The 112849-nt window shown below is 59.7% G+C and carries 104 protein-coding genes, 1 other RNA gene and 1 pseudogene (3 of these 106 cut by a window edge); 66 read left to right on the plus strand and 40 right to left on the minus strand.

What is annotated here, in order from left to right:
* Positions 1–387, plus strand: partial view of a YaiI/YqxD family protein gene (locus tag KGB24_RS16095; protein WP_223415430.1) — the 3' portion only. Its footprint begins 69 nt before the window's first position; 387 of the gene's 456 nt are visible here — the last part of the coding sequence; the start codon falls outside the window, past its left edge; the stop codon is at positions 385–387.
* A 116-nt stretch (positions 388–503) separates the two neighbouring features.
* Here the strand turns inward: KGB24_RS16095 and elbB are convergent, their stop codons facing one another.
* Positions 504–1172 carry an isoprenoid biosynthesis glyoxalase ElbB gene (gene elbB / locus KGB24_RS16100; RefSeq protein WP_223413770.1) on the minus strand — a complete coding sequence of 223 codons (669 nt, stop codon included), beginning with the start codon at positions 1170–1172 and terminating at the stop codon, positions 504–506.
* A 115-nt stretch (positions 1173–1287) separates the two neighbouring features.
* Between elbB and KGB24_RS16105 the strand changes: the two genes are divergently transcribed.
* A complete protein-coding gene (locus KGB24_RS16105) occupies positions 1288–2523 on the plus strand; it encodes a sterol desaturase family protein (RefSeq protein WP_008024303.1) in 1236 nt (411 codons plus the stop codon).
* Here the strand turns inward: KGB24_RS16105 and KGB24_RS16110 are convergent.
* A complete protein-coding gene (locus tag KGB24_RS16110) occupies positions 2504–3136 on the minus strand; it encodes a DedA family protein (protein WP_008024301.1) in 633 nt (210 codons plus the stop codon). The two genes, KGB24_RS16105 and KGB24_RS16110, sit on opposite strands and share 20 nt — an antisense overlap.
* A 208-nt stretch (positions 3137–3344) precedes the next feature.
* Between KGB24_RS16110 and hemB the strand changes: the two genes are divergently transcribed.
* Positions 3345–4358, plus strand: coding sequence for a porphobilinogen synthase (gene hemB, locus KGB24_RS16115; protein ID WP_008024300.1), 1014 nt, complete (start codon positions 3345–3347; stop codon positions 4356–4358).
* A gap of 18 nt (positions 4359–4376) precedes the next feature.
* On the plus strand, positions 4377–6599 hold the full coding sequence (ppk1, locus tag KGB24_RS16120) for a polyphosphate kinase 1 (RefSeq protein WP_192227494.1): 2223 nt from the start codon (positions 4377–4379) through the stop codon (positions 6597–6599).
* A 255-nt stretch (positions 6600–6854) separates the two neighbouring features.
* Here ppk1 and ppx read toward each other — a convergent pair whose 3' ends face one another.
* From ppx to KGB24_RS16145, 5 genes are all read right to left on the minus strand, one after another.
* Positions 6855–8357, minus strand: coding sequence for an exopolyphosphatase (gene ppx, locus KGB24_RS16125; protein ID WP_008024297.1), 1503 nt, complete (start codon positions 8355–8357; stop codon positions 6855–6857).
* A 233-nt stretch (positions 8358–8590) separates the two neighbouring features.
* On the minus strand, positions 8591–9328 hold the full coding sequence (locus KGB24_RS16130) for an amino acid ABC transporter ATP-binding protein (RefSeq protein ID WP_223413769.1): 738 nt from the start codon (positions 9326–9328) through the stop codon (positions 8591–8593).
* A complete protein-coding gene (locus KGB24_RS16135; RefSeq protein WP_008024293.1) occupies positions 9315–9965 on the minus strand; it encodes an amino acid ABC transporter permease in 651 nt (216 codons plus the stop codon). The genes KGB24_RS16130 and KGB24_RS16135 overlap by 14 nt, the downstream gene beginning before the upstream one ends.
* Positions 9962–10630, minus strand: coding sequence for an amino acid ABC transporter permease (locus KGB24_RS16140; protein ID WP_223413768.1), 669 nt, complete (start codon positions 10628–10630; stop codon positions 9962–9964). Before KGB24_RS16140 ends, KGB24_RS16135 begins: the two co-directional genes overlap by 4 nt.
* Before the next feature lie 21 nt (positions 10631–10651).
* Positions 10652–11437 (minus strand): transporter substrate-binding domain-containing protein, encoded by a 786-nt coding sequence (locus KGB24_RS16145; RefSeq protein ID WP_008024289.1) that lies wholly within the window; start codon positions 11435–11437, stop codon positions 10652–10654.
* A 255-nt stretch (positions 11438–11692) separates the two neighbouring features.
* Between KGB24_RS16145 and KGB24_RS16150 the strand changes: the two genes are divergently transcribed.
* The 6 genes from KGB24_RS16150 (at position 11693) to KGB24_RS16175 (ending at position 17904) form a co-directional block, all read left to right on the plus strand.
* Positions 11693–12400 (plus strand): FadR/GntR family transcriptional regulator, encoded by a 708-nt coding sequence (locus tag KGB24_RS16150; protein ID WP_223413767.1) that lies wholly within the window; start codon positions 11693–11695, stop codon positions 12398–12400.
* A gap of 120 nt (positions 12401–12520) precedes the next feature.
* The gene (gene trxA / locus KGB24_RS16155) at positions 12521–12850 is read left to right on the plus strand and encodes a thioredoxin TrxA (RefSeq protein WP_003206727.1); all 330 of its coding nucleotides are present in this window, start codon (positions 12521–12523) and stop codon (positions 12848–12850) included.
* Between the two features lie 250 nt (positions 12851–13100).
* Positions 13101–14360 carry a transcription termination factor Rho gene (gene rho, locus KGB24_RS16160; RefSeq protein ID WP_007942421.1) on the plus strand — a complete coding sequence of 420 codons (1260 nt, stop codon included), beginning with the start codon at positions 13101–13103 and terminating at the stop codon, positions 14358–14360.
* 140 nt (positions 14361–14500) lie between these two features.
* The gene (ubiD, locus tag KGB24_RS16165) at positions 14501–15967 is read left to right on the plus strand and encodes a 4-hydroxy-3-polyprenylbenzoate decarboxylase (RefSeq protein ID WP_008024285.1); all 1467 of its coding nucleotides are present in this window, start codon (positions 14501–14503) and stop codon (positions 15965–15967) included.
* A complete protein-coding gene (locus KGB24_RS16170; protein ID WP_008040685.1) occupies positions 15967–16935 on the plus strand; it encodes a CDP-6-deoxy-delta-3,4-glucoseen reductase in 969 nt (322 codons plus the stop codon). The genes ubiD and KGB24_RS16170 overlap by 1 nt, the downstream gene beginning before the upstream one ends.
* A 300-nt stretch (positions 16936–17235) precedes the next feature.
* The gene (locus KGB24_RS16175) at positions 17236–17904 is read left to right on the plus strand and encodes a gamma-glutamylcyclotransferase (protein ID WP_192227496.1); all 669 of its coding nucleotides are present in this window, start codon (positions 17236–17238) and stop codon (positions 17902–17904) included.
* Here KGB24_RS16175 and glpT read toward each other — a convergent pair.
* Complete coding sequence (gene glpT, locus KGB24_RS16180) at positions 17880–19229, minus strand: glycerol-3-phosphate transporter (protein ID WP_008024279.1); 1350 nt, start codon at positions 19227–19229, stop codon at positions 17880–17882. The two genes, KGB24_RS16175 and glpT, sit on opposite strands and share 25 nt — an antisense overlap.
* A 328-nt stretch (positions 19230–19557) precedes the next feature.
* On the opposite strand from glpT, the gene KGB24_RS16185 reads away from it, so the two are divergent.
* Positions 19558–20172, plus strand: coding sequence for an energy transducer TonB (locus KGB24_RS16185; RefSeq protein ID WP_223413766.1), 615 nt, complete (start codon positions 19558–19560; stop codon positions 20170–20172).
* A 54-nt stretch (positions 20173–20226) separates the two neighbouring features.
* Here KGB24_RS16185 and KGB24_RS16190 read toward each other — a convergent pair whose 3' ends face one another.
* From KGB24_RS16190 to KGB24_RS16200, 3 genes are all read right to left on the minus strand, one after another.
* A complete protein-coding gene (locus KGB24_RS16190; RefSeq protein WP_008024275.1) occupies positions 20227–20502 on the minus strand; it encodes a bacteriocin immunity protein in 276 nt (91 codons plus the stop codon).
* Positions 20502–22256: an S-type pyocin domain-containing protein gene (locus KGB24_RS16195; RefSeq protein ID WP_223413764.1), complete on the minus strand. Its 1755-nt coding sequence runs from the start codon at positions 22254–22256 to the stop codon at positions 20502–20504. The genes KGB24_RS16190 and KGB24_RS16195 overlap by 1 nt, the downstream gene beginning before the upstream one ends.
* Before the next feature lie 181 nt (positions 22257–22437).
* Positions 22438–23415, minus strand: a complete 978-nt coding sequence (locus tag KGB24_RS16200; RefSeq protein WP_223413763.1) for an NADPH:quinone oxidoreductase family protein — start codon at positions 23413–23415, stop codon at positions 22438–22440.
* A gap of 150 nt (positions 23416–23565) precedes the next feature.
* Between KGB24_RS16200 and KGB24_RS16205 the strand changes: the two genes are divergently transcribed.
* Positions 23566–23976 carry a flagellar basal body-associated protein FliL gene (locus KGB24_RS16205; RefSeq protein ID WP_032828551.1) on the plus strand — a complete coding sequence of 137 codons (411 nt, stop codon included), beginning with the start codon at positions 23566–23568 and terminating at the stop codon, positions 23974–23976.
* An 84-nt stretch (positions 23977–24060) separates the two neighbouring features.
* Here the strand turns inward: KGB24_RS16205 and KGB24_RS16210 are convergent, their stop codons facing one another.
* The 4 genes from KGB24_RS16210 to KGB24_RS16225 form a co-directional block, all read right to left on the minus strand.
* Complete coding sequence (locus KGB24_RS16210) at positions 24061–25179, minus strand: ABC transporter permease (protein ID WP_223413762.1); 1119 nt, start codon at positions 25177–25179, stop codon at positions 24061–24063.
* Complete coding sequence (gene rbbA / locus KGB24_RS16215) at positions 25179–27902, minus strand: ribosome-associated ATPase/putative transporter RbbA (RefSeq protein WP_223413761.1); 2724 nt, start codon at positions 27900–27902, stop codon at positions 25179–25181. Before rbbA ends, KGB24_RS16210 begins: the two co-directional genes overlap by 1 nt.
* Complete coding sequence (locus KGB24_RS16220) at positions 27899–28864, minus strand: HlyD family secretion protein (RefSeq protein WP_223413760.1); 966 nt, start codon at positions 28862–28864, stop codon at positions 27899–27901. The genes rbbA and KGB24_RS16220 overlap by 4 nt, the downstream gene beginning before the upstream one ends.
* 125 nt (positions 28865–28989) lie before the next feature.
* Positions 28990–29439: an EVE domain-containing protein gene (locus KGB24_RS16225; protein ID WP_223413759.1), complete on the minus strand. Its 450-nt coding sequence runs from the start codon at positions 29437–29439 to the stop codon at positions 28990–28992.
* A 201-nt stretch (positions 29440–29640) separates the two neighbouring features.
* Between KGB24_RS16225 and KGB24_RS16230 the strand changes: the two genes are divergently transcribed.
* Entirely contained in the window at positions 29641–29793 is a 153-nt protein-coding gene (locus KGB24_RS16230; protein ID WP_008024268.1) for a hypothetical protein, read from the plus strand.
* 35 nt (positions 29794–29828) lie between these two features.
* Here the strand turns inward: KGB24_RS16230 and KGB24_RS16235 are convergent, their stop codons facing one another.
* From KGB24_RS16235 to KGB24_RS16250, 4 genes are all read right to left on the minus strand, one after another.
* Positions 29829–30434 (minus strand): 5-formyltetrahydrofolate cyclo-ligase, encoded by a 606-nt coding sequence (locus tag KGB24_RS16235; protein WP_008024267.1) that lies wholly within the window; start codon positions 30432–30434, stop codon positions 29829–29831.
* Between the two features lie 86 nt (positions 30435–30520).
* A non-coding RNA gene (ssrS, locus tag KGB24_RS16240) (6S RNA) lies at positions 30521–30699 on the minus strand.
* Between the two features lie 30 nt (positions 30700–30729).
* Positions 30730–31047 (minus strand): cell division protein ZapA, encoded by a 318-nt coding sequence (locus tag KGB24_RS16245; RefSeq protein ID WP_008024266.1) that lies wholly within the window; start codon positions 31045–31047, stop codon positions 30730–30732.
* Positions 31044–31253 carry a TIGR02449 family protein gene (locus KGB24_RS16250; protein WP_003177365.1) on the minus strand — a complete coding sequence of 70 codons (210 nt, stop codon included), beginning with the start codon at positions 31251–31253 and terminating at the stop codon, positions 31044–31046. Before KGB24_RS16250 ends, KGB24_RS16245 begins: the two co-directional genes overlap by 4 nt.
* A gap of 199 nt (positions 31254–31452) precedes the next feature.
* Here KGB24_RS16250 and KGB24_RS16255 point away from each other — a divergent pair, with 199 nt between their 5' ends.
* The 9 genes from KGB24_RS16255 (at position 31453) to gcvH (ending at position 40966) form a co-directional block, all read left to right on the plus strand.
* A complete protein-coding gene (locus KGB24_RS16255; RefSeq protein WP_223413758.1) occupies positions 31453–32013 on the plus strand; it encodes a YecA family protein in 561 nt (186 codons plus the stop codon).
* 27 nt (positions 32014–32040) lie between these two features.
* Positions 32041–33375 (plus strand): Xaa-Pro aminopeptidase, encoded by a 1335-nt coding sequence (gene pepP / locus KGB24_RS16260; protein ID WP_008040694.1) that lies wholly within the window; start codon positions 32041–32043, stop codon positions 33373–33375.
* A complete protein-coding gene (ubiH, locus tag KGB24_RS16265; RefSeq protein WP_008024259.1) occupies positions 33372–34559 on the plus strand; it encodes a 2-octaprenyl-6-methoxyphenyl hydroxylase in 1188 nt (395 codons plus the stop codon). The genes pepP and ubiH overlap by 4 nt, the downstream gene beginning before the upstream one ends.
* On the plus strand, positions 34552–35037 hold the full coding sequence (locus tag KGB24_RS16270) for a DUF4442 domain-containing protein (RefSeq protein ID WP_008024257.1): 486 nt from the start codon (positions 34552–34554) through the stop codon (positions 35035–35037). Before ubiH ends, KGB24_RS16270 begins: the two co-directional genes overlap by 8 nt.
* Before the next feature lie 9 nt (positions 35038–35046).
* Complete coding sequence (locus KGB24_RS16275; RefSeq protein ID WP_223413772.1) at positions 35047–36264, plus strand: 2-octaprenyl-3-methyl-6-methoxy-1,4-benzoquinol hydroxylase; 1218 nt, start codon at positions 35047–35049, stop codon at positions 36262–36264.
* A 220-nt stretch (positions 36265–36484) separates the two neighbouring features.
* Entirely contained in the window at positions 36485–37489 is a 1005-nt protein-coding gene (locus tag KGB24_RS16280; protein WP_223413756.1) for an extracellular solute-binding protein, read from the plus strand.
* Between the two features lie 187 nt (positions 37490–37676).
* Complete coding sequence (locus KGB24_RS16285; protein WP_008024249.1) at positions 37677–39293, plus strand: ABC transporter permease; 1617 nt, start codon at positions 37677–37679, stop codon at positions 39291–39293.
* Positions 39294–39449: 156 nt separating this feature from the next.
* A complete protein-coding gene (gene gcvT, locus KGB24_RS16290) occupies positions 39450–40532 on the plus strand; it encodes a glycine cleavage system aminomethyltransferase GcvT (protein WP_223413755.1) in 1083 nt (360 codons plus the stop codon).
* A gap of 50 nt (positions 40533–40582) precedes the next feature.
* On the plus strand, positions 40583–40966 hold the full coding sequence (gene gcvH / locus KGB24_RS16295; RefSeq protein WP_008024245.1) for a glycine cleavage system protein GcvH: 384 nt from the start codon (positions 40583–40585) through the stop codon (positions 40964–40966).
* A gap of 114 nt (positions 40967–41080) precedes the next feature.
* On the opposite strand, the gene KGB24_RS16300 is transcribed toward gcvH, so the two are convergent.
* On the minus strand, positions 41081–41776 hold the full coding sequence (locus KGB24_RS16300) for a hypothetical protein (protein ID WP_223413754.1): 696 nt from the start codon (positions 41774–41776) through the stop codon (positions 41081–41083).
* A 173-nt stretch (positions 41777–41949) separates the two neighbouring features.
* Entirely contained in the window at positions 41950–42639 is a 690-nt protein-coding gene (locus KGB24_RS16305) for a hypothetical protein (protein ID WP_008024242.1), read from the minus strand.
* Positions 42640–43077: 438 nt separating this feature from the next.
* Here KGB24_RS16305 and gcvP point away from each other — a divergent pair, with 438 nt between their 5' ends.
* On the plus strand, positions 43078–45951 hold the full coding sequence (gcvP, locus tag KGB24_RS16310) for an aminomethyl-transferring glycine dehydrogenase (protein ID WP_223413753.1): 2874 nt from the start codon (positions 43078–43080) through the stop codon (positions 45949–45951).
* A gap of 165 nt (positions 45952–46116) precedes the next feature.
* Here the strand turns inward: gcvP and KGB24_RS16315 are convergent, their stop codons facing one another.
* The 3 genes from KGB24_RS16315 to KGB24_RS16325 all read right to left on the minus strand — a co-directional run bounded on the left by KGB24_RS16315 (position 46117) and on the right by KGB24_RS16325 (position 48726).
* Positions 46117–46437, minus strand: coding sequence for a DUF2388 domain-containing protein (locus KGB24_RS16315; RefSeq protein WP_008024239.1), 321 nt, complete (start codon positions 46435–46437; stop codon positions 46117–46119).
* Positions 46438–46512: 75 nt separating this feature from the next.
* Positions 46513–48297, minus strand: a complete 1785-nt coding sequence (locus KGB24_RS16320; protein WP_192227505.1) for a GspE/PulE family protein — start codon at positions 48295–48297, stop codon at positions 46513–46515.
* Between the two features lie 90 nt (positions 48298–48387).
* Complete coding sequence (locus tag KGB24_RS16325) at positions 48388–48726, minus strand: hypothetical protein (RefSeq protein ID WP_223413752.1); 339 nt, start codon at positions 48724–48726, stop codon at positions 48388–48390.
* A gap of 126 nt (positions 48727–48852) precedes the next feature.
* On the opposite strand from KGB24_RS16325, the gene KGB24_RS16330 reads away from it, so the two are divergent.
* Positions 48853–49317 carry an Lrp/AsnC family transcriptional regulator gene (locus KGB24_RS16330; protein ID WP_008024235.1) on the plus strand — a complete coding sequence of 155 codons (465 nt, stop codon included), beginning with the start codon at positions 48853–48855 and terminating at the stop codon, positions 49315–49317.
* A 108-nt stretch (positions 49318–49425) separates the two neighbouring features.
* On the opposite strand, the gene KGB24_RS16335 is transcribed toward KGB24_RS16330, so the two are convergent.
* Positions 49426–50793 (minus strand): inorganic triphosphatase, encoded by a 1368-nt coding sequence (locus KGB24_RS16335; protein ID WP_008026000.1) that lies wholly within the window; start codon positions 50791–50793, stop codon positions 49426–49428.
* A 156-nt stretch (positions 50794–50949) separates the two neighbouring features.
* On the opposite strand from KGB24_RS16335, the gene argE reads away from it, so the two are divergent.
* The gene (gene argE / locus KGB24_RS16340; protein WP_223413751.1) at positions 50950–52119 is read left to right on the plus strand and encodes an acetylornithine deacetylase; all 1170 of its coding nucleotides are present in this window, start codon (positions 50950–50952) and stop codon (positions 52117–52119) included.
* Between the two features lie 266 nt (positions 52120–52385).
* Positions 52386–53684, plus strand: a complete 1299-nt coding sequence (argA, locus tag KGB24_RS16345; protein WP_008026003.1) for an amino-acid N-acetyltransferase — start codon at positions 52386–52388, stop codon at positions 53682–53684.
* A 109-nt stretch (positions 53685–53793) separates the two neighbouring features.
* Here argA and tauA read toward each other — a convergent pair whose 3' ends face one another.
* Entirely contained in the window at positions 53794–54783 is a 990-nt protein-coding gene (gene tauA / locus KGB24_RS16350; RefSeq protein WP_223413750.1) for a taurine ABC transporter substrate-binding protein, read from the minus strand.
* Between the two features lie 361 nt (positions 54784–55144).
* Between tauA and KGB24_RS16355 the strand changes: the two genes are divergently transcribed.
* From KGB24_RS16355 to KGB24_RS16395, 9 genes are all read left to right on the plus strand, one after another.
* Positions 55145–56479, plus strand: a complete 1335-nt coding sequence (locus KGB24_RS16355) for an OprD family outer membrane porin (RefSeq protein WP_223413749.1) — start codon at positions 55145–55147, stop codon at positions 56477–56479.
* A gap of 373 nt (positions 56480–56852) precedes the next feature.
* On the plus strand, positions 56853–58220 hold the full coding sequence (locus tag KGB24_RS16360; protein ID WP_008026008.1) for an OprD family porin: 1368 nt from the start codon (positions 56853–56855) through the stop codon (positions 58218–58220).
* A gap of 294 nt (positions 58221–58514) precedes the next feature.
* Entirely contained in the window at positions 58515–59153 is a 639-nt protein-coding gene (locus KGB24_RS16365) for a peroxiredoxin (protein WP_192416673.1), read from the plus strand.
* A 332-nt stretch (positions 59154–59485) separates the two neighbouring features.
* Entirely contained in the window at positions 59486–60079 is a 594-nt protein-coding gene (ssuE, locus tag KGB24_RS16370) for an NADPH-dependent FMN reductase (protein ID WP_008040741.1), read from the plus strand.
* Between the two features lie 89 nt (positions 60080–60168).
* Complete coding sequence (locus tag KGB24_RS16375; RefSeq protein ID WP_008026015.1) at positions 60169–61134, plus strand: sulfonate ABC transporter substrate-binding protein; 966 nt, start codon at positions 60169–60171, stop codon at positions 61132–61134.
* 40 nt (positions 61135–61174) lie between these two features.
* Entirely contained in the window at positions 61175–62323 is a 1149-nt protein-coding gene (gene ssuD, locus KGB24_RS16380) for an FMNH2-dependent alkanesulfonate monooxygenase (RefSeq protein WP_008026018.1), read from the plus strand.
* An 8-nt stretch (positions 62324–62331) separates the two neighbouring features.
* Positions 62332–63114, plus strand: a complete 783-nt coding sequence (ssuC, locus tag KGB24_RS16385) for an aliphatic sulfonate ABC transporter permease SsuC (protein ID WP_192227512.1) — start codon at positions 62332–62334, stop codon at positions 63112–63114.
* Entirely contained in the window at positions 63111–63917 is an 807-nt protein-coding gene (ssuB, locus tag KGB24_RS16390; RefSeq protein WP_008040746.1) for an aliphatic sulfonates ABC transporter ATP-binding protein, read from the plus strand. The genes ssuC and ssuB overlap by 4 nt, the downstream gene beginning before the upstream one ends.
* Before the next feature lie 33 nt (positions 63918–63950).
* Positions 63951–64166 (plus strand): molybdopterin-binding protein, encoded by a 216-nt coding sequence (locus KGB24_RS16395; RefSeq protein WP_003229256.1) that lies wholly within the window; start codon positions 63951–63953, stop codon positions 64164–64166.
* Between the two features lie 188 nt (positions 64167–64354).
* Here KGB24_RS16395 and KGB24_RS16400 read toward each other — a convergent pair whose 3' ends face one another.
* A complete protein-coding gene (locus KGB24_RS16400; protein WP_223413748.1) occupies positions 64355–64993 on the minus strand; it encodes a TetR/AcrR family transcriptional regulator in 639 nt (212 codons plus the stop codon).
* Between the two features lie 201 nt (positions 64994–65194).
* Positions 65195–66571: a glutamine synthetase family protein gene (locus KGB24_RS16405; protein WP_008026026.1), complete on the minus strand. Its 1377-nt coding sequence runs from the start codon at positions 66569–66571 to the stop codon at positions 65195–65197.
* A 278-nt stretch (positions 66572–66849) separates the two neighbouring features.
* Here KGB24_RS16405 and KGB24_RS16410 point away from each other — a divergent pair.
* The 8 genes and pseudogenes from KGB24_RS16410 to KGB24_RS16450 all read left to right on the plus strand — a co-directional run.
* Positions 66850–67167, plus strand: a pseudogene (locus KGB24_RS16410) (gamma-glutamyl-gamma-aminobutyrate hydrolase family protein); the annotation flags it as partial.
* 100 nt (positions 67168–67267) lie between these two features.
* Positions 67268–68626 (plus strand): glutamine synthetase family protein, encoded by a 1359-nt coding sequence (locus KGB24_RS16415; protein WP_008026030.1) that lies wholly within the window; start codon positions 67268–67270, stop codon positions 68624–68626.
* A 58-nt stretch (positions 68627–68684) separates the two neighbouring features.
* Complete coding sequence (locus tag KGB24_RS16420) at positions 68685–70049, plus strand: aspartate aminotransferase family protein (RefSeq protein WP_008026032.1); 1365 nt, start codon at positions 68685–68687, stop codon at positions 70047–70049.
* A gap of 170 nt (positions 70050–70219) precedes the next feature.
* Entirely contained in the window at positions 70220–71332 is a 1113-nt protein-coding gene (locus tag KGB24_RS16425; protein ID WP_008026034.1) for a polyamine ABC transporter substrate-binding protein, read from the plus strand.
* A 242-nt stretch (positions 71333–71574) separates the two neighbouring features.
* On the plus strand, positions 71575–72672 hold the full coding sequence (locus tag KGB24_RS16435) for a polyamine ABC transporter substrate-binding protein (RefSeq protein WP_317846460.1): 1098 nt from the start codon (positions 71575–71577) through the stop codon (positions 72670–72672).
* Between the two features lie 71 nt (positions 72673–72743).
* Positions 72744–73886 carry an ABC transporter ATP-binding protein gene (locus KGB24_RS16440; protein WP_008026038.1) on the plus strand — a complete coding sequence of 381 codons (1143 nt, stop codon included), beginning with the start codon at positions 72744–72746 and terminating at the stop codon, positions 73884–73886.
* Positions 73887–73921: 35 nt separating this feature from the next.
* Positions 73922–74803 (plus strand): ABC transporter permease subunit, encoded by an 882-nt coding sequence (locus KGB24_RS16445; protein ID WP_177318183.1) that lies wholly within the window; start codon positions 73922–73924, stop codon positions 74801–74803.
* Positions 74800–75693 carry an ABC transporter permease subunit gene (locus KGB24_RS16450; protein WP_008026042.1) on the plus strand — a complete coding sequence of 298 codons (894 nt, stop codon included), beginning with the start codon at positions 74800–74802 and terminating at the stop codon, positions 75691–75693. The genes KGB24_RS16445 and KGB24_RS16450 overlap by 4 nt, the downstream gene beginning before the upstream one ends.
* Positions 75694–75822: 129 nt before the next feature.
* Here the strand turns inward: KGB24_RS16450 and KGB24_RS16455 are convergent, their stop codons facing one another.
* On the minus strand, positions 75823–76464 hold the full coding sequence (locus tag KGB24_RS16455) for an HD domain-containing protein (RefSeq protein ID WP_223413746.1): 642 nt from the start codon (positions 76462–76464) through the stop codon (positions 75823–75825).
* A gap of 304 nt (positions 76465–76768) precedes the next feature.
* Here KGB24_RS16455 and KGB24_RS16460 point away from each other — a divergent pair, with 304 nt between their 5' ends.
* A complete protein-coding gene (locus KGB24_RS16460; protein ID WP_223413745.1) occupies positions 76769–77734 on the plus strand; it encodes a GlxA family transcriptional regulator in 966 nt (321 codons plus the stop codon).
* A gap of 128 nt (positions 77735–77862) precedes the next feature.
* Here the strand turns inward: KGB24_RS16460 and KGB24_RS16465 are convergent, their stop codons facing one another.
* Together KGB24_RS16465 and KGB24_RS16470 are read right to left on the minus strand one after the other, a co-directional pair.
* Positions 77863–80274, minus strand: a complete 2412-nt coding sequence (locus KGB24_RS16465) for a penicillin acylase family protein (RefSeq protein ID WP_223413744.1) — start codon at positions 80272–80274, stop codon at positions 77863–77865.
* Between the two features lie 107 nt (positions 80275–80381).
* A complete protein-coding gene (locus KGB24_RS16470; protein ID WP_192227516.1) occupies positions 80382–80963 on the minus strand; it encodes a DUF6436 domain-containing protein in 582 nt (193 codons plus the stop codon).
* Positions 80964–81060: 97 nt separating this feature from the next.
* Between KGB24_RS16470 and KGB24_RS16475 the strand changes: the two genes are divergently transcribed.
* Positions 81061–82008, plus strand: a complete 948-nt coding sequence (locus KGB24_RS16475; RefSeq protein ID WP_207284900.1) for an alpha/beta hydrolase — start codon at positions 81061–81063, stop codon at positions 82006–82008.
* 120 nt (positions 82009–82128) lie between these two features.
* On the opposite strand, the gene KGB24_RS16480 is transcribed toward KGB24_RS16475, so the two are convergent.
* Positions 82129–82881 (minus strand): DUF2059 domain-containing protein, encoded by a 753-nt coding sequence (locus KGB24_RS16480; protein ID WP_223413743.1) that lies wholly within the window; start codon positions 82879–82881, stop codon positions 82129–82131.
* 108 nt (positions 82882–82989) lie between these two features.
* Here KGB24_RS16480 and KGB24_RS16485 point away from each other — a divergent pair, with 108 nt between their 5' ends.
* Both KGB24_RS16485 and KGB24_RS16490 read left to right on the plus strand, forming a co-directional pair.
* Positions 82990–83622 carry a 2OG-Fe(II) oxygenase gene (locus KGB24_RS16485; protein ID WP_223413741.1) on the plus strand — a complete coding sequence of 211 codons (633 nt, stop codon included), beginning with the start codon at positions 82990–82992 and terminating at the stop codon, positions 83620–83622.
* Positions 83623–83624: 2 nt separating this feature from the next.
* Positions 83625–84104: a DUF523 domain-containing protein gene (locus tag KGB24_RS16490; RefSeq protein WP_223413740.1), complete on the plus strand. Its 480-nt coding sequence runs from the start codon at positions 83625–83627 to the stop codon at positions 84102–84104.
* Positions 84105–84231: 127 nt separating this feature from the next.
* Here KGB24_RS16490 and KGB24_RS16495 read toward each other — a convergent pair whose 3' ends face one another.
* On the minus strand, positions 84232–84816 hold the full coding sequence (locus tag KGB24_RS16495; RefSeq protein WP_008026062.1) for a transporter substrate-binding domain-containing protein: 585 nt from the start codon (positions 84814–84816) through the stop codon (positions 84232–84234).
* A gap of 136 nt (positions 84817–84952) precedes the next feature.
* Between KGB24_RS16495 and KGB24_RS16500 the strand changes: the two genes are divergently transcribed.
* On the plus strand, positions 84953–85378 hold the full coding sequence (locus KGB24_RS16500) for a DUF4399 domain-containing protein (RefSeq protein ID WP_008026064.1): 426 nt from the start codon (positions 84953–84955) through the stop codon (positions 85376–85378).
* Positions 85379–85440: 62 nt separating this feature from the next.
* Here the strand turns inward: KGB24_RS16500 and serA are convergent, their stop codons facing one another.
* A complete protein-coding gene (gene serA, locus KGB24_RS16505) occupies positions 85441–86670 on the minus strand; it encodes a phosphoglycerate dehydrogenase (RefSeq protein ID WP_008026067.1) in 1230 nt (409 codons plus the stop codon).
* A gap of 203 nt (positions 86671–86873) precedes the next feature.
* On the opposite strand from serA, the gene KGB24_RS16510 reads away from it, so the two are divergent.
* The 4 genes from KGB24_RS16510 to KGB24_RS16525 all read left to right on the plus strand — a co-directional run bounded on the left by KGB24_RS16510 (position 86874) and on the right by KGB24_RS16525 (position 91225).
* Positions 86874–88268, plus strand: a complete 1395-nt coding sequence (locus KGB24_RS16510) for an FAD-binding oxidoreductase (protein WP_032828611.1) — start codon at positions 86874–86876, stop codon at positions 88266–88268.
* A 37-nt stretch (positions 88269–88305) separates the two neighbouring features.
* Positions 88306–88971, plus strand: a complete 666-nt coding sequence (locus tag KGB24_RS16515) for a fumarylacetoacetate hydrolase family protein (protein WP_008026071.1) — start codon at positions 88306–88308, stop codon at positions 88969–88971.
* Positions 88972–89234: 263 nt separating this feature from the next.
* Positions 89235–90164, plus strand: a complete 930-nt coding sequence (locus KGB24_RS16520) for an SdiA-regulated domain-containing protein (RefSeq protein ID WP_223413739.1) — start codon at positions 89235–89237, stop codon at positions 90162–90164.
* Between the two features lie 143 nt (positions 90165–90307).
* Positions 90308–91225: an SdiA-regulated domain-containing protein gene (locus KGB24_RS16525; protein WP_008040766.1), complete on the plus strand. Its 918-nt coding sequence runs from the start codon at positions 90308–90310 to the stop codon at positions 91223–91225.
* A 123-nt stretch (positions 91226–91348) separates the two neighbouring features.
* On the opposite strand, the gene rpiA is transcribed toward KGB24_RS16525, so the two are convergent.
* Positions 91349–92023 (minus strand): ribose-5-phosphate isomerase RpiA, encoded by a 675-nt coding sequence (gene rpiA, locus KGB24_RS16530; RefSeq protein ID WP_223413738.1) that lies wholly within the window; start codon positions 92021–92023, stop codon positions 91349–91351.
* 302 nt (positions 92024–92325) lie between these two features.
* On the opposite strand from rpiA, the gene ilvA reads away from it, so the two are divergent.
* The gene (gene ilvA, locus KGB24_RS16535; protein ID WP_008026079.1) at positions 92326–93840 is read left to right on the plus strand and encodes a threonine ammonia-lyase, biosynthetic; all 1515 of its coding nucleotides are present in this window, start codon (positions 92326–92328) and stop codon (positions 93838–93840) included.
* A gap of 39 nt (positions 93841–93879) precedes the next feature.
* Entirely contained in the window at positions 93880–94305 is a 426-nt protein-coding gene (locus KGB24_RS16540; RefSeq protein ID WP_008026082.1) for a DUF2269 domain-containing protein, read from the plus strand.
* Between the two features lie 93 nt (positions 94306–94398).
* Here the strand turns inward: KGB24_RS16540 and KGB24_RS16545 are convergent, their stop codons facing one another.
* Positions 94399–95055, minus strand: coding sequence for an HAD family hydrolase (locus KGB24_RS16545; RefSeq protein WP_008026084.1), 657 nt, complete (start codon positions 95053–95055; stop codon positions 94399–94401).
* A 143-nt stretch (positions 95056–95198) separates the two neighbouring features.
* Between KGB24_RS16545 and KGB24_RS16550 the strand changes: the two genes are divergently transcribed.
* Both KGB24_RS16550 and ptsP read left to right on the plus strand, forming a co-directional pair.
* On the plus strand, positions 95199–95678 hold the full coding sequence (locus KGB24_RS16550) for an RNA pyrophosphohydrolase (protein WP_007897732.1): 480 nt from the start codon (positions 95199–95201) through the stop codon (positions 95676–95678).
* Between the two features lie 22 nt (positions 95679–95700).
* Positions 95701–97980 (plus strand): phosphoenolpyruvate--protein phosphotransferase, encoded by a 2280-nt coding sequence (ptsP, locus tag KGB24_RS16555; RefSeq protein WP_008026086.1) that lies wholly within the window; start codon positions 95701–95703, stop codon positions 97978–97980.
* Between the two features lie 109 nt (positions 97981–98089).
* Here ptsP and KGB24_RS16560 read toward each other — a convergent pair whose 3' ends face one another.
* Complete coding sequence (locus KGB24_RS16560) at positions 98090–98836, minus strand: NRDE family protein (protein WP_223413737.1); 747 nt, start codon at positions 98834–98836, stop codon at positions 98090–98092.
* 120 nt (positions 98837–98956) lie between these two features.
* Here KGB24_RS16560 and KGB24_RS16565 point away from each other — a divergent pair, with 120 nt between their 5' ends.
* The 3 genes from KGB24_RS16565 (at position 98957) to KGB24_RS16575 (ending at position 101657) form a co-directional block, all read left to right on the plus strand.
* Positions 98957–99739, plus strand: a complete 783-nt coding sequence (locus KGB24_RS16565; protein WP_008026089.1) for a sulfite exporter TauE/SafE family protein — start codon at positions 98957–98959, stop codon at positions 99737–99739.
* 83 nt (positions 99740–99822) lie between these two features.
* Complete coding sequence (gene lgt, locus KGB24_RS16570) at positions 99823–100635, plus strand: prolipoprotein diacylglyceryl transferase (protein ID WP_008026090.1); 813 nt, start codon at positions 99823–99825, stop codon at positions 100633–100635.
* Between the two features lie 50 nt (positions 100636–100685).
* On the plus strand, positions 100686–101657 hold the full coding sequence (locus KGB24_RS16575; RefSeq protein ID WP_223413736.1) for a thymidylate synthase: 972 nt from the start codon (positions 100686–100688) through the stop codon (positions 101655–101657).
* A gap of 135 nt (positions 101658–101792) precedes the next feature.
* On the opposite strand, the gene cadR is transcribed toward KGB24_RS16575, so the two are convergent.
* Entirely contained in the window at positions 101793–102242 is a 450-nt protein-coding gene (gene cadR, locus KGB24_RS16580) for a Cd(II)/Pb(II)-responsive transcriptional regulator (RefSeq protein ID WP_008040770.1), read from the minus strand.
* Between the two features lie 84 nt (positions 102243–102326).
* Between cadR and KGB24_RS16585 the strand changes: the two genes are divergently transcribed.
* The 7 genes from KGB24_RS16585 (at position 102327) to KGB24_RS16615 (ending at position 111368) form a co-directional block, all read left to right on the plus strand.
* Positions 102327–104582: a heavy metal translocating P-type ATPase gene (locus tag KGB24_RS16585; RefSeq protein WP_223413735.1), complete on the plus strand. Its 2256-nt coding sequence runs from the start codon at positions 102327–102329 to the stop codon at positions 104580–104582.
* Between the two features lie 16 nt (positions 104583–104598).
* Positions 104599–105462 (plus strand): LysR family transcriptional regulator, encoded by an 864-nt coding sequence (locus KGB24_RS16590; RefSeq protein WP_223413734.1) that lies wholly within the window; start codon positions 104599–104601, stop codon positions 105460–105462.
* Between the two features lie 230 nt (positions 105463–105692).
* Complete coding sequence (locus KGB24_RS16595; protein WP_223416521.1) at positions 105693–106769, plus strand: putative 2-aminoethylphosphonate ABC transporter ATP-binding protein; 1077 nt, start codon at positions 105693–105695, stop codon at positions 106767–106769.
* Positions 106769–108493, plus strand: coding sequence for a putative 2-aminoethylphosphonate ABC transporter permease subunit (locus KGB24_RS16600; RefSeq protein WP_223416522.1), 1725 nt, complete (start codon positions 106769–106771; stop codon positions 108491–108493). The genes KGB24_RS16595 and KGB24_RS16600 overlap by 1 nt, the downstream gene beginning before the upstream one ends.
* A gap of 40 nt (positions 108494–108533) precedes the next feature.
* Complete coding sequence (locus KGB24_RS16605) at positions 108534–109559, plus strand: putative 2-aminoethylphosphonate ABC transporter substrate-binding protein (protein WP_008040773.1); 1026 nt, start codon at positions 108534–108536, stop codon at positions 109557–109559.
* A gap of 118 nt (positions 109560–109677) precedes the next feature.
* The gene (locus KGB24_RS16610; RefSeq protein WP_223416523.1) at positions 109678–110811 is read left to right on the plus strand and encodes a TIGR03364 family FAD-dependent oxidoreductase; all 1134 of its coding nucleotides are present in this window, start codon (positions 109678–109680) and stop codon (positions 110809–110811) included.
* The gene (locus tag KGB24_RS16615; RefSeq protein ID WP_223416524.1) at positions 110811–111368 is read left to right on the plus strand and encodes a phosphonate degradation HD-domain oxygenase; all 558 of its coding nucleotides are present in this window, start codon (positions 110811–110813) and stop codon (positions 111366–111368) included. The genes KGB24_RS16610 and KGB24_RS16615 overlap by 1 nt, the downstream gene beginning before the upstream one ends.
* A 110-nt stretch (positions 111369–111478) precedes the next feature.
* Here the strand turns inward: KGB24_RS16615 and KGB24_RS16620 are convergent, their stop codons facing one another.
* On the minus strand, positions 111479–112849 hold the 3' portion of the coding sequence (locus KGB24_RS16620; RefSeq protein WP_223416525.1) for a GTPase/DUF3482 domain-containing protein. It continues 6 nt past the right edge of the window; 1371 of the gene's 1377 nt are visible here — the last part of the coding sequence; its start codon lies off the right edge, out of view; the stop codon is at positions 111479–111481.
* On the minus strand, positions 112848–112849 hold a 2-nt sliver of the coding sequence (locus KGB24_RS16625; protein WP_223416526.1) for a DUF2868 domain-containing protein. The gene runs 1369 nt beyond the window's last position; a 2-nt sliver of its 1371-nt coding sequence is all that appears in the window; the start codon falls outside the window, past its right edge; only part of the stop codon is in view: it crosses the right edge, with 2 bases visible at positions 112848–112849. Before KGB24_RS16625 ends, KGB24_RS16620 begins: the two co-directional genes overlap by 8 nt.

The raw sequence follows: 112849 nt of genomic DNA on the forward strand, positions 1-112849 counted from the left end.
AAGCGTCAGTTCGAGGTGGTGCTGGTGGCCGGGCAGCCGCAGATCAAGCCGGGGCTGGCGCTGGTGAAGTTGATCGTGGTGCCGAGCGGGCCGGACGCGGCGGACGACTATCTGGTGGAACACGCGGTGCCCGGTGAGCTGGTGATCTGCAGCGATGTGCCGTTGGCGGATCGCTTGGTGAAGAAAGGTGTGGCGGTGCTGGACCCGCGAGGCAAGGAGTTCGACGCGCAGAACATGGGTGATCGGTTGGCGGTGCGCAACCTGTTCACCGACTTGCGTGAACAGGGGCAGATGAGCGGCGGGCCGGCGCCGTTTGGCGAGCGCGAGAAGCAGGCGTTTGCCAATGCGCTGGACCGGATCCTCACGCGGCTGACCCGCAAATCCTGAACTTCACGCTGAACCCTGTGGGAGCGGGCTTGCTCGCGAAGGCGGTGTGTCAGACACATTAATGCTGACTGACGCACCGCCTTCGCGAGCAAGCCCGCTCCCACAGGGAAATGGTGTTACTCGTCGTTTTCGTGGGTCAGTTCGAGCACGCGGTCGACCAGTTTGTTGATGCCGGACGCTGCTTCGCTGATCGATTGCGCCAGCATGTACGCCGGGGTGCTCACCAACTTGCGTGCTTTGTCTTCAACGATGTCAGTCACTGCGCAATCCTTGTGAGTGGCGCCCATCTTGTTCATCGCGGCGGCGGTATCGGCGTCATTGCCGATGGTGCAGGTCACGCCCGGTCCATAAATCTTCGCGGCCAGCGCCGGCGAGATGCAGATCAGCCCGACCGGTTTGCCCGCTTCGGCAAACGCCTCGGTCAGGGCGAGAACATCGGGGTGCACGGTGCAGCCAGCGCCTTCGATGGCGAAGTTCGACAGGTTCTTCGCCGCGCCAAAACCACCCGGCACGATCAGCGCATCGAACTCTTCGACGTCAGCTTCGCGAATATCCTTGATGTTGCCCCGGGCGATCCGCGCCGACTCCACCAGCACATTGCGCGACTCGGGCATTTCTTCGCCGGTCAGGTGGTTGATCACGTGCAACTGCGCGATGTTGGGGGCGAAGCACTGTACCTGCGCGCCGCGCTGATCCAGTCGCAGCAAGGTAATCACGCTTTCGTGGATCTCGGCGCCGTCGTAGACGCCACAGCCGGAAAGGATCACTGCAATTTTTTTGCTCATGGGCTTTTCTCCAGATTCATGGCGTTAAATGTCCACTAATTTGTCACTCGTTGCCATAGGTTCAATTCGCGGCTACACCTAGCATCTGTCCTCAAGATTCCGATCAGGGCGCGTCATGGACTTCATTCTGTATGCGGTGCCGTTCTTCTTTGTACTGATTGCCGTCGAACTGCTGGCCGACCGTTGGCGCGGGGTCAGCAACTATCGGGTGGCCGACGCGATCAACAGCATCAGCACCGGCGTGCTGTCGACCACCACGGGCCTGTTGACCAAGGGCGTGGGGCTGGTGACCTATGCCTTTGCGCTCAAGCATCTGGCGCTGTTCGAACTCTCTGCCGACAGCGTCTGGGTCTGGGTGTTCGCCTTCGTTCTCTACGACTTCTGCTACTACTGGCTGCATCGCATGGGCCACGAACGCAACATCCTCTGGGCCGCACATTCGGTGCATCACCAGAGCGAGGACTACAACCTCTCCACGGCGTTGCGCCAGACCAGTACCGGTTTCCTGTTGAGCTGGATTTTCTACCTGCCGATGGCGGTACTCGGCGTGCCGCTGCTGGTGTTTGTCAGCGTCGCCGCGTTGAACCTGCTGTATCAATTCTGGGTGCACACCCGGCACATTCCCAAGCTCGGGTGGTTCGAGTGGTTCTTCGTCACGCCATCCAATCATCGGGCCCACCATGCACAGAACGCTCTCTACATGGATCGCAACTACGGCGGGGTGTTCATTATCTGGGACCGTCTGTTTGGATCGTTCCAGGAAGAAGACGACAACGAGCCGGTGATTTTCGGCGTGACCACGCCACTGGCGAGCTGGAATCCGTTGTGGGCGAACGTGCAGTTTTACGCGCAGCTGTGGGATGACGCGCGACGGGCTGAAAGCACGTGGGACAAGCTGCGGATCTGGTTCATGCGCACCGGTTGGCGGCCAGCGGACGTGGCGGCGAAATACCCGATGAGCAAGCCGGACTTGAGCCAGTTCCGCAAATTCGAAGTGCCGCTGGACGGGCGTCAGCAGATTTATGTGCTGTTGCAGTTCTGCGTCTACATCGCGCTGGGCAGTTACTTGATGAACTTCGAGCCACACCTGCCGACCGCTGCGCTGGTGCTCGGCTGGAGCGCCGTGGCGCTGGGATTGTTTACGTTGGGCGTGGCCCTGGAGAATCGCCCGTGGGCGTTGAAGCTGGAGCTGCTGCGGCTGGCGTCGAACGTGCCGCTGGTGTGGCTGGCGCCGCTGCTCGGGCTGTGGCCGGCCAGCGCGGTGGGCTGGGTCGGCCTGCTGAGTTACAGCCTGCTCAGCGGAATCGGTCTCTACTGTTGCAGAAACCGCTTCACTCGCTTGGCGTCTTGACCTCGGCGGCCTTGGCCTGTTCGGCTTTCAAGGCCTGCTCTTCGGCATAAACCTGCTTGGCCAGACGCGCATTTTTCAAGCGGCGACGCAGCCACAGGCCGAAGCCCAGCACCAGCAGGGCGCCGAGCACCCATAGCTCATACTTCTTGACGCTGCCCAGCATGCCTTCGAGCACCGCGCCGAAGTGATAGGCCGCAGCCGCCAGTGCGGCCGCCCAGATCGCGGCGCCGATTCCGTTCAGCAACAAGTAACGTCCCGGCGGATAACCCGACAGGCCGATCGCCACCGGCATCACCGTGCGCAAACCGTAGACAAAACGGAAGCTCAGCACCCAGATGTCCGGGTGCCTGCGAATGTGTTCCAGTGCCCGGTCGCCCATCATCTGCCAGCGAGGCTTGCGCGCCAGCAACTTGCGGCCGTGCTTGCGTCCCAGGAAGTACCACAGCTGGTCGCCGGCATAACTGCCGAAAAACGCCACGACCACCACGATGTTGATGTCCATGTATCCACGGAACGCGAGGAAGCCTGCGAGCACCAGGATGGTTTCGCCTTCGAAGAACGTGCCGAGAAAAAGGGCAAAGTAGCCGAAGTCATGCAGAAATTGTTGGAGCATTGTCTGGGTGCTGGCGAAATGAACGCGCAGCCTAACCCTTCGTGCACATTCATGAAAGTGTCCAAATGTGTCTCGACGTGAACATTTCCTACAAGGACAATGGAATGCGACTACGTGTCACGGGGGTGCACACAACTGTAATACCACGGTCATAATGGCCGCTTATAACTGTCACGCTCGCCCGCCAGCGCGGGCTCAGGAGTCTGCCGTGAGTTTTACCCCCGCCAATCGCTTGTTTCCAGCCACCCGCCTGCGCCGTAACCGCCGTGATGATTTCTCGCGTCGACTGGTTCGTGAAAACGTCCTGACTGTCGATGACCTGATCCTGCCGGTGTTTGTGCTGGACGGTGAAAACCGTCGCGAAGCGGTGGCCTCGATGCCCGGCGTTGAACGCCTGACCATCGACCTGTTGCTGGAAGAAGCGGCCAAGTGGGTTGAACTGGGGATTCCAGCCGTGGCGCTGTTCCCGGTCACGCCACCGGAACTCAAGTCGCTGGACGCCGCCGAAGCGTGGAACCCCGACGGCATTGCCCAGCGCGCCACTCGCGCCCTGCGTGCGCAGTTCCCTGAACTGGGGGTGATCACCGACGTCGCGCTGGACCCGTTCACCACCCACGGTCAGGACGGTATCCTCGACGAAGAAGGCTACGTGCAAAACGACATTACCGTCGACGCACTGGTCAAGCAGGCCCTGTCCCACGCCGAAGCCGGTGCTCAAGTGGTGGCCCCGTCGGACATGATGGACGGTCGCATTCAGGCGATCCGCGAAGCCCTCGAGCTGGCCGATCACGTCAACGTGCGGATCATGGCCTATTCGGCGAAGTACGCCAGCGCCTATTACGGCCCGTTCCGCGATGCGGTGGGTTCGGCGCTGAACCTGGGCAAAGCCAACAAGGCCTCCTATCAGATGGACCCGGCCAACAGCAACGAAGCCCTGCACGAAGTGGCGGCGGACTTGTCAGAAGGCGCAGACATGGTCATGGTCAAGCCAGGCATGCCGTATCTGGATATCCTTTACCGGGTCAAAGAAGAATTCAAAGTGCCGACTTTTGTTTATCAGGTCAGCGGTGAATACGCCATGCACATGGCGGCGATCCAGAATGGCTGGTTGAGCGAAGGGGTTATCCTCGAATCCCTGACCGCTTTTAAACGTGCAGGCGCTGATGGCATCCTGACTTACTTTGCCGTACGTGCTGCTCAATTGTTACGAGAGCAAAAATAGCCCTCCCAGGAACATTCGATGAATACCGAAGGACTCACTGAAGTTGCAGTACAAGAGGCTCAACCCGTGGTGGAGCCGATCGCCGAAACCCCGCCGGAGCTGGAACCTGCTCCGCCCGCGGTAGTGGTCGAAACCGCGCCGGCGGCGCCAGCGATTGTCATTCCGGGCCTGGATGACAGCAGCCTGTACATCCACCGCGAACTCTCGCAACTGCAGTTCAACATCCGCGTGCTGGAGCAGGCGCTGGACGAGTCCTATCCGTTGCTGGAACGGCTGAAGTTCCTGCTGATTTTCTCCAGCAACCTGGATGAGTTCTTCGAAATTCGTGTGGCCGGTCTCAAGAAGCAGATCACCTTCGCCCGTGAACAGGCCGGCGCCGATGGTCTGCAACCGCACCAGGCCCTGGCCCGGATCAGTGAGCTGGTACACGGTTACGTTGACCGCCAGTACGCCATCCTCAACGACATTCTGTTGCCGGAACTGGAGAAACATCAGGTCCGCTTCATCCGCCGTCGTTACTGGACCACCAAGCTCAAAACCTGGGTCCGCCGTTATTTCCGCGACGAGATCGCACCGATCATCACCCCGATCGGCCTCGACCCGACGCACCCGTTCCCGTTGCTGGTGAACAAGAGCCTGAACTTCATCGTCGAGCTCGAAGGCATCGACGCCTTCGGTCGCGATTCCGGTCTGGCGATCATCCCGGCCCCGCGTCTGCTGCCGCGAGTGATCAAGGTGCCGGAAGAAGTCGGTGGCCCTGGCGACAACTATGTCTTCCTGTCATCGATGATCCACGCGCACGCCGATGACTTGTTCCAGGGCATGAAGGTCAAGGGCTGCTACCAGTTCCGCCTGACCCGAAACGCCGACCTTGCCGTCGACACCGAAGACGTGGAAGACCTGGCCCGCGCCCTGCGTGGCGAGCTGTTCTCCCGTCGCTACGGTGATGCGGTGCGTCTGGAAGTGGCCGACACGTGCCCGAAACACCTGTCCGACTACCTGCTCAAGCAGTTCAACCTGCACGAGACCGAGTTGTATCAGGTCAACGGTCCGGTCAACCTGACCCGCCTGTTCAGCATCACCGGCCTGGACAGTCAGCGCGAGCTGCAATACCTGCCGTTCACGCCGCAGATCCCGAAACTGCTGCAGAACAGCGAGAACATTTTCAGCGTGATCAGCAAGCAGGACATTCTGCTGCTGCACCCGTTCGAGTCGTTTACGCCTGTGGTCGATTTGCTGCGTCAGGCGGCGAAGGATCCGCACGTATTGGCGGTGCGTCAGACGCTGTACCGCTCCGGCGCCAACTCGGAAATCGTCGATGCGCTGGTGGATGCGGCGCGTAACGGCAAGGAAGTCACCGCGGTGATCGAATTGCGCGCGCGGTTCGACGAAGAGTCCAACCTGCAACTGGCCAGCCGTCTGCAAGCGGCCGGTGCGGTGGTGATCTACGGCGTGGTCGGCTTCAAGACCCACGCCAAGATGATGCTGATCCTGCGTCGCGAAGCCGGCGAGATTGTGCGTTACGCCCACTTGGGTACCGGCAACTACCACGCGGCCAACGCCCGTCTGTACACCGACTACAGCCTGCTGACCTCCGACGACGCCCTGTGCGAAGACGTCGGCAAATTGTTCAGCCAGCTGATCGGCATGGGTAAAACCTTGCGCATGAAGAAGCTGTTGCACGCGCCGTTCACCCTGAAGAAGGGCATGCTCGACATGATTGCCCGGGAGACGCAGTTCGCCCTCGACGGCAAACCGGCGCACATCATCGCCAAGTTCAACTCGCTGACCGATCCGAAGATCATCCGCGCGCTGTACAAGGCCAGCCAGTCCGGCGTGCGCATCGATCTGGTGGTGCGTGGCATGTGCTGCCTGCGTCCGGGCATCGCCGGGGTTTCGCACAACATCCACGTGCGCTCGATCATCGGCCGCTTCCTGGAACACACCCGGGTCTTCTACTTCCTCAATGGCGGTGAAGAGCAGATGTTCCTCTCCAGTGCCGACTGGATGGAACGCAACCTCGACAAGCGCGTCGAGACTTGCTTCCCGGTGGAAGGCAAGAAGCTGATCATGCGGGTCAAGAAAGAGCTGGAGCTTTATCTCACCGATAACACTCACAGCTGGAGCCTGCAGGCGGACGGTCGTTACATCCGCAACACGCCGACCGGCAACCAGAACCCGCGCAGTGCCCAGGCCACGTTGCTGGAGCGGTTGGGCAGCCCGATTCTGGCGGTGCGTTAACCTTCACGCGGCATAAAAAATGGCGATCCCTGCGGATCGCCATTTTTGTTTGCATTGACACTATTACTGTAGGAGCCGGCTTGCCGGCGATAGCGCCCTCGAAATCGCCATCGCCAGCAAGCTGGCTCCTACAGGTGTCGCCTGAGCGCACAGACCCGTAGGAGCGAGGCTTGCCCGCGAAGGCGTCCTCAAAATCGCCTTCGCCGGCAAGCCGTGCTCCTACAGAACCGTGTACGGCGAGCGTTTTTCGGGGGTTTACCGGACGTTGAGCACGAAACCCACACGCGTCAGCCATTCAGCTTCCAGCGCAAAGTCAGCCTGGGTCAGCTGGTTGTCGTCCAGCCAGTTTTCCGGGAACAACACCTCCAGGCTGTCACCATTGGCGTGCAGCGCCACTTGAGGCATTTCCTGGGTGCCGCGGATGTGATGGAACAGGATCGCAAAGCGCAGCAGCACGCACAGGCGAATCAGTTTGATGCCTTCATCGCCAAAATCGGCAAACCGGTCCCGGGGAATATTGCGGCGGTGGCCACGCACCAGTAGCGCGAGCATCAGTTGGTCTTCGCGGGAGAACCCGGCGAGGTCCGAGTGCTCGATCAGGTACGAGCCGTGCTTGTGATATTGATAGTGAGCGATGTCCAGGCCCACTTCATGGACCTTGGCAGCCCAGCCGAGCAGTTCGCGCCAGACGCCGTCGTCCAGCTCCCAATCTTCCGCCACCTGATCGAACGCATGCAGTGCCTTGCGCTCGACCCGTGCCGCTTGTTCCAGATCGACGTGGTAACGCTCCATCAGCGAACTGAGCGTGCGCTCACGGACGTCTTCATGATGGTGACGACCCAACAGGTCATAGAGCACGCCTTCGCGCAGAGCGCCTTCGCAGTGGTCCATGCGTTGCAGTTCGAGGGCGTCGAAGATCGCTTCGAGAATCGCCAGGCCCGCCGGGAAAATCGCCCGGCGGTCAGGCTTGATGCCTTCGAAGTCGATTTTCTCGACGTCGCCGAGCTTGATCAGCTTGCGCTTGAGCCAGGCCAGGCCTTGGGCGTTGACCTCGCCCGTACCGTGACCGCCGGCTTTCAGCGCCAGGCCGATGGCGCGGATGGTGCCCGAGGAGCCGATGGCTTCATCCCAGGTCAGGCGATGCAGGGCGTGTTCGATGCTCATGATCTCCAGCCGCGCCGCCGTGTACGCCTGGGCGTAGCGGGCCGGGGTGATCTTGCCGTCCTTGAAATAGCGCTGGGTGTAGCTGACGCAGCCCATTTGCAGGCTTTCGCGCAGCAACGGCTCGAAGCGCTGGCCGATGATGAATTCGGTACTGCCGCCGCCAATGTCGGCCACCAGGCGTTTGCCCGGCGTATCGGCGAGGGTGTGGGATACGCCGAGATAGATCAGGCGCGCTTCTTCACGACCGGAGATGACTTCCACCGGGTGGCCGAGAATTTCTTCGGCGCGGCGGATGAATTCGACGCGGTTACGAGCTTCGCGCAAGGCGTTGGTGCCCACGATCCGCACGGCGCCGGGCGGCATACCGCTGATCAGTTGGGCAAAACGCTTCAGGCAATCGAGCCCGCGCTGCATGGATTCTTCGTTGAGGTGGCGCTCTTCGTCGATGCCGGCGGCCAGCTGAACCTTCTCCCCGAGACGCTCGAGAATACGGATTTCGCCGTTCTGGGCCTTGGCCACGACCATGTGAAAGCTGTTGGAGCCCAGGTCGATTGCGGCGATCAGGGACAGATTCTTGGCTTGGGATTGCGGCATGGTCAGGGGGTCTCGGTCGATAACCTCGACATCGTGCCACGATCAAACGCTGACGCCAACGCGTACGGCGCAAAGCCTTGATCCTGAGCAGGAAAGATCAGTTATCTTACGGACGCCTTCGCGGGCAAGCCTCGCTCCTACAGGTTGGCGGCGTGTGAATGTTCCGCGAACAGCCTGAATCTGTAGGAGCGAGGCTTGCCCGCGAAGACGGCCTCACAGTCATCGAAGATACTTCAGACCGCCGCTTCAACCGTCCCGATAAAATTCGCCAGCTCCGCCGTCTGCGGGTTCGCGAACAGAATCTTCGGATCCCCCACCTCATGCACCTTCCCCTGATGCATGAACACCAACTTATCCCCAACCTCCCGGGCAAAGCGCATTTCATGGGTGACCATGATCAGCGTCATACCTTCCTTGGCCAGTTGCCGAACCACGCTCAGCACCTCATTGACCAGTTCCGGGTCCAGCGCCGAAGTAATCTCGTCGCACAGCAACACCTTCGGCGACATCGCCAGCGCCCGGGCAATCGCCACGCGCTGCTGCTGCCCGCCGGACAGCCGATCCGGGAACGCATCAAACTTCTCGCCCAACCCGACCCGTTCCAGCATCTCCCGCGCCAACTCTACCGCTCTGGCCTTGGGCACTTTTTGCACCACTTGCGGCGCGAGCATCACGTTTTCGCCCACCGTCAGGTGCGGGAACAGGTTGAACTGCTGAAACACCATCCCGACTTTCTGCCGCAGGCTGCGCAAATCGGCACGCGCGGCATCGAGGTATTCGCCGTCGACTTCGATCACGCCGTCGTTGATCGACTCCAGGCCGTTCAGCGTGCGCAACAAGGTCGATTTGCCCGAGCCGCTGCGGCCGATGATCGCCACCACCTGGCCTTCCTCGACGCTGAGGTCGATGCCTTTGAGTACATGGTGGTCGCCGTAATATTTATGCAGGGCGGAAATTCTAAGCAGAGGCATGCAGTCTCCTTTCCAGGTAGCGCGCACTGAGGGACAAGGGGTAGCAGAGCAGGAAGTAGCCGAGGGCTACGAGGCCGTAGACCATGAACGGTTCGAAGGTCGCGTTGGCGAGCATCCCGCCGGTCTTGGTCAGTTCGGTGAAGCCGATGATCGAGGTCACGGCGGTGCCTTTGACCACTTGCACCGAGAAACCCACGGTCGGCGCCACGGCGATGCGCAACGCTTGCGGCAGGATCACGTAGCGCAGTTGCTCCAGCGGGTTGAGCGCCAGGCTCGACGAAGCTTCCCACTGACCGTTGGGGATCGAATCCACGCAGCCGCGCCAGATCTCCGCCAGGTAAGCGCTGGTAAACAGGGTCAGGGCAATCGCCGCCGCCATCCACGCCGAAATTTCCACCCCGGCCAGCGCCACCCCGAAAAACACCAGGAACAGCTGCATCAGTAGCGGCGTGCCCTGGAACAGCTCGATGTAGGTGCGTGCAACGTTGCGCGGCAGGGCATTTTTTGAAATGCGCATGACCATGATCAGCAAGCCGATCAACCCGCCGCCGATAAACGCCACCAGCGACAGCGCCAGCGTCCATTGCAGGCCTGTGAGCAAGTTGCGCACGATGTCCCAGAACGTGAAATCGCTCATTGGCTGCTCCTTGCTATGTAACGACGACCGATCCAGTTCAGCAATTGGCGGATCAGCAGCGCCATGCACAGGTAGATCAGCGTGGTCAGGGCGTAGGTTTCAAAAGCGCGGAAGTTGCGCGACTGAATGAAGTTGGCGGCAAAGCTCAGCTCTTCGGTGGCGATCTGCGAACAGACCGCCGAGCCGAGCATGACGATGATGATCTGGCTGCTCAGCGCCGGCCACACCTTGCCCAGCGCTGGTAGCAGGACCACATGGCGGAAGGCTTCGAGCCGGGTCATCGCCAATGCCGCTGCGGCTTCCAGTTGCCCGCGAGGGATCGCTTGAATGCCGGCGCGGATGATTTCGGTCGAATAAGCGCCGAGGTTGATCACCATCGCCAGCACCGCCGCCTGCCATTCGGAAATCTGCACGCCCAGCGATGGCAAACCGAAGAAGATGAAAAACAACTGCACCAGGAACGGCGTGTTGCGGATCAACTCGACGTAAACCCCGAAGATCGCCGAGAACGGGCGGATATTCCACGCCCGCACCAGCGCGCCGACAATGCCCAGGCCGACGCCGAGCAGCGCACCGATGGCCGTCAGCTCCAGAGTGAACAGCGCACCGCGCACGAGCAGGTCGGTGTTTTGCACCACCGGCAGAAAGTCGAACTGATAGGCCATATCAAATCTCCCGCGCGACGATCAGAGATCGGCCGGCAGCGGCTCTTTCAGCCAGGTCTGTGAGTTTTTTTCCAGCGCGCCGTCAGTCTTGGCGGTGGCGAGGATCTGGTTGACCTTGCCCAGCAACGCCGGCTCGTTCTTGTTTACGCCGACGTAGACCGGCGAATCCTTGAGCTTCACTTTCAGCGCGGGCACGCGTTTTGGGCTTTTCTCGCTGATCGCGACCATCACCACGTTACCGCTGGCGATCAGGTCAACCTGCCCGGCGAGGTAGGCGGCGATGGTCGAGTTGTTGTCTTCGAAGCGCTTGATGGTGACGCCTTCGGGGGCGACTTTGGTCAGTTCGATGTCTTCGATGGCGCCACGGGTGACGCTGATGGTTTTGCCCTTGAGGTCGTCCAGGCCTTTGATGGCGGCATCCGGCGGGCCGAATACCGCGAGGTAGAACGGCGCGTAGGCGCTGGAGAAGTCGATGACTTTCTCGCGCTCGGGGTTCTTGCCGAGGCTGGAGATCACCAGATCGACCTTGCCGGTGGTCAGGAACGGGATGCGGTTGGTGCTGTTGACCGGCGTCAGTTCAAGCTTGACCTTGAGTTGGTCGGCCAGCAGTTTGGCGGTGTCGATATCGAGGCCGCGGGGTTTCATGTCCGGGCCGACCGAGCCGAACGGCGGGAAGTCCTGAGGCACGGCAACCTTGAGGACGCCGCGTTTGACCACATCCTCCAGACCGTCGGCGTGGGCGGGCACCTGGCTCAGCAGCAGGCTGGCGAACAGGGAGGCGAGGAGGGCGCTGTAACGCAGGGTCATGGCAAATCTCCGGATCGGCGAGGAATGATTTCTGCGGATCGACAGAGCACGGGCCATGCCAACATTGGGTTTTTGCCGTGCCAGGCCACGGTTTTACTGGTGTTGTTCGGTCTTACTGGTCTGAACAGTCAGTCCGTGTTTCGCACTCTGATAGCGCATCGTCGGCCATTACCGAACCCCGGTGGGGCACGACTTGCCGGGCGCCGCGAATAGCTTTAAAACTAGCCGCTCATTCGCCTGGTTCGTCCGAAAACCATGAATTCGATCTCCCGAGCTGTACCTGAAGTGGCGCTGCAAGCCATCCGCAAACTGATCGCCGAACAAGGTTTCGGGCCGGGGGATGCCTTGCCTTCGCAGCGGGATCTGGCGGTGCAATTGGGGGTCAGTCGGGCGTCGTTGCGCGAAGCGTTGTCGTCGCTGAGTGCCTTGGGCGTGATCAGCATTCAGCCGGGCAAAGGCGTTTTCGTGCAGGCGCCGGTGGACTTGCCTCGCTCAGATGCGGCGCTGAGCTGGCCGTTCGCGGCACAGGCGTCACCGCTGGATATCTTCCAGTTGCGCTACGCCCTGGAAGGTTTTGCCGCCGGGTTGGCCGCCGTGACGTTGAGCACCGATGAGCTCGATGCTTTGGAGGATAACGTGGCCGCTATGCGTAATGAACTGAAGGTGGGTGACTTCGAGTCGGCGGCGCGCCTGGACTTCGAGTTTCACCGGCGCATCCTGCTGGCCAGCGGTAATCAGGCGATGCTGAGCATCCTGACGGCCAGCGCCGACATTTTCCTGGAGAGCCAGAAGCTACCGTTCATCCGGGCCGAACGGGCCATGGAAACCTGGCACGAGCACCGCAAAATCCTCCGTGCACTGGCCCGGCGTTCGTCCGGCGCGGCGCAGAAGGCCATGCACGAACATGTGCGCAACGCTGCCCTGCGCACCGGAATTGCCTTCGTCGCTCCCGCCACATCCTGACTTGAGCTATACCCAAACTCATGCACCACCATAGTGAGACTCAATCATCTGCACCTTCCTGAACGAGGGAAGGGCGGCTATGATGGGCCACGTTTTTTTGCTTACAACCTGGAGACTTCCATGAGCAGCGATCTTATCAAACACGTTAGCGACGCTAGCTTCGAGGCCGACGTACTCAAGGCCGAAGGCGCTGTACTGGTCGACTACTGGGCTGAGTGGTGCGGCCCTTGCAAAATGATCGCTCCTGTTCTGGACGAGATTGCTGAAACCTACAAAGGCAAGCTGACCGTTGCCAAACTGAACATCGACGAAAACCAGGAAACCCCGGCCAAGCATGGCGTGCGTGGTATCCCGACCCTGATGCTGTTCAAGAACGGCAACGTTGAAGCGACCAAGGTCGGCGCACTGTCGAAGTCGCAACTGGCCGCTTTCCTCGACGCCAACATCTAAGCGTCGTTTGTAAAGTGTCCGAAAAAAGGCCCCGCATATTGCGGGGCTTTTTCGTTATTGAGGGCTAGACGCTCCGAAACTCAGGTGTTACATTCGGCCCCGCACTGGTTTCTCCACTGCCCCCTGCTAGCCGTCGCCGACGCACTCCTTTTCGAATAAGTACGCGATCCTGTCGCCTTCTCCGCGGCGCGGCCTCATTAAGCCAAAAGCTTAATTTCCCCCCCTCCATAAATGATTACGTCATTCCTATATGAATCTGACTGAACTCAAGCAAAAGCCGATTACCGAACTGCTCGAATTGGCCGAACAGATGGGCATAGAAAATATGGCCCGTTCGCGCAAGCAGGACGTGATTTTCTCCCTGCTCAAGAAGCACGCTAAAAGCGGCGAGGAAATCTCCGGTGATGGCGTGCTGGAGATTCTCCAGGACGGCTTCGGCTTCCTGCGCTCCGCTGACGCTTCCTATCTCGCCGGCCCGGACGATATCTACGTCTCGCCGAGCCAGATCCGCCGTTTCAACTTGCGCACCGGTGACACCATCGTTGGCAAGATCCGCCCTCCAAAGGAAGGCGAGCGTTATTTCGCGCTGCTCAAGGTCGACACGATCAACTACGATCGTCCCGAGAACGCGAAAAACAAGATTCTCTTCGAGAACCTGACCCCGCTGTTCCCGACTGTGCGCATGAAGATGGAAGCCGGCAACGGTTCCACCGAAGACTTGACCGGTCGTGTCATCGACCTGTGCGCCCCGATCGGTAAAGGCCAGCGCGGTCTGATCGTTGCACCGCCGAAAGCCGGTAAAACGATCATGCTGCAGAACATCGCGGCGAACATCGCACGTAACAACCCTGAAGTTCATCTGATCGTATTGCTGATCGACGAACGTCCGGAAGAAGTAACCGAAATGCAGCGCACCGTGCGCGGCGAAGTGGTTGCCTCGACGTTCGACGAGCCGCCAACCCGCCACGTGCAGGTTGCCGAAATGGTGATCGAGAAGGCCAAGCGCCTGGTCGAACACAAGAAAGACGTGGTGATCCTGCTCGACTCCATCACCCGTCTGGCTCGCGCCTACAACACCGTGATCCCGAGCTCCGGCAAAGTGCTCACCGGTGGTGTCGATGCTCACGCCCTGGAGAAACCGAAACGTTTCTTCGGCGCCGCGCGGAACATCGAAGAAGGCGGTTCGCTGACCATCATCGCCACCGCGCTGGTTGAAACCGGCTCGAAGATGGACGAAGTGATCTACGAAGAGTTCAAAGGCACGGGCAACATGGAACTGCCGCTGGATCGCCGTATCGCTGAAAAACGCGTCTTCCCGGCCATCAACATCAACCGTTCCGGCACCCGCCGTGAAGAGTTGCTGACGGCCGACGACGAGTTGCAGCGCATGTGGATCCTGCGCAAGCTGCTGCACCCGATGGATGAGATCGCTGCCATCGAGTTCCTGGTCGACAAGCTGAAAACGACCAAGACCAACGATGAGTTCTTCCTGTCGATGAAACGCAAGTAAGTCGATAGACCAGCAAAAGCCGGGGAAACCCGGCTTTTTGCTATCTGATTTTTGATGAACGGCACTTCGTTGTTCTGAACAGAGGGGTTCGGCGCTAAACTGCCGGCCCCCGAACGCCACGGCCAACACGAGGCTCACGCATGCAGTATCGCGACTTGCGCGACTTTATCAGCGGCCTGGAACAGCGCGGCGAACTCAAGCGCATCCAGGTTCCGGTGTCCCCGGTGCTCGAAATGACCGAGGTCTGTGACCGCACCTTGCGTGCCAAAGGTCCGGCCCTGCTTTTCGAGAACCCGACGGGCTATGACATTCCCGTCCTCGGCAATCTGTTCGGCACCCCCGAGCGTGTTGCGCTGGGCATGGGCGCAGAAGCGGTGAGCGAACTGCGCGAGATCGGCAAGCTGCTGGCGTTCCTCAAGGAACCCGAGCCGCCGAAAGGCCTGAAGGACGCTTGGTCGAAGCTGCCGATCTTCCGCAAGATCATCGCCATGGCGCCCAAAGTCGTCAAAGACGCGGTGTGCCAGGAAGTGGTCATCGAAGGCGACGACGTCGACCTCGCGATGCTCCCGGTGCAGACCTGCTGGCCGGGCGACGTCGGCCCGCTGATCACCTGGGGCCTGACCGTCACCAAAGGCCCGAACAAGGACCGGCAGAACCTCGGCATCTACCGTCAGCAAGTGATCGGCCGCAACAAGGTCATCATGCGTTGGCTCAGCCACCGTGGCGGTGCGCTGGATTACCGCGAGTGGTGCGAGAAGCATCCGGGCCAGCCGTTCCCGGTGTCCGTAGCGCTCGGCGCTGACCCGGCGACCATCCTCGGCGCTGTGACGCCGGTACCGGACAGCCTTTCCGAATACGCTTTTGCCGGTTTGCTGCGCGGTAATCGCACCGAACTGGTGAAGTGCCGTGGCAACGACCTGCAAGTGCCGGCCACCGCCGAGATCATCCTTGAAGGCGTGATCCATCCAGGCGAAATGGCCGACGAAGGTCCGTACGGCGACCACACCGGTTACTACAACGAAGTCGACAGCTTCCCGGTGTTCACCGTCGAGCGCATTACCCACCGGATCAAACCGATCTACCACAGCACCTACACCGGTCGTCCGCCGGATGAGCCGGCGATTCTCGGTGTCGCGCTGAACGAAGTGTTCGTGCCGATCCTGCAGAAGCAGTTCCCGGAAATCACCGACTTCTACCTGCCGCCCGAAGGCTGCTCGTACCGCATGGCCATCGTGACCATGAAGAAGTCGTATCCCGGTCATGCCAAGCGGGTAATGCTCGGTGTCTGGTCGTTTTTGCGACAGTTCATGTACACCAAGTTCGTTATCGTCACTGACGACGATATCAACGCACGGGACTGGAACGACGTGATCTGGGCCATCACCACGCGCATGGATCCCAAGCGCGACACGGTGATGATCGACAACACGCCGATCGACTACCTCGATTTCGCCTCGCCGGTGTCCGGCCTGGGTTCGAAAATGGGGCTCGATGCCACGCATAAATGGCCCGGCGAAACCACACGCGAGTGGGGCCGGGTAATCGTCAAGGATGAAGCCGTCACCCAACGGATCGATGCCATCTGGAATCAGTTAGGAATAGATTGATGCGTGTAACTTTGCAGCCCTCCGGAGCAGTGCTAGAGATACTGCCCGGCGAGCGGATTCTCGATGGCGCGCGCCGCCTGGGCTATGAATGCCCGCAAAGCTGTCGCAACGGCAATTGCCATGTGTGCGCCGCGCTGCTGGTGGAAGGGCGAGTCGAGCAGGCCGGTGGTGTGCGCGACCATGGCGAGTTCTACACTTGCATAGCAGAGCCGCTGGAAGACTGCATTGTGCTGTGGGATGGCGTGCTCGCGCTGGGAGAATTGCCGGTGCGCAGCGTCTCGTGTCAGGTCATTGAGTGCAAGGATGTCGGCGGCGATACCTGGCGCGTGAGTTTTCGCGCGCCAGCCGGCAAGCCACCGCGTTATCACGCCGGTCAGTATTTGATGATCGAGCGTGAGAACGGCGAAAAATCCGCATTTTCCCTGGCCTCGGCACCGCATGCGGGGCGTGATCTGCAAATTCACGTACTGGCGCGCGAAAGCAGTGCGCTGAGCCTGATCGAGCAACTGCAACGCAATCCGATGGTGCGGATCGAAATGCCCTTCGGCGATACCCATCTGGCAGAGTTGCCGGACGGTCCGCTGGTGCTGATCGCTGCGGGCACCGGCATGGGCCAGATCCATAGCCTGATCGAACATTGTCGGGCGTCGGGTTTCAAGCATCCGGTTCACCTGTACTGGGGCGTGCGTCGCCCTGAAGACTTTTATGAGATCGAGCATTGGGACGAATGGCAGAAACTGCCGAATCTGTTCCTGCATAAAGTCGTCAGCGATCAATGTGGCTGGAAGGGACGCTGCGGGATGTTGCATGAGGCGGTGTGCGAGGATTTTCCCGATCTGAAAGCGCTGCATGTATACGCCAGCGGCTCACCGGCGATGGTCTACGGGACGCTGGACGCGTTGGTCAACGCCGGGATGGATGCTCATCAGATGCGTGCTGATGTGTTTGCCTACGCACCCAGAGGATGACGCTTCCCCTGTAGGAGCGAGCCTGCTCGCGATGGGGGGCAACGATAACGCGCTGCAACAGCATGAACGCGTTGTCCCTGCCTCCATCGCGAGCAGGCTCGCTCCTACATATAACTTCATATATAGCCGATCGGTATTTATAAATTTATATAAATGCCGGTAGGTTATATTGCATCCAGGCAATTAATTAAGAGCTGTGCCGTGGCACTTAAATTGCCTTAAAACATATGTGCCTTATTGTTACAGCGGTGCGTTCTATTAAGTAATTCATTACCCGCGGGGAGCTGAACGCTATTCGCCATGAGCGCCATTGAATCTGCTTTTATGAATCTGGCTTACCCTCCGCGGCTCGATCTGGGGCCGCAGCTGACGCACGAACAATTGCTCAGCTCGATGCAGTCGACCATGGCGCGCCACAAGGGTGGGCCGGTCTGGCTGTTCGCTTACGGCTCGCTGATCTGGCGCCCTGAGTGCGCGGCGGTTGAACGGGTTCGCGGTCGGGTGCATGGCTACCATCGCGGTTTGTACCTGTGGTCCCACGAACATCGCGGCACGCCGGAAGTCCCGGGGCTGGTGTTTGGCCTGGATCGCGGCGGCTCTTGCAGCGGCTTCGCTTATCGCTTGCCGGAAGAACAACTCGAAGCGTCGCTGTATGCCTTGTGGCAGCGCGAAATGCCATTCCCTTCTTATCGCCCACACTGGTTGAACTGCCGTCTCGAAGATGGCAATCAGGTTCAGGCATTGGGATTTGTGTTGGAGCGACACCTGCCCAGCTATGCCGGCAACCTGCCGGACCATGTGCTGAGCCACGTGTTCGAAAACGCTTGCGGGCGTTACGGCACCACTCGCGATTATGTCGAGCAGACCGCCAACGCCCTGCGTAGCCACGCCATGCCAGACCGGAATCTGGAGGCGCGGCTCAAGCGCTGCAAATCAAAGGTCGATCAGGCGATGGCTTCGCGGGTCTGACTGGCGACCTGCTTGTGCCACAAGGTTGGCGCAAGGAAGGCCATTGCCAGCAGGCACGCGCCGATCAGCAAGACGAAACCGCCGTCCCAGCCGAAATGGTCCACGGTGTAGCCCATGGCTGCACTGGCCGCGACTGAACCACCCAAGTAACCGAACAGACCCGTGAAGCCCGCTGCCGTACCGGCGGCTTTCTTCGGCGCCAGTTCCAGCGCTTGCAAACCGATCAGCATCACCGGGCCGTAGATCAGGAAGCCAATCGAGATCAGCGCGATCATGTCGACCGTCGGGTTGCCGGCCGGGTTGAGCCAGTAAACCAGCGTCGCCACGGTCACCAACGCCATGAACACCATGCCGGTCAGGCCACGGTTGCCACGGAAGATCTTGTCCGACATCCAGCCGCACAGAAGCGTCCCGGGAATACCTGCCCACTCGTAAAGGAAATAGGCCCACGAGGTTTTATCCACGCTGAAACCTTTGGCTTCCTTGAGGTAGGTCGGTGCCCAGTCCAGCACGCCGTAACGCAGCAGGTAGACAAAGACGTTAGCCATGGCGATGTACCAGAGCATTTTGTTGCGCAGCACGTATTTGACGAAGATTTCCTTGGCGCTGAATTCTTCTTCGTGACTGGCGTCGTAGCCTTCCGGGTAGTCGTTCTTGTACTTCTCGATCGGCGGCAGGCCGACCGATTGTGGCGTGTCGCGCATGGTAGCGAAGGCAAACACCGCCACGGCCATGGCCACTGCCGCTGGCACGTAAAACGCCGCGTGCCAGTCATTGAACAGGCCCATGCCGAGCAGGAACAGCGGGCCGATCAAACCACCACCGACGTTGTGCGCCACGTTCCACAAGGACACCACGCCCCCGCGTTCCTTCTGTGACCACCAGTGGACCATGGTTCGGCCACTCGGCGGCCAACCCATGCCCTGCGCCCAGCCGTTGATAAACAGCAGGATGAACATGATGGTCACGCTGGACGTGGCCCAGGGCGCAAAACCGAAAATGAACATCACGCCAGCCGAAACCAGCAAGCCGAACGGCAGGAAGAAGCGTGGGTTGGAACGGTCGGAAACAATGCCCATCAGGAACTTGGACAAGCCGTAGGCGATAGCAATCGCCGACAACGCCAGGCCCAGCTCACCGCGGGTATAGCCCTCTTCGATCAGATAGGGCATGGCCAGGGAGAAGTTTTTGCGCAGCAGGTAGTAACCCGCATAGCCGATGAATATGCCGGCGAAGATCTGCCAGCGATGCCGTCGGTAGGCGCTGTCTATTTTTTCTTCAGGCAATGGAGCCTGATGTGCGGCAGGACGAAAGAAAGCAAACATTCAAGAGCTCCAGATTTCTTGTTTTGACTGCGGATGCGAATGTTACAGTTTCGTTACCGAAAATAGCACTGGTTCACATCGACCAAACAGCGGAAATGTTGGAGATTGCATGTTCTTTTACGAACATGTCGCTCAGGTATAAGTGAAGGGCGCTGTGGGAATTGTTACCTCACAACCTTTTATGACGCAGCGATGCCCGGCGTAGGGCAGGGCTTTGGGAAATGTCCTGCGCTTGAACAGGAAGCCATGGCGTTATGTAAACAATCACCGAGCCTTAACCTTTGTGCTGTTGCCAGATCTGGCTTTTCAGTGGTGAAGGGGTGGGGTTATGCGGTGGTTTGTGTGTTTGTTTTTTCTGGTTTTGTCCATCGAGGTCAGGGCCGGTGAGGTGTTTCTGATTCCGGAGAACAATCCCAAGCCGGTTTATCCGGTGGCGCTTTATCGGGCCGGTATTACCGGTATGGTGCGTGTCAATTTCACCGCCCATGCCGATGGATCGGTCAGCAAGGTCGAGGCTTCAAAGGACGCTCATCCTGAACTTGTCGAAGCCTCCCGAGCGGCGGTGAGCCAATGGCGATACAAACCCTGGGACATTTCCCGCGAGAGGCCTGCGGAAATCCAGGTGGTCGCGCCAATGGTTTTCAGGTTGGACGACGAGCTGCCGATTCACGCTAATGAGGAGTTGAAAAAGTTGAGTTGTGGAGACGTTGCCAAGGCAGCACTGCAGCTAGCGGATTTTTCGTGGGTGGACATGCCGGTGTTCAACAGGACCCGCAGCTATCTGACTCACTCCCTTTCGCCGACGCAGTTGCCAGAGGAGAAGCGTCTGGCGCTCATCGCCAAGCTCAACAAGAGCGTGCCTTCTATTGTGAGGCGTTGTAATACACATCAGGCGACCCGGTACGTGCATTTTCTTCCAGAGGAAATTCGTGAGTTGCTTTGACTGAAGATATGGAGCGCGACCGAGTAAGGTCGCGCTCTTTTTAGCTGAAGCGAATTATTCTGATTTGAAACCGGGTTTGCCGTTTGCTTTGCGCCACTCTTTGATTTCTTTCAGAATTCCTTCGGGGCTATCTTCTCGCCCGCTCGCTGGATAGAAAATCAAAGCTGACTTTTCAGGGTGCTCGGTGATGCGCTCGAAATGATGTACGAGTTTGCTTGTGTAATCCCCTAACTCCTCTCCTCGTAGATCGTTTGTGTCCTCGAAAAACTCATTTAGAAAGGAAAGAAACTCGGATTCTGTGTAGTCTTCAAGTTTGTCTTTGAAAATCATCATTCATTTCCTTTTTTATGAATTTCAATGTGATTCTTTGGAGTGGTGACTCTCAGGTTTTCCATGTCATATACGGCCCCACCTTCTGAAATGGGCATTATATGATGAATTTCAAACTTGTCTCTTCCTCCTACATGCTCAGCTGGAATAGGGAAGGGGGCAGAGCCTTTGCGCATCAATTTCAAATTGGATTTACTGAATTGGTTAGCCAATTCAGCGTCGCTTGATACTAACTCCCAAAACTTCTCTCGAAAATTTTTAAAGTCCCTGAAATTCTGGCCACGCAATCCATCCGCAATGTTTACAGGAATCGGAGAGCCACTGGGTTCCGCTGCGTTCCCGAGCCAGTTTGCTCCTACAGCTTGTCCTGCACCAGTCGCCGTCCCCGGTTCATAGCGCGGGCCGCTGCGGCTAGCCATGACATAGACAGGATTGATCCCGGATTCAGCGGGAAAAACCAAGGCGTAATCGTCGACATCAATCTCGTCACGCGCTGGATGCTCGTCAATCCGGCCTTCAACGGGGGTTACTCTGGCGCCTGGATAAATTTTGATTTCAGGCTGGTCTTCGGGTAGTTCCGTTGAACCTAAAGCGTCCTCGCCGGGCGCGTTGCTGGGCGTCCAGGTCAGTGTTCTTGGATGGAAGCCCTCGGTTCTGAAGGTGTAGAGGTTGGTCGATGGATCAAGTTTTGCCTCTCTAACCCGGACTCTGTCGGACAGGTCCTTACCAGTCGGGGAGAGAAAAAGCTGGGTGTGTTCTCCATGAACAGTAGACGTCACTCGATACGGCACACTGATCGAATCAGCTGTGAGCAGGTCTGCGTAGTCTCCGGTGACAAGTTGCGACAGCGGCATTGTCAGAACCACCGGGGTGCGCTGCAGTTCACCGTTTCCGAGCCGAGGCGAATAGAAAGCGGTTGCCAGCAGTGCAGCCAACTGGCCACGTCCTAATGCTGACAGGGCCTTTTCCAAAGCATCAAGCGCGCCTGCCAAGGAGGTGGGTAAGGCGTCGTATCCAGCGATCAGCCCATCGGGGTTTATGACTAAAGGACGTGCATAGGCTGGCGTATCGTTGGACGTAGGCAGGTTTGTGTTCTGTGCATCGTTCTCGGCGATCTCTTGAGCCAGAGTTTCTGTCTGCCGCGCCGCTTCTTCACGGGCCAGTGCATTTGCGTATGCGATAGTTAACTGATTGGAATGCTGCGTAAGAAGTCGAATGGATTCAGCATAAAGTCTGGCCGAGTAGCCGGCAGTGTAGGATTTTATCCAGTGTTTCTGTGTCTTGATCCCTGCGCTACGTTGGCGTCGCATGTAACTGTCGAAAGTCTCTATGTAGTCCCGCTGTGATTTGGTGTGCGGATCGCCTCCGTAAAATGAGTTCGCCTCTGCTGAACTGTTTTGCAGTCCCGCATTTTTTATTTGAATAATTCTGTCGACGATGAATTTGTCGCGCGCAATGGTTGCAAGATCGGTTGGTGTGTTTGTTGCTGTAATTGTTGCTCCACTGCTGGATAGTTCAGACTGTATTTGTCCGGGTAGGCTGCTAAGTTTTGAGCGATAATCTGTTTCTATGTTGCTGCTTACGCTCATGGCTTTTGTGGCGATGTTTGGGGTCATTCGGAAGTAAGTGGGTAGAATGTAACCGCCATATCCGCCACCTTCATAATCTCCGAAAACTTGTTCGGTATCCGGGGATATGACTAACGGCGTATCTTCCATATTCATGTAGCCAGGCGTCCAGTTTTGATCGCTCATACAGTTGCTCCTTGTGTCTGTATGGGTATCAAACTAAAGAAATTTTCTGCGGTGTAGGCGGTGCATAATTACCGCCACATCAATCGAAATCGATGATTGGCAGCCGGTTTTTCAAACCTGCAAATAAAAAGGCCAGAACAACCTCATCAGTTGTTCTGGCCTTTTTGTATCCTGCGGCGACTCAGCGAACCTGCACCACCACTTTCCCGACCGCCTTGCGCTGGCCAAGATCATTGATCGCCTGCGCCGCGTTGCTCAGCGGGTACACCTGCGACACCAGCGGCTTCAATTTGCCCTCGGCGAACCAGCCAAACAATTGCTGGAAGTTCGCCGCGTTGTCCTGCGGTTGGCGCTGGGCGAAGGAGCCCCAGAACACGCCGACTACTGCTGCACCCTTGAGCAGTGCGAGGTTCACCGGCAACTCCGGAATGCGGCCGCTGGCAAAGCCGACCACCAGCAACCGGCCGTTCCAGGCGATGGCGCGGATGGCCTGGTCGAACAGGTCGCCGCCCACCGGGTCGTAGATCACGTCTGCACCCTGGCCATCGGTCAGGCGTTTGATTTCGTCCTTGAGGCTGGTTTCGGTGTAGTTGATCAGTTCATCGGCGCCGGCTGCCTTGGCCACGGCCAGTTTTTCGGCGCTGCTGGCGGCGGCGATTACACGGGCGCCCATGGCTTTGCCGATTTCCACGGCGGCCAGGCCGACACCGCCGGAAGCACCGAGCACCAGCAAGGTTTCACCCGATTGCAGGTTGCCGCGTTGCTTGAGCGCGTGCATCGAGGTGCCGTAAGTCATGCTGAATGCGGCAGCGGTGTTGAAGTCCATGGAGGTCGGGATCGGCAGCACGTTGTAGCCTGGCACCGCGACCTGTTCGGCGAAACTGCCCCAGCCGGTGAGGGCCATGACCCGATCGCCGACTTTCAGGTGGCTGACTTTTTCGCCCACCGCGCTAACCACGCCAGCCGCTTCGCCGCCCGGCGAAAACGGGAAGGGCGGCTTGAACTGGTATTTGCCCTCGATGATCAGCGTGTCCGGGAAATTCACCCCGGCGGCGTGCACGTCCAGCAGGATTTCATTCTTCTTCGCGACAGGACTGGCGACGTCTTCCAGCACCAGCGATTCGGCAGGGCCGAAGGCTTTGCACAGCACGGCTTTCATCAGGGCTATTCCTTTGGGAGTGATGGCCGATAAGTGTAGGTGTGTGAGTCGACGGGTCAACGAGCATGCCCCGCCCTGATAGTCAGCCATAAGCTTGTGCTTGCGCGGCGGGTCGTTATGCTAGGCCGCAAACCGGATAAGGAGCGAATTGTGAAAGCGTGGATCATGTTGTTGCTGGCCCTGTCTCTGCCTGTGGCAGCAGTGGCTGAAGAAGCCGCCAAAGAAGGTGAAGCCCCGAAAGTCAGTTACCTCACCCTGAGCCCGCCATTCGTGGGCAACTATGGGTTGGATGGCACGGCGAAGTTGAAGGTCTTCAAGGCTGATGTAGCGTTGCGGGTCACCGGTGATGAGGCCGCCAAACAGGTGAAGGCCAATGAACCGTTGATTCGCAATCAACTGGTGGCGTTGTTCACCCAGCAAACCTCCGAGGCGATGAACAGCATCGAGGGGAAGGAAAAGCTGCGTCAGGAAGCGTTGAAGCAGACCCAGCAGATCATGAGCGACGAAACCGGCAAGCCGGTGGTTGAGGACTTGTTGTTTAACAACCTGATCATTCAGTAATCAGGGGCCGAAACTGGCTTGCCAGCGATAGCGTCCTCAAGAACGCCATCGCCGCTAAGCCATGTTGCTCCAGTACTTGATGCTTCAGGACGTCAGGCTTTTGCGGAACCGCAGCAACGCAATCGCGAAGAACAGCAGGCCGATGGCTGTCAGCACCAGCAAATCCGGCCAAACCACGCTCAGACCGGCGTCACGAAACAATATCGCGGCGCTGAGGCTGACAAAATGCGTCGACGGCGAGCCCTGCATGACCCATTGCAGCCATTGGGGCATGCTGTCGAGTGGCGTGCTGCCGCCGGACAGCAGCAACATCGGGATGATCACCGGAATGCTCAGCAGACCGAACTGTGGCGTTGAGCGGGCGAGGGTCGCGAGGAAAATCCCCAGCGCCGTACTGGCGAACAGATAAACCGCAGTCACCAGCAAAAACAGACTCATCGCGCCAGCCAGCGGCACGCCCAGCGCACCTTTGACAATCACTTCCAGTGATAGCCAAGTGCACAGCACCACAACCAGCATGTTGCTCCAGATTTTCGCCAGCATGATCTCCAGCGCCGTCAGCGGCAGCACCAGTAGATGGTCGAGCGTGCCGTGTTCACGCTCACGCAGCAGCGCCGTACCGGTCAGGATGATGGCAAGGATGGTGATGTTGTTGACGATTTGAATCACCGCCAGAAACCAGCCGCCTTCCAGATTGGTATTGAACAGGGAGCGGGTGGTCAGCAGCGCCGGGGACTGACTGGCGGCATCGCTCTGTCCGCTATAGTTGAGTAGCTCGCGCTGGAAAATCCGCCCGATGTAACCGGCGCCCATGAATGCCTGGCTCATGGCTGTGGCATCGACGTTCACTTGCACCGTCGGCTGACGACCTGCCAGCAAGTCGGCCTGGAAACCTGCCGGCACGTTAATCAAAAACGTGTACTGGCCACTGTCCAAGGCCTGATCGAGTTGAGCGTAAGGCAGCAACACCGGGCTTTGGAACTCCGGCGGTTGCAGGGCCTGGGCCAACTGCCGCGAAAGGTGGCTGTGGTCTTCGTCCACCATGGCCACGCTGGCGTTATGCACACCGATCACTGAGCCGGCAGCCGGCATATAGATCGCTACCGTAAAGGCATAGAAAAGGAACAGCAGCAACACACTGTCGTGTCTCAGGCTGGTCATTTCCTTGAGGCCCAACCGCAGGATATGCGCGCACTTGTGCATCAGGCCTCCTGCTTTTTCAGCATGACCAGGCTGAGCCCGGTGAACACGAGAAAGAAGCCGGACAATGCCAGGCATTGCGGCCATAACTGACGGATGTCCAGTGCTTTGGTGAACGTGCCGACGGCGAGGTCAAGGAAGTAACCGGCCGGGAACAGCATTCCCATCACCGACGCAGCACCGTCAAGTGAGGAGCGCGGTACGATCAGCCCGGAAAACTGAATCGTTGGCAGGCTGGTGATGATCATGGTGCCGAGGATCGCGGCAATCTGGGTTCGGGTAAACGATGAAATCAGCAGGCCCATGCTGGTCGTTGCCAGCACATAAAGCAGCCCGCCGAATGCCAGGGTCAGGCCGCTGCCCTTGAACGGCACACCGAACAGCCAACGGTTCATGGCCGCCAGTACGGCGAGGTTAATCAAGCTGATTGCCAGATAAGGGGCCTGCTTGCCCAGCAGGAACTCCAGTCGGGTCAGCGGTGTGGCGTAGAAATTGGTGATCGACCCCAGTTCCTTTTCCCGGACGATACCCAGCGCGGTCAGCATGGCGGGGATGAACGCGAGGATCAGCGCCATGACTCCCGGGCCGATGGCGTTGACGCTGACGACATCCTGGTTGTATCGGAAGCGGGTTTCCAGTTTGGCTGCGGCCTGCGATTTCAATGCCGGACTGCTCTGTTCGGCCAGTTGTTGAAGGTTGGCCTGGTGCACCGCTTCGACGTAATTGCGGCTGGTCTCGGCCCGAAACGGCATGCCGCCATCAAGCCAGGCGGCCACGACGGGCTGTCGAGCAGCGTACAAATCCCGGCCAAATCCCGGTGGTATTTCCAGTGCCAGTTTGATTTCCGAGCGTTGAAGGCGACGGTGCAGTTCTTTCGCATCACGAATGGGCGGCTGTTCGTCGAAATAACGAGAGCCGCGAAACGCTTCCAGATAGGCGCGACTCTGTGATGTCTGGTCCTGATCGAAGACGGCGAAGGGGAGCTTTTCCACATCCAGGGAGATGCCATAGCCGAAGATCACCATCATGAAAACGGCCCCGAGCAAGGCAAAGGCCATCCGTACCTTATCGCGCAGCAACCCCTTGCCTTCACGACTGGCTACCGCGACCAGGCGTCCGGCACTGAAACGACGTTTCTTCAGCGGTGTGACGTGGCTGGCCGCAGGGGCATCGGGCGCTGTAGGTGTCGGAGTTTGTGTGGGGCCTTGCGCCTGTTCCAGGCAAGTGACAAACGCGGCTTCCAGGGTTTCGCCCTTGAACTGCTGTTGCAGCGCTGCAGGCGTGTCGCAGGCCAGCACCTTGCCGGCGTGCATCAGTGAGATGCGGTCACAGCGCTGGGCTTCATTCATGAAGTGCGTGGAGAGAAAAATGGTCACGCCTTGCTCGCGCGAGAGTTCGACCAGCAATCGCCAAAAATCATCGCGCGCCGCCGGGTCCACGCCGGAGGTCGGTTCGTCGAGAATCAGCACCTCCGGACGATGCAACACCGCCACCGCCAGGGACAGTCTCTGACGCAGACCCAAGGGAAGCGCGCCGGACTGTTGATCGGCGACACTGCCCAGATTGAAGCGCTGGATCAGTTCGTTGATGCGCTGAACACTGTCTGCCTTGGGCAAATCGAACAGCCGTGCGTGTAAGTTCAGGTTCTGCCGCACGCTGAGTTCGCCGTATAGCGAAAAGCTCTGGGACATGAACCCGACGCGTTTTCGGGTCGCCAGGTCCTTGGCATTCACAGGGTTACCCAGCAGTGAAGCGCTGCCTTCACTGGCAGGAATAAGTCCGGTCAATACTTTCATGGTGGTGGTTTTGCCACAGCCGTTGGAACCGAGAAAACCGAAAATCTCGCCCCGTCCGATGGCAAAACTGACCTTGTTTACGGCAGTAAAATCGCCGAAGCGTAGGGTCAGGTCGTGGGCTTGGATGGCGATCTCAGTGTTGGCACCGGTTCTGGGTGGGATCACCATCGACGGCTTGTCTTGGTCGCTGTCGCCCTGAAAATGCGTGAATGCGGCATCAAGTTTGCCGCTCGGGGTTGCCGCTGCCAGTTCACCGGTTAGCCCCGTGGCGATCAACTGGCCGCCGTCGAGCATCAGGCAGTGCTCGAATTGCTCGGCTTCTTCCATATAGGCCGTGGCAACCAGCAATGTCAGTTGCGGGCGTTGCCGGCGCACGTCGTCCACCAGTTCCCAGAAGTGCCGACGGGACAAGGGGTCTACCCCGGTAGTCGGTTCGTCCAGGATCAGCAGATCCGGCTCATGGATCAGCGCACAACAGAGCCCGAGTTTTTGTTTCATGCCGCCAGACAGCTTGCCCGCCGGACGATCGGAAAACCGCAGCAGATCGGTGGCCAGCAACAGGCTGTGCATGCGCTGATCACATTCGGCTTTCGACAGGCCAAACAGGGTGGCGAAAAACTGAATGTTCTCGCTGATTGACAACTCGGGGTACAGATTACCGCCCAGCCCTTGGGGCATAAAAGCAATGCGGGCATACAGACTGTTGCGATGGCGGCGGTTCTGGATTGAACCGTCGAGGACCTCCAGCTGACCCTCCTGCAGGATCTTAACCCCGGCAATCAACCCCAGCAGGCTGGACTTGCCGGCACCATCGGGGCCGATGAGCCCGCAGCGGGTTCCCGCGGGCAGACTGAAATGGATGTCGCTCAACGCCTGTTGCTTGCCATAGCGGTGGTTGATGCCGGTCGCTTGCAGCGCCAGGCCGATCATTGCAGGTTGGCCGGCCAGTCAATTGGCATGGTGCGCACGTAACCGGCACCTGGCATGCCCGGTTTAGCCTGGGGCAGGGCGCTCGGATCGGTCAGTCGCAGCTTGACGCGGAACACCAGTTTTTGTCGCTCGTCGTGGGTCTCGACTTCTTTGGGAGTGAACTGCGACTTGGCGGCGACGAAGCTGATTTTTGCCGGCAAGGGGTGGTCCGGCAGGGCGTCCAGCAGAATCCGCGCATTGTCGCCGACCGCCAGGCGACCCGTCACCGAGGCGGGCAGGTAAAGGTTCATGTATTGGTCGTTAGGGTCGATCAGCAGTAGCACCCGTCCGCCGGCACCGAGCACTTCGCCCGGCTCGGCCGTGCGCAGCTGAATCACACCGTCGATGGGCGCCAGCAGGCTGCTGTCATCTATCTCGCTGGTCAACATCGCCACGTGTGCCTGTGCAGCGCCAATCGCCGCGCCGACGGCCGATACCTGAGCCCTGGACGCTGCAACCGCGGCGCTGCCTGTGTCCAGGCGCGCCTGCTGTTGATCAATGATCTGGCCACTCACGAAGCCGTGCTTGAACAACTCCTGTGAGCGCTTGAGTTCCTGTTGGGCCAGCAGCTGTTCACTCTGGCGCAGTTGGACGTTGGCCCGGGCGGCGGAAAGATTTTCTCGGGCACGCAGCACCTCGGCTTCAGCCTCGCTCCGTTGCGCTTCGAGGGTTCGGGTGTCCATGCGTGCCAGCAGTTGACCCTTGGTCACCTTGTCGCCTTCGTTGACAAGTACCTCGGCCAGTCGTCCCGGGGTCTTGCTGGCGATCTGTACTTCAGTGGCCTCAAGGCGACCGTTACCGAAATACAAACCTTCGGGTAGACGGCCATGCATGGACTTCCAGTACCCGAAACCACCGGCCGCCATCAGCAACACCATCAGGGCGCTGGCGAATAAAATCGAAGAGCGACTGTGCATAGACATGCGGCTATCCTGCGGCTGTTGCGTACTAGTCTGGCTGATCTGACACCGAGACGATTTGATACCAGTCAACTGAAAAGCCATGCCTGTGCGATCGGGTTGGCTAAAAGAGCGTGACCGGGCGGTTTTTAGCGTAAAGCGAGAACCGCATTCCACTGCTCGGCCGTCACCGGCATCACTGACAGCCGCGAACCCTTCTGCACCAATGGCATCTCCGCCAACGCCGTCTGCTGCTTCAAATAATCCAGCTTCAACACCCTGGAAAACGTCTCCACATGCGCGACATCAATCGCGCTCCAGGCGTTTTTTTCGGCGCTGGCCTTCGGGTCGTAATAATGACTCTCCGGCTCCAGCGCCGTCGGGTCCGGATACGCCGCTTCGACAATCTTCCCGATCCCGGCAATCCCGGGCTCCGGGCAGCTGGAGTGATAGAAGAAGAACTCGTCGCCGACCGCCATCGCACGCAAAAAGTTACGCGCCTGATAGTTGCGAACCCCATCCCAGCGCGCTTTGCCGAGCTTCTCCAGACCTTTGATCGAGAGCTCGTCGGGCTCGGATTTCATCAGCCAATAGGCCATGGTTTTTGCTCCTTGCGAGTCAGGTGGACAAGTTGTCGGGCGATTTTATGACAAACCGACGGTCGGTTGACGCCAGCGTTTGCGTGTCGGTTCACGTTGTCGCAAAATGCCGGCCTTCTAAGCTTGACGCTGCTGCACGGCCTACACCTACAACGGAAACCGCTGCTGTCATCGTATTGATGTGCCTTTGGGGGGCAATCGATGAAACGCAAACCGGATTTACTATGGATTTTGGTTATTTTGTTCGGCCTTGGCGTCGTGACCACTGGCTATGCCCAAAGCTTGTGGAGCAACAAGACCGATGCGCCGATTGAAATCGCGCAGCAACAACAGCCGTCAGCCTTCAAGCGCTGAACCTGTCTTTTCGACGCCGCTGATTCGAGTGGCGTCTAGTCTGCGAAATACCACGCCTTGTCTGTAACCGTTCCTTGCAACGGCACATCCCAGCTCGCCTGAGCCAGTCTTCCGACCTTCTGACATTCATGGGCCAGCCCCAATAGCGTCGGCTTGCGCCAGTTTTTCCGCCGCGCCAGATACGCCAGGCTCCGGTCGTAGAAACCACCGCCCATGCCGAGTCGGCCACCGACATCGTCGAATCCCACGAGCGGCAACAGCACCAGATCGAGCGCCCAGACTTTGCGTTGTCGGGCGAGGTTGTGCCTGGGTTCGAGAATACGGAAGCGATTGGGTTGGAGCTTTTCGCCGGGGCGAATCCGCTGGAACACCATTTTGGTTCGCGGCCAGGCGCTGAGCACCGGCAGGTAAGTCGCCTTGCCCCGACGTTGCGCGGCGCGCAGCAACAGGCGCGGATCGATTTCACCGTCGGTGGGTAAATAGAGCGAGATATGTTTGGCGCGGCGAAACAACGGCTGCTGGGCCAATTGCTTGTACAGCCCGCGAGCGGCCTGGCGCTGCTGACTGGCTGTCAGTGCGCGGCGGGCCTTGCGCAGCATGCGTCGAAGTTGCGGGCGGGGCAGCAGCGCAGGTTCGGTCATGGATTCGGGCTTCGGCAGTGCGGGTACACAAAGCGTACCCGTAAAAAAGCCGATGCCGGTATTTAAACCGGCATCGGACTGGAATCAGGCTCCCCGGATGAACCGCTGCTGACTTAGCCCTTGAACCCGAAAGTTCAAGGTGGAAGATGCAGTAGGCTTTAAGGCTTTCCGTCTAGCGGACATGCACACCAGCCCAACGTGCAGCCTCCAGGGTAGTGCGAATCGGCTCAGGGACGTGGTCAACTGGCAAGCACCCCAGGGAGTGTTGCGAGTATAACCCAAGCGGTCGGACGAATCAGCCCTTGGTGACGTCTGGATCGGTGGCGAGCACCAGATCGACGCGATCCAGCAGGTCGCGCACCTGCTCGCGGGTCGAACCGCTGACCTGTACATCCGGCCGCTCTTCCTTGTGCAGAAGGTCGTGCGTGATGTTCAGCGCGGCCATCACGGCGATGCGATCTGCGCCGATGACTTTGCCGCTACTGCGGATCTCGCGCATCTTGCCGTCCAGGTAACGGGCGGCGCTCACCAGGTTGCTGCGCTCTTCCTGGGGGCAAATGATCGAATATTCTTTGTCGAGGATCTGCACGGTGACGCTATTGCTTGAACTCATGAGTCTTGCTCCAGGGCCTTGAGGCGCGAAATCATCGATTCGACCTTACGCCGGGCGATTTCGTTCTTTTCAATGAGGTGAGCGCGTTCCTCGCGCCAGGTTTTTTCCTGAGCTAGTAGGAGTCCATTTTGACTCTTAAGTTGCTCGACTCGATCAATTAGCAGTTCGAGTCTGGCCATCAGCGCTTGCAGGTCGGTGTCTTCCATTGTGTCCACTGAAATGTCTGATGGGTGTTGAACCGTAGGAGCGAGCTTGCTCGCGATGGTCGCCAACGATAACGCTGGGTCCCTGACACCCAGCGGCGTTCTCGGGTTCATCGCGAGCAAGCTCGCTCCTACAGGGGTAGTCGATGTAGGATACAAGGCCTTCATTCTAGACATAGCGCCGTCTGGCGCCTAGCTGCCCATGCCCATTCAGAATTCTCCGTACCAAGCCTTCGCCACCCTGCTGACTTCCAGCGGTCACAACGTCTCGCCTGCCGAACTGCATGGCCTGCTGCTCGGCCGCAGCTGCGCCGGCGCCGGTTTCAATGCAGAAGAGTGGCTGATCGATGCCGCCGAGCTGCTCGAAGGCGAGCCGCAAGACAACGTTCGCAACGCCTTGATCGGCTTGCAAGAGATGGTCAAGGGTGAACTCACCGGCGACGACGTGACCGTCGTTCTGCTGCTGCCGACCGATGACGCGCCGCTGGCTGACCGTGCCGCCGCACTGGGCCAATGGTGCCAGGGCTTCCTCAGCGGTTTCGGCCTGAACTGCCGCGACAGCAGCATGCTCAGCACCGAGGCCACCGAAGTGTTGCAGGATCTGGCGGCGATTTCCCAGGTGCAAGACGCGCTGGAAGAGTCCGACGACGGCGAAAGCGACTACATGGAAGTCATGGAGTACCTGCGTGTCGCGCCGCTGCTGCTGTTCTCGGAAACCCGCAAGCCAGAAGCGCCGGCTGCCGCCAAACCGTCGTTGCATTAATCGCGAGCCAGGAAAAGCCATCTGCCCATGATTCATATCCCGAAATCGGAATACAGCCGTCGCCGCAAGGCCTTGATGGCGCAGATGGAACCCAACAGCATCGCGATTCTGCCCGCCGCCGCGGTCGCCATCCGCAACCGCGACGTCGAGCATGTTTACCGCCAGGACAGCGACTTCCAGTACCTCAGCGGTTTCCCCGAGCCTCAAGCCGTTATCGTGCTGATGCCGGGTCGTGAGCATGGCGAATACCTGCTGTTTTGCCGTGAACGCAACGCCGAGCGAGAACTCTGGGACGGTCTGCGTGCCGGTCAGGAAGGCGCGATCCGCGACTTCGGTGCCGACGACGCTTTCCCCATCACTGACATCGACGACATCCTGCCGGGCCTGATCGAAGGACGCGACCGGGTGTATTCGGCGATGGGCAGCAACCCGGAATTCGATCGCCACCTGATGGAATGGATCAACGTGATCCGCTCCAAGGCGCACCTCGGCGCGCAGCCGCCGAACGAATACGTTGCGCTGGATCATCTGCTGCACGACATGCGCCTGTATAAATCGGCGGCAGAAGTGAAGGTGATGCGCGAAGCCGCGCGGATTTCCGCTCAGGCGCATATTCGCGCGATGCAGGCCAGCCGGGCCGGGTTGCATGAGTACAGCCTTGAAGCCGAGCTTGATTACGAGTTCCGCAAGGGCGGGGCGAAGATGCCAGCGTATGGTTCGATCGTCGCGGCGGGGCGCAACAGCTGCATCCTGCATTACCAGCAGAATGACGCGGTGCTCAAGGACGGCGATCTGGTACTGATCGACGCCGGTTGCGAGATCGACTGCTACGCCAGCGACATCACGCGCACCTGGCCGGTCAACGGCAAGTATTCAGCGGAACAGAAGGCGATCTACGAGTTGGTACTGGCTTCACAGGAAGCAGCCTTTGCCGAAATCGCCCCTAACAAACACTGGAATCAGGCGCACGAAGCCACGGTCCGGGTGATTACCACCGGTCTTGTGAAGTTGGGCCTGTTGCAGGGCAACGTCGACGAACTGATCGCCAGCGAAGCCTATAAAGCGTTTTACATGCACCGCGCCGGCCACTGGCTGGGCATGGATGTGCATGACGTCGGCGAGTACAAGGTCGGCGGCGAATGGCGCGTGCTGGAAGTCGGCATGGCGCTGACCGTGGAACCGGGGATCTACATCGCCCCGGACAACCAGAACGTAGCGAAGAAATGGCGCGGCATTGGCGTGCGCATCGAGGACGACGTCGTGGTCACCAAAACCGGCTGTGAAATCCTGACCAATGGCGTACCGAAAACGGTCGCCGAGATTGAAGCCTTGATGGCGCAAGCGCGGACAAAAGCAGCATGAGTCGAGTCAATCTGGCAATTATCGGTGGCGGCCTGGTCGGTGCCAGCCTGGCGTTGGCCTTGCAGGCCGGAGCCAAGGCGCGCGGCTGGAAGATCGTGCTGATCGAACCGTTTGCCCCCGGCCACACCTATCAACCGAGCTACGACGCCCGTTCTTCGGCGTTGTCCTACGGTGCCAAACAGATTTATCAACGGTTGGGCGTGTGGCAGGAAATCTCCCGCCGTGCCGAGCCGATCAAGCAGATTCACGTTTCCGACCGTGGCCGTTTCTCCACCGCGCGCTTGTCGGCGATGGAAGAGGGTGTGCCGGCGCTGGGGTATGTGGTGGAAAACGCCTGGCTCGGCCAATGCCTCTGGCAAGGTCTGGACAAGGACGTGGTCACCTGGCGCTGCCCGGCGGAAGTCACGCGCATGGAACCGCTGACCGACGGCTATCGCCTGACCCTCAGCGACGAAACGATGCTGGAGTGCGACCTCGCAGTGCTCGCTGATGGCGGTCGTTCCGGCCTGCGCGAGCAATTGGGGATCGGCATCAAAAAGCGCCCGTACAACCAGAGCGCGCTGATCGCCAACATCACCCCGAGCGAAGCGCACAACGGCATGGCGTTCGAGCGTTTCACCGACGACGGTCCGATGGCGTTGTTGCCGTTGCCGGAAAATCGTTGCGCATTGGTCTGGACCCGTCTGGGCATGGACGCGCAACGGCTTGCGGCCCTGGATGAACGCAGTTTCCTCAGCGAATTGCAGGGCGTGTTCGGTTACCGCCTCGGCACGTTGAAACAGGTCGGCGCACGGCATCTTTATCCGTTGACGCTGATCGAAGCCGAAGAGCAGGTGCGTCCGCATCTGGCGATCCTCGGCAACGCCGCCCACAGCCTGCACCCCATTGCCGGCCAGGGTTTCAACCTGTCGCTGCGTGATGCGCAAGCGTTGGCGGATGCGCTGCTGGCGAGCGAGACTTCGCTCGGCGATTTCGCGACCTTGCAGGCTTACCGCGAACGCCAGCGGATGGATCAGAACCTGACCGTGGGTTTCTCCGATCAGGTCACGCGGTTGTTCGGCAGCACTCAACCACTGGTTTCGCTGGGCCGCAACATTGGCCTGCTCGGCCTCGATCTGCTGCCGCCGGCCAAGCGCTGGTTTGCCCGACAGGCCATGGGCCTGGGTACGCGTCCCGATGCGTAAGTGGCTGACGAGCAGGTTCGGCAAAGCGCGGTTGATGCGTTGGTTCATGACCTTCTACCCGCCGTACCTGGGCGCCGGGGTTCGCGTGCGGCACATCAGCGATGACTTTCGGGACATCACGGTGTCCATGGGTCTGGGCAGGTACAACCGCAATTACGTCGGCACGCAGTTCGGTGGCAGCCTGTATTCGATGGTCGATCCGTTCTACATGCTGATGCTGATGGAAAACCTCGGACGCAATTACATCGTCTGGGACAAAACGGCAGACATCGATTTCATCTCGCCGGGCAAAGGCCCGGTGTTCGCCAATTTCAGGGTCGACGAGACCTTGCTCGACGAAGTCCGCCGGCAAACGGCGAACGGCGAAAAATACCTGCCGCAATTGCAGGTCGATATCCACGACGGCGCCGGCACCTTGGTGGCGCGGGTCCAGAAAACCCTTTACGTGCGGCTCAAGCCGCAAGCGAGACAGGCTTAAAGCATGGACATGCGCGCAGATCTGCTGATTGTCGGGGCCGGAATGGTCGGCAGCGCCCTGGCGCTGGCGTTACAGGACAGCGGGCTGGAAGTCCTGCTGCTGGACGGCAGCCCGATGAGCGTCAAACCCTTCGACGGGCAAGCGCCGTTCGAACCGCGCGTGAGCGCGTTATCGGCGGCCAGCCAGCGGATTCTTGAACGCCTCGGCGTGTGGGATGGCATTGCCAACCGGCGCAGCAGCCCGTACACCGACATGCATGTCTGGGACGGCAGCGGCACCGGGCAGATCCACTTTTCTGCCGCCAGCGTGCATGCCGACGTGCTCGGGCATATCGTCGAGAACCGCGTGGTTCAGGACGCCTTGCTCGACCGTTTGCACGACTGCGACCTCGGGATGCTGGCCAATGCGCGCCTGGAGCAGATGCGCCGCTCCGGCGATGACTGGCTGCTGACGCTCGCCGATGGCCGCACCTTGCGTGCGCCGCTGGTGATTGCGGCGGATGGCGCCAACTCGGCGGTTCGGCGCCTGGCCGGGGTGGCCACGCGCGAGTGGGATTATCTGCACCATGCGATCGTCACCAGTGTGCGCAGCACCAGGCCTCATCAAATGACGGCCTGGCAGCGCTTCACCGACAACGGCCCCTTGGCGTTTCTGCCGCTGGAACGCGACGGTCAGCAGGATTGGTGTTCGATCGTCTGGTCGACTACGCCGAGCGAAGCCGAACGGCTGATGGTGCTGGACGACACAGCGTTTTGCCTCGAACTGGAACGCGCCTTTGAAGGCCGGCTCGGCACGGTGCTGAGCGCCGACCCACGTCTTTGCGTGCCGCTGCGCCAGCGTCATGCCAAGCGGTATGTGGCCGAAGGCCTGGCGCTGATCGGCGACGCGGCGCACACCATTCACCCGTTGGCCGGGCAAGGGGTGAACCTCGGTTTCCTGGATGCCGCGGTCCTGGCTGAAGTGCTGCTGCAAGCAGCCGAGCGGGGCGAGCGGTTGGCGGATGCGAAAGTGCTGAGCCGTTACGAGCGTCGGCGCATGCCGCATAACCTCGCGTTGATGGCAGCGATGGAAGGCTTCGAGCGCTTGTTCCAGGCAGATCCGCTGCCGGTGCGCTGGTTGCGTAATACCGGTTTGAAGATCGTCGAGCAGATGCCGGAGGCCAAGGCGTTGTTTGTGCGTGAGGCGTTGGGGTTGACCGGGGATCTGCCGGCTCTGGCCAAGGCCTGACTTTCGCTGGAGCTGATGGCCCCTTCGCGGGCAAGCCTCGCTCCTACAGACTTTCTGCAATCCCTGTAGGAGCGAGGCTTGCCCGCGAAGGCGTCGGCACATCCATCACACATTTCAAACCACGCAACATCTGGTAACTCCTCCGCAAACTGATCGATTGAGATGGTAAATGTGAGTCCTTATCATTTGCCCTCACTTTTCGAATTGAGAGATCGCTCCCATGTTGGCACCGAAGCGTCTACTGACAGCACTCGCCCTGACCCTGATCGGCAGCACCGTCGCCCAGGCCGCTGACGAGGTGGTGGTTTACTCCTCGCGTATCGACGAGCTGATCAAGCCGGTGTTCGACGCCTACACCGCGAAAACCGGCGTGCAGGTGAAGTTCATCACCGACAAGGAAGCGCCGCTGATGCAGCGCATCAAGGCCGAGGGCGAGAACGCCACCGCCGACCTGCTGCTGACCGTCGATGCCGGCAACCTGTGGCAAGCCGAGCAGATGGGCATCCTGCAACCTTTCACTTCGAAAACCATCGACACCAACATCCCGTCGCAATACCGTGCGGCTTCTCATGCCTGGACCGGCCTGAGCCTGCGGGCGCGGACCATCGCGTACTCCACCGACCGGGTGAAACCGGGCGAGTTGACCACTTACGAAGGTCTGGCCGACAAGAACTGGGAAGGCCGCCTGTGCCTGCGTACGGCGAAGAAGGTCTACAACCAGTCACTGACCGCCACCATGATCGAAGTGAATGGCGCCGAGAAAACCGAGAAGATCCTCAAAGGCTGGGTCAACAACCTGTCCACCGACGTGTTCTCCGATGATGTCGCGGTATTGGAAGCAATCAACGCCGGCCAGTGCGACGTCGGCATCGTCAACACTTACTACTACGGCCGTCTGCACAAGCAGAAGCCTGATCTGGCGGTGAAGCTGTTCTGGCCGAATCAGGCTGATCGAGGCGTACACGTCAATCTTTCGGGCATTGGCCTGACCAAGCACGCGCCGCACCCGGAAGCGGCCAAGGCGCTGGTGGAGTGGATGACCACGCCTGAGGCGCAGAAGATCTTCGCTGATGTGAACCAGGAATTCCCGGCCAACCCTACGGTGGCGCCGTCCGCGGAAGTCGCCGCGTGGGGCAAGTTCGTCGCCGATACCTTGCCGGTGGAAGTCGCCGGTAAACGTCAGGCTGAAGCGATTCGCATGATGGATCGGGCTGGCTGGAACTGAGTCTGTCGATATACTGCGCCCCGCCTGTGTGCAGACACCGCTGACCCTGTAGGAGCGAGCCTGCTCGCGATGAATGTTAACGATAACGCGGGGTGCCTGACGGTCCGCGGTGTCGTGACGTTCATCGCGAGCAAGCTCGCTCCTACAATGGCCTCTGTGTATCGTCCATCCGCTTGAGAGCTTGTCCTTGGCCCACCCCGCCCAACGCCGCTGGTATCCCCTGGTCTTCGCCATCGCTGCGCTGGTCTTGCTGCCCCTCAGCGTTCTGTTGCTCTCCTGGCAAACCATCGATCATCAAATCTGGTCCCACCTCTGGGACACGCAGATGCCGCGGCTGCTGGGCAACACGCTGACCCTGGTGCTTGGCGTCGGTGCCGGCGTAACGCTGCTGGGTGTCAGCCTCGCCTGGCTTACCAGCCTCTGCGAATTCCCTGGTCGGCGCTGGCTGGATTGGGCGTTGATGCTGCCGTTCGCGATTCCGGCCTACGTGCTGGCGTTCGTCTTCGTTGGATTGCTGGATTTTGCCGGTCCCGTTCAAACGTTGATGCGCGAATGGTTCGGCACGGGCCTGCGACTGCCGCGAGTCCGCTCGACCGGCGGCGTCATCCTTGTTCTGGTACTGGTCTTCTATCCCTACGTTTACCTGCTGGCGCGCACGGCATTTCTCGCTCAAGGCAAAGGCCTGATGGAAGCGGCGCGAGTCCTGGGGCAATCGCCGTGGCAGGCGTTCTGGCGCGTCGCGTTGCCGATGGCACGCCCGGCCATCGGTGCGGGCGTGGCGTTGGCGCTGATGGAAACCCTGGCGGATTTCGGTGCGGTGTCGGTGTTCAACTTCGACACGTTCACGACGGCGATCTACAAAACCTGGTACGGCTTCTTCAGTCTTTCGACTGCCGCACAACTGGCCAGCCTGTTGCTGTTGGTGGTGATGGTCGTGTTGTACGGCGAGCGCCGCGCGCGCGGGGCCAACCGCGCAAGCAATGAACGACCGCGGGTCAAAGCGCTGTATCACCTGCGCGGCTTCAAAGCGCTGGCAGCGATGAGCTGGTGCGGTCTGGTGTTTGCCTGCGCCTTCGTGATCCCGGTGCTGCAATTGGTGGTGTGGTTCTGGCAGCGCGGGCGTTTCGACCTGGATGAGCGTTACACCGGCCTGATCGTCCACACCTTGTATCTGGGCGGCATGGCGGCGCTGATTACTGTCAGCGTTGCGCTGGTGCTGGCGTTTGCCCGGCGTCTGGCGCCGACCCGGGCGATCCGCTCCGGTGTCAGCCTGGCCAATCTCGGCTATGCGTTGCCGGGTTCGGTGTTGGCGGTGTCGATCATGTTGGCATTCAGTTATCTGGATCGCGAACTGGTGATTCCGCTGTCGGGATGGTTGGGTGGCGCCGGCAAGCCGTTGCTGTTGGGCAGCCTGTCGGCCTTGCTGCTGGCCTATCTGGTGCGATTCATCGCGGTGGCTTACGGGCCGCTGGAAAACAGCCTGGCGCGAATACGGCCATCTTTGCCCGAAGCGGCACGTAGCCTTGGGGTCGGTGGTCCGCGACTGTTTTTCAAAGTGTATCTGCCGTTATTGCTGCCCGGCACATTGAGCGCTGCGTTGCTGGTGTTCGTCGACGTACTCAAGGAAATGCCCGCGACCCTGCTGATGCGCCCGTTTGGCTGGGATACGCTGGCGGTACGCATCTTCGAAATGACCAGCGAGGGCGAGTGGGCGAGGGCATCATTACCGGCGCTGACCCTGGTTTTGGTCGGGCTGTTACCGGTCATCGGATTGATTCGGCGTTCAGCGCATCGAAACACCTAGGTGTCAGTCCTACACCTTGAGGCTACAATGCGCGGCATTCGGTGCGGTCCGTCCTACAGACCCGGTTGCTGAAATCGGCTGAAAGCCTTCTATTTCAAGGCGTTCACTCCGTGCAGCACCGGCCCGCACCTTCGCCACGCCCGGAAGGAGAAACCCATGGGACAGCGTACGCCTCTGTATGACCTTCATCTCGCCCTCGGCGCGAAGATGGTCGATTTTGGCGGTTGGGATATGCCTCTGCATTACGGCTCGCAGGTCGAGGAACACCATCAGGTGCGCCGCGATTGCGGGGTTTTCGATGTATCCCACATGACCGTGATCGATGTCAGCGGCGGGCAGGCCAAGGCCTGGCTCCAGCATTTGCTGGCCAACGATGTCGAACGCCTGCACAGCCCCGGCCGTGCCTTGTACAGCACCATGCTCAATGAGCTTGGCGGCATCGTCGACGACATGATCGTCTATCGCCTCGAGGACGGTTATCGCCTGGTGGTCAATGCCTCCACCCGCGATCAAGACCTGGCGTGGATGCAGGCGCACCTCGACGGCTTCGATGTGCAGCTCAACGAGCGCTCCGAGCTGGCGATGCTGGCCATTCAAGGCCCGCATGCCCGACACAAAATCTCCGAACTGGTCACCCAGGCTCGCGGCAACCTGATCCAGTTGCTCAAGCCGTTTGAAGGTCAGCCTGATGGTGACTGGTTCATCGCGCGCACCGGCTACACCGGCGAAGACGGTCTGGAAATCATTTTGCCGGCCAGTCAGGCGCCAGGTTTCTTCAACGATCTGGTGGGTGCAGGCATCTCGCCGATTGGCCTTGGCGCACGGGATACGCTGCGTGTCGAAGCCGGCATGAACCTGTACGGTCAGGACATTCATCAAGATGTTTCGCCGCTGGCTTCGAACATGGCCTGGAGCATTGCCTGGGAGCCGGCCTCTCGCCAGTTCATCGGCCGTGTTGCTCTGGAAGCTGAACGGGCAGGGGGTGTACAGCACAAACTGGTGGGGCTGGTCCTTGAGGAGCGTGGGGTTTTGCGCGCTCATCAAGTGGTCCGCATCGCCAATGTTGGCGAAGGAGAGATCACCAGTGGTAGTTTCTCTCCTACGCTTAGCAAGTCGATTGCACTGGCGCGCGTGCCAATGGCGACTGCCGACCGCGCAGAAGTGGAAATCCGTGGCAAGTGGTACCCGGTCCGAGTGGTCAAACCGACCTTCGTACGCCATGGCAAAACCTTGATCTAACCTTTTCTGGCGGGCAACGACCGCTGACAATTTTCTTGAGGACACAGAACATGAGCGATATCCCTGCCGACCTGCGTTTTGCCGAAAGTCACGAATGGGCCCGTCTGGAAGCCGATGGCACCGTCACTGTGGGCATCAGCGATCACGCTCAGGAAGCCTTGGGCGATGTGGTGTTCGTTGAGCTGACTGAAGTCGGTAATGTGTTTGCAGCCGAAGATCAGGCGGGTGTTGTGGAGTCGGTTAAAGCCGCCTCCGACATCTACTCACCGATTGCCGGTGAAGTGATCGCGGTCAATGAAGACCTGAGCGGTTCGCCTGAGTTGCTCAACTCCGACCCGTACGGTGCCTGGATCTTCAAGCTCAAGCCAAGCAACACCGCCGATCTGGACAAACTGCTTGATGCGGCTGGCTACAAGGCCGCCATCGGCGAGTAAGCATCGCCAAAAGCGGATCCGCTACAAGAGCGCCGCGTTTTCCTTTCCTGGAGAACGCGGCGTTTTTGTTTAATGCCGTGCGGTGAGGTCTTGCTGTGAAGGTTTGCTGAACAGTCATGCCGCCATTGCTACCGCTTTGTTTACCCTGGCGTGAAGCGCCGTTACCTGGTCGTCTGTCAGATGTGTTGCCGGTTCGCCCGGAACCCAAACACCGCTGTCGTTGTAAGTGATTGTTTTGGTCTCTCCGTCATTGACCGTGACGACGTAAGAGTTAGATACATTTCCGGCGATTAAAGATCCCGCTGCCTGGGCTGTGCCGAACCATAGTTGGAACTGGTTTTTTGGTGTCATGGTGGTTGCACCGATGCTCATGCCGCCTGAACAGTTCACCCAAATATTGTTACCTTTGGAGTCCAGCAATATTTCTCTAGGGTTGCCCGGTAATTGGTTGTTGATCAAAACATCGCCGGAGACACCGCCATTTGTGGCGGGGCTGAATACGCCATATTCATTGAGTGTCGTTTTTTGTCCCATGTTGATGGGGAGGTTTTTACCTCCTGAAGTAAATGTAATATCCCCCTCTTGAAATGGAGTGTTTGTAAAGTTGACCATGAAGGAATTGCTGGATATATCGAATATGTTTTTGTATTGATAACTAGGCTGGGTTACTGTGGCCTTTGAAGCCTTTGAGAACCATATGGCGGTAAAGCTGTTGTTTACCATTTTTGCAAGGTAAAGGCTGTAGTTATTGGTTTTTTGAGCGATCAGTTGTGCCTCTTCGATATAAACAATAATTTGTTGTTGGCTCATGGCGGTTTTCCATTTTGTCCTGCATTTCTACAGCGTTGGAACAGTCAATAAAAAACCCTGTAGATCCAGGATGTACAGGGTTTTTTGAACAGGTTTGCACGTTGAAGACGGTCAACGGTTAGACGATATGCTTTCGGTCCATTGTGCAAACGATGCTCGATCTGCCCTCCATGCTATGCCGCTACTTTGATCCCCACCCTGGCATGCAGTGCGGCGACGTCCTTGTCGCTGAGGCGGTCTGCGGGTTCACCTGCTACCCAAACACCGGCATTGGTATAGGTAATGGTCACGCTTTGTCCATCGACCACGGATACGGTAGTCGAGTAAGACAGGTTTTGAGCAATCAATGAGCCTGTTTCTTGTAGATTGCCGAACCATAGTTGGTATTCACTTTTTGGTGTTAACGTCGCGGTACCAATGTTCATGCCACTCTCACGGTTTACCCAAATATTTTGGCCCTTGGCATCCAGCAATATTTCGTGTGGGTTGGCTTGTAACTGGTTGACGATCAGAATATCCGATGGTTTGGTGTCATTTTTTGGTGGCGAAAATGTGCCGTTTGTATCCAGTATGGTCGATTGGCCTGTGCTGATTGGCCGGTTTTTCCCACCGGATGTGAAGGTGACATTGCCCGTTGTCACGGGGTCGTTTGTATAGTTGACCATGAATGAGGGAGTCGTTAAATCAAACGTATTTTTGTATTGATAGCTAGGGTTGTTGACGGTAGCTACAGGGCCTTTTGACTGCCAGATCACGGTGAAGCTGTTATTTACTTTTTTTGCCAGATAGAAGCTGTAGTTGTTATTTTTTTGTGCCTTCAATTGCTCTTCTTCGATATATGCAACTATTTGTTGGCTGCTCATTTTTGAACTCCATTTCGAATAAAGCGTAGCTTGGGTTGTTTGTAACTGGGTAGTGGCTTTTTGGTTCCGTTGCCCAGTCCTCAACAAACATAGCATGCGGATTATTGTGCTATAGATCTATTGGCTATGGTTTGATTCTATCTATCGCGATTGGTTTTTTAAGAATTTGACTGTTTTAATAAGTGTCGGCTTTTCACCTATTTGCAAGCGCCGTTGCGCGGGTACTTATGAAGAGTTTTATTTTTGGCGAGTAAGAATAACTATTTATAACTATCGGCGATGTATATATCGCTGAAATGAAAGAGCCTCAAAGTCCTGGCGTGTTTTATATGCATCAGGGACGGGCCGCGTCCAAAGACGCCATGCCTCGCGCAGGGGAGCTATGCTGGTTTGACCGTGTTGCATCGACGTTGAGCGCCAGTCAAGAGAGAGCCCGTCATGTCCCAGTTGCCGTCCTTGAGCCAGTTACGCGACCCCAATGCCTTCCTCCGCCGTCACCTCGGGCCCGATGCCGCCGAGCAGCAGGCGATGCTCGACAGCCTCGGCGTTGGTAGCCGTGTCGAGCTGATCGAGCAGACGGTGCCGCCGGGAATCCGCCTTAACCGGGCGCTAGACCTGCCACCCGCCCTCGACGAACAGGCCGCGCTGGCCAAGCTGCGGGGCTACGCCGAGCAGAACCAGGTCTGGACCAGCCTGATCGGCATGGGCTACCACGGCACGCTGACGCCGACCGTCATTTTGCGCAATGTCCTGGAAAACCCAGGTTGGTACACCGCCTACACGCCGTATCAACCCGAGATTGCCCAAGGTCGGCTCGAAGCGCTGCTGAACTTCCAGCAATTGACCATCGACCTCACGGGGCTGGAACTGGCTAATGCCTCGCTGTTGGATGAAGCCACCGCGGCGGCGGAAGCCATGGCCCTGGCCAAGCGTGTCGCCAAGTCCAGGAGCAATCTGTTCTTCGTCGATGAAAACTGTCATCCGCAGACCATCTCCGTGGTGCAGACCCGGGCCGAAGGTTTCGGTTTCGAGCTGATCATCGACGCTGTGGATAACTTGAAGCAGCACCAGGTATTCGGCGCGCTGTTGCAGTATCCCGACACCCACGGCGAGATTCGCGATCTGCGTCCGTGGATTGATCACCTGCACGCCCAGCAAGCCCTGGCTTGCGTCGCCACCGATTTGCTGAGTCTGCTGTTGCTGACGCCGCCGGGAGAATTGGGCGCCGACGTGGTGTTCGGCTCGTCCCAGCGGTTTGGCGTGCCCATGGGTTACGGCGGCCCCCACGCGGCGTTTTTTGCCAGTCGCGATGAATACAAACGAGCGATTCCGGGGCGAATCATCGGCGTCTCGAAAGACGCGCGTGGCAACATTGCGTTGCGCATGGCCCTGCAAACCCGTGAGCAACACATCCGCCGGGAGAAGGCCAACTCGAACATCTGCACCGCCCAAGTGCTGCTGGCCAATATCGCCAGTTTCTACGCGGTCTACCACGGTCCGGAGGGGCTGAAGCAGATTGCCCAGCGTGTTCACCGGCTGACCTGCATCCTCGCGGTGGGCCTGGAGCGCCGTGGCATCACCCGCCTGAACAAACACTTCTTCGACACGTTGACGCTGGAAGTCGGTGGCACTCAAACCGCGATCATCGAAAGCGCGCAGGCCGCGCAGATCAACCTGCGGATTCTGGGGCGTGGGCAATTGGGCCTAAGCCTCGACGAAACCTCTGACGAAAGCACCGTGGCGAAGTTGTTCGATGTCTTCCTGGGTGCCGATCATGGGCTCAACGTCGACGAACTGGACGCTGAAACCCTGCCTTCCGGCATTCCTGACGGGCTGCTGCGCACTTCGCCTTACTTGCGTCATCCGGTGTTCAGCGCCCATCACAGCGAAACCGAGATGCTGCGTTACCTCAAGCAATTGGAGAACAAGGACCTGGCGCTCAATCAATCGATGATTCCGCTCGGCTCTTGCACCATGAAGCTCAACGCCACCAGCGAAATGATCCCCATCACCTGGCCGCAATTCGCCAACTTGCACCCCTTTGTGCCGAAAGAGCAGGCGGCCGGTTATACGCTGATGATCGAAGAACTGGAGCGTTGGCTCTGCGCGATCACCGGTTTCGATGCGATCTGCATGCAGCCCAACTCGGGTGCCCAGGGCGAGTACGCGGGGTTGCTGGCGATTCGCAAATACCACGAGAGTCGGCATCAAGGCGGGCGGGATATCTGCCTGATCCCGTCCTCGGCCCACGGCACAAACCCCGCTTCAGCGCAGATGGCCGGAATGCGCGTGGTGATCGTCGAATGTGACGAGGCGGGCAACGTCGATCTGGAAGATCTGAAAGGCAAGGCTGCCGAAGCGGGCGACAAACTCGCCTGCCTGATGGCGACGTATCCTTCGACCCACGGCGTGTACGAAGAAGGCATCAGCGAGATCTGTGAAGTTATCCACAGTCACGGCGGTCAGGTGTACATGGATGGTGCCAACCTCAATGCGCAAGTCGGGTTGGCGCGGCCGGCGGACATTGGTGCCGACGTTTCCCATATGAATTTGCACAAGACCTTCTGCATTCCCCACGGCGGTGGCGGGCCCGGCATGGGGCCGATTGGCGTGCGGGCGCATCTGGCGCCGTTCGTGGCCAACCACCCGGTAGTGGCGATTGACGGCCCGCTGCCGGAGAACGGCGCAGTCAGCGCGGCGCCTTGGGGCAGCGCGAGCATTCTGCCGATCAGCTGGATGTACATCGCGATGATGGGGCCGCAACTGGCGGACGCCAGCGAAGTGGCGATCCTCGCCGCGAATTACCTCGCGCAGCATTTATCGGGTGCATTCCCGGTGCTCTATACCGGGCGCAACGAGCGTGTGGCCCATGAATGCATCCTTGATCTGCGGCCGCTCAAAGTGCTGACCGGAATCAGCGAAGAGGACGTCGCCAAGCGCCTGATGGACTACGGCTTCCACGCGCCGACCATGTCCTTTCCGGTGCCGGGCACCTTGATGGTCGAGCCGACCGAAAGTGAATCGAAGGCGGAACTGGACCGCTTTATCGGGGCGATGCTGAGTATCCGCGCGGAAATCACCGAAGTGCAAAACGGCAATTGGCCGGCGGAAGACAATCCGCTGAAACGGGCGCCGCACACCTTGGCCGACATCACTGGGGTTTGGGAACGGCCCTACACCATCGAACAGGGCGTCACGCCGGACGCGCACACCAAGGCACATAAGTATTGGCCGGTGGTGAATCGTGTCGATAACGTCTACGGCGACCGGAACCTGTTTTGCGCGTGTGTCCCGGTGGACGACTATCGCTGAAACACACCGTCCCTCTGTAGGAGCTGGCTTGCCAGCGATGGAGTGTCAGTCGACATCGATGTGTCTGATACACCATCGCTGGCAAGCCAGCTCCTACAGAGGGGTTTTGTGTTGCCCATAAAAAATGCCGCTCATGTGAGCGGCATTTTTGTTCAGCCGTAAATCTTACTTCGACGCGACGGCATTCTTCGCCAGGATCGCATTCGCCAGTTCCATATCCGTGGCCTGCAGGCCCGGGTTGTCGGCGCGGACTTTCTGCATTGCGGCTTCCAGATAGGGGCCGCGAATAGCGCCGTCACTGGCGACAAAGCTGCCGGCGTCGTCCTGGGCGGCGACGATCAGCTTTTGATCCCTGGAGGTCAGGTAGGACGAGCCGGTGGTGGCACCGGAAGTAAGGACGTTACGCCAAAAGCTGTCATCAGCCATCGCCGAACCGACTGGAAGGGACAACACGGCGAGGGTAGCAACAGCAAGTTTGAAACGCATGATGGGTGACTCCACTGGGTTAACTACGCGGGGTTGGATTGCCAATGACCCTGCCGAGTTCCATCACGGTCGCAGCTACTTTTGTTCACTTTGCGGTGTCACCCGCAGCACCTCCTCGATCGTCGTCAAACCTGCGGCGACTTTCTGTGCGCCCGACAGTCGCAAGCTGCGCATGCCTTCCTTGAAAGCCTGGCGCCGTATCGCCAGCAAGTCGGTGTCGGGGTTGATCAGCGCTTTGAGGCCATCCGTCAGTTGCATGATTTCGTACACCCCGGCGCGGCCGCGATAGCCGGTGTCGCGGCATTCCAGGCAACCGATGGCGCGTTGCGCATTGCCGGGCAACGGCGCTTGCCAGGGTTTGGTCAGGGTTTGCCAGTCTTCTTCACTCAGGGTCAGCGGGGCCTTGCAGTGCGGGCACAACGTACGGACCAGCCGCTGCGCCATGACGCCGAGCACCGTGGCCTTGATCAGGTAATGCGGCACACCGAGTTCCAGCAGGCGGCTGATGGCGCTGGGCGCGTCATTGGTGTGCAGCGTCGATAGCACCAGGTGGCCGGTGAGCGCGGCCTGAATCGCCATTTCGGCCGTCTCCAGGTCCCGGATCTCGCCGATCATGATGATGTCCGGGTCTTGTCTCATCAGTGCGCGCACACCGGCGGCGAAGGTCAGGTCGATGTTGTGCTGGACCTGCATCTGGTTGAAGGCCGGCTCGACCATCTCGATCGGGTCTTCGATGGTGCAGAGGTTGACCTCCGGCGTCGCCAGTTTTTTCAGGGTGGTGTAGAGCGTGGTGGTCTTGCCCGAACCGGTCGGGCCGGTCACCAGAATGATGCCGTTGGGCTGGCTCGTCATGTCCTGCCAGCGGCGCAGGTCTTCGGCGGAAAACCCAAGCTGATCGAAATCCTTGAGCAGCACTTCCGGGTCGAAAATCCGCATGACCATTTTTTCGCCGAACGCCGTCGGCAACGTCGACAGCCGCAGTTCGACTTCGCCGCCATCCGGGGTCTTGGTTTTGACCCGGCCGTCCTGGGGTTTGCGTTTTTCCGCGACGTTCATCCGCCCCAGGCTCTTCAGGCGACTGACAATCGCCATGGTCACCTGCGGCGGGAATTGATAGACGTTGTGCAACACACCGTCGATGCGAAAGCGCACAGTGCCTTGCTCGCGTCGGGGCTCGATGTGGATATCGCTGGCGCGTTGCTGGAAAGCGTACTGGAACAGCCAGTCGACGATATTGACGATGTGCGCGTCGTTGGCGTCCGGCTCCTGATCGCTGGCGCCGAGGTTGAGCAGTTGTTCGAAATTGCCCAGGGTACTGGTTTGATGATCGTTGTTGGTTGCGCCGCTGACCGATTTGGCCAGGCGAAAGAACTCCACGCTGAAGCGCTGGATGTCCACCGGGTTGGCCACCACCCGTTTGATCGGCAGCTTCAACACATGGGTCAGGTCGGCTTCCCAACCTTTGACGTAAGGCTGGGCGCTGGCCACGGTCACGGCGTCGCGATCGATGGACACCGCGAGAATCTTGTGGCGCTGGGCGAAGGCGTAGGACATCAACGGCGTAACGGCCGCGACGTTGATTTTCAGCGGATCGATGCGCAGATAAGGCTGACCGGCCTGCTGCGACAGCCACAGGGTCAGGCTTTCCAGATCGAGGTGTTTACCGGGACGGCTGAGGTCATCCAGCTGTTGGCTGGCGATGAACTCCAGCGGGTGCATCTGGCCATTGGCGGCGTGACGGCGGCGGGCATTCAGTGCGTGCTCGGCCGAATCCTGGCTGATAAAGCCCTGGGCGACCAGCTCGCGCAGCAAATCATTGAGATCCAGCCAGCGGTCCTGAAGGGCAAGTTGAACGGACATGCGGGCTCCTCGTGAACAACAGTTCGCAAAGGATAGTCGTGGACCCACCGACCGTTGGGCCACTACCCGACGAAGCCGTAACGGGTTTTTTCAGCCCGTCGCCTGAGCGGCATCAGCCCACGCAGAATCAGGCGTTTGCAGGTCCACCGAGCAGACGCTGATCAGGTTACGCAGTTTTTCCGCGATCACTTGAGCGCGGTGCCAGCTCAGTCCGTCCATGACGATGTCGATCGCCAGCAGATCGTCCGTGCGCTGCACGTTGACCTGTTGCGGCGTCAGGAACTGCAGTGCGAACAGGTTGAGCGCCCGGCACAGCAGGTCCGGTTCGGCTTCGGCCAGCAGTTGATAGTGCACACGACACTGGGTGTTGCTGGCGTTCCAGACATCGGCGCGGGTGGGCGAGGTGTTCACGGCTTCAAGATGCGGCATGGTCGGTCTCCAAAATCACTGGAGGAATTTTTACATTCGATGCCGGGCATTTCTTATCTATGATGGGGCTAATTAACGATTTATCGAATCGTGCGATTCAACAAGACATCGATTACGGGTTTTTCTATGCAAAGCGAACTGGATGGCTACGACCGCAAGATTCTCGCGTTGCTGCAAGAGGACGCTTCGCTCTCCAGCGCGCAGATCGCCGAGCAGGTGGGGCTTTCGCAGTCGCCGTGCTGGCGGCGGATTCAGCGGATGAAGGAGGAGGGGATCATTCGCGGCCAAGTGACGCTGCTGGACCGCAAGAAAATCGGGCTCAACACGCAGATCTTTGCCGAGGTCAAACTCAACGCGCACGGGCGTTCGAACTTCACTGAGTTCACCGAGGCGATTCGCGGTTTTCCCGAAGTGCTGGAGTGTTATGTGCTGATGGGGTCGGTGGATTTCTTGTTGCGGATTGTCACGGCGGACATCGAGGCGTATGAGCGGTTTTTCTTTGAGAAGCTGTCGATGGTGCCGGGGATTCAGGAGGTGAACTCGATTGTGGCGTTGTCGGAGATCAAGTCGACGACGAGTTTGCCGGTCTGAAGATTTGCGGTGAATTTGCTGGCCTCATCGCTAGCAGGCTAGCTCCCACACGGGTTTTGTGGCGTGCACAAAGCCAATGTGGGAGCCAGCCTGCTGGCGATGACGGTTTTACATACGCAGCAGCATTTTCCAGGCACGATTCTGATAAACGGCAATCGCCTGCTGCTTACGCGCATCCAGCAATTCATCGGTGATCGGCTCGTTAGCCAGCAACGCCAACTGTTTCAGCTCGCCGTACAGTCGATCCATTTCCGGGACCTCCAGCACGTTGCGCGCATGGTGCAACCAGGACTGGATGCGCTCGATGCGCGGCAGTTGCTCGGCCAGATCTTCCGGCTGCTGCTGGTAACGCTGCAATTGCAGGGACGTCGCTTCTTCACCGAGCAAGCGCGGCAACCAGCTACCCAGTTGCGCAGCGCCCTGGCGATTGCCGCGAACATTACGATCGGCCGCCCAGGTGCGGGCCAGCAACCAGCGCGAGGTGTTCAGCGAGAACAGGCCCCAGCGCGGGTCTTCGAGTTCTTCGAGGAACTGCTCCGGCGCGGCTTTGCGCACGTCTTCGTCGTCCAGACCGGCTTGAACCAGCGGACGCCAGTCTTCAAGCAAGGCATCCAGGGCGAGACGCAGATCGTGCGTCGACTGACGCGGCGCGGCCTGGCCAAGGCTGCTCAGCAGGGCGCGCAATTCAGCGAGGTTTTCGACCCAGTCCTGCAACAGACGCCAGTGGCCATTGAAGCGATATTGCTCGGCCAGACGCTGGCTGCTGCTCAGCAAGTGCCAGCTCAACGCGGCGAACGCGTCATCCAGCGGCATTTCGGCGCTGATCTGCGGGGCCGGCAGGCTCAACGAATAGCTGTTGGCGTCGTACAAGCGATAACCGCGTTCGGCCTTGCTGATGTCACACGGCATCAGGGCCAGGGTCGCGGCCAGTTCGGCGGCCAGTTCCAGCAATGCAGCCGGTTCACCTTCGCGCAGTTCCAGTTCCAGCTCGCAGATTTCTTCTTTCTGCTTGCCGACCACCACGTGGCCCAGGTCCAGCGCGGCTTCGATGACCACTTTGGTCTTGCCACGGCCCCAGGCGATTTCAGCGCGTTCGCGGACGAAATCGGTGGTGAAGATCGGCTTCAGGGTTTTCTTGTCCAGCTCGGCCAGCTCTTCAGGCCAGCATTCGCCGTCGAGTTTCTTCACGTCGAGCTTGGCTTTGGGCAGGTTCCAGTCGTATTCGTTTCGCTCGGACAAACCGGCGACGCTCTGGCCGCGGGTCTTGAGGGTCTGAATGACTTCTTCGCCGTCCTTGCGCAGGCGCAGGGCAACCTTGGCGCGGGCCAGGTCGCGCTCAGGCGTGTCGAAGTACTGGTTCATCAGTTCACGGCGTTCCCAGCCACTTTTGTTGCGTTTTTTCAGGAGCGGGTGCTCGCGCAGTGCGGCGAGGGTTTCGCGGCTGACGCGGAGTTTGATTTCAGTTTCTTTCTGCATGGCCGGAAAATCCAGGATCGGGAGCGCAGCCGGGGGAATGTGTGGCTGCCAAGGTCGTGCAGTGTACAGCACTGCTCAGACCTACGCGCCGCGACGGTTTATTCCTGTCACCGGATGGTTCTATGATGGACTTCAATTCGGGAGTTGGAGTCAGCGATGCCGTTGCCGTCGATGAAAGATCAGTTCGCTGCGCTGATTGCCGCACCATCGGTCAGTTGCACTCAGGCCAGTCTCGATCAGACCAACCGTCCGGTGATCGATTTGCTGGCGACGTGGCTCGGTGATCTGGGTTTTGCCTGCGATATCCAGCAGGTCAGCCCCGGCAAATTCAACCTGCTGGCCAGTTTTGGTTCCGGCCCCGGCGGTCTGGTGCTCGCCGGGCATAGCGACACGGTGCCGTTCGATGGCGCGTTGTGGCAGACCGATCCGCTGAAACTGACCGAAGTCGATGGTCGCTGGGTCGGGCTGGGCAGTTGCGACATGAAAGGCTTTTTTGCCCTCGCCATCGAAGCCGTCCTGCCGTTGCTCGACCAGCCGTTCAAACAGCCGTTGCTGATCCTCGCCACCTGCGACGAAGAAAGCTCGATGTCCGGCGCGCGTGCCTTGGCCGCAGCAGGACGTCCGTTGGGGCGAGCGGCGGTGATCGGCGAGCCGACCGGGCTCAAGCCGATCCGCATGCACAAAGGCATCATGATGGAGCGCATCGACATTCTCGGTCAGAGCGGCCATTCCTCCGATCCGCGCCTGGGTCATAGCGCCCTCGAAGCCATGCATGATGCGATTGGCGAATTGCGCGGCCTGCGCCTGCTGTGGCAACGTGAATTCCGCAATCCGCAGTTTGGCGTGCCGACTCCGACCATGAACTTCGGCTGTATCCATGGCGGGGATAACCCCAACCGGATTTGCGGTCAGTGTTCGCTGGAATTCGACCTGCGTCCGTTGCCGGGCATGGACCCCAAGGTGTTGCGCGCGGAGATTCTGCAGAAACTCCAGCCGGTTGCCGAGCGCCATCAGGTGAAGATCGATTACGCGCCGCTGTTCCCTGAAGTGCCGCCCTTCGAGCAGGCCGAAGACGCTGAATTGGTCCGCATCGCGGAGCAGCTCACCGGTCATCGCGCCGAAGCAGTGGCGTTCGGGACGGAAGCGCCTTATCTTCAACGCCTTGGCTGCGAAACGCTGGTGCTGGGCCCGGGTGACATCGCGTGTGCGCACCAACCGGGGGAATACCTCGAAATGTCACGTTTGCAGCCTACCGTGCATCTATTACGACAGTTGATTGAACATTACTGCCTGACACCGGCCCAATCGCCGATGTCGGTTGGTTGAGCACCATCCATGTGGGAGCGAGCCTGCTCGCGATGGCGATCTATCATTCAACATCCATGTTGACTGGTCTGGCCTCATCGCGAGCAGGCTCGCTCCCACAGGGTCTGTGTCATGACCGACAAAGTGTATAAATTGCCGATGTTTAAACCCGTATTCATGAGGAGAGCGCGCGTGTCGCCAAGCCTGTTCCGACGATAACCATCAGCCCGCTGTGCGTTTTCTGTTTCGCCCATTTTTTGGCTGCTATTTATTACAGGCCCAGGTTCATGCCCGAATACGTTAATTGGCTTCGTCACGCTTCGCCTTACATCAATGCCCACCGCGATTGCACCTTCGTCGTCATGCTGCCCGGCGACGGCGTGGAGCACCCCAACTTCGGCAACATCGTCCACGACCTGGTGCTGCTGCACAGCCTCGGCGTACGACTGGTGCTGGTTCACGGTTCCCGTCCGCAAATTGAAACCCGTCTCGCTGCACGCGGCCTGACCCCGCATTACCACCACGGCATGCGCATCACCGATGCCGCGACGCTGGAGTGTGTGATTGACGCGGTCGGCCAGTTGCGTATCGCCATCGAAGCGCGCCTGTCCATGGACATGGCTTCGTCGCCGATGCAGGGCTCGCGCCTGCGGGTGGCCAGCGGCAACCTGGTGACCGCCCGGCCGATCGGCGTGCTCGAAGGTGTCGACTATCACCACACCGGCGAAGTGCGTCGGGTTGACCGCAAAGGCATCAATCGCCTGCTGGACGAGCGCTCCATCGTGCTGCTGTCGCCGCTGGGCTACTCGCCGACCGGTGAGATTTTCAACCTCGCTTGCGAAGACGTCGCGACCCGCGCCGCCATCGACCTGGGTGCCGATAAACTGCTGCTGTTCGGCGCGGACCTGGGCTTGATCGATGAAAACGGTCGTCTGGTGCGCGAGCTGCGCCCGCAACAAGTGCCGGCGCATTTGCAGCGTCTGGGCAGCAACTATCAGGCGGAACTGCTGGATGCGGCGGCTGAAGCCTGCCGTGGCGGCGTGGCGCGCAGCCATATCGTCAGTTACGCCGAAGACGGCGCGCTGCTGACCGAACTGTTCACCCGTGACGGCGGCGGTACGCTGGTGGCACAGGAGCAATTCGAGGTCGTGCGCGAGGCCGCGATTGAAGACGTTGGCGGTTTGCTGGACTTGATCAGCCCGCTGGAAGAGCAGGGGATTCTGGTGCGGCGTTCGCGTGAGGTGCTGGAGCGTGAGATCGAGCAGTTCAGCGTGGTCGAGCGCGAAGGCATGATCATCGCTTGCGCGGCGCTGTATCAGATTGCCGATTCGGATGCCGGGGAGTTGGCGTGTCTGGCGGTGAACCCGGAGTACCGTCATGGCGGTCGCGGGGATGAGCTGCTGGAACGGATTGAAACCCGTGCCCGGGCTCAGGGTTTGAAAACCTTGTTTGTCCTGACTACCCGTACGGCTCACTGGTTCCGCGAGCGCGGGTTTGTGCCAAGCAGCGTCGAGCGCCTGCCGTCGGCGCGGGCGTCGCTGTACAACTATCAGCGTAATTCGAAGATCTTCGAAAAAACCTTGTAACCGAGGTGACTCCATCGCGAGCAGGCTCGCTCCCACACGTTTATTGGCGTATGCAAAACCAATGTGGGAGCGAGCCTGCTCGCGATCGGTTGCGAAGCGACCGTTTTATCTACTGAGCGACAAATTTGGCGCTGACATACGGCGAATAGTCCGGCAGCACCGTCTCAACCTTGCCTTGTTCCTTCAAAAACTTCGCCGTCTCACCAATCGCCTTCGCCGTGCCGCCCTCCAGCAGCGCGGTGGTTTGTTGCGCCTTGGCGTCCGGGAATGCAGAACCGGCCAACAATTCCGGTACATCGGCGGCATTGGCACCGGTCAGTTTGGCGATTTTCTGTACCGGCACCGAATCGGCGGTCCAGCTGTCTTTATGTGCCGCATAGTCGGCGAACGAGTCCAGCGTCACCTTGGCGAACTTGGCTACGACGTCCGGATGTTTCTCGGCGTAATCCTTGCGCGCTACCCACACTTCAAAAGTCGGCGCGCCCCACTGACCGACCTGTGCGGCGTCAGTCAACGTCTTGCCAGTCTTGCGAATTTCCCCCAGGGCGGGCGACCAGACGAACGCACCGTCGATGTCTCCACGCTTCCAGGCGGCAGCGATTTCCGCCGGTTGCAGGTTCACCACTTTGACTTTCGAGGCGTCCAGGCCCCAGTGCTTCAAGGCACCGAGCAAGCTGTAGTGAGAGGTTGAAACGAACGGTGTGGCGATAGTCTTGCCGATCAGATCTTCCGGTTTATCGATGCCGCTGCCGTTGCGCACCACCAACGCTTCGGCGGCGTTGATCTGGGCAGAAACGATAAACGCGACGATCGGCAAATTGCGCGAGGCGGCCGCGGCCAGCGGGCTTGAGCCGAGGTTGCCAATCTGTACGTCACCCGAGGCGATGGCGGTTACTACTTCCGGCCCACTGTTGAAACGACGCCAGTCAATTTTTTGGCCGATGGTTTTCTCGTAGAGTCCATCCGCCTGGGGGACTTTGCTGGGGTCTATTCCGGTTTGATAGCCGACGGTGAGGTTCGCGGCATGGGCGGAAAAAGAAAATAATACCGATACACAAACTGTAACAATTGGGTTGGATAGTGCGCGCTTGGTCGTCATGGCGTAGGCCTTATCGATAGGAATTGTTGCGGAATTGCTTCCAAACCTAATCGATCTAAAAAACGCCTAATAAATACCATTTAGGAATTAGCTTATGAGCTGGCCGCTCTAGTCCGCGGGGCAGCAAACGTTGAGCCAAATTCCTAAACGGTATTAGAAAAGAATCCAGCCATTCTTTTCAGGTTTATGACGAAATCATGACCCTGCACGGACCAAAAAACGGGGATTAGACCATGGTCGTAGACACACATGGTTACGATTGACTTGTGGGTCACGCTCTGGCGCTAATCGCGCATCTTAGGACTTGGGACATTGATTCCGGGCCAGGAATACAAGAATTAGAGACGAGAGGAGTTTAACAATGAACAAGTCCACCTTGGCGCTGGCCGTGGCCCTAGGGGTTATGGCGCAGCAGGCAGGCGCCGCTGGTTTCATCGAAGACAGCAAGGCTTCCGTCAGTTCGCGCACCTACTATTTCGACGCCGATGTCCGTGAAGGTGCCAAGATTCCAGCCAACCGTCAGCGAGAAGCCGCTGAAGGCCTCAAGTTCGATTACCAGTCGGGCTTCACCCAAGGTGTCGTAGGTTTCGGTATCGATGCCCAGGCATTGGTCGGTATCCATCTGGACGGCGGTAAGGGCCATCACCCGGACAATAACTCCTTCAGCCCTAGCGATACCGATGGTTCGGCAGAGAGTTCGTGGAGCCGCGTGGCGGGCAACGTCAAGGCACGCTTCTCGAAGACAGAGGCCCACTACGGTGGTGCCCTGCAGCCAAACATGCCGATCCTGATCGCGAACGACAGTCGCGTACTGCCACAAACCTTTGAAGGTGGCACCATCACCTCGAAGGAAATCGACAACGTGACCTTCAACGTAGGTCAGCTGGAACACGCGACCGGTCGCGCGTCCAGCAACAGCACTGGCCTGTCTGTGGCTGGCGCTACTCAGGACAGCAATCAGTTCCGTTATGCCGGTGCTGACTGGAAGGTCACCAAAGACCTGATGCTGCAGTACTACTACGCGAACCTGGAAGATTTCTACAAGCAGAGCTTCCTCGGTCTGGTGCACGTCTACCCGATCGCACCCAACCAGTCGTTCAAGACCGATCTTCGTTATTTCGACAGCAGCTCCGACGGCAAGAACGGTGACGCTGGCTACCAATTCAGCAACAACGGTGGTTTCGCCAAGAACAAGGGCGAGGTCGATAACAAGACCTGGAGCGCCACGTTCACCTACACCCTGGGCGGCAACGCGTTCCTGCTCGGGCATCAGCGTGTCAACGATGACGGCGGCTTTGTCTTCTTGAACCAAGGCAACGTTGTCGATGGTAACGGTCGCAACGAAGGCGCTGGCGGCGCCAGCTTCTACTCGTTCACCGATGCCACTGTGGGCAGCTTTATCCGTGCCGGTGAAAACACCACGTACGGTCAGTACACCTATGACTTCGCGTCTTTGGGTGTACCAGGCTTGAAAGCTTCGGCTGGTTACTTGTATGGCCGGGATATCAAGACCGTCAGCGGCGCGGGTGAAGACCTGAACGAGCGGGAAACCGACCTGCGCGTGGACTATGTGATTCAAACCGGTCCACTTAAAGGGTTTGGCACGACGGTGCGTCACGGTGCTTATCGTGGCAACACCAACGCTGACCAAGACCAGACCCGTCTGATCTTCAACTACACCTACAGCTTCTTGTAAGAGATTGCGCAAAAGAGCCTCGCCGTTTGGCGGGGCTTTTTTGTGAATTTTTCGTATATGCCAATTAGATATTACTTAGGAATTTATTATTCTTTTTGGCTTTTAAAATAAACCCCTAAAGTGCATCCCGCCGGGGCCGATATTGAGTGTCCTGCCGCGATTAAAATGCCGCTTTTTATTCCCGCACGGCATGAAAAAGAATGAAATAAATGTATTTACGTTTACCATGCCGGCCCATTCGCCGCGCTTAGACCCTTGACTTAGACACATCAGTTGAGTGGCGCGCGGATTGCGGTTGGCGGTATCCGCACATTTCAGGATCCAGGGCATTCGACTCAGGACCGAAAAAATTAGAAACGAGAGGAGCGAAACAATGAACAAGTCCACCTTGGCCCTGGCTGTGGCCGTAGGGGTTTTGGCGCAGCAGGCAGGCGCCGCCGGTTTCATCGAAGACAGCAAAGCTACTTTGGGGCTGCGTAACTTCTACATCAACACTGATAACCGTGACGGCGATACCAAAGCTGCCAAGGCTCAGAACAAGCTGGAAGAGTGGGGCCAAGGCTTCGATCTGCGCTTCACCTCCGGTTACACCCAAGGCACCGTCGGCTTCGGTATCGATGCTATCGGCCTGCTGGGCGTGCGTCTGGATACGGGCGGTGGTACTAACGGCGCCACTTCGACTTCGTACGGCGGCACTGTTTTCCCAAGCAAATCCAACGGCGAAGCGGTTGATAACTTCTCCAGCCTGGGTCTGACTGCCAAAGCCAAGATCTCCCAGACTGAACTGAAGCTGGGCACCCTGCAGCCAAAACTGCCGGTTATCGTGACCAACGACGGTCGTCTGCTGCCACAAACCTTCCAGGGTGGCCAGATCACTACGAACGAAATCAAAGACCTGACACTGGTCGGTGGTCAGATCGAGCACGCCAAAGGTCGTAACTCCAGCAACAACGAAGAGTTGTCGATCGCTGGTGCCAACGCCCACACGGCTGCCGGTCGCGACAGCAACAAATTCATTTACGGTGGCGGTGACTACAAAATCACCAAAGACCTGACTGCCCAGTACTACTACGGCAACCTGGAAGACTTCTACAAGCAGCACTTCCTGGGTCTGGTTCACAACTGGGCCATCGGTCCAGGCGTGTTGAAGTCGGACTTCCGTTACTTCAACAGCCGTGATGATGGCGCCAATGGCCATGACTCTGCCTACTTCACCACTGGTGACTACGGCACTGGCATCACCAAGGGCAAGGTTGACAACAACCTGTACAGCGGCTTGTTCCTGTACAGCGTTTCAGGTCATACCTTCGGTGGCGGCTATCAGGTCAGCAACGGCAACAGCGACTTCCCATGGCTTAACCAGGGTGACGGTTCGTCGGCTTACCTGACTACCGACAGTCAGATTGCCAAGTTCGCCCGTGCCGGTGAACGCACCTGGCAAGCTCGCTACTCGTACGACTTCGCCAAGGTTGGCATCCCTGGCCTGACCGCCGGTGTGGTTTACCTGCGTGGCGACAACATCGACACCTCCGGTAAAGTCGGCACCCGCCAAGTCAACGTCAACGATACTGGCCGCTCCGAGTGGGAACGCGACCTGACCGTCGGTTACGTCGTACAAGAAGGCACGCTGAAGAACCTGGGCGTGATGTGGAAAAACGCTACCTGGCGCAACGACATCCCTGGTCAGCGCGACCAGGACGAAAACCGCCTGATCGTCAGCTACTCGATCCCGCTGTTGTAATAGCGCTCGCGTAACCGCTGAAAAAAAGCCCCGCCCGGCATCACGCCGGGCGGGGCTTTTGCGTTTTCGGGGCGGGGTCACCCCCGTAATCCCGTCCCGAAACGTTCCCTCTTTTGCAGCGACTCAAGGCCTTCTCGAACCTTGGAAGCGATAGTCGTCGCGATGACTTTGCAGGTCCAGTGAACAGATCTTTAATATTCTATTTGGGCCTAAGAATGTCTTTATTTATTCTTTTTCTAAACTCCCCAACACGAGCTACAGTTGAGTTCTACACCTACTCATCAGGAGCCCACCATGAGCATCAGACTCGGCGACATCGCACCCGACTTCGAACAGGATTCCAGCGCCGGCACCATCCGTTTCCATGAATGGCTGGGCGATAGCTGGGGCGTGCTGTTTTCCCACCCGGCGGATTTCACTCCGGTGTGCACCACCGAGCTGGGCTTCACCGCCAAGCTCAAGGATGAATTCACCCAGCGCGGGGTCAAGGCCATCGCGTTGTCCGTTGATCCGGTGGACTCGCACCACAAGTGGATCGAGGACATCAACGAAACCCAGAACACGATCGTCAACTTCCCGATCCTGGCCGACGCTGATCGCAAGGTATCGGACCTGTACGACCTGATTCACCCGAACGCCAACGACACCCTGACCGTGCGTTCGCTGTTCGTGATCGACCCGAACAAAAAGGTGCGCCTGACCATCACCTACCCGGCGAGCACCGGCCGCAACTTCCATGAAATCCTGCGGGTGATCGACTCGCTGCAACTCACCGACAACTACAAGGTGGCCACCCCGGCCAATTGGAAGGACGGTGAAGAAGTAGTGATCGTGCCGTCGCTTCAGGATCCAGAGGAAATCAAGAAGCGCTTTCCAAAGGGTTATCGCGCGGTGAAACCGTACCTGCGCCTGACGCCGCAGCCGAACAAGTAACCCGCATCATTTTTGGTGTTGCTGGAATTAATTTCGTGAGCAGGCTCGCTCCCACATTAGAACGCGGTCAACTGTGGGAGCGAGCCTGCTCGCGATGACGGAGTATCAGGCGCCACAGAATTCAGATTCAGCAGCATCCATAAAGCAGGGGAATTTCAGGCCGTTTTCACGGCCTGTTTTTTTGCCCGGAAGAAAGGTTTTTACATATCTCTTAAACGCATAACCAAATGAATAAATATGATTTAAAGATATATAAATCACCTGTTAAGGTCTCTCCATCGAAGCGAGATCGCCCACTGCGAATCGCCTGCACCGTTCAAGGAATCGTCTGAATGCTGGTCGTCTCACTCGGTGGCAGTCCCAGCCAACGCTCCCGTTCCGGGGTGCTGCTGGAGCGCTCCCAACGCTGGTTGCAAGAGCAAGGTGTGGAAGTGGTGAGTTATCAGGTACGGGACTTCCCGGCCGAAGATTTGCTGCACGCACGGTTCGACAGCCCCAAGGTGATCGACCTGTTGCAACAGATTGAAAACGCCGATGGCCTGCTGATCGCCACCCCGGTGTACAAAGCGTCGTTTTCCGGTGCTTTGAAAACCGTGCTGGACCTGCTGCCCGAACGCGCCCTGGCGCACAAAGTGGTATTGCCCATGGCCACCGGCGGCAGCATCGCTCACATGCTGGCAGTGGATTACGCACTCAAGCCAGTGCTGTCGGCATTGAAAGCCCAGGAAATGCTCCACGGGATTTTCGCTGTGGACAGCCAGATCGCTTACGGCGAAGGCAGCGTCCAGGCGCAGCTGGCACCGGAGCTGGAACAACGACTGAATGAATCGCTGGAGCTGTTCTTCAGCGCCATGGCCCGACGGCCCAAGCCGATCGATCCGAACCTGCTGAATGATCGTTTGTTGAGTGCTCGCTGGAGCATTTAAGCCTCACCCTGACTTGATGTACTCACCTTACTCAGCCGTCAACGGTTAAGCAGGTGCAGCCAAAACCCAACTGCAAAAAGGAGAGCGCTATGCGCACTGTCATTTTGCGTCGTGGTCTGGTCGCTCTGTTTGCTGCGGCTGTAACCTTCGGCGCCATTACTCAAGCACAAGCTGAAACCCTACGGATCGGCTATCAAAAGTACGGCACCCTGGTGCTGCTCAAAGCCAAAGGCACGCTGGAAAAACGCCTCGCCGCCCAAGGTGTCGATGTGCAATGGACTGAATTCCCCGGCGGCCCGCAGCTGCTTGAAGGCCTGAACGTCGGCTCCATCGACTTCGGTGTCACCGGCGAAACGCCTCCGGTCTTCGCTCAAGCGGCGGGCGCCGATCTGCTCTACGTCGCCTACGAACCGCCAGCGCCGCACAGCGAAGCGATCCTGGTGCCGAAGGACTCGCCGATCAAATCGGTGAAGGACCTCAAGGGCAAGAAAGTCGTGCTCAACAAAGGCTCCAACGTTCACTACCTGCTGGTCCGCGCACTTGAAGACGCCGGCCTCAAATACACCGACATCCAGACCGTCTTCCTGCCGCCGGCCGATGCCCGCGCCGCGTTCGAGCGTGGCAGTGTCGATGCCTGGGTCATCTGGGACCCGTACCAGGCCGCCGCCGAGAAGCAGCTGCAAGCGCACACCCTGCGCGATGGCAAGGGCATCGTCGACAACCATCAGTTCTACCTGGCGACCAAGCCTTACGCACAGAAAAATCCTGAGGTGATCAAGACCCTCGTGGAAGAAGTGCGCGCCGTCGGCGAATGGTCCAAGGCCAATCCTGAAGACGTGACCAAGCAGGTCTCGCCACTGCTCGGCTTGCCGGAAGACATCACCCTGACCTCGGTGAAACGCCAGGGCTACGGCGCGTTGTTCCTGACCCCGGAAGTGGTCGCCGCGCAACAGAAAATTGCCGACAGCTTCTACCAGCTCAAGCTGATTCCGAAGCCGCTGAGTATCAAAGACGTGATCTGGACGCCGCCGGCAGCCGTTGCCAAGGCTCAGTAACCAAAAGCCCGGTAATTCGATTCCCCAAGGAGACCACTCCATGAGCCTCAATATCTTCTGGTTCCTGCCTACCCACGGCGACGGCCATTACCTTGGCACCGCCGAAGGCGCTCGCGCCGTTGACCACGGTTACCTGCAACAAGTCGCGCAAGCGGCGGATCGCCTGGGCTTCGGCGGGGTGCTGATTCCCACTGGCCGCTCGTGCGAAGACTCGTGGCTGGTGGCCGCGTCACTGATCCCGGTGACCCAGCGTTTGAAGTTCCTTGTCGCCCTGCGCCCCGGGATCATTTCCCCGACGGTGGCAGCACGTCAGGCCGCGACACTGGATCGCCTGTCCGGCGGTCGTGCGCTGTTCAACCTGGTGACCGGCGGTGATCCGGAAGAATTGGCCGGCGATGGTTTGTTCCTGACCCACGAAGAGCGCTATCAGGCTTCTGTGGAATTCACCCGCATCTGGCGTCGCGTGCTGGAAGGCGAAACCGTCGATTACGACGGTCAGCACATCAGCGTGAAGGGCGCCAAGTTGCTCTATCCGCCGATCCAGCAGCCGCGTCCGCCGCTGTATTTCGGCGGCTCGTCGGAAGCCGCGCAAGACCTGGCCGCCGAGCAAGTGGAAATGGTCCTGACCTGGGGCGAACCGCCGGCCGCCGTGGCCGAGAAGATCGAACAGGTTCGCGCCAAAGCCGCGAAGCTTGGTCGCACGGTGCGCTTCGGTATTCGCTTGCACGTGATCGTCCGTGAAACCAATGCCGAAGCCTGGCAAGCGGCGGATCGACTGATCTCGCACCTGGACGACGACACCATCGCCCGTGCCCAGGCTTCCCTGGCGCGCTTCGATTCCGTGGGCCAGCAGCGCATGGCGGCGCTGCATGGCGGCAGCCGCGACAACCTGGAAGTCAGCCCTAACCTGTGGGCCGGTGTCGGCCTGGTGCGTGGCGGTGCCGGTACTGCACTGGTCGGCGACGGTCCGACCGTGGCCGCCCGCGTGAAGGAATACGCGGACCTGGGCATCGACACCTTCATCTTCTCCGGTTACCCACACCTGGAAGAGTCGTACCGCGTCGCCGAGTTGCTGTTCCCGCACCTGGACATCGAGCGTCCGGAATTGCCGAAAAGCGCCGGTTACGTCAGCCCGTTCGGCGAGATGGTCGCCAACGACATTCTTCCCAAAGCTGCGTCCCAGAGCTGAGGCGCGCCATGAAGAGAATCATCCACAACCTGGCGCCCTGGGCGTTGCCGATTTTGCTGTTGGCGGTGTGGCAGTTGTCGGTGTCGGCGGGCTGGTTGTCGACACGGATTCTGCCGGCGCCGATTGCCGTGATCGAAGCCGGCGTGAGCTTGGTGCGTAGCGGTGAAATCTGGACGCACCTGGCCATCAGCGGCTGGCGTGCGGCGCTGGGCTTCACCATCGGTGGCGGCATCGGCCTGGCGCTGGGCTTCATTACCGGCCTGTCGAAATGGGGCGAACGCCTGCTCGACAGTTCGGTGCAGATGATCCGTAACGTGCCGCATCTGGCGCTGATTCCGCTGGTGATCCTGTGGTTCGGCATCGATGAGTCGGCGAAGATTTTCCTTGTGGCGTTGGGCACCTTGTTCCCGATCTACCTCAACACCTATCACGGCATCCGCAACGTCGACCCGGCGCTGGTGGAGATGGCGCGCAGCTACGGCTTGTCCGGTTTCAGTCTGTTCCGTCAGGTCATTTTGCCGGGTGCATTGCCTTCGATTCTGGTCGGCGTGCGTTTTGCGCTGGGTTTCATGTGGCTGACCTTGATTGTTGCTGAAACCATTTCCGCGAGCTCCGGCATCGGTTACCTGGCAATGAACGCCCGGGAGTTTTTGCAGACCGACGTGGTGGTCCTGGCGATCCTGATGTACGCGGTGCTGGGCAAACTGGCCGACCTCGCGGCCCGTGGACTTGAACGTGTGTGGCTGCGCTGGCATCCGGCGTATCAGGTTGCCAAAGGAGGTGCCGCATGACCGCTCAACAACCTCCACGCCTGCTGCGCGGGATTCCGCTGGTGGTGCGCAAGCTGCAAAAAACCTTCGGTTCGCGGCAGGTGCTGCGCGAGATCGATCTGCACATTCCGGCCGGCCAATTCGTCGCCGTGGTGGGTCGCAGTGGTTGCGGCAAAAGTACCTTGCTGCGGTTGCTCGCCGGTCTCGATAAGCCGACTGGCGGTGAATTGCTCGCCGGTTCTGCACCGCTGAGCGATGCGCGGGAAGACACCCGGCTGATGTTCCAGGAAGCCCGTCTGCTGCCGTGGAAAAAGGTCATCGACAACGTCGGCCTCGGGCTCTCGGGCAACTGGCGGCCACAGGCGCTGGAAGCGTTGGAGTCGGTCGGTCTGGCGGACCGCGCCAATGAATGGCCGGCGGCTTTGTCCGGCGGGCAGAAGCAGCGTGTGGCCCTGGCCCGCGCGCTGATCCATCAACCGCGCCTGCTGTTGCTGGACGAACCGCTGGGCGCGCTGGATGCCCTGACCCGGATCGAAATGCAGCAACTGATCGAACGGCTCTGGCAGAAGCACGGTTTCACCGTGTTGCTGGTGACCCACGATGTCAGTGAAGCGGTGGCGATTGCCGATCGGGTAATCCTGATCGAAGAGGGCGAAGTCGGCCTCGACCTGCACGTGGAACTGCCGCGCCCTCGGGTTCGGGGTTCGCATCGGCTGGCGGCGCTGGAAACCGAAGTCCTCAATCGCGTCCTCGCACTGCCCGGCCAGCCGCCGGAGCCGGAACCTGTTTCACCCTTGCCTACGCAATTGCGTTGGGCTCAATAACTCAAGCCTCATTCAACGACAGGAATCAACATCATGACTATCAAAGCCATCAACGTTCGTAACCAGTTCAAAGGCTCGATCAAGGAAATCGTACTGGGTGACGTGCTGTCGGAAATCGACGTGCAAACCGCTTCCGGCATCGTCACTTCGGTGATCACCACCCGCTCTGTGAAAGAGCTTGAGCTGGTGGTCGGCAGCGAAGTGATCGCGTTTGTGAAATCCACCGAGGTGTCGATCGCCAAGTTGTAAGGGCGTGCACAATCAACAACCCCGGAGGGTTCGAACCCTTCGGGGTTTTTTATGCGCGTGAATCAGTGAGTCCGGTGGTGCAGCCATCGTCGGAACGCCGCCCGGAGCCGGCTCACTCCTACATTTGGAATGCATTCCCCTGTGGGAGTGAGCCTGCTCGCGATGAGGCCGGTGCAGCTGAAAAATAATCAGGCAGGAATAGCACGCTTCGGCAAATACGGCGGCAAATACAGCCCCAGATATGCATCAAACACCCGCATCCCTTCCTCGGCCATGCGCGACGTGATCTGCCCATGCTGCTGCACCGAACGCGCATACACCCGATCACCCAGCTCCATAGCCAGCGCAAACACATCAACGTCAGTCGGCAATTTGGGCAGTTCGAAATGATGATCGAACAGCTTGTGCATCAGGTCGCCCAGCTCAATGTCGTGCTGACGGTCTGCCTGAGTCACTTCGGTCAGGCCATGCTGGGCGAGGATCAATTGGCGAGCGGCGGCGTCTTCGTCGTAGATGTCGAGCATGCGTTGTTCCACCAGCCGCGACAGGTCCCGCCAGCCGTTGAGCGCATCGTGGTCGATGGGTGCTTGCAGGCACGCGCGGAAAGCCGCGTGGACGTCGGCGGTTAGTGCTTCGAGCAGGGCCGGGACGCTGGCGAAAAAGTGGTAGACCGAGGAGGGCGGGATTTCCGCGCGTTCGGCGACGCTGTAGATCGACAGACTGGCCACGCCCTCGGCGGCCAGCAGCGTGCGGGCGGCATCGAGTATCGAATCGATCCGGGCCTGGCTGCGGGCGCGGGGTTTGCGTGGGGTGGCGAGTCGGGTCATTGAAGTCTCCTGCGGGGCAGCGGGCATTGTACGAGCAGGGTTTGATGTTGTCTTGTCGGCCGCCATCGCGAGCAGGCTCGCTCCCACAGGGGAATGCACTCCAAAGGTGGGAGCGAGCCTGCTCGCGATCCGCCGCAGGCGGCCATAAAAAAACGCCGCAAGCCTTGTCAGCCTGCGGCGTTCCTTTTTCACTGCAACCGCTTAAACGGTATGCAGATACCAGTTGTACTCAAGGTCGGAGATGGAGTGTTCAAACTCCTCCAGCTCACTTTCCTTGCAGGCCACGAAGATGTCGATGTATTTCGGATCGATGTACTTGGCCATGACTTCGCTGTCGTCCAGCTCGCGCAGTGCATCGCGCAGGTTGTTCGGCAGGCTTTGCTCGTTCTGCTCGTAGGAGTTGCCTTCCACGGGTGCGCCCGGCTCGATCTTGTTGGTCAGGCCGTGGTGCACGCCCGCCAGGACCGAAGCCATCAGCAGGTACGGGTTGGCGTCGGCGCCGGCTACACGGTGTTCGATGCGCACGGCATCGGCGGCGCCGGTGGGTACGCGAATCGCTACGGTGCGGTTGTCCAGGCCCCAGCACGGCGAGTTCGGCACATAGAACTGCGCGCCGAAACGACGGTAGGAGTTGACGTTCGGGCAGAGGAAAGCCATCTGCGCCGGTAGGGTCTCGAGCACACCGCCGATCGCGTGTCGCAGCGCGGCGTTCTGCTCGGGATCCTCGCTGGCAAAAATGTTTTTGCCGTCTTTATCAAGAATCGAAATGTGGACGTGCAGACCGTTGCCCGCCTGGCCCGGGTAAGGCTTGGCCATGAAGGTGGTGTCCATCTCATGGTCGTAGGCGATGTTCTTGATCAGGCGCTTGAGCAGGACCGCGTAGTCGCAAGCCTTGATCGGGTCGGCCACGTGGTGCAGGTTCACTTCGAACTGCGCCGGGGCACTTTCCTTGACGATGGCGTCGGCCGGGATGCCTTGCTCTTTTGCACCTTCCAGAATGTCCTGGAGGCAGTCGACGTATTCGTCGAGGTCGTCGATCAGGTAGACCTGTGTCGAGTGCGGGCGTTTACCGGAAACCGGTGAGCGAGGTGGTTGCGGACGGCCGTTCACGTTCTCCTGGTCGATCAGGTAGAACTCCAGTTCGAACGCGGCGCAGATGGTCAGGCCCATTTCGTCGAATTTGCGCACCACGTTGGCCAGCACTTCGCGCGGGTCGGCGAAGAATGGTTCGCCTTCGAGTTCGTGCATGGTCATCAACAGTTGCGCGGTAGGGCGCTTCTGCCAAGGCTCATTGCACAGGGTGTCTGGGATTGGATAGCAGATTCGGTCAGCATCGCCGATGTCCAGGCCCAGGCCGGTGCTTTCCACCGTCGAGCCGTTGATATCCAGAGCAAATAGAGAGGCCGGCAGGTTGATGCCTTTCTCGTAAACCTTGTGGAGGCTGGTGCGTTCAATGCGCTTGCCGCGCACCACACCATTCATATCCGCAATCAGAAGGTCAACGTACAGAACCTCAGGATGTTCCTTAAGGAACGCGTTCGCTTCGTTAAGCTGAACGGCACGCGGGGGTACCGACATGATGCAACACCTTTGTTGTTAAAAATATCAATCATTGATCTCTTCGGATTCCAGTCAACCCGAACGGCATGCCGAAGTCAAGCGAGGCCTTTTTTGCCCTAAAAAAGCGCCCATGAGGCTTTTTTGAGGCACTTTGGGGCGTTTTTATGCCTTTGAATGCTTTGCCGTCCGCGGGCTTGAGCGGGCCGTGTTGTATTTTTTACGGGGGTGTTGTGTAAAAAAATGAACAAGGCTAAGCTCGATTCAAACCCATAACAGCAATAATACCGGGGTGCTTCATGTCTCGCCTGCCGTTAATCGGCGTCGCCGTCTGCTCTACGCAGATCGGTCTGCATGCTTATCACATCAGTGGCGATCGTTACGCTCACGCCAGGGCCCGTGTTGCCAAAGGCGTGCCGTCGACTCTTCCTTCCCCGGCAAACCGGCTGGTTCCGTCCGATATTCTGGACGGTCTGCACGACATTCTCTTTACGGGTTGTCCTTCCAATATAGAACCGTTTTACCTGGCTGGCCCGACCAACGTGTCGGTCATCGCTCATGATTCTGCACGCCTTGCATTGTTCCCGTTCACCCATGCCGTCGTCGAGGCAGGTATTTGTGCGCGGCAATTGCAGTGGCAATCTGTACCAAGCGACGCCCGTGCGTCAAACAACGCCTGACTTATAAGAGTCAGGAAACTCAGCCTAAGAGGCATTTATGAGTAACAACCTCGACCAGCTCACCGATTGGTTGAAAGACCACAAGATCACAGAAGTCGAATGCATGATCGCCGACTTGACCGGGATCACCCGGGGCAAGATTTCGCCGACCAACAAGTTCATTGCTGAAAAAGGCATGCGCCTGCCCGAGAGCGTTCTGTTGCAGACCGTGACCGGCGACTATGTCGAAGACGACATCTATTACGAACTGCTCGACCCGGCCGACATCGACATGATCTGCCGTCCCGACTCGAATGCAGTGTTCCTGGTGCCATGGGCCATCGAGCCGACCGCCCAGGTGATCCACGACACTTATGACAAGCAAGGCAACCCGATCGAGCTGTCGCCGCGCAACGTGCTTAAAAAGGTTCTGAAGCTCTATTCCGACAAGGGCTGGCAGCCAATCGTGGCGCCGGAAATGGAGTTTTACCTGACCAAGCGTAGCGACGACCCCGACTACCCGCTGCAACCGCCAATCGGTCGCTCGGGGCGCCCGGAAATCGGCCGTCAGTCGTTCTCGATTGAAGCGGCGAACGAGTTCGATCCGCTGTTCGAAGACGTCTACGACTGGTGCGAACTGCAGGAGCTGGACCTCGACACGCTGATCCACGAGGACGGCACGGCGCAGATGGAAATCAACTTCCGTCACGGCGATGCCCTGTCCCTGGCCGACCAGATTCTGGTGTTCAAACGCACCATGCGCGAAGCCGCGCTCAAGCACGACGTGGCCGCCACTTTCATGGCCAAGCCGATGACCGGTGAGCCGGGCAGCGCGATGCACCTGCACCAGAGCATCATCGACATCGAGACCGGCAAGAACGTCTTCTCCAATGAAGACGGGACCATGAGTCAGTTGTTCCTGCATCACATCGGTGGCTTGCAGAAGCTGATCCCCGAGCTGTTGCCGCTGTTTGCCCCGAACGTCAACTCGTTCCGCCGCTTCCTGCCGGATACATCGGCGCCGGTGAACGTGGAGTGGGGCGAAGAGAACCGCACCGTGGGCCTGCGGGTGCCGGATGCCGGGCCGCAAAACCGTCGGGTGGAAAACCGCCTGCCGGGGGCCGATGCCAACCCGTACCTGGCGATTGCCGCGAGCCTGCTCTGCGGTTACATCGGCATGGTCGAAGGCTTGAACCCAAGTGCGCCGGTGGTGGGGCGCGGCTATGAACGCCGCAACCTGCGCCTGCCACTGACCATCGAGGACGCGCTGGATCGCATGGAAAACAGCGCGACCATCGAGAAATACCTGGGCAAGAAATTCATCACTGGCTACGTCGCGGTCAAGCGGGCCGAGCATGAAAACTTCAAGCGCGTGATCAGCTCCTGGGAGCGGGAATTCCTGCTCTTCGCCGTCTGATGCGCCGGGCGCCGCTGCTTTTGGCGGCGCCTTTCACCGAAATCTTAGGAGAGTTCGCATGACCAGCAACAACCCGCAAACCCGTGAATGGCAAACCCTGAGCAACGATCACCACCTGGCCCCGTTCAGCGACTTCAAGCAGCTGAAAGAGAAAGGCCCGCGGATCATCACCAACGCCAAGGGCGTTTACCTCTGGGACAGCGAAGGCAACAAGATCCTCGACGGCATGGCCGGCCTGTGGTGCGTAGCGATCGGCTACGGTCGCGATGAACTGGCTGATGCCGCCAGCAAGCAAATGCGCGAGTTGCCTTACTACAACCTGTTCTTCCAGACCGCCCACCCGCCGGTGCTCGAGCTGGCCAAGGCCATTGCCGACATCGCGCCAGAAGGCATGAACCATGTGTTCTTCACCGGTTCCGGCTCCGAAGGCAACGACACCATGCTGCGTATGGTCCGCCACTATTGGGCGATCAAGGGCCAGCCGAAAAAGAAAGTCATCATCAGCCGCAAGAACGGTTATCACGGTTCCACCGTGGCCGGCGCGAGCCTGGGTGGCATGACGTACATGCACGAACAAGGCGACTTGCCGATCCCGGGCATCGTCCACATCGCCCAGCCTTACTGGTTCAGTGAAGGCGGCGACATGACACCGGAAGAGTTCGGTGTGTGGGCGGCCAATCAGCTGGAAGAGAAGATTCTGGAAATCGGCGTGGACAACGTCGGTGCCTTTATTGCCGAGCCGATCCAGGGTGCCGGTGGCGTGATCATTCCGCCAGATACCTACTGGCCGCGCATCAAGGAAATCCTCGCCAAGTACGACATCCTGTTCGTGGCGGACGAAGTGATCTGTGGTTTCGGCCGCACCGGTGAGTGGTTCGGTACCGATTTCTACGGTCTCAAACCCGACATGATGACCATCGCCAAAGGCCTGACGTCCGGCTACATCCCAATGGGTGGCCTGATCGTGCGTGACGAAGTGGTGGCGGTGCTCAACGAGGGCGGCGATTTCAACCACGGTTTCACCTACTCCGGGCACCCGGTGGCGGCGGCGGTGGCGCTGGAAAACATCCGCATCCTGCGCGAAGAAAAAATTATCGAGCGCGTTCATGCAGAAACGGCACCTTACTTGCAGAAACGTTTGCGGGAACTGAGCGATCACCCGTTGGTGGGGGAAGTGCGCGGGGTGGGGCTGTTGGGGGCCATCGAACTGGTTCAGGACAAGGCCACGCGCAAGCGTTACGAAGGCAAGGGCGTCGGCATGATCTGCCGCACATTCTGCTTCGACAACGGCCTGATCATGCGTGCCGTCGGCGACACCATGATCATTGCTCCGCCACTGGTGATCACCAAGGCTGAAATCGATGAGCTGGTGACCAAGGCACGCAAGTGCCTGGACCTGACCCTGAGTGCGTTGCAGGGCTAAGTGCTAGGCTCTGAGCGGGAGACATGAAACTTTCGCTCAGGGCAGTCGCAAACGGCGGCCTTTCCTTGAAAGACCGCCACCGATCTTGCCAGACTAGCCGCGGTTCCAGTTGCCCGGGTTTGGCCGCTGAACAAAGTGGTTCAAAAAAGAAAAAATTTGGAGCATTACGCATGAAGGCATTAGGAAAAAAGCTTGCTGGCAAGACACTTCTCGCCATGTCCCTGATGGGCATTATGGCGGGTGCGGTTCAGGCGGACGACAAGGTGTTGCACGTCTATAACTGGTCCGATTACATCGCTCCGGACACCATCAAGAAGTTCGAAACCGAGTCCGGCATCAAAGTCGTTTACGACGTATTCGACAGTAACGAAACCCTGGAAGCCAAGTTGCTGGCAGGCAAGTCCGGTTACGACATCGTCGTACCGTCGAACAACTTCCTGGCCAAGCAGATCAAGGCCGGCGTTTACCAGAAGCTGGACAAGTCCAAGCTGCCTAACTGGAAGAACCTGAACACTGACCTGCTCAAAGCGGTATCGGTGAGCGACCCGGGCAACGAACATGCCTTCCCGTACATGTGGGGTTCGATCGGTATCGGCTTCAACGCCGAGAAGGTCAAGGCAGCACTGGGCGCCGATGCACCGACCAATTCCTGGGACCTGTTGTTCAAACCTGAAAACATCGCGAAGTTGAAATCGTGTGGCGTTAGTTTCCTCGATTCGCCAACCGAGATGATTCCGGTGGCGTTGCACTACCTGGGCTATCCAACCGACAGCCAGGACAAAAAACAACTGGCCGAAGCCGAAGCGCTGTTCCTGAAGATTCGTCCTTCGGTTGGCTACTTCCACTCGTCCAAGTACATCTCCGACCTGGCCAACGGCAACATCTGCGTAGCCGTGGGTTACTCGGGTGACATCTACCAGGCCAAAGCGCGCGCCGCCGAAGCCGGTGACAAGGTGAAAGTCAGCTACAACATTCCGAAAGAAGGTGCCGGCAGCTTCTACGACATGGTCGCCATCCCTAAAGATGCCGAAAACGTCGAAGGCGCCTACAAGTTCATGACCTTCCTGCAAAAGCCGGAAATCATGGCTGAAATCACCAACGCGGTACGTTTCCCGAACGGTAACGCGGCGGCCACTCCTCTGGTCGAAAAAGAAATCACCGAAGATCCGGGCGTCTACCCGCCTGCCGATGTGCTGGCCAAGCTGTACGCGATTGCCGATTTGCCGGCCGCGACCCAGCGGATCCTGACTCGCAGCTGGACCAAGATCAAATCCGGTAAGTAAGTAATACACCTTGTAGGAGCGAGCCTGCTCGCGATGAACCTGAGAGCACCGCTGGGTGTCAGGCACCCAGCGTTATCGTTGACGACCATCGCGAGCAGGCTCGCTCCTACAGGTATCTGTATAAAAGTTTTGCTGGAACGGTTTTTCGAGGGTAAGTTGCGCGCCGGTTTTGTTGCTGGGCAGCTACGACTGTCATGTAACGCGGGGCAACTTGGGCCCAACTAATTTTAGAGGACCTCCACTTGCCTATTTTTTCTTTGTTGCGCAATGCATTGCTGGCCGGTGCCGGACTGACGATGGCTGTCAGTGTCCAGGCTGCCGGCACGGTGCATATTTATAACTGGTCGGACTACATCGGCGAGACCACCCTGGCCGACTTCCAGAAAGAGACCGGTATCAAACCGGTGTATGACGTTTTTGACTCCAACGAAACCCTGGAGGGCAAGTTGCTCGCCGGGCGTACCGGTTATGACGTGGTCGTGCCGTCCAACCACTTCCTCGGCAAGCAGATCAAGGCCGGTGCTTTCCAGAAACTCGACAAGTCGAAGTTGCCGAACTACTCGAACCTCGACCCCGTATTGCTCAAGCGTCTGGAGCAAAACGATCCGGGCAACTTGTACGCCGTCCCTTACCTGTGGGGCACCAACGGCATCGGTTATAACGTCGACAAGATCAAGGCTGTGCTGGGCGTCGACAAGATCGACTCCTGGAGCGCGGTGTTCGAGCCGGAGAATATCAAGAAGCTGCACAGTTGCGGCGTGGCGTTCCTCGACTCCGCCGATGAAATGATGCCGACGGTCCTCAACTACATGGGCCTGAACGCCAACAGCACCAACCCCGAAGATTACAAAAAGGCTGAAGCCAAGTTGCTGGCAGTGCGGCCTTACGTGACCTACTTCCACTCCTCCAAATACATCGCGGATCTGGCCAACGGCGATATCTGCATCGCGATCGGTTTTTCCGGCGACATGTTCCAGGCCCGCAACCGTGCGGCTGAAGCGAAGAAAGGCGTGAACATCGCCTACACCATTCCCAAAGAGGGCGGTGCGCTGTGGTTCGACATGCTCGCGATTCCGAAGGATTCGGGCAACGTCAAAGAGGCCCACGCCTTCATCAACTATCTGTTGAAACCCGAGGTGATCGCACAGGTCAGTGATTCTGTTGGCTATGCGAACCCCAACCCTGGCTCGGACAAATTGATGGAGCAGTCCATCCGCACCGACGAGTCGGTTTATCCACCGCAAGCAGTCCTCGACAAGACCTACGTGTCGGTCGAGTTACCACCAAACATTCAACGTTTGATGACCCGCAGCTGGACCAAGGTCAAGTCGGGCAAATAGCTTCAGGGCTCAAACTATCCAGGTTGGCTCACCTTGAGCGAACTGCACTCTTTTTTTTGGGAGTTTCGTAAATGGCAGTTGCCTCCGGCGCCTATAAGAAAGCCCTCGAGGGCGACCAGTCACCTAAACAGGTGCTGGTCAAAATCGACCGGGTCACGAAGAAGTTCGACGAGACGATTGCCGTGGACGATGTGTCCCTGGAAATCAAGAAAGGCGAGATTTTCGCCCTGCTCGGCGGTTCGGGATCGGGCAAGTCCACGTTGCTGCGCATGCTCGCAGGCTTCGAACGGCCCACGGAGGGGCGCATTTTCCTCGATGGCGTAGACATCACCGACATGCCGCCCTACGAGCGGCCGATCAACATGATGTTCCAGTCGTACGCTCTGTTCCCGCACATGACCGTGGCGCAGAACATCGCCTTCGGCCTCAAGCAGGACAAACTGCCTGCGGCTGAAATCGATGCCCGCGTGGCCGACATGCTCAAGCTGGTTCAGATGACCCAGTACGCCAAGCGCAAACCGCATCAGTTGTCCGGTGGTCAGCGTCAGCGCGTGGCCTTGGCGCGTTCGCTGGCCAAGCGACCGAAGCTGTTGCTGCTCGACGAACCGATGGGTGCGCTGGACAAGAAACTGCGCTCGCAGATGCAGCTTGAGCTGGTCGAGATCATCGAGCGCGTCGGCGTAACCTGTGTCATGGTGACCCACGACCAGGAAGAGGCCATGACCATGGCCGAGCGCATCGCGATCATGCACCTGGGCTGGATCGCCCAGATCGGCAGCCCGATCGACATCTACGAAACCCCGACCAGCCGCCTGGTCTGCGAGTTCATCGGTAACGTCAACATCTTCGACGGTGAAGTGATCGACGACGCCGAAGGCCATGCGACCATCACCTGCAAAGACCTGGATCGCCAGATCTACGTGGGCCACGGCATCAGCACCTCGGTGCAGGACAAATCCGTGACCTACGCGATCCGTCCGGAAAAGCTGCTGGTGACGCCGGACATGCCGACCTGCGAATACAACTGGTCCAGCGGCAAAGTGCATGACATCGCCTACCTCGGCGGTCACTCGGTGTTCTACGTCGAGCTGCCGAGCGGCAAGATCGTCCAGTCCTTCGTCGCCAACGCCGAACGCCGCGGTCAGCGCCCAACCTGGGGTGACCAGGTTTACGTGTGGTGGGAAGACGACAGCGGCGTGGTACTCCGCTCATGAACATGCGCAAATTCAAACGCCGCCTCAATCGAATAATTCCCGGTGGCCGTCAGCTGGTCATCGGGGTTCCGTTCCTCTGGCTGTTCATGTTCTTCATGCTGCCGTTCTTCATCGTCCTGAAGATCAGCTTCGCTGAAGCCGACGTGGCCATTCCGCCGTACACCGAGATCTACAACTTCGTAGACCAGAAGCTGCAGGTGCTGCTCAACCTCGGCAACTACGCGATGCTCGGCGACGATGAGTTGTACATCGCCGCTTACCTCGGTTCGTTGAAGATGGCGCTGATCAGCACCATCCTCTGCCTGCTGATCGGTTACCCGATGGCCTACGCCATCGCCAGTGCCCGCAAAGAGCTGCAAACGGTGCTGGTGCTGCTGATCATGATGCCGACCTGGACCGCGATCCTGATCCGCGTTTACGCGTGGATGGGCATTCTCAGCAACAACGGTCTGCTCAACGGTTTCCTGATGAGCATGGGCTGGATCGACGAACCGTTGCAGATCCTCAACACCAACCTGGCGGTGTACATCGGCGTGGTTTATTCGTACCTGCCGTTCATGATCCTGCCGCTCTACGCCAACCTGGTGAAGCACGACAACAGTCTGCTGGAAGCGGCGTCCGACCTCGGTTCGAGTACGTTCAACAGCTTCTGGAAGATCACCATTCCGCTGTCCAAGAACGGCATCGTCGCCGGTTGCATGCTGGTGTTCATTCCAGTGGTGGGCGAGTTCGTGATCCCGGAACTGCTGGGCGGTCCGGAAACCTTGATGATCGGTAAAGTGCTCTGGCAAGAGTTCTTCAACAACCGTGACTGGCCGGTGGCGTCTGCCCTGGCGGTGGTGATGCTGTTGATCCTGATTGTGCCGATCATCCTGTTCAACCGCAGTCAGGCCAAAGAAATGGAGGGTAAAGAATGAAGCGCTTCCGTTTCTCGAGTTTCATGCTGATCGCGGGTTTGCTGTTTATCTACGCGCCGATGCTGATTCTGGTGATCTACTCGTTCAACGCCTCGAAACTGGTGACGGTGTGGGGCGGCTGGTCGATCAAGTGGTACGTCGGCCTGATGGACAACACCCAACTGATGGGCTCGGTGGTGCGTTCGCTGGAAATCGCCTGCTACACCGCGATTGCCGCTGTGGCGCTGGGCACGTTGGCCGCATTCGTCCTGACCCGCATTACCCGCTTCAAGGGCCGCACGTTGTTCGGTGGCCTGGTCACCGCGCCGCTGGTGATGCCCGAAGTGATCACCGGTCTGTCGCTGTTGCTGCTGTTCGTGGCCATGGCGCAGATGATCGGTTGGCCGCAAGAGCGTGGCATCGTCACCATCTGGATCGCCCACACCACGTTCTGTGCTGCGTATGTGGCGGTGGTGGTGTCGGCACGCTTGCGTGAGCTGGACCTGTCCATCGAAGAGGCCGCCATGGATCTCGGGGCTAAGCCGTGGAAGGTGTTCTTCCTGATCACCATCCCGATGATCGCGCCATCCCTGGGGGCGGGCGGCATGATGTCGTTCGCGCTGTCGCTGGATGACCTGGTGTTGGCCAGCTTCGTGTCGGGGCCGGGGTCGACGACCTTGCCGATGGAAGTGTTCTCGGCGGTGCGTCTGGGCGTGAAGCCTGAGATCAACGCCGTGGCCAGCCTGATTCTGCTGGCGGTGTCGTTGATGACCTTCCTGGTCTGGTTCTTCAGCCGCCGTGCCGAAGAAAGCCGCAAGCGTGCGATTCAGCAGGCCATCGAAGAAAGCGCTGCCGATTCGTGGAAGCAACCGGACGTGCGTCGCGCACAGCAGGCGCCGGAAGCCGCCTGAACCTTTGGGTTGATCGCATTTCTGTGATCAACCCAAATCCCCTGTAGGAGCCGGCTTGCTGGCGATGGTGTGTCAGTCGACATCAATGTTGCTGACCCTCCATCGCCAGCAAGCCGGCTCCTACAGGTTTCAGGAAATCCAGGGGGATTTGCGGATGATCTCGACGAAGTTCATCGGCTTGAACCCTGGCTCGCTGTCCACCAGCACATCCGCGTTCACCGTACCGAACGTGGTGTCCGGCTTGTGCTTGAAGCCGTTGGCGAACGCACACAGGATGCACTCCTTGAACCCCTCGCCCCGTGGATGCGCATGCACCACCGCCTCACGCTGCGCCGTGGGAAACGCGGCGTAGTCGATCCCCAGCACATCCATTTCAACGCCCGCCGTCACCAATGCCACGTTGGGGCGCAGGTGATGCACTACGTTCGGCGTGGTGTGCAGGGCAATCGACAACCACACCTGCTCGATGTCGTCATCGCTCAGCCCGTAAGGCTTGAGGAATGCTTTGGCGGCGTTGGCGCTATCGACTTCGAAACGTTCATCGTCGCTGCGATGACCTTCCACCAGACCCAGGTCATGGAACATCGCGCCGACGTATAACAGCTCCGGGTTGTAGGCCAGTTGCTTGCGTTCACCGCTCAAAGCGCCGAACAGAAACACCCGGCGCGAGTGGTGATAAAGCAGGTCGGATTCGACGTCGCGAATGTATTCCGTGGTGGCCCGGGCCAATGCGCTGTCGGGGATTTTGATGCCGGCGACGGTGCTGCTCATGGTGCTGTCCTCGTGGGGAACGCCGTGGCGGCGCTGATGGAACAAGTCTGTTCCTGGCCCCAAAACCGGACAATCGATCCATGGCTGCGATCCTTGCCAATGAGCATGCAAATCGCGCCAACCTCGCTTGTTGAGCGCGGATTGGCTACGGTTGAGGCCCTGCGCATGGATTTACGTCATGCGCACACCTTGTAGGAGCCGGCTTGCTGGCGATGGTATGTCAGCAACATTGATGTCGACTGACACTCCATCGCCAGCAAGCCGGCTCCTACAAAGTCTGCGTGCATCGAGGGTGTTCCTTGTTATGAGTAAAACCGTTGCCATCGTGGTGTTCGCCGGTGTTCAGTCCCTGGACGTCACCGGCCCCATGGATGTGTTTTCCGAGGCCAATCGTTTCCTCGCGCCGCAGGATCACTATCAACTGGAGGTGATCGGCGTCGAGCGCGGTGTGATGCCGTGCTCCAACGGTTTATCCCTTAATGCCCATCGGCATTTCAGCGAGGCGCTGGAGGCGTACGACTTGTTGCTGGTGGCCGGAGGGCCGCAGTTGCCGTTCATGGATTTCGGCGCGGCCTTCGATGCCTGGTTGCGCGATGCCAGCGCGCTGGCGCAACGGTTCGGCTCAATCTGCAACGGTGCGTTCATGCTCGCCCGGGCAGGCTTGCTCGAAGGGCGAACGGTGACGACTCATTGGGGCGATGCCGCTGCGCTCGCGGCGTTGTGCCCTTCGACGCAGGTCGAGGCTGATCGCTTGTACGTGCAGGATGGTGAGCTCTATACCTCGGCCGGGGTCACGGCGGGGATCGATCTGTCGTTGTACTTGTTGGCCCGGGATCATGGGCCGGAAGTGGCGCTCAGCGTGGCCAAGCGGCTGGTCGTGTTCACGCAGCGCTCGGGCGGGCAATCGCAGTTCAGTCCATTCCTCACGCCCCACGCCGAACCGACGTCGGCGGTGGCGATGGTTCAGCATTATGTGCTGGCCAACCTGACCGGCGATCTGACCATTGCTGACCTGGCCAGCGCCGCCAACATGAGCGCCCGCAACTTTTCCAGGGTGTTTGCCAAAGAGGCGAAAGTCACCCCGGCGGAGTTTGTCGAACGGGCGAGGGTGGATGCGGCGCGGGTGATGCTCGAAAGCACCGTCGCGCCGTTGAAGACGGTGGCGTATCAGTGCGGGTTTCGAGATGCGCAGCATATGCGCAGCGTGTTCAATCGCCGGCTCGGTGTGACGCCGCAGCAGTTCAGGTTGAATTTTGCGGCGATGGTTTGAACGCATGAATATGCGTTGTTCTTGCGGGCCTCATCGCTAGCAGGCTAGCTCCCACAATGGATCTGCGTGCACAGGACCACTGTGGGAGCCAGCCTGCTGGCGATGAGGCCAGTCCAGCCAATACAAATCTACTGAGCACTGCGCGCCGGCAACAGCTTCAACGTACTCCGCGTATTCGCCGTCACCTCTTCATCATTGAGATGCGCCTGGAAATACACCCCTTCGACGTACGCCTCAGCCTGATCATCAAAATGCCGGTCAAACGGCACGCCACTCTGGCCCACCGGGTTGACGGTCAGGCTGTGCGCCGGGTCGGCGAAGTCGATCAGGCGTCGGGTCGATGGCCCATAAGTCACCGGCCATGGCGCCGGGCCGATCTTGGCCGATAGGTTGTTCGGCACCTCGTGAGTGCCCGGTGCCGCGAACGGGCCGACATTGAAAATCCGGTCCAGCGGCTTCTGTTGCCCCAGTGGATGACCATGGGTCAGCGTATGCGCCTTGCCCCACTGCCATTGCGCGAAGTCCGCACCCAGCGTGCTCTTGAGGTGCTCGAGGCTCGCTTGCCACGCCACCTTGACCGTGTCGGCGCGGGTTTCCTTGCCGAGGGTGTTGCGGTTGTCCCACCACGGTGAGTCGGCGTTCGCCGCCAGACGCGGCAGCGCAGCGTCGATCACCCGGGTCGACAGCAGCGTCTCGAAAAAGTCGTTGCCCAGCTCATCGTGCATCGTCGCGTCAGCGAGGTTGAACAGGAACTGGTTGAACAGCGTGGCACTGGTGGAATCCAGCGGGTAGTCGCCTGTCCACTGGGCCAATTGTTCCACCAGTTTCAGTTCGGCGGGATCGCTCACCACCTCACGCAGCACCGGTAACAATGGCGCGAGCAAACGCGGGCCGTAGGCGGTGGTGGTGCCCAGTTGCAGCTTCTGGCTGGCCTCCAGATCCCACTTCACGGCCTTGTCGCTGAGCTGGCGATTGAGCTGCTGCCCACGATCGGCAAGGTTGTAGTAACCGGGAATCTCCATGCCGGTCGGCGACACGGGCTGGAAGTTGGCCGAAACAATGTAGCCCCGCGCCGGGTTCTCTTCCTGCGGGTTGGCGCTGAACGGGTAGAAGCCGTCCTTGTCCGCTTCGGCGCTGCTGCCGTCGAGGATGAACCACGGCCGCACACCCGCCGGACGCTTAGGCAGTTGCGCCGCCGCCCACCAGCCGATGTCGCCCTTGGCATTGGCCCAGACGATGTTCAGGCCCGGCGCCTGGACCTTGGCGGCGGCACTGCGCGCCTTGGTCAGGGTGTCGGCACGGTTGAGCTGGTAGAAACCTTCGAGGATCGGGTTCTGGCTTTCGAGAAAACCCCACCACATGGCGATGGGCGTTTTGCCGACGGCGTTGCCCAGCGCATCGTTGACGATCGGCCCGTGTGGCGACTGGCGCAGCAGCAACTTCACCGGCGGCTGCCCCTTGACCGCGATCTGCTGTTCGCTGGTGACCATGTCCACCCACTTGCCGCGATACCAGACCTGGTTGGCGTTGTCCGGGTTGACCTTCTCGGCGATCAGATCGAGGTCGTCGTTCTGGAACATGGTGATGCTCCAGCCGAAGTCGCGGTTCATCCCCAGTGAGGCGAACGGCATCAACGCCTGATAATGACCGTAGAGCTCGAAGCCCGGCGCCGAGAGCTGCGCTTCGTACCACACCGACGGCGCGGAGAAGCGGATGTGCGGATCGCCCGCCAGCAACGGCTTGCCGCTTTTGGTCCGATTGCCCGCGACCACCCAGGCGTTGCTGCCCTCGAACTGTGGCAAACCGTTGTCGGCCAGCGCCTGTTCGCTCAGGCGGGCGAGGGCGTTGAGGTCTTTCCAGTCGGCGCTGGCGAGAGGCGGCGGGGTGCTGCTGTGATTGTTCGCCAGCACGCCTTTGGACTGCCAGTCGAGATTGAAAACGTTCAGGTACTCGGCACCCAGTTGATCGCGCACGTAGGTCAGCAAGGGTTCGGTGCGAAATGCCGCGGCAAAACTGTAGGCCATGTAACCGGCGATGCTGATAGTGTCCTGCGCGGTGAACGGGCGTTTTGGAATGCCCAGTACATCGAACTCCGCAGGTTTTGCATGGCTGTCCTGATACTGGTTGATACCGTCCAGATAGGCTTGCATGGCGATGAAGGCCGGCGACTGCTTATCCATGTTCGCCAGGTAGGTTTCGGCGCGTTCGCGAATGCGCAGGCTGCGCATCAGCTTGTCGGTGTCGAGCAGTTTCGGGCCCAGCACTTCGGCCAGTTCACCACGGGCCAGGCGGCGCAATACTTCCATCTGAAACAGCCGGTCCTGGGCGTGCACATAGCCGAGGGCGCGGTACAGGTCGGTTTCGTTTTCGGCGCGGATGTGCGGGATGCCGCGTTCGTCGTAACGGACGGTGACGGAGCCTTGCAAGTGTTGCAGCTCGACCATGCCCTGGCGCGTCGGTTGCTTGCTGTAGATGTACCCGCCGGCACCTGCGGCGAGCGCGACTATCAGCAGTGCGAGAACGGTCAGGCTACGTTTCATGGTGACTCCTTGTTGTTATTGGTGGCAGCAGTTCCCTGGCGCCACTGTTTAACACGGCTTGCCGAATCGGCCCATCGCCCTTAGGAGGGATTCGCGTCTGCGCGGTCTTACTGCTTTGTGTCGGCGGGCCACGGGCAGTAACACCCGACGGCCAGCGTGTGCGTGGCATTGACTGTGCGGCCCGCGTTTAACGCTTGTAGGATCGGCTCAATGAAGCTGTTGCTCGAATTACAGGTCAGGCCTTCGCTGTAAGGGCCGAAGTAGGCCAGTTTGCCGCTGCGGTCCCAGATCGCCACGGCCGGGCTGGCCGGGATCTGTTCGGAGCCCGGGAGGACGGTGATGGTTTTCAGGCTGCTCAGCGTGCTCGGCAACTGGCCGTGGCTGCCGGGTTTTTGTACCGCATAAAACTCGACGCCTTGCGGCACATACTGCTCGACCAGTTCGCTCAGGTGTTGTTGATTGCCGACGTTGCACGGGCAGGCCGGGTCCCAGAAGTGCACCAGGCGAATGGCGCCGGGGCCGGCGAGGTTGTCGGGCAGGTGCAACGGGTCACCGGAAAACACCGCCGTGTGTTCACTGAACGCCCGCAGGTAGCGTCCTTGAAACCAGTCGTACGCCGCCCATAAAACACCGGCGCACACGAGGGCGAGCAGGCAGGCAAGCAGTGGGGTGCGGTAGGGCGAACGCATGGGTGTCGATCCTCGAAGGTCGCCCAGCTTGCCATGCTTGCCGCGACAGATGAATATCGCAGGCTTATAAAGTCCGCTTCGTGCTCTGGAATCGCCCATGTCCGCCACTTTCGCTCCCGATCATTTGCGTGCCAGCCTGCGGCCCCTGGCCGAGTGGCAGCCGCTGTCCGAGGAGGCGCAGGCGTACCAGCGGTTCTACGGGCTGGATTTTCCGGGGCGTCAACTGCGCAGGGGCCTGGGGCGTTTTGAGGTGGATGCTTATGACGTGGTCGGCCAGGTGTGGTGGCCGGAGCGGGCGAAGGCGACGCTGTTTGTGTTCCACGGTTTCTACGATCACACCGGGCTCTACCGGCACGTGATCGAGTGGGCGCTGAATCAGGATTTCGCGGTGATTGCCTGCGACTTGCCGGGGCATGGTCTGTCCAGCGGCGAGCGCGCGAGCATCAACGATTTCGCCGAGTATCAGGACACGCTGCAAGGGCTGTTCGCCGAGGCGAAATCCCTCGATCTGCCGCAGCCGTGGCACCTGTGCGGTCAAAGTACCGGTGGCGCCATCGTGATCGACCATGTGCTCAACGAAGGGGCGGGCAGTCCGGCCCAGGGCCAGGTGATCCTGTTGTCGCCGCTGGTGAGGCCGCGCGCCTGGGGCTGGTCGCAGCTCAGTTATTACCTGCTCAAGCCGTTCGTCAAAGCCATCGCCCGACGCTTCAGCGAGAACTCCAACGACCCGGATTTCCTGCCGTTCCTGCAAGCCGACCCGCTGCAACCGCTGCGCTTGCCGACGGCCTGGGTTGGGGCGCTGGCGCGCTGGATCAAACGCATCGAAGCTGCGCCGGACAGCACTCGGCGGCCGCTGATCGTGCAGGGGCAGGCGGACATGACGGTGGATTGGCAGCACAATCTTGAGGTGTTGAAAGCCAAGTTCGATCGGCCTCAGGTGTTGATGTTGCCTGAGGCGCGGCATCATTTGGCGAATGAGACGGTGGCGTTGCGCGGGGAGTATTTCGGGTTTTTGACGAAGCGGATCAAGGGCCGGAGTCTTTAGCAGCAGTTAAGCCCTCATCGCCGGCAAGCCGGCTCCTACAGTGGATCGAGTTGTCCGGAAGAACACGGTCAACTGTAGGAGCCGGCTTGCCGGCGATGGCGATCTAACCGGCGCTGAAAATCATTGGGTCAAATTCGAAGGATTCTGCCCCACCGCCAACCCCGCCCGAATTGCCGCCAACGCCGCCTGGTAATACGCCTTGCCTTCCGCCGACTCGGCAAACGTGGCGAACTCTTCCAGCTCGTCATCCGACAGATCGCGATAGACATACAGCAACGTGTTGTTGAGGTCGCTGCCGATCTGGTCCATCAAGCGCTGACGCTGACCGTTCAACAGCCCCTGCGCCTGACCGCCACCGAGCAGGCCGGGGATCATCGAACTCAGGCTGTCGGCCGCGACGCCGGCAATCGCCAGGCTGACTTCCGCACCGGCCTCCCGTGCGGGCAAGGCCTGGGCGAGGTGACCAATGATCAGCGTGCGGCTGTCGCTGGCCTGAATCTTCGGCAGGCCTTTGGCGTTCTTCGCCAGTTGATCGCGACGGGTCGCCAGCAACTCGGCGGCGACGATCTTCTTGCCCAGCGGCGACTGGAAAAAAGCCAGTGCAGGTTTAGGATCGGCCAGGGTTTTGCGCAATTGCGCTTCGGCGCGCTGGTCCACGGCCTGCGGGGCAAAGCGCTGATTGCTGTTGTTCACCAGCGCCTGAAACACGGCGGGCGGCAGGCTGTTCTGGTAACGCTGTTGAGCGGCTGAAAGGGCATCACTGAAATGCGCGCGTTGTTCTGGCCAGCCGGCGACCTTGTACAACTGGTCGTGGCCGTCTGCCCAAGCGGGCAAAACGCAGAACATCATCAGTGAGAAAAGCAAACGGCGCATAGGGACTCCTGTCAGCAGGCGACTATTCTCCGTGTGGCATAGGGACTTGTCGAGAATTCGTATCAAGCCGCCGCGTGGCTCTGTCGGATTTTCCGGCACAGGAATACTATGCGCGCCATGCCAATACCCTCTGATCACCCGCTGCTGTTACGTATCGTCGACGACCTGGCCGAACACGGCTGGTCGCAGCAGAACATTTTCCTGCCCTTGGGTCTGACCCAAGAACTGGCGGCTGAGTGCCGTAAACGTGCCGCCGAGGGTGAATTGGCCCCGGCCGCCGTAGGCCGCGGGCCGACATCGGAGATTCGCGAGGGAATTCGCGGCGACCGAATCCAGTGGATCGAGCCGGGTCAGGCCCTGGCTTGCGACAACTATCTGCAGTTGATGGACAGCCTGCGCGAGGCATTGAATCGCGGGTTGTATCTGGGCCTCGAAGACTTTGAAAGCCATTTCGCGATGTACCCGCCCGGCGCTTTCTACCTCAAGCATGTCGACCGCTTTCGCGACGATGATCGGCGCATGGTCTCGGCGGTGGTCTACCTCAATGACGCCTGGCTGCCGGAGCACGGCGGTCAGTTGCGCATGTACCTCAAGGAAGGCGTCGAATACGATGTGGTGCCCACCGGCGGATGCCTGGTGGTGTTCCTGTCGGGCGAAGTGCCCCACGAAGTCCTGCCCGCGACCCGCGATCGCCTGTCGTTGACCGGCTGGTTCCGGCGTCGTGGCAACGAGCCGTTCTGATCATGCAGAAAATTCTGGTAAGTCGCTGTCTGCTCGGCCACCGCGTGCGTTACGACGGCGGTGCCAGCGGGCCGTTCGATCAGCTTCAACAGTGGATCGACGAAGGTCGCGTCGTGCCGTTGTGTCCGGAAGTTGCCGGTGGCTTGCCGACGCCACGGGCGGCGGCGGAGATTCCGGGCGGGCAGGGCAGTGACGTGCTGGCGGGGCAGGCGGCGGTGATTACCACCGAGGGCGAGGATGTCAGCGCGCAGTTTCTGAGCGGTGCTTACCAGGCGTTGGAGCTGGTACAGAAACACAACATCCGCATCGCCGTGCTCAAGGCCAACAGCCCGTCGTGCGGCAACCTGTTGACCTATGACGGCACGTTCAGCGGCGTGAAGGTCAGCGGCGAAGGCGTGACGGCGGCGTTGCTCAAGCGCCATGGCGTGCAGGTCTTCAGCGAACTGGAACTGGCTGAAGCCGCCGCCGCACTGCGGCTCTAAACGCAAATCCCTGTAGGAGCCGGCTTGCCGGCGATGAGGCCGTAACATTCAATATCTATATTGACTGTTACACCGCTATCGCCAGCAAGCCGGCTCCTACAAGGGATCGCGGTGATTGTCCGTGGCCTTAGGGTTTCGGCATCTCGGCGGCATCCGGCCCAAACCATTTTTTCTCCAGTGCCTCCAGTCGCCCATCCGCCTTTATCCGCTGCAACGCGTTCTCCAGGCTGGCATGAAACGCCGGGTTCCCTTTCTGAAACGGAATGGCCAGGTTCTCGGCCGGGGCGGCTTTCGGCTTTTCTTGCGTCAGCGACTGCACCAACAGGATTGAACGCGGCTCTTCTTTCTGCGCGATCAAATGCGCATCGGTGTGAATGTAAGGTTCGCTGAAGTCGAAACGATCCTTGAGCGCCGGAGTCTCTGTTATGTGATTGATGGCGATGTCGTACTTGCCGCTTTCAACGCCGGTCAACAGATCGCTGGAATCGGTCACGACGAAGTCGGCCCTTACATCCAGTTCATTGGCCAGCAGTTGGCCTAGCTCGACTTCGAAGCCCGAGAGTTGGCCATCGTCCTTGAAATTGAAAGGTGGTGTATTAGCCTCAAGGGCAATGCGCAACTCACCGCGGTCGTTTACATCGTCAATCAGTTCGGCATGAACCAAAGGGCTCAAAAGGGGTAGCAGGCAGATCAGGCCAGGCAAAAAGCGCATGGTCACTCCTTTGAATACATTTATCGCGATGCGCTGGTTCAGGCTCGCTTTGCTATGGTTGTCGAGTGCCTTCGACAACGAATGGCCATGAAGTTGTCATGGTCACATGGATTTTACGAAAAAACTGGAGAAGAGAATGAAAACCTTTATGTCACGTGCTGCGCTGGCTGGCCTGCTGATGGGTGTTTCGGTGCTGGCCAGTGCGGCTACACCGGCACCCAAGGGTGCTGAAGTGTCCATCGTTTCTCCTGAAGACGGTGCGACGGTCCCGCAGACTGTCGTCGTCAAGTTCGCTGTCGAGAACATTGCGCTGGCCCCGGCGGGTGATCCCACCAAGAACACCGGTCATCACCACTTGTTGATCGATGTCGATGAGTTGCCAGCCGCCGGTGCGCCGATCCCCAAAGATGCCAACCACCAGCATTTCGGCAACGCGCAGACTCAGGCTGAAGTAACGCTGACGCCCGGCAAGCACACCTTGCAACTCGAACTTGGCGATAGCAACCACATGCCGTTCGATCCGCCGATCCTCTCCGAGAAAATCACCGTCAACGTTAAGTAACGTTAGTCGCGCCCAAGAAAAAGGAGACCCGAAGGTCTCCTTTTTTGTCGCTCAAGTCGCTATCAGAACAACACACGGCTACGGATGGTGCCGTTGACGTGTTGCAGCTTCTGTTGCGCCAGGTCCGAGTACTCGGCGTCTACGTCGATCACCACGTAGCCGACTTTCTCGTTGGTCTGCAGGAACTGACCGGAGATGTTGATGCCGTTTTCGGCGAAGACCTTGTTGATCTCGCTCATCACACCCGGAATGTTTTCGTGGATGTGCAGCAGACGGTGCTTGCCAGGGTGAGCCGGCAGGGCCACTTCCGGGAAGTTCACGGACGATACCGACGTACCGTTGTCGCTGTACTTGACCAGTTTTTCGGCCACTTCCAGACCGATGTTGGCTTGCGCTTCAGCGGTGGAACCACCGATGTGCGGGGTCAGGATCACGTTGTCCAGGCCACGCAGCGGGCTTTCGAACTCTTCGTCGTTGGAGCGTGGCTCCACCGGGAATACGTCGATGGCCGCGCCGATCAGGTGCTTGTCCTTGATCGCGTCTGCCAGGGCTTGCAGTTCGACCACAGTGCCGCGAGCGGCGTTGATCAGGATGCCGCCCTTCTTGATGGCGCGGATTTCCTTCTCGCCGATCATCCACTGGGTCGCAGCGGTTTCCGGAACGTGCAGGGTGACGATGTCGGACATGCCCAGCAGCTCGTGCAGGTTGCCGACCTGGGTCGCGTTACCCAGAGGCAGCTTGGTCACGGTGTCGTAGAAGTACACCTGCATGCCCAGGCCTTCAGCCAGAACCGACAGTTGCGTACCGATCGAGCCATAACCGACGATACCCAGCTTCTTGCCACGGATTTCGAAGGAGTTGGCCGCGCTCTTGATCCAGCCGCCACGGTGGCAGGAAGCGTTCTTCTCAGGGATGCCGCGCAGCAACAGGATCGCTTCGGCCAGCACCAGCTCGGCAACGGAGCGAGTGTTGGAGTACGGAGCGTTGAACACTGCGATGCCGCGTTCGCGGGCAGCGTTCAGGTCAACCTGGTTGGTGCCGATGCAGAAACAACCTACAGCGACGAGCTTCTTCGCGTGATCGAAGATCTCTTCGGTCAGTTGAGTGCGGGAGCGAATGCCGATGAAGTGAGCATCAGCGATCTTTTCCTTCAGCTGGGCTTCCGGCAGAGAACCCGTGAGGTACTCGATGCTGGTGTAGCCCGCCGACTTGAGAACGTCGACAGCCGATTGGTGGACGCCTTCGAGAAGAAGGAACTTGATCTTGCTCTTATCGAGAGAAGTCTTGCTCATCTGCGTAAACCTGTATCCCGGAGAAAAATGGCAGGAAATGGTCAACAGACGCTGACCCCGACGGCACGACAGCCGTCGCCGCAGAACAGCCGTTGGGCACTATCCTGCGGGGTCGGTATGCTAGCATAAGCGCCCCGCAAACACTCATTCCTGCGACGTGAAGCGTTCTCAGGATGACCATGAATTGTTCGAGAGTTCTGTCGATGACCAATCCTGCCCTGATTGATGAACTGAAGACCCTGGTCGAGCCTGGCAAGGTACTGACCGATGCCGACTCCCTGAACGCTTACGGCAAGGATTGGACCAAGCATTTCGCCCCGGCCCCGACCGCCATCGTGTTCCCGAAGACCACCGAGCAGGTCCAGGCCATCGTTTTGTGGGCCAATAAACACAAGGTGGCGCTGGTGCCGTCCGGCGGGCGCACCGGGCTTTCTGCCGCTGCGGTGGCCGCCAATGGCGAAGTGGTCGTGTCCTTCGACTATATGAACCAGATCCTCGACGTGAACCTCACCGACCGCACCGCCGTGTGCCAGCCGGGCGTCGTGACCGAGCATTTGCAGAACGTCGCCGAGGAAAAAGGCCTGTACTACCCGGTGGACTTCGCTTCCGCAGGATCGAGTCAGATTGGCGGCAATATCGGCACCAATGCCGGCGGGATCAAGGTGATTCGCTACGGCATGACCCGTAACTGGGTCGCCGGCATGAAAGTGGTCACCGGCAAGGGGGACGTGCTGGAACTGAACCGCGACCTGATCAAGAACGCTACCGGCTACGACATGCGTCAGCTGTTCATCGGCGCTGAAGGCACCCTCGGTTTTGTGGTCGAAGCGACCATGCGCCTGGACCGGGCGCCGAAAAACCTCACCGCGATGGTGCTTGGCACTGCCGATTTCGACTCGATCATGCCGGTATTGCACGCGTTCCAGAGCAAACTTGACCTGACCGCGTTCGAATTCTTCTCCGACAAAGCCCTGGCCAAGGTCATGGGGCGCGGTGACGTGCCGGCGCCGTTTGAAACCGACTGCCCGTTCTACGCGCTGCTGGAATTCGAAGCGACCACTGAAGAAGTGGCCAACCACGCGCTGGAAACCTTCGAGCATTGCGTGGAGCAGGGCTGGGTGCTGGATGGCGTGATGAGCCAGAGCGAAACCCAGCTGCAAAACCTCTGGAAACTGCGCGAATACATTTCCGAAACCATCTCCCACTGGACGCCGTACAAAAACGACATTTCGGTCACTGTGTCGAAAGTCCCGGCGTTCCTGAAGGAAATCGATGCGATCGTCGGCGAACACTACCCGGACTTCGAAATCGTCTGGTTCGGCCACATCGGTGACGGCAACCTGCACTTGAACATCCTCAAGCCGGATGACCTGAGCAAGGACGAGTTCTTCGCCAAGTGCGCAACCGTGAACAAGTGGGTGTTCGAAACTGTCGAGAAGTACAACGGCTCGATTTCCGCCGAACACGGCGTGGGCATGACCAAGCGTGACTACTTGACCTACAGCCGCTCCCCGGTTGAGATCGAGTACATGAAAGCGGTCAAAGCGGTGTTCGATCCGAACGGCATCATGAACCCGGGCAAGATTTTCGCTGTTTGATTTTCGAACTTAAGCGCTACGAACCAGGAGTCGGTCAATGAGCTATCAGCACCAGTATGTCGACGGTACACGCATCCACTTCCCATTGGGCAAAGTGGTTTGCATCGGCCGCAACTACGCCGAACACGCCAAGGAACTGGACAACCCGGTGCCAACGGAGCCCCTGCTGTTCATCAAGCCTGGCAGTTGCGTCGTGCCGCTGGAAGGCGGTTTCAGCATCCCGACCGAGCGCGGATCAGTGCACTACGAGGCCGAAATCGCGGTGTTGATCGGCAAGCCTTTGTCGACCAAGCCAAGCCGTGAAGAAGTCCTTGATGCTATTTCCGGTTTCGCTCCAGCGCTGGACCTGACCCTGCGTGACAAGCAGGCAGAGCTGAAGTCCAAAGGCCTGCCGTGGGAAATCGCCAAGTCCTTCGACGGTGCGGCAGTGATTGCCCCGTTCGTATCCGGCAGCACCTTTGCCGACCTGACCGACATCGGCATCCGCCTGACCATCAACGGCGAAGTGCGCCAGGACGGCAACAGCAGCGCGATGCTCAACCCGATCGTGCCAATGATCCAGCACATGGCCGGCTGCTTTTCGCTGCAGGCTGGCGACGTGATCCTGACTGGCACGCCGGTCGGTGTCGGCCCGCTGAATGTGGGTGACGAAATCGTTCTGGAACTGCCAGGCGCGAGCAGCTTCACCAGCAGCGTCCGCTAACACAAACCCCTTGTAGGAGCCGGCTTGCTGGCGATAGCGGTACAACATTCGATAGAGATGTTGAATGTTAGGCCGCCATCGCCAGCAAGCCGGCTCCTACAGGGATTGTGTTCCTACCTGAAGAAAGCGGCGCTCATGCAGGGCAATCCCGCCATTTCCCGTTTTTTTCACATCTTGTCTGGATAATTCCCGGGTTTCTGGCGTCTGAGCCGGTCCCAATTGTGCTATTACCCTTAGCCTGAATTTCTGGAACGCATCCCCCGATGGCCATCCAATCGCTGCCCACGCTTAAAACTGCCCGTCGCCCGCGCTTTTTCATGCGTTGGTATGCCTGGCTTTTGCTGGTCGCGGCCGCCGCGTATGGCCTCGCCTTTGCCATGCATTGGGATGACCGCGGGGTGCTCTGGGTGCTGGAGCGTTTCGAAAGCCCGGCTGAACGCCAGGAAAGTATCTGGCTTCCGGATTACCGGGCGGTGATCGATGCCAAGTTGCTGCCAGGGATGGAAAAGGACGAAGCGTCCGACCTGGCCTACAACCCGCAAACCAAAACCCTGTTCTCGGTGATGGGCAAAAACCCGTTCCTGGTCGAGCTGGACCTGCAGGGTGAAGTGCTGCGCAAAATGCCACTGGTGGGCTGGAGCAACCCGGAAGGCGTGACGGTCATGGGCAACGGTCTGCTGGCCATTGTCGATGAGCGTGAGCATCTGCTGACCATCGTCAAGGTCGACGCCGATACCCGCGAGCTGAACATCGCCAACTTCCCCAAGTACGACCTCGGCCCGTCGAAAGACCAGAACAAAGCGTTCGAAGCGGTCGTCTGGGATGCGCACAATCAACACATGCTGCTGGGTGAGGAACGTCCACCGGCGCTGTTCACCTGGAAAAGCACCGACGGCCTGACACTCACCGGCGACAAGCAGAAGCTGGCCAGTGACGCGCTGGACATCCGCAACCTGTCGGCCTTGGCCATCGACCCGCGCACCGGCCATACGCTGGTGTTGTCCGCCGATTCCCACTTGCTGCTGGAGCTGGACGAGAAGGGCGAGCAGGTCAGTTTCATGACCTTGCTGGGTGGTTTCAATGGCCTGAAGAAGACCATTCCCCGCGCCGAAGGCGTGACCATGGACGAAGCGGGCACGCTGTATATGGTGAGCGAGCCGAACCTGTTCTACCGATTCGAAAAGCAGCGCTGATTCGCGACCTTGGTTCTCGATCTTGATCTGCGAATGTGTAGGAAACGCGACGCTCAGTTGTAGGGCCAACCCAACGGCCTTTAAGCTTCAATTCAGACTGCCGTGGTATTTCATCCGCCCGTCCTGATTCCGAGCTTGCCTGAATGCGCCGACTTGCCCGCCCCAAACCCCTGATCCTGATTCTCTCGGTGATCGCGCTGACCGTGCTGGTTGCGTTCGGCCAACACCTGCGGCTATTCGAGCGGGCCTGGTTCAATCTGCATACGCTTTGGCAGGCCGAGAGTGCCCGGTCGATCGGGCTGGATCACTATCAGGTTGTCATTGAGGGCCGGGTCATCGAAGGCCTGGACGACGATGTGTCAGCGCTGACCTTCGATCCGGTCCGCAAAAGCCTGTTCACCGTCACCAATAAAAATTCCGAATTGATCGAGCTGTCGCTTGAAGGCCAGATCCTTCAGCGCATCGCGCTGGTCGGCTTCGGTGATCCGGAAGCGGTGGAATTCATCAGCGCCGACACTTACGTCATCACCGACGAGCGTCAGCAGCGGCTGATCAAGATTCATCTGGAGAAGGACACGACGTTCCTCGATGCGGCGGATGCCGAACAGATAACCCTCGGCGTGCACATGAGCAGCAACAAGGGTTTTGAAGGCCTGGCCTACGATTCGGTGGGCAAGCGGCTGTTTGTCGCCAAGGAGCGCGACCCGATGCTGATCTATGAAGTGCAGGGCTTTCCGCATTACAACCCGGAAAAATCCTATGCGGTGCACGTGGTCAACAACCCCAAGCGCGATGCCGGGATGTTTGTGCGAGACCTGTCGAGCCTGCAATACGACGAGCGCAGCGGTCACCTGTTGGCGCTGTCCGACGAGTCGCGACTGATTCTGGAGCTGGATGTGGACGGGCGTCCGCTGAGCACCATGTCACTGAACAAGGGGCGTCAGGGGTTGCAGAAGACGGTGCCGCAAGCGGAAGGGATCGCCATGGATGACGACGGCACGATGTACCTGGTGAGCGAGCCGAACCTGTTCTACGTCTTCAAGAAACCGCCACAACCCTAACATTGGAATGCGGACCTGTAGGAGCCGGCTTGCTGGCGATAGCGGTGCGACAGTCAATCTAAATGTTGAATGTCATACCGCAATCGCCAGCAAGCCGGCTCCTACACGGGTTTTGCGTATTTCTTACTGAACGCGCAGGGTTTTGACGCCTTCGCTGGTGCCCAGCAGCAGCAGATCCGCTGGACGCGCCGCGAACAAGCCGTTGGTCACCACGCCGACGATCGCATTGATCTGCGTCTCCAGCTCCACCGGGTTGGTGATCTGCATGTTGAACACATCCAGAATGATGTTGCCGTTGTCAGTCAGCACGCCTTCACGGTAAACCGGGTCGCCGCCGAGCTTCACCAGTTCGCGGGCCACGTGGCTGCGGGCCATCGGGATCACTTCGACCGGCAGTGGGAACGCGCCGAGCACCGGCACCAGTTTGCTGCCATCGGCGATGCAGATGAAGGTCTTGGCCACGGCCGCAACGATCTTCTCGCGGGTCAGTGCTGCGCCGCCGCCCTTGATCAGGTTCAGGTGCTCGTCGCTTTCGTCGGCGCCGTCGACGTAGAACTCCAGGTCGCTGACGGTATTGAGCTCATACACCGGAATACCGTGGCCCTTGAGGCGTGCGGCGGTGGCTTCGGAACTGGCGACTGCGCCGTCGAAGGCGCCTTTGTGTTGCGCCAGTGCGTCGATGAAGCAGTTGGCGGTGGAGCCGGTGCCGACCCCGACGATGCTCTTGTCGTCGAGTTTCGGGAGGATGAAGTCGACGGCGGCCTGGGCCACTGCCTGTTTGAGTTGATCCTGGGTCATGCGGGCTCCGAAGTGCCGAAGAGGGGGAACGAAAGCCCGGCATTATAGGCCCCGGGACGGGGAAGGTCATTGCCCGATTGGCAGACCGCCACCGATCCCTGTAGGAGCGAGGCTTGCCCGCGAAGAGGCCGTTACATCCAAAATAAATGTTGGCTGTAAAAACGCTTTCGCGGGCAAGCCTCGCTCCTACAGGATCATGATCCCTTCCGGGGAGGGTAAAACCACCTGTTTAGTGTGGTCGCACGCCCGAAAGCCGGGTTAGACTCCTTGGCCCTGCCCAACCCGCTCAGTGATGCTTTCCGATGCTCGAACAGTACGTCAAAAAGATCCTCACCTCGCGCGTTTATGACGTTGCCGTAGAAACCCCATTGCAGACTGCCCGCCAGCTCTCCGAGCGGCTGGGCAACAGTATTTTGCTCAAGCGTGAAGACTTGCAGCCGGTGTTCTCGTTCAAGATTCGCGGGGCCTACAACAAGCTCACGCAGTTGAGCGATGAAGAGCGCGCGCGCGGCGTCGTGACGGCTTCGGCCGGTAATCACGCGCAGGGCCTGGCCCTGGCGGCGAAAGTGCTCGGCGTGAAAGCCACCATCGTCATGCCCAAGACCACCCCGGAAATCAAAGTCGAAGGCGTGCGTTCCCGTGGTGGCAAAGTGGTGCTGCACGGGGATTCGTTCCCGGAAGCCCTGGCTTACTCGCTGAAACTGGTCGACGAAAAAGGCTACGTCTACATTCACCCGTACGACGATCCCCACACCATTGCCGGGCAGGGCACGGTGGCCATGGAGATTCTGCGCCAGCACCCTGGGCGTCTGGATGCGATCTTCGTTCCGGTCGGCGGTGGCGGGCTGATTGCCGGTATCGCGGCGTACGTGAAATACCTGCGCCCGGAAATCAAGATCATCGGCGTCGAGCCGGACGACTCCAATTGCCTGCAAGCCGCCATGGCCGCCGGCGAGCGCGTGGTGCTGCCGACCGTGGGCCTCTTCGCCGACGGCGTCGCGGTCGCTCAGATTGGTCAGTACACGTTCGACATCTGCAAAGACTATGTCGATGAAGTGATCACGGTCAGCACCGACGAGATCTGCGCGGCGATCAAGGATATCTACGACGATACCCGCTCGATCACTGAACCTGCCGGCGCCCTTGGCGTGGCCGGGATCAAGAAATACGTCGAGCAGCACGCTGTCACCGGGCACACCTTTGTGGCCATCGACTCTGGCGCCAACGTCAACTTCGACCGCTTGCGCCACGTCGCCGAACGCGCCGAACTGGGCGAGGGCCGCGAAGCCATCATCGCCGTGACCATCCCCGAGAAGCCGGGCAGCTTCAAGGCGTTCTGCGAAGCCATCGGCAAGCGCCAGATCACCGAATTCAACTACCGCTACAATACCGGCAGCGAAGCGCACATCTTTGTTGGCGTGCAGACGCACCCGGAAAACGATCCGCGCAGTGCGCTGCTTGCCAGTCTGACCGAGCAGGGTTTCCCGGTGCTGGACCTGACCGACAATGAACTGGCCAAGTTGCACATCCGGCACATGGTCGGTGGCCGCGCAGCCCAGGTGGTTGATGAAGTGGTGCTGCGCTTCGAATTTCCGGAGCGGCCGGGCGCGCTGTTCAACTTCCTCAGCAAGCTCGGCGGGCGCTGGAACATCTCGATGTTCCACTACCGCAACCACGGCGCGGCGGACGGTCGTGTGGTCGCAGGGCTGCAAGTGCCTCACGAGGAGCGTCATCTGGTGCCGGCGGCGCTGGAAGAAATCGGCTACCCGTACTGGGACGAAAGCGACAACCCGGCCTATCAGCTGTTTCTTGGCTGAGCGGCTACGCTGATGGGCAGGTCATAAGGAAGTCGAACAATGGAAACGTTAACCGCCCTGAAAGTGGCGCACATGGTGGCGACGGTTGTGCTGCTGGTCTGTGCGCTGGGCCTGGGGATCTGGGTCTGGCGAACTCGGCGTAATGGCGACGCGACGGCGGGCAGCCGCACGTTGCAACGGCCTCGGGTGTTCATCTGGCTGTTGATGGGGCTGGCACTGCTGAGCATGCCGTTCACCGGCTGGTGGATGGTGCATCTGGTGGGCTGGCCGTTGGGGCAGACGTGGTTGCTGGCGTCGAGTGTGCTTTACACCGTTGCGGCGTTGGCGTGGTTTTGGTTGTTGGTGCGGCTGAATAAGTTACGCAAGGCGCCGGCGGGGAACGGCAAGTTTACCTTCGCCCTGGCGTTGTTCAGCTTCGTCTGCTTTATCGCCATTGCCGGGTTGATGGGGGCCAAGCCTGTTTAACGCTTGAAACCGAGTTGACCCAATCGCGAGCAGGCTCACTCCTACAGGGGAACGCATTCCAATGTAGGAGTGAGCCTGCTCGCGATGGCGATATCAGTCGCGCAGAGAGATCACCGGCCAGCCACGTTTCTCGGCTTCGGCACGCAAATTCGGGTCCGGATCAACCGCCACCGGATTCGCCACCTGTTCCAGCAACGGAAAATCATTCATCGAGTCGCTGTAGAAGTAACTGTCTTCCAGCGAATGCCCGCTTTCTTCCAGCCAACGATTAAGCCGAGTCACCTTGCCTTCGCGGAAGCACGGCACGTCGGTGCTGCGCCCGGTGTAGCGGCCATCGACCATCTCGCACTCGGTGGCGATCAGGGTTTCAACGCCCAAGCGCTCGGCAATCGGACCTGTGACGAAGCGGTTGGTCGCGGTGATTATCACCAGTTTGTCGCCGGCATCGCGGTGCTTCTTCAGCAGCTCAAGTCCCTTGGGCAGCACGATCGGTTCGATGCAGTCGCGCATGTAATCGCTGTGCCACTGATCCAGCGTGGCCATTTCGGTGCGGCCGAGCACTTCCAGGCAAAAGTTCAGGTAGGCGGCGTTATCCAGCTTGCCGGCCAGGTAATCCTGATAGAACTCGTCGTTGCGTGTCTTGTAGGCGACGGCGTCGAGGAAGCCGCGTTCGCACAGGTAATCACCCCAGGCGTGGTCACTGTCGCCGCCCAAAAGGGTGTTGTCCAAGTCGAATAAAGCCAGGCGCATTGCAGTTACTCGCTGAAAAGTCTGTAGAAAGGCGCCCAGAATACGGACTTTTCACAAGAGTGCACATAAGGTTGGCCGGCTCGTTGCTGCCTTCACAACCTTTGTGGAACAATGCGGCGACATGCGTTTGCGAGGTTGTTGCCGTGATCGACCCCGATGGTTTCCGCCCCAATGTCGGGATCATTCTCACGAATGATGCTGGACAGGTGCTATGGGCTCGCCGTATCAATCAAGATGCCTGGCAGTTTCCACAGGGTGGTATCAACCCCCAGGAGACGCCGGAAGACGCCTTGTACCGCGAGTTGAACGAAGAAGTGGGTCTGGAGCGCGAAGATGTTGAAATTCTCGCCTGCACCCGGGGCTGGTTGCGCTATCGTTTGCCGCAACGTCTGGTCCGTACCCACAGCCAACCGCTGTGCATCGGCCAGAAACAGAAATGGTTTCTCCTGCGCCTGATCTCCAACGAGCAGCGGGTGCGGATGGATTTGACCGGTAAACCGGAATTCGATGGCTGGCGCTGGGTCAGTTATTGGTATCCGTTGGGCCAGGTGGTGACATTCAAGCGCGAGGTGTATCGACGCGCTCTCAAAGAGCTTGCCCCGCGCCTTTTAGCGCGCGACTGACGACGGAGTTCGACCCCGAGCCATGCTCAATACGCTGCGCAAGATCGTCCAGGAAGTTAACTCCGCCAAGGATCTCAAGGCGGCGTTGGGGATTATTGTGTTGCGCGTCAAAGAGGCCATGGGCAGCCAGGTCTGCTCGGTCTACCTGCTTGACCCCGAGACCAACCGCTTCGTGCTGATGGCGACCGAGGGCTTGAACAAGCGCTCGATCGGCAAAGTCAGCATGGCACCCAACGAAGGTCTGGTCGGCCTGGTCGGCACGCGTGAAGAACCCCTGAACCTCGAAAACGCCGCGGATCACCCGCGCTACCGCTACTTCGCCGAGACCGGTGAAGAGCGCTACGCCTCATTCCTCGGGGCACCGATCATCCACCACCGCCGCGTTGTCGGCGTGTTGGTCATTCAGCAGAAAGAACGCCGCCAGTTCGATGAAGGTGAAGAAGCCTTCCTCGTGACCATGAGCGCGCAACTCGCCGGGGTTATCGCTCACGCCGAGGCCACCGGTTCGATCCGTGGCTTGGGCCGTCAGGGCAAAGGTATCCAGGAAGCCAAGTTTATCGGCGTGCCGGGCTCGCCGGGCGCGGCGGTCGGTACAGCGGTGGTCATGCTGCCACCGGCCGATCTGGACGTGGTGCCGGACAAGACCATCAGCGACATCGACGCCGAACTGGCGTTGTTCAAGACTGCCATCGAAGGCGTGCGCGCCGACATGCGTGCGTTGTCGGCCAAACTGGCCTCGCAGTTGCGCCCCGAAGAGCGGGCCTTGTTCGACGTCTACTTGATGATGCTCGCCGACGAGGCGCTCGGCAGCGAAGTCACCACGGTGATCAAGACCGGTCAGTGGGCCCAGGGCGCGCTGCGCCAGGTGGTCACTGAGCACGTCAACCGTTTCGAATTGATGGACGACGCCTACCTGCGTGAGCGCGCATCGGACGTCAAGGACCTTGGTCGCCGTCTGCTCGCCTACTTGCAGGAAGAGCGCCAGCAGAACCTGGTCTACCCGGAAAAAACCATTCTGGTCAGCGAAGAGCTGACGCCGGCGATGCTCGGCGAGGTGCCGGAAGGCACGCTGGTCGGTCTGGTTTCGGTCCTCGGTTCAGGTAACTCCCACGTCGCGATCCTCGCCCGGGCGATGGGCATCCCGACGGTGATGGGCCTGGTCGACCTGCCTTATGCCAAGGTCGACGGCATCGAATTGATCGTCGACGGCAATCGCGGCGAGGTCTACACCAACCCCAGCGATGTGCTGCGCAAGCAGTTCGCCGAGGTGGTGGAAGAAGAGAAACAACTGGCGCTCGGTCTCGATTCCCTGCGCGACCTGCCGTGCGTGACCCTCGATGGTCACCGTATGCCGCTGTGGGTCAACACCGGCCTGCTGGCGGACGTGGCGCGGGCGCAAAAGCGCGGCGCCGAAGGTGTCGGTCTTTATCGCACCGAAGTGCCGTTTATGATCAACCAGCGCTTCCCGAGCGAAAAAGAGCAGCTGGCGATCTATCGCGAACAGCTCGCCGCGTTCCACCCGCAACCGGTGACCATGCGCAGCCTGGACATCGGCGGCGACAAGTCGCTGTCGTACTTCCCGATCAAGGAAGACAACCCGTTCCTCGGCTGGCGCGGCATTCGCGTCACCCTCGACCACCCGGAAATCTTCCTGGTGCAGACCCGCGCCATGCTCAAGGCCAGCGAAGGCTTGAACAACCTGCGGATTCTGTTGCCGATGATCTCCGGCACTCACGAGCTGGAAGAAGCCTTGCACCTGATTCACCGGGCGTGGGGCGAAGTCCGCGACGAAGGCACCGACGTGCCGATGCCGCCGATTGGCGTGATGATCGAGATTCCGGCGGCTGTTTATCAGACCAAGGAACTGGCGCGGCAAGTGGACTTCCTGTCGGTCGGTTCCAACGACCTGACCCAGTACCTGCTGGCCGTGGACCGCAACAACCCGCGAGTGGCCGACCTCTACGACTACCTGCACCCGGCGGTGCTTCAGGCGTTGCAGACCGTGGTGCGTGACGCCCATGCCGAAGGCAAGCCTGTGAGCATCTGCGGCGAGATGGCGGGGGATCCGGCGGCGGCGGTGCTGCTGATGGCGATGGGCTTCGACAGTTTGTCGATGAACGCCACCAACCTGCCGAAGGTGAAGTGGATGCTGCGTCAGATCAACCTGAGCAAGGCCAAGGAATTGCTCGCGGAGTTGATGACCATCGACAACCCGCAAGTTATCCACAGCTCGCTGCAACTGGCGCTGAAGAACCTTGGGTTGGCGAAGATGGTCAGCCCGGCTGCGGTCAAAGCCCTCTAAAAGGCTGATGGCCTCATCGCCAGCAGGCTGGCTCCCACATTGGATTTGTGTTTGACGCAAATCCCCTGTGGGAGCCAGCCTGCTGGCGATGAGGCCGGATCAGACAATGCTAAATTCTGACCTCAACTTCCCCTAAATGCCCGCCATACGGCCCGAAACTCCTTTCGACCATCAGCCGCGTCCCATCCGCCTGAACAATCAACGCCGTACTCGCCCGCGTCCCATAGCTCTGGCTGGCAATAAACACACTCGACAACAACGACTCAGTCGCCAGACCCACCCCGGTATCCGGCAGCTCTGCAAAAGGCGCTGTCTGCGAATCACTGAGCAACGCCAATAACGCCTCAGGCTGCGGATCCTCCAGAACAGCCTCCAACGCCGCTCGCGCCTTGAGCAACTTCGGCCACGGCGTATCCAGGCCTGCATTCGATAACCCATACACCCCGGCCGGCAGCAGCACCGCTTCAGACTCCCGGGCATTGAAGTGCCACAGTTCATTGGCATTGCCGATCAGCAGGTTAAAACCGGCATATTCGAGTGAACGTCCAACAACGTCGTCCAAATAATCATCTATCGGCATGTCGCCGCTGAGAAATCGCGCAACCAGTTCACCTCGGGATTTTCGAGCGGCCGGTTGATGGGGATCGCGAATATTGGTCAGCGCCGCAAAGCGCCCGTTGGCGCCGACACCGAGCCAGGTGCCGCCGGCTTCCAGATCGCGACCGGCGTAGACGTGCGGTGTTTCGGGCCATTGCGCCAGGGGCAGGCTGGGTCGGGCATAAAATTCGTCGCGGTTGGCGGCGACGATCAGCGGCTGGGCGTGACCCGGGCGCCAGGCAAAGACAATCAGGCACATAAGGTGGTCCTTGTGTGTTTTTGCCCACTCTACGCAGTCATTGTGCGGGTATCCATCGCCATCCAGTGGAGCCGAAGGCCATGCATCCGTTACCATGCCGCTCTTCTTTGGGGGTCGTACATGGAATTTCTGCTCTATCTGGCGCTCGGCGCCTGTGCAGGCGTGCTGGCCGGCCTGTTTGGCGTCGGCGGCGGAATTATCATCGTGCCGGTGCTGGTGTTCAGTTTCACCTTGCAGGGTTTCGACGCCTCGATCCTGACGCATCTGGCGGTCGGCACCTCCCTGGCTACGATCATCTTTACCTCGGTCAATGCTGTGCGCGAGCATCATCGTCGCGGTGCCGTGCGTTGGCCGATTTTTGCCTGGATGACCGTCGGCATCCTGCTCGGCGCCGGGTTCGGCGCGCTGACAGCCGAAGCGATCTCCGGGCCAAACCTGCAGAAAATCATCGGCGTATTTGCCCTGGTCATCGCCGTGCAGTTGATGCTGGACGTCAAACCCAAGGCCAGCCGAACGGTGCCGGGTAAAGTCGGTCTGACCGTGGCCGGCAGTGTGATTGGCTGGGCGTCGGCGATTTTCGGGATTGGCGGCGGTTCGCTGACCGTGCCGTTCCTGACCTGGCGCAGCGTGCCGATGCAGCAAGCGGTGGCCACGTCCTCGGCGTGCGGTCTGCCGATTGCATTGGCCAGTGCATTAAGTTTCATGATTCTGGGCTGGCACGATCCGTTGCTGCCGGCTCATAGTCTCGGTTTTATTTATTTGCCAGCGCTGCTGGGGATCGCCCTGACCAGCATGGTCTTCGCCCGCCTCGGTGCGCGACTGGCCCACAGCCTGTCGCCGAAGTTGCTGAAAAGACTGTTCGCCGCTTTGCTGTTCTGCGTGGGTTTGAATTTTCTGATCTGACGCACCGCACAATCCTGGCTTAATCCTGAGGTGGCAGCGTCGCCCGGGAATTTTGAAGCTTTCAACTCTAACGAGGAGTCGCAATGCTGCCTTACCCGCAGATCGACCCGGTGGCCCTGGCCATCGGTCCGCTGAAAATCCACTGGTACGGCTTGATGTACCTGATCGGCATCGGCGGTGCGTGGCTGCTGGCGTCGCGCCGGCTCAACCGTTTCGACCCGACCTGGACCAAGGAGAAGCTCTCCGACATGGTCTTCTGGATGTCGATGGGCGTTATCGTCGGCGGTCGCCTGGGCTATGTGCTGTTCTACGATCTGCACGCTTACCTGGCCAACCCGACGCTGATTTTCGAAGTGTGGAAGGGTGGCATGTCGTTCCACGGCGGCTTCATCGGCGTGATGCTGGCGGCGTTGTGGTTCGGTAAAAAGAACAACAAGTCGTTCTTCCAGCTGATGGACTTCGTCGCGCCGATGGTGCCGATCGGCCTGGGCGCCGGGCGTATCGGCAACTTCATCAACGCCGAATTGTGGGGCAAGGCGACCGATGTGCCGTGGGCGATGATCTTCCCGCCGTTCAGCGATCCGGCGCAGTTGCCGCGTCACCCGTCGCAGCTGTATCAGTTCGCGCTGGAAGGCGTCGCGCTGTTCCTGATCCTGTGGCTGTTTTCGCGCAAGCCACGGCCGACCATGGCGGTGTCCGGGATGTTCGCGCTGTTCTATGGCATCTTCCGTTTCATCGTCGAATTCGTCCGCGTACCGGACGCGCAACTGGGCTATCTGGCCTGGAACTGGCTGACCATGGGCCAGGTGCTCTGCGTGCCGATGATCGTCGGCGGGCTGTTCCTGATCTGGCTGGCGTATCACCGCGCCCCGGCGACTCCAGCGGCAGCCGTATAAATTCGAACCCCGGGGGCGACGGCCTCCGGGTTCAAGGACACAGGTAACTCATGAAGCAATATCTCGAACTGGTCGCCCACGTCATCAAGAACGGCACCAAACAGGCCAACCGCACTGGCGTGAACACCATCAGCTTTCCGGGCGCGATGCTGCGTTACGACCTGCAAGAAGGTTTCCCGGCGATCACCACGCGCAAGATGGCCTTCAAATCGGCCATCGGCGAGATGTGCGGTTTTCTGCGTGGGGTGAACAACGCCGCCGAATTCCGTGCGCTGGGCTGCAAGGTCTGGGACCAGAATGCCAACGAAAACGCGCAGTGGCTGGCCAACCCGTTCCGTCAGGGCGAAGACGACCTGGGCGAAATCTACGGCGTGCAATGGCGCAAATGGCCGGCGTACAAGCAGATCCCGGTCAGCAACCAGGCCGCCATCGAGCAGACCCTGAAGCAAGGCTACCGCCAGATCGCTGAAGGCGAAGAAGACGGTCAGGCTTACGTGGTGCTGTACAAGGCGATCGACCAGATCCGCCAGTGCGTCGACACCATCATCAAGGACCCGGGCAGCCGCCGCATCCTGTTCCACGGCTGGAACGTTGCGCAGCTTGATGAAATGGCCCTGCCGCCGTGCCACCTGCTGTACCAGTTCCACCCGAATGTCGAGACCAAGGAAATTTCCCTGACCCTCTACATCCGCTCCAACGACCTGGGCCTGGGCACGCCGTTCAACCTCACCGAAGGCGCCGCGCTGTTGAGCCTGATCGGTCGCCTGACCGGTTATACGCCGCGCTGGTTCACCTATTTCATCGGTGACGCGCACGTCTACGAAAACCATCTGGACATGCTGAACGAACAGCTCAAGCGCGAGCCGTTCCCGATGCCGAAACTGGTGATCAGTGATCGTGTGCCGGAGTTTGCCAAGACGGGCATGTATCAGCCGGAGTGGCTGGAGTTGATCGAGCCGGGTGATTTTTCGCTTGAGGGTTATCAGCACCATGCGCCGATGACCGCGCCGATGGCGGTTTAAGCCTCAACACCGACCCCCTGTAGGAGCGAGCCTGCTCGCGATGAGTTCGAATGCGACGCGTGTTTTCAGACAGCACGCGTCATCGTTGACGACCATCGCGAGCAGGCTCGCTCCTACAGGGGGAAAGTGGTGTTCTTAATGGCCGTGACTGCGGCCCACATGCGAATGCTCAACCTCCGTCGCCACAACCCCGCCACTCACTTCCAACCGCTGCAAAATCCCGCATTGATCGATATCCGGCCCTTCGCCACAGCGTTGGCGCAGGTCGAGCAGTTGTGCCTGTAACGCCAGCAAGCCGTCGATCCGCGCCTTGACGTGATGAATGTGCTCGTCGATCAGCGCATTCACGCTTTCACATTGATCCTGCGGACTGTCGCGCAAGGCCAGCAGGCTGCGGATTTCCTCGAGCGTCATGTCGAGGGTGCGGCAGTTGCGGATGAAGGTTAGGCGCTCGGCGTGGGCCTGGGTGTAGACGCGGTAGTTGCCGTCGCTGCGGGCCGGTTCCGGCAGCAGGTTTTCGCGCTCGTAGTAGCGAATGGTTTCCACGGCGCAGTCCGTGAGCCTGGCCAGTTCTCCGATCTTCATGACGGCAATCTCCAAAAGGGTGCTTGACCCTATAGTGGCTACAGGGTCTTTACTTGGCAACAGGCACCTTATGGACGCGACCCGATGAGCGATTCCCGACACGATCACACACACGAGGCTGGTCACAGCCACAAACTGCAGCCTGTACAGAAACATGACCATGGCGGTCACGGGGATTCCTGCTGTTCTTCCAAAGCAGCGGCGCCGTCGCTGATCAAGCTCAGCGAAACGTCCACCGCCAACGCGCGGTTGAGCAGTTTCCGCATCGACGCGATGGACTGCCCGACCGAGCAGACGCTGATCCAGAACAAACTGGGCAAGCTCGCCGGTGTGCAGCAGCTGGAGTTCAACCTGATCAACCGCGTGTTGGGCGTCACTCATGACTTGCCGAGCACCGCGCCGATCATCGACGCGATCAAGTCGCTGGGCATGGTTGCCGAGCCGTTGGAGCAGGGCGTCGAAGCACCCGCCCCGGCGCCGGAGAAAAAGCCGTGGTGGCCACTGGCGTTGTCCGGCGTGACCGCGCTCGCTGCCGAAGTGATCCACTTCACCGATGCGGCGCCCAACTGGGTCGTGGCGGTTATCGCGCTGGTCTCGATCCTCAGCGGCGGCCTCAGCACTTACAAAAAGGGCTGGATCGCCCTGAAAAACCTCAACCTCAACATCAACGCGTTGATGAGCATCGCGGTGACCGGCGCGATCCTGATCGGGCAGTGGCCGGAAGCGGCGATGGTGATGTTCCTGTTCACCGTGGCCGAGTTGATCGAGGCCAAGTCCCTGGACCGCGCGCGCAATGCAATCAGCGGTTTGATGCAGATGACCCCGGAGCAGGCCACGGTATTGCAGGCCGACGGCAGTTGGGTTTTGCAGGACGTCAAAACCATCGAACTGGGCGCGCGGGTGCGGGTGCGGCCCGGTGAGCGGATTGGCCTGGACGGTGAAGTGGTGTCCGGCAGTTCGACCATCGATCAGGCACCGATCACGGGTGAAAGCCTGCCGGTCGAGAAGACGCTTGGCGACAAGGTTTTCGCCGGGACCATCAATCAAGCGGGCTCTCTGGAGTATTCCGTCACCGCCGCCGCCAACAATTCGACCCTGGCGCGGATCATCCACGCCGTCGAACAGGCCCAAGGCGCACGGGCACCTACTCAGCGTTTCGTTGACCAGTTTTCAAAAATCTACACACCGGCCGTATTCGCCCTGGCTCTGGCCGTCGCGGTAATTGCGCCGCTGTTCATGGGCGCAGTCTGGTTCGACTGGATCTATCGCGCGTTGGTATTGCTGGTGGTCGCGTGTCCGTGTGCGCTGGTGATCTCGACGCCAGTGACCATCGTCAGCGGCCTCGCGGCGGCGGCGCGCAAAGGGATTCTGGTCAAGGGCGGCGTCTATCTGGAGGGCGGTTACAAGCTCGATTACCTGGCGCTGGATAAGACCGGCACGATCACCCACGGCAAACCGGTGCAGACCGATTACCTGTCGCTTGACCCAACCGCTGATGCCTCGGCACCGGGAATTGCGGCGGCATTGGCCGGGCGCTCGGACCACCCGGTGTCGCTGGCCATTGCCAACGCCGCTGTGGATAAATCATTCGCCTCGCTCATTGTGGATAACTTCGAAGCCCTGGCCGGTCGCGGGGTGCGCGGTGAAATCAACGGTCAGGTCTACCACTTGGGCAACCACCGTTTGCTCGAAGAGCTGAACCTGTGCTCGCCCGCCCTGGAAGAAAAGCTGTTTGCGCTGGAAAAACAGGGCAAGTCGGTGGTGCTGCTGCTCGACAAATCCGGCCCGCTGGCGCTGTTCGCCGTGGCCGATACGGTCAAGGAATCCAGCCGCGAAGCGATCCAGCAACTGCACGATTTGGGCATCAAAACCCTGATGCTCACTGGCGACAACGTCCACACCGCCCAGGCGATTGCCGCACAAGTCGGCATCGACGAAGCCAAGGGCGATCTGCTGCCGACCGATAAACTGCAAGCCATCGAAGCCCTTTATGCACAGGGTCATAGTGTCGGTATGGTCGGTGATGGCATCAACGATGCCCCGGCACTGGCTCGGGCCGAGATCGGTTTTGCGATGGCCGCAGCCGGCACCGATACCGCCATCGAAACCGCCGATGTCGCCCTGATGGACGACGATCTGCGCAAAATTCCCACGTTCATCCGCCTGTCTCGGCAGACGTCGAGCATCCTCAAACAGAACATCGCCCTCGCTTTGGTCATCAAGGCTATCTTTCTTGGGGTAACCTTCGCCGGGATCGCCACCATGTGGATGGCGGTGTTCGCTGACATGGGCGTGAGCCTGTTGGTGGTGTTCAACGGTTTGCGCCTGTTGCGCAAGTAAGTGATGAGGAGCGGGTGTGCTGAGTGCCGAGCTGAAGGCGTTTTACATGGTGGCCCGCCTGGGCAGCATTACCCTGGCGGCGAAAAAGCTCGGCTTGAGTCAGCCCACCGTGACCACGCAAATCCGCAATCTGGAAAGCCAGTACTCGGTTGAACTGTTCTACCGTGGCGGCCGCCGCCTCAGCGTCAGTGATGAAGGTGCGCGGCTGCTGCCGATGGTCAAGACGCTGTTGCAGCAGGAAGCCGACATCGAATTTTTCCTGCGTAACAGCGGCCAGGTCCAGGGCACTTTGCGCATCGCCGCCACGGCACCGTATTACATCCTCGATCTGGTGAAGACCTTCCGCGAGCGCTTGCCACAGGTGGAAGTGTCGGTGGAGATCGGCAACTCTCAGCAGGTGCTGGAAGCGTTGGAGGATTACCGGGTGGATGTCGCCGCGTCCTCGCAGCTGCTCGATGATGCGCGACTGATTCGGCGGGTGCTCGGCAGCGATCCGCTGGTGTTGGCGGTGCATCGCAATCATCCGTTGGCGGTGCACGATCATGTGCCGCTTAGCGCGTTGGCCGGGCACACGTTGTTGATGCGCGAGTCAGGCTCGACCACTCGGCGCCTGACCGAAGAATTGCTAGCCAGCGCCGGGGTGAGTTTCGGGCCGTTGCTGGAGATCGGCAGCCGTGAATCGATCCGCGAAGCGGTGCTGCGCAACATCGGGATCAGCATCATTGCCCGGCAGGAAGTGCCGCATGATCCGCAGCTGCGCGTGCTGACCATCGAGAATGCGCCGCAGATTCCCGAGTATTTGTACTGCCTCAAGGAACGCAAAGGCGCGCGGTTGCCGGCGGCGTTTCTGGGGTTGGCGCAGGAAATGGCCCCGGTCTGAGTTCTTCATTGCCTGTGCGGGCCTCATCGCGAGCAGGCTCGCTCCCACAATTGATCTGGTGTACACAAAACCACTGTGGGAGCGAGCCTGCTCGCGATGAGGCCCGCACAGGCAACCCATCACTCAACCAAAATCTCTGAATACCACTATCAGCCGTTTTGGCCTCACTGCCACATGACGGACGCATTACATCCCTAGGATGGCCTTCATCTGCTTGATGAGGCCCGTCCATGAACCACTCGATCGCAACTGCCCTGACCAACCCCGGCGCCCCGATGAAGGTGCGCGGCGTGCAGAAACGCTTCGGCGCTTTCACTGCGCTGGATAACGTTTCCCTCGACGTGGCGGCCGGTGAACTGGTGTGTCTGCTGGGGCCGTCGGGCTGTGGCAAGACCACCTTGCTGCGTTGCATCGCCGGTCTGGAGAAACAGGACAGCGGCGAGTTGTACCTCGGTGATCGCGACGTCTCGCACCTGGCACCTCAGGCGCGGGACTACGGCATTCTGTTCCAGTCCTATGCCCTGTTCCCCAATCTCACCGTCGAAGCGAACATTGCCTACGGCCTCGCCGGCAGCGGTCGCGATGAAGTGCGCAAGCGCGTCGGTCAGATGCTGGAACTGGTCGGCCTGACCGGCAGTGAGAAAAAGTACCCCGGTCAATTGTCCGGCGGTCAGCAGCAACGTGTCGCACTGGCCCGCGCCCTGGCGCCGGCGCCTTCGTTGTTGTTGCTGGACGAGCCAATGTCCGCCCTCGATGCCCGGGTCCGCGAGCACCTGTGCACCGAATTGCGCCAACTGCAGCGCAGCCTCGGCATCACCACGCTGATGGTCACCCACAATCAGGACGAGGCCATGCTGATGGCCGACCGCATCGCCGTCATGAACAACGGCAAGGTCGAGCAGTACGCCACGCCGCAGGAAATCTACGACCGCCCGGCCACACCGTTCGTCGCGGAGTTTGTCGGTCAGGGCAACTGGCTGCCGTTCCAGCGCAGCAGCGACAGTCACGCCCAGGTCGGCGGGATGAACATGCGCCTGGTGGATGGCAGCGCGAAAACCGCGTCGGGCCGGTTGTTCTGCCGGCCCGAGGCGATCAACGTCAACCCGCTGGTGCATGAAGAAAACCTGTTCCCGGCCAAGGTTCGTGAAATCACCTTTCTCGGCAACCGCTGCCGCATGAGCTTCGAGCTCGATCAACTGCCGGGCCACGCATTGCTGGCGGAACTGGCACCGGAAGCCATGCCGCGCCTCGGCGCGCAGCAGATCATGGTCGCCTTGCCGCCGCGCAGCCTGCAGGTGTTTGCCTGATGAGCGCGAACATCGCGCTGCCGATACCGCACAAGCAGGTTCGGCAGACCTCCCGTGCCGAGATCGGCGACCGGGTGTTCGTGGTCGGCGGCAAAGTTCTTTTATTGGTGTTGCTCTGCGTCGCGGTGTTGATGCCGTTGCTGGCGATCTTCTGGCGTGGCTTCAGTTCGGAGGCCGGGCAGGGCGGTGGTCTGGTGGCTGCCCGTGAATTGGTCACCAGTGCGAATTTCCACTGGTTGCTCGGCAATAGCCTGAAAGTGTCCCTCAGCGTCGCGGCGATTGTCGTACCGCTGGCCTACCTCTTTGCCTACGCGCTGCAACGCACCCTGATTCCGGGCAAAGGTATCTGGCGTGGGATGTCACTGCTGCCATTGATGGCGCCGTCGATGCTGCCAGGCATTGCGCTGGTTTATCTGTTCGGTAACCAAGGCATGTTGCGCGGTTTGCTCTCGGACAATATCTACGGCTTCTGGGGCATTGTTCTGGGCGAGGTCATCTACACCTTCCCACACGCCTTGATGATTCTGCTGTCGGCGCTGTCCCTGGCGGATGCGCGACTGTTCGATGCCGCCTCCAGCATGGGCGCCAGTCCGGCGAAAGCCTTCCGCAGCATCACCTGGCCGGCAACGCGTCAGGCGGTGTTCGCCGCGTTCTGCCTCGTTTTCACCCTGACCATCACTGACTTCGGCGTGCCCGTGGTGGTCGGTGGCGACTATCAGGTGCTGGCGCTGGAAGCCTACAAAGCCGTGGTCGGTCAGCAACAGTTCGGTCGCGGTGCATTGATCGGCATGGTCCTGCTGCTGCCGGCGCTGTTCAGTTTCGGGGTCGATGCGTGGTTGCGTCGGCGTCACAGCGATTCAATGAGCGGTCGGGCGCAGGTCTTTCAACCAGCACCGTCGAAACTGCGCGACGGCTGCTACCTGGCCATCGTGCTGCTGATCTGCGCGGTGTTGCTGCTGGTGTTCGGCATGGCGGTGTTCTCGTCGCTGGTGAAATTCTGGCCGTACAACCTGTCTCTGTCGCTCAACCATTACCAGTTCAATGACACGGCGGGCGGTGGTTGGCTGGCCTACGGCAACAGCGTGAAGATGGCCCTGTGCACGGCGTTGATCGGCAGCGTGCTGATCTTCACCGGCGCCTACCTGATGGAAAAAACCAAGGGCCAGCGCGGACTGAATCTGACATTGCGCATGCTCAGTTTCGTACCGATGGCGGTGCCGGGTCTGGTGCTGGGCCTGGGTTATGTCTTCTTCTTCAACCTCAGCGACAACCCGCTGCATGTGCTCTACGGGACCATGACCCTGCTGGTGGTCTGCACCATTGCTCACTATCTGACCACCGCGCAAATGACCGCGACCACGGCGCTGCGCCAACTCGACGCCGAGTTCGAAGCTGCGGCGCTGTCGCTCAAGGCGCCGCTGTACCGGCATTACCTGCGGGTCACCGTGCCGATCTGCCTGCCGGCGCTGCTGGACATCGTGCGCTACCTGTTCGTCTCGGCCATGACCACCGTCTCGGCGGCGATCTTCCTCTACAGCCCCGACACCATCCTCGCGGCGGTGGCGGTACTGAACATGGACGACGCCGGCAACGTCGGCGGCGCGGCGGCGATGTCGACCCTGATTCTGATCACCTCGGCGGGCGTGTCCCTGCTGCTGGCCTGGGCCTCGCGCGGTTTGCTGCGCCGCTCCCAAGCCTGGCGGCAGACCGCGCCCGGTCACTGATTTCCACTCCCGCAACCTCAACTCAAAACAGGAAAAGATCATGTTCAAGCCCCTGGCCCTGGCCGCTGCTGTCCTCACCGCTTTCAGCCTGAACGCCTTCGCGGCGAAAACCGAGTTGACGGTGTACACCGCCCTCGAAGCCGAACAACTGAAGACCTACAAAGAAGCCTTCGAAAAAGCCAACCCGGACGTCGAGATCAAGTGGGTGCGCGATTCCACCGGCATCATCACCGCCAAACTGTTGGCCGAAAAAGCCCGCCCGCAGGCTGATGCCGTCTGGGGCCTGGCCGCGTCGAGCCTGGCGATTCTCGATCAGCAAGGCATGCTGCAAAGCTACGCGCCGAAGGACCTCGGCAAGATCGGCGGCAACTACCGCGACGCCGCCAACCCGCCAGCCTGGGTTGGCATGGACGTGTGGGCCGCGACCATTTGCTTCAACACCGTCGAAGCGGAGAAGCAGGGTTTGACCAAGCCTGTGAGCTGGCAGGACCTGACCAAGCCTGAGTACAAAGGCAAAATCGTGATGCCGAACCCGGCCTCGTCCGGCACCGGTTTCCTCGACGTCAGCGCCTGGCTGCAAACCTTCGGCGAGAAGCAGGGCTGGCAGTACATGGACGACCTGCACCAGAACATCGGCCAGTACGTTCACTCCGGTTCCAAGCCTTGCAAACTGGCAGCGGCGGGTGAATTCCCGATTGGTATTTCCTTTGAATACCCGGCTGTTCAGTTGAAGCGCCAGGGCGCACCGCTGGACATCATCCTGCCGAAAGAAGGCCTGGGTTGGGAGATCGAAGCGACGGCGGTGATCAAGGGCACACCGCATGAAGACGCGGCGAAAAAACTGGCTGACTTCTCGGCCAGCCCTGCGGCGATGGAGCTGTACAAAGAGAACTTCGCCGTCCTCGCTCAGCCGGGTATCGCCAAGCCGCAGACTGAATTGCCAGCGGATTACGAGCAGCGCCTGATCAAGAACGACTTCGCCTGGGCGTCGAAGAATCGCGACGAAATCCTGACCGAGTGGCGCAAGCGCTATGACGGCAAGTCCGAGAAAGTGGCTGCCAAGTAAGATCTTCATCGGCTGACGGGCCCCTTCGCGGGCAAGCCTCGCTCCTACAGAGAAATGCGTACCCCTGTAGGAGCGAGGCTTGCCCGCGAAGGCGGCTTCGAACTTTGGACAAAACTCCATGACACACCCCAACGACATGCTGATCGTAGGCGCCGGCATCCTCGGTCTGTCCCACGCCTACGCCGCCGCCAGGCGCGGCCTGAAAGTCACGGTTTTCGAACGCAGCGAAACGCCCTTGGGCGCCTCGGTGCGCAACTTTGGCCAGGCCCTCGTCACCGGCCAACCGCCAGGCCCGATGCTTGAACTGGCCAAAGCCAGCCGCGAGATCTGGGGCCAGTGGGCGCAACTGGCCGGCCTGCAACTCAAGCGCAACGGCTCATACCTGTTTGCCCGCACCGAAGCCGAAGAACACCTGCTGGAAGTATTTTGCGCCGGCCGCGCCGTGGAACACGATTACCGCGTCGAGCTGCTGCGCGGTGCCGCATTGCGCGACCTGTACGGCGGCCAGTTCCGCCATCACCGCGCTGCGCTGCACGGGATGGACGATCAGCAACTGTATTCCCGCGAAGCGATCCCGGCGTTGATCGATTACCTGCGCCGCGAAATGAACGTCGAGTTTCACTTCTCCACCCTCGTGCGCGACATCGAACCGGGCCGCCTGCACAGCACCGCCGGCACCTTCAACGCCGAGCACATCATCGTCTGTTCCGGTCACGATTATCAGACCTTGCTGGCCGAGCCGATTGCCGCGCTCAACCCGCAAATCTGCCGCCTGCAAATGCTCCGCGCCCGCCCGCAGATCAACCTCAACCTGCAACACGCGCTGCTCACCGGTTTGAGTTGCGTGCATTACGGCGCCTTTGCCGATCTGCCGGAAGCAGCGGCAGTGCAGGCGCAAATCCTGCGCGAGCAACCGCACTTGCATGAAAACGGCATTCACCTGCTGATCAGCCCGACACCTCACGGCGAGCTGATCATCGGCGATTCCCACCACTACGGCAGTGATCCGTCACCGTTCAATGCCGAGCAGGTGGATGACTGGATGATCGAACTGGCCGAGCAGACGCTGGGCTGCAAAGTGCAAGTGGTCGAACGCTGGCAGGGGGTCTATGGTTCCCGAGGGCCAGGGCCGTTTTCGTTCCTGCGGCCGATGCCGGGCGTGAGCGTGGCACTGATGCACACCGGCGTCGGCATGAGTGTCGGGCCGGCGATGGCAGAACGTAATGTCGCGACGTTATTGGGTGAGCGTTGATGGACCGCAAGGCGCAAGTGATCGACGAGGTGTTTGGGCTGTATGAGCGCTTCGGCGACAGCGATTACATCGGCGAACCGGTGTCGCAGATCGAGCACATGTCCCAAGCCGCACAACTGGCCATGGCGGAAGGCTTCGATGATGAAGTGGTGCTGGCGGCGTTCTTCCACGACATCGGGCACATCTGCGCCGAGAGTGCCGAGAACATGGGCGGCTTCGGCGTGGTCAGCCACGAGCGACTGGGCGCCGATTACCTGCGTCGCGCAGGTTTCAGCGAACGTATGGCGCGGCTGGTGGAATACCACGTTCAGGCCAAGCGTTATCTGACACTCAAAACGCCTGGGTACTACGAGCGACTGAGTGAAGCGAGCCGTCGGACCCTGGAGTATCAGGGCGGGGTGATGACCGAGGCTGAGGCTGAGGCTTTCGAACAGGATCCGTTGTGCGCGGTGAGTTTGCGCATGCGGCAGTGGGATGAGTTGGCCAAGGAAATGTGGGTGCCGGTGATTGATCTGGGTATCTTGAAGGGCAAGGCGTTGCGGCTGTTGACCGCGTAAAGCCCCGAAACCGAGTCGCTATCATCGCGAGCAGGCTCACTCCTACAGGGAACGCACTCCAATGTAGGAGTGAGCCTGCTCGCGATGGGGTCAGAGCCGACGCCGCAAATTCAGAGCTGCTGCGCCAACACCTCGATCTGCTCCTGCCGTTCCGCCTGATTCAACTTCGCGTGCGGATTCAGCGACGACCACTGCGGATGTGCCCGAGCCTTGTTCAAGGCTTCGGGCAGTTTGCCTTCGCGCCAGCTCTTGTCCTGTGGCGTGGCGACCTGGATGCTGTCCATCGCCGCATGTCCACGCGCATTCAGCGCTTGCAGCAACTGCCGCTGCCGTAATGCCAACAACCGCAACACGCTGTCATCGACCGTCAATTCACGCTGACCTTTGATCTTGCCCAGCAACCGGCTGCCGTAACTGCGCGCGGTTTGCAGGGCGCCGCCGGCAATCGCGCCGGCCAGCGCCGCTGCGCCGAGGGTCAAGCCGCCGACCAGCAAATCCACCCCGGCCCCGGCGGCCGCACCCGCCGCGATGCCGCCGCCGACGCGTACGCCCAGTTGCTTGAGGGTTTCCGGGTTGAACAGGTCATCGCCCCAACGGCCGTCAAGCAACGGCAGATCACTGGCCGCCGCGTCTTGCGGGCGGAAGGCGTAGAGCTTGAGCAGCGCCTCGACACAGCGCTGTTCCCGTTGGCGAACGGCTTTGCGCAGTTCGCTGATCGCCTGTTGTTCCTGCTCGGCATCGCTGACCACGCTGCGCCGACACGCCGCACAATCGATCAACAATTCGGCAATCAACCGCGCCGCGCTTTGTTGCCGGGCCAGGCGCTGGGCCTGTTGATCGGCGATCAAGCGTTCCAGTTGCTCGCGAGAATTTTCCAGCAACAGCGCGAGGCTTTCATAAAGCCGCCGCTCGCCATCCTCCGGCGGTGCCACGCTGTCGAAACGCACCAGGGCATGCAAGCCCAGACGCGCCAACGCTTCACGCCAATCCGGTTCGCGGTGGTTGGCGCTGCTGACGAAGTTCAGCACCGGCAGCAGCGGTTTGCCGCAGCTGGCCAGCACTTCCAGTTCGTCGCGGTACTTGGCCAGCACCGGTTCGCGGGCGTCGATCACATAGAGGCCGGCGTCGCAGGTGAGCAGTTGCCGCAGCACCTTGGCTTCCTGTTCGAACCGCTGCCGCGCTTCACTGCCTTCAAGAAAACGCGTCAGTCGCGCCGGACCGTCGAGGCGTTCACCGGGACGCTCCAGGCGTTCGAGGTAGTCGAGCAGGGCGATGGCGTCTTCCAGGCCCGGCGTGTCGAACAGGTCGAGCAAGGGCTCGCCGTCCACCGACAGCCGCGCGCCTTCGACGTGCCGCGTGGTGCTCGGGCGATGGGAGACTTCGCCGAAACCGACATCACGGGTCAGCGTGCGCAGCAACGAGGTTTTGCCGACGTTGGTGTGGCCGACCACGGCGAGCTTCAACGGCGCTTTCCACGGATT

Source organism: Pseudomonas sp. BF-RE-25 (genome assembly GCF_019956105.1).
GTDB lineage: Bacteria > Pseudomonadota > Gammaproteobacteria > Pseudomonadales > Pseudomonadaceae > Aquipseudomonas > Aquipseudomonas migulae.

Bases quoted from the DNA above. Each gene is read 5' to 3' on its own strand.
- elbB (WP_223413770.1), bottom strand. From the start codon at position 1,172: ATGAGCAAAAAAATTGCAGTGATCCTTTCCGGCTGTGGCGTCTACGAC.
- KGB24_RS16105 (WP_008024303.1), top strand. From the start codon at position 1,288: ATGGACTTCATTCTGTATGCGGTGCCGTTCTTCTTTGTACTGATTGCC.
- KGB24_RS16110 (WP_008024301.1), bottom strand. From the start codon at position 3,136: ATGCTCCAACAATTTCTGCATGACTTCGGCTACTTTGCCCTTTTTCTC.
- ppk1 (WP_192227494.1), top strand. From the start codon at position 4,377: ATGAATACCGAAGGACTCACTGAAGTTGCAGTACAAGAGGCTCAACCC.
- ppx (WP_008024297.1), bottom strand. From the start codon at position 8,357: ATGCCGCAATCCCAAGCCAAGAATCTGTCCCTGATCGCCGCAATCGAC.
- KGB24_RS16130 (WP_223413769.1), bottom strand. From the start codon at position 9,328: ATGCCTCTGCTTAGAATTTCCGCCCTGCATAAATATTACGGCGACCAC.
- KGB24_RS16135 (WP_008024293.1), bottom strand. From the start codon at position 9,965: ATGAGCGATTTCACGTTCTGGGACATCGTGCGCAACTTGCTCACAGGC.
- KGB24_RS16140 (WP_223413768.1), bottom strand. From the start codon at position 10,630: ATGGCCTATCAGTTCGACTTTCTGCCGGTGGTGCAAAACACCGACCTG.
- KGB24_RS16145 (WP_008024289.1), bottom strand. From the start codon at position 11,437: ATGACCCTGCGTTACAGCGCCCTCCTCGCCTCCCTGTTCGCCAGCCTG.
- KGB24_RS16150 (WP_223413767.1), top strand. From the start codon at position 11,693: ATGAATTCGATCTCCCGAGCTGTACCTGAAGTGGCGCTGCAAGCCATC.
- trxA (WP_003206727.1), top strand. From the start codon at position 12,521: ATGAGCAGCGATCTTATCAAACACGTTAGCGACGCTAGCTTCGAGGCC.
- rho (WP_007942421.1), top strand. From the start codon at position 13,101: ATGAATCTGACTGAACTCAAGCAAAAGCCGATTACCGAACTGCTCGAA.
- ubiD (WP_008024285.1), top strand. From the start codon at position 14,501: ATGCAGTATCGCGACTTGCGCGACTTTATCAGCGGCCTGGAACAGCGC.
- KGB24_RS16170 (WP_008040685.1), top strand. From the start codon at position 15,967: ATGCGTGTAACTTTGCAGCCCTCCGGAGCAGTGCTAGAGATACTGCCC.
- KGB24_RS16175 (WP_192227496.1), top strand. From the start codon at position 17,236: ATGAGCGCCATTGAATCTGCTTTTATGAATCTGGCTTACCCTCCGCGG.
- glpT (WP_008024279.1), bottom strand. From the start codon at position 19,229: ATGTTTGCTTTCTTTCGTCCTGCCGCACATCAGGCTCCATTGCCTGAA.
- KGB24_RS16185 (WP_223413766.1), top strand. From the start codon at position 19,558: ATGCGGTGGTTTGTGTGTTTGTTTTTTCTGGTTTTGTCCATCGAGGTC.
- KGB24_RS16190 (WP_008024275.1), bottom strand. From the start codon at position 20,502: ATGATTTTCAAAGACAAACTTGAAGACTACACAGAATCCGAGTTTCTT.
- KGB24_RS16195 (WP_223413764.1), bottom strand. From the start codon at position 22,256: ATGAGCGATCAAAACTGGACGCCTGGCTACATGAATATGGAAGATACG.
- KGB24_RS16200 (WP_223413763.1), bottom strand. From the start codon at position 23,415: ATGAAAGCCGTGCTGTGCAAAGCCTTCGGCCCTGCCGAATCGCTGGTG.
- KGB24_RS16210 (WP_223413762.1), bottom strand. From the start codon at position 25,179: ATGCACAAGTGCGCGCATATCCTGCGGTTGGGCCTCAAGGAAATGACC.
- rbbA (WP_223413761.1), bottom strand. From the start codon at position 27,902: ATGATCGGCCTGGCGCTGCAAGCGACCGGCATCAACCACCGCTATGGC.
- KGB24_RS16220 (WP_223413760.1), bottom strand. From the start codon at position 28,864: ATGTCTATGCACAGTCGCTCTTCGATTTTATTCGCCAGCGCCCTGATG.
- KGB24_RS16225 (WP_223413759.1), bottom strand. From the start codon at position 29,439: ATGGCCTATTGGCTGATGAAATCCGAGCCCGACGAGCTCTCGATCAAA.
- KGB24_RS16230 (WP_008024268.1), top strand. From the start codon at position 29,641: ATGAAACGCAAACCGGATTTACTATGGATTTTGGTTATTTTGTTCGGC.
- KGB24_RS16235 (WP_008024267.1), bottom strand. From the start codon at position 30,434: ATGACCGAACCTGCGCTGCTGCCCCGCCCGCAACTTCGACGCATGCTG.
- KGB24_RS16245 (WP_008024266.1), bottom strand. From the start codon at position 31,047: ATGAGTTCAAGCAATAGCGTCACCGTGCAGATCCTCGACAAAGAATAT.
- KGB24_RS16250 (WP_003177365.1), bottom strand. From the start codon at position 31,253: ATGGAAGACACCGACCTGCAAGCGCTGATGGCCAGACTCGAACTGCTA.
- KGB24_RS16255 (WP_223413758.1), top strand. From the start codon at position 31,453: ATGCCCATTCAGAATTCTCCGTACCAAGCCTTCGCCACCCTGCTGACT.
- pepP (WP_008040694.1), top strand. From the start codon at position 32,041: ATGATTCATATCCCGAAATCGGAATACAGCCGTCGCCGCAAGGCCTTG.
- ubiH (WP_008024259.1), top strand. From the start codon at position 33,372: ATGAGTCGAGTCAATCTGGCAATTATCGGTGGCGGCCTGGTCGGTGCC.
- KGB24_RS16270 (WP_008024257.1), top strand. From the start codon at position 34,552: ATGCGTAAGTGGCTGACGAGCAGGTTCGGCAAAGCGCGGTTGATGCGT.
- KGB24_RS16275 (WP_223413772.1), top strand. From the start codon at position 35,047: ATGCGCGCAGATCTGCTGATTGTCGGGGCCGGAATGGTCGGCAGCGCC.
- KGB24_RS16280 (WP_223413756.1), top strand. From the start codon at position 36,485: ATGTTGGCACCGAAGCGTCTACTGACAGCACTCGCCCTGACCCTGATC.
- gcvT (WP_223413755.1), top strand. From the start codon at position 39,450: ATGGGACAGCGTACGCCTCTGTATGACCTTCATCTCGCCCTCGGCGCG.
- gcvH (WP_008024245.1), top strand. From the start codon at position 40,583: ATGAGCGATATCCCTGCCGACCTGCGTTTTGCCGAAAGTCACGAATGG.
- KGB24_RS16300 (WP_223413754.1), bottom strand. From the start codon at position 41,776: ATGAGCCAACAACAAATTATTGTTTATATCGAAGAGGCACAACTGATC.
- KGB24_RS16305 (WP_008024242.1), bottom strand. From the start codon at position 42,639: ATGAGCAGCCAACAAATAGTTGCATATATCGAAGAAGAGCAATTGAAG.
- gcvP (WP_223413753.1), top strand. From the start codon at position 43,078: ATGTCCCAGTTGCCGTCCTTGAGCCAGTTACGCGACCCCAATGCCTTC.
- KGB24_RS16315 (WP_008024239.1), bottom strand. From the start codon at position 46,437: ATGCGTTTCAAACTTGCTGTTGCTACCCTCGCCGTGTTGTCCCTTCCA.
- KGB24_RS16320 (WP_192227505.1), bottom strand. From the start codon at position 48,297: ATGTCCGTTCAACTTGCCCTTCAGGACCGCTGGCTGGATCTCAATGAT.
- KGB24_RS16325 (WP_223413752.1), bottom strand. From the start codon at position 48,726: ATGCCGCATCTTGAAGCCGTGAACACCTCGCCCACCCGCGCCGATGTC.
- KGB24_RS16330 (WP_008024235.1), top strand. From the start codon at position 48,853: ATGCAAAGCGAACTGGATGGCTACGACCGCAAGATTCTCGCGTTGCTG.
- KGB24_RS16335 (WP_008026000.1), bottom strand. From the start codon at position 50,793: ATGCAGAAAGAAACTGAAATCAAACTCCGCGTCAGCCGCGAAACCCTC.
- argE (WP_223413751.1), top strand. From the start codon at position 50,950: ATGCCGTTGCCGTCGATGAAAGATCAGTTCGCTGCGCTGATTGCCGCA.
- argA (WP_008026003.1), top strand. From the start codon at position 52,386: ATGCCCGAATACGTTAATTGGCTTCGTCACGCTTCGCCTTACATCAAT.
- tauA (WP_223413750.1), bottom strand. From the start codon at position 54,783: ATGACGACCAAGCGCGCACTATCCAACCCAATTGTTACAGTTTGTGTA.
- KGB24_RS16355 (WP_223413749.1), top strand. From the start codon at position 55,145: ATGAACAAGTCCACCTTGGCGCTGGCCGTGGCCCTAGGGGTTATGGCG.
- KGB24_RS16360 (WP_008026008.1), top strand. From the start codon at position 56,853: ATGAACAAGTCCACCTTGGCCCTGGCTGTGGCCGTAGGGGTTTTGGCG.
- KGB24_RS16365 (WP_192416673.1), top strand. From the start codon at position 58,515: ATGAGCATCAGACTCGGCGACATCGCACCCGACTTCGAACAGGATTCC.
- ssuE (WP_008040741.1), top strand. From the start codon at position 59,486: ATGCTGGTCGTCTCACTCGGTGGCAGTCCCAGCCAACGCTCCCGTTCC.
- KGB24_RS16375 (WP_008026015.1), top strand. From the start codon at position 60,169: ATGCGCACTGTCATTTTGCGTCGTGGTCTGGTCGCTCTGTTTGCTGCG.
- ssuD (WP_008026018.1), top strand. From the start codon at position 61,175: ATGAGCCTCAATATCTTCTGGTTCCTGCCTACCCACGGCGACGGCCAT.
- ssuC (WP_192227512.1), top strand. From the start codon at position 62,332: ATGAAGAGAATCATCCACAACCTGGCGCCCTGGGCGTTGCCGATTTTG.
- ssuB (WP_008040746.1), top strand. From the start codon at position 63,111: ATGACCGCTCAACAACCTCCACGCCTGCTGCGCGGGATTCCGCTGGTG.
- KGB24_RS16395 (WP_003229256.1), top strand. From the start codon at position 63,951: ATGACTATCAAAGCCATCAACGTTCGTAACCAGTTCAAAGGCTCGATC.
- KGB24_RS16400 (WP_223413748.1), bottom strand. From the start codon at position 64,993: ATGACCCGACTCGCCACCCCACGCAAACCCCGCGCCCGCAGCCAGGCC.
- KGB24_RS16405 (WP_008026026.1), bottom strand. From the start codon at position 66,571: ATGTCGGTACCCCCGCGTGCCGTTCAGCTTAACGAAGCGAACGCGTTC.
- KGB24_RS16415 (WP_008026030.1), top strand. From the start codon at position 67,268: ATGAGTAACAACCTCGACCAGCTCACCGATTGGTTGAAAGACCACAAG.
- KGB24_RS16420 (WP_008026032.1), top strand. From the start codon at position 68,685: ATGACCAGCAACAACCCGCAAACCCGTGAATGGCAAACCCTGAGCAAC.
- KGB24_RS16425 (WP_008026034.1), top strand. From the start codon at position 70,220: ATGAAGGCATTAGGAAAAAAGCTTGCTGGCAAGACACTTCTCGCCATG.
- KGB24_RS16440 (WP_008026038.1), top strand. From the start codon at position 72,744: ATGGCAGTTGCCTCCGGCGCCTATAAGAAAGCCCTCGAGGGCGACCAG.
- KGB24_RS16450 (WP_008026042.1), top strand. From the start codon at position 74,800: ATGAAGCGCTTCCGTTTCTCGAGTTTCATGCTGATCGCGGGTTTGCTG.
- KGB24_RS16455 (WP_223413746.1), bottom strand. From the start codon at position 76,464: ATGAGCAGCACCGTCGCCGGCATCAAAATCCCCGACAGCGCATTGGCC.
- KGB24_RS16460 (WP_223413745.1), top strand. From the start codon at position 76,769: ATGAGTAAAACCGTTGCCATCGTGGTGTTCGCCGGTGTTCAGTCCCTG.
- KGB24_RS16465 (WP_223413744.1), bottom strand. From the start codon at position 80,274: ATGAAACGTAGCCTGACCGTTCTCGCACTGCTGATAGTCGCGCTCGCC.
- KGB24_RS16470 (WP_192227516.1), bottom strand. From the start codon at position 80,963: ATGCGTTCGCCCTACCGCACCCCACTGCTTGCCTGCCTGCTCGCCCTC.
- KGB24_RS16475 (WP_207284900.1), top strand. From the start codon at position 81,061: ATGTCCGCCACTTTCGCTCCCGATCATTTGCGTGCCAGCCTGCGGCCC.
- KGB24_RS16480 (WP_223413743.1), bottom strand. From the start codon at position 82,881: ATGCGCCGTTTGCTTTTCTCACTGATGATGTTCTGCGTTTTGCCCGCT.
- KGB24_RS16485 (WP_223413741.1), top strand. From the start codon at position 82,990: ATGCGCGCCATGCCAATACCCTCTGATCACCCGCTGCTGTTACGTATC.
- KGB24_RS16490 (WP_223413740.1), top strand. From the start codon at position 83,625: ATGCAGAAAATTCTGGTAAGTCGCTGTCTGCTCGGCCACCGCGTGCGT.
- KGB24_RS16495 (WP_008026062.1), bottom strand. From the start codon at position 84,816: ATGCGCTTTTTGCCTGGCCTGATCTGCCTGCTACCCCTTTTGAGCCCT.
- KGB24_RS16500 (WP_008026064.1), top strand. From the start codon at position 84,953: ATGAAAACCTTTATGTCACGTGCTGCGCTGGCTGGCCTGCTGATGGGT.
- serA (WP_008026067.1), bottom strand. From the start codon at position 86,670: ATGAGCAAGACTTCTCTCGATAAGAGCAAGATCAAGTTCCTTCTTCTC.
- KGB24_RS16510 (WP_032828611.1), top strand. From the start codon at position 86,874: ATGACCAATCCTGCCCTGATTGATGAACTGAAGACCCTGGTCGAGCCT.
- KGB24_RS16515 (WP_008026071.1), top strand. From the start codon at position 88,306: ATGAGCTATCAGCACCAGTATGTCGACGGTACACGCATCCACTTCCCA.
- KGB24_RS16520 (WP_223413739.1), top strand. From the start codon at position 89,235: ATGGCCATCCAATCGCTGCCCACGCTTAAAACTGCCCGTCGCCCGCGC.
- KGB24_RS16525 (WP_008040766.1), top strand. From the start codon at position 90,308: ATGCGCCGACTTGCCCGCCCCAAACCCCTGATCCTGATTCTCTCGGTG.
- rpiA (WP_223413738.1), bottom strand. From the start codon at position 92,023: ATGACCCAGGATCAACTCAAACAGGCAGTGGCCCAGGCCGCCGTCGAC.
- ilvA (WP_008026079.1), top strand. From the start codon at position 92,326: ATGCTCGAACAGTACGTCAAAAAGATCCTCACCTCGCGCGTTTATGAC.
- KGB24_RS16540 (WP_008026082.1), top strand. From the start codon at position 93,880: ATGGAAACGTTAACCGCCCTGAAAGTGGCGCACATGGTGGCGACGGTT.
- KGB24_RS16545 (WP_008026084.1), bottom strand. From the start codon at position 95,055: ATGCGCCTGGCTTTATTCGACTTGGACAACACCCTTTTGGGCGGCGAC.
- ptsP (WP_008026086.1), top strand. From the start codon at position 95,701: ATGCTCAATACGCTGCGCAAGATCGTCCAGGAAGTTAACTCCGCCAAG.
- KGB24_RS16560 (WP_223413737.1), bottom strand. From the start codon at position 98,836: ATGTGCCTGATTGTCTTTGCCTGGCGCCCGGGTCACGCCCAGCCGCTG.
- KGB24_RS16565 (WP_008026089.1), top strand. From the start codon at position 98,957: ATGGAATTTCTGCTCTATCTGGCGCTCGGCGCCTGTGCAGGCGTGCTG.
- lgt (WP_008026090.1), top strand. From the start codon at position 99,823: ATGCTGCCTTACCCGCAGATCGACCCGGTGGCCCTGGCCATCGGTCCG.
- KGB24_RS16575 (WP_223413736.1), top strand. From the start codon at position 100,686: ATGAAGCAATATCTCGAACTGGTCGCCCACGTCATCAAGAACGGCACC.
- cadR (WP_008040770.1), bottom strand. From the start codon at position 102,242: ATGAAGATCGGAGAACTGGCCAGGCTCACGGACTGCGCCGTGGAAACC.
- KGB24_RS16585 (WP_223413735.1), top strand. From the start codon at position 102,327: ATGAGCGATTCCCGACACGATCACACACACGAGGCTGGTCACAGCCAC.
- KGB24_RS16595 (WP_223416521.1), top strand. From the start codon at position 105,693: ATGAACCACTCGATCGCAACTGCCCTGACCAACCCCGGCGCCCCGATG.
- KGB24_RS16600 (WP_223416522.1), top strand. From the start codon at position 106,769: ATGAGCGCGAACATCGCGCTGCCGATACCGCACAAGCAGGTTCGGCAG.
- KGB24_RS16605 (WP_008040773.1), top strand. From the start codon at position 108,534: ATGTTCAAGCCCCTGGCCCTGGCCGCTGCTGTCCTCACCGCTTTCAGC.
- KGB24_RS16610 (WP_223416523.1), top strand. From the start codon at position 109,678: ATGACACACCCCAACGACATGCTGATCGTAGGCGCCGGCATCCTCGGT.
- KGB24_RS16615 (WP_223416524.1), top strand. From the start codon at position 110,811: ATGGACCGCAAGGCGCAAGTGATCGACGAGGTGTTTGGGCTGTATGAG.